101 protein-coding genes, 3 tRNA genes and 3 pseudogenes (1 of these 107 only partly in view) are annotated in these 111060 nt (G+C 67.0%); 41 read left to right on the top strand and 66 right to left on the bottom strand.

Annotated elements, in window-relative coordinates; genetic code table 11:
- Positions 1-123 precede the first annotated feature (123 nt).
- Both ACYQR9_RS16055 and ACYQR9_RS16050 read right to left on the bottom strand, forming a co-directional pair.
- Positions 124-276, bottom strand: a complete 153-nt coding sequence (locus ACYQR9_RS16055; protein WP_200919237.1) for a hypothetical protein — start codon at positions 274-276, stop codon at positions 124-126.
- Between the two features lie 486 nt (positions 277-762).
- Positions 763-2367: a calcium-binding protein gene (locus tag ACYQR9_RS16050; RefSeq protein ID WP_461227288.1), complete on the bottom strand. Its 1605-nt coding sequence runs from the start codon at positions 2365-2367 to the stop codon at positions 763-765.
- A gap of 290 nt (positions 2368-2657) precedes the next feature.
- Here ACYQR9_RS16050 and ACYQR9_RS16045 point away from each other — a divergent pair, with 290 nt between their 5' ends.
- Together ACYQR9_RS16045 and ACYQR9_RS16040 are read left to right on the top strand one after the other, a co-directional pair.
- Positions 2658-3761: a helix-turn-helix transcriptional regulator gene (locus ACYQR9_RS16045; RefSeq protein WP_461227286.1), complete on the top strand. Its 1104-nt coding sequence runs from the start codon at positions 2658-2660 to the stop codon at positions 3759-3761.
- An 87-nt stretch (positions 3762-3848) separates the two neighbouring features.
- The gene (locus tag ACYQR9_RS16040) at positions 3849-5006 is read left to right on the top strand and encodes a helix-turn-helix transcriptional regulator (RefSeq protein WP_461227284.1); all 1158 of its coding nucleotides are present in this window, start codon (positions 3849-3851) and stop codon (positions 5004-5006) included.
- 112 nt (positions 5007-5118) lie between these two features.
- Here the strand turns inward: ACYQR9_RS16040 and pqqA are convergent, their stop codons facing one another.
- The 3 genes from pqqA to ACYQR9_RS16025 form a co-directional block, all read right to left on the bottom strand.
- Entirely contained in the window at positions 5119-5208 is a 90-nt protein-coding gene (gene pqqA / locus ACYQR9_RS16035) for a pyrroloquinoline quinone precursor peptide PqqA (RefSeq protein ID WP_018043773.1), read from the bottom strand.
- A gap of 187 nt (positions 5209-5395) precedes the next feature.
- The gene (locus tag ACYQR9_RS16030) at positions 5396-6211 is read right to left on the bottom strand and encodes a shikimate 5-dehydrogenase (RefSeq protein ID WP_461227282.1); all 816 of its coding nucleotides are present in this window, start codon (positions 6209-6211) and stop codon (positions 5396-5398) included.
- 84 nt (positions 6212-6295) lie between these two features.
- Positions 6296-6427: a DUF2735 domain-containing protein gene (locus ACYQR9_RS16025; protein WP_244477938.1), complete on the bottom strand. Its 132-nt coding sequence runs from the start codon at positions 6425-6427 to the stop codon at positions 6296-6298.
- Positions 6428-7032: 605 nt separating this feature from the next.
- Here ACYQR9_RS16025 and ACYQR9_RS16020 point away from each other — a divergent pair.
- Entirely contained in the window at positions 7033-7536 is a 504-nt protein-coding gene (locus tag ACYQR9_RS16020) for a YciE/YciF ferroxidase family protein (protein WP_419951210.1), read from the top strand.
- A 42-nt stretch (positions 7537-7578) separates the two neighbouring features.
- On the opposite strand, the gene ACYQR9_RS16015 is transcribed toward ACYQR9_RS16020, so the two are convergent.
- The 3 genes from ACYQR9_RS16015 to ACYQR9_RS16005 all read right to left on the bottom strand — a co-directional run bounded on the left by ACYQR9_RS16015 (position 7579) and on the right by ACYQR9_RS16005 (position 11144).
- On the bottom strand, positions 7579-8907 hold the full coding sequence (locus ACYQR9_RS16015) for an LLM class flavin-dependent oxidoreductase (protein WP_461227280.1): 1329 nt from the start codon (positions 8905-8907) through the stop codon (positions 7579-7581).
- A 117-nt stretch (positions 8908-9024) separates the two neighbouring features.
- Positions 9025-10134 carry a GNAT family N-acetyltransferase gene (locus tag ACYQR9_RS16010; RefSeq protein ID WP_461227278.1) on the bottom strand — a complete coding sequence of 370 codons (1110 nt, stop codon included), beginning with the start codon at positions 10132-10134 and terminating at the stop codon, positions 9025-9027.
- 77 nt (positions 10135-10211) lie between these two features.
- Positions 10212-11144 carry a hypothetical protein gene (locus ACYQR9_RS16005; RefSeq protein WP_056434114.1) on the bottom strand — a complete coding sequence of 311 codons (933 nt, stop codon included), beginning with the start codon at positions 11142-11144 and terminating at the stop codon, positions 10212-10214.
- A 295-nt stretch (positions 11145-11439) separates the two neighbouring features.
- Between ACYQR9_RS16005 and ACYQR9_RS16000 the strand changes: the two genes are divergently transcribed.
- Positions 11440-12594: a glycosyltransferase family protein gene (locus ACYQR9_RS16000; protein ID WP_461227276.1), complete on the top strand. Its 1155-nt coding sequence runs from the start codon at positions 11440-11442 to the stop codon at positions 12592-12594.
- A 43-nt stretch (positions 12595-12637) separates the two neighbouring features.
- A complete protein-coding gene (locus ACYQR9_RS15995) occupies positions 12638-12799 on the top strand; it encodes a hypothetical protein (protein WP_207411328.1) in 162 nt (53 codons plus the stop codon).
- 50 nt (positions 12800-12849) lie between these two features.
- On the opposite strand, the gene ACYQR9_RS15990 is transcribed toward ACYQR9_RS15995, so the two are convergent.
- The 3 genes from ACYQR9_RS15990 to ACYQR9_RS15980 are packed head-to-tail and all read right to left on the bottom strand — an operon-like array spanning position 12850 to position 16257.
- On the bottom strand, positions 12850-14187 hold the full coding sequence (locus ACYQR9_RS15990) for an O-antigen ligase family protein (RefSeq protein WP_461227274.1): 1338 nt from the start codon (positions 14185-14187) through the stop codon (positions 12850-12852).
- Positions 14188-14200: 13 nt separating this feature from the next.
- Positions 14201-15166, bottom strand: coding sequence for a glycosyltransferase (locus tag ACYQR9_RS15985; RefSeq protein ID WP_207411330.1), 966 nt, complete (start codon positions 15164-15166; stop codon positions 14201-14203).
- Complete coding sequence (locus ACYQR9_RS15980; RefSeq protein ID WP_461227272.1) at positions 15163-16257, bottom strand: endo-1,4-beta-xylanase; 1095 nt, start codon at positions 16255-16257, stop codon at positions 15163-15165. The genes ACYQR9_RS15985 and ACYQR9_RS15980 overlap by 4 nt, the downstream gene beginning before the upstream one ends.
- Before the next feature lie 368 nt (positions 16258-16625).
- On the opposite strand from ACYQR9_RS15980, the gene ACYQR9_RS15975 reads away from it, so the two are divergent.
- From ACYQR9_RS15975 to ACYQR9_RS15950, 6 genes are all read left to right on the top strand, one after another.
- Positions 16626-17987 carry a lipopolysaccharide biosynthesis protein gene (locus ACYQR9_RS15975; protein ID WP_461227270.1) on the top strand — a complete coding sequence of 454 codons (1362 nt, stop codon included), beginning with the start codon at positions 16626-16628 and terminating at the stop codon, positions 17985-17987.
- A gap of 100 nt (positions 17988-18087) precedes the next feature.
- Positions 18088-19068 carry a DUF6492 family protein gene (locus tag ACYQR9_RS15970; RefSeq protein ID WP_461227268.1) on the top strand — a complete coding sequence of 327 codons (981 nt, stop codon included), beginning with the start codon at positions 18088-18090 and terminating at the stop codon, positions 19066-19068.
- A 257-nt stretch (positions 19069-19325) separates the two neighbouring features.
- Positions 19326-20138 carry a class I SAM-dependent methyltransferase gene (locus tag ACYQR9_RS15965; protein WP_207411333.1) on the top strand — a complete coding sequence of 271 codons (813 nt, stop codon included), beginning with the start codon at positions 19326-19328 and terminating at the stop codon, positions 20136-20138.
- Positions 20135-20971 (top strand): polysaccharide deacetylase family protein, encoded by an 837-nt coding sequence (locus ACYQR9_RS15960; protein ID WP_461227266.1) that lies wholly within the window; start codon positions 20135-20137, stop codon positions 20969-20971. The genes ACYQR9_RS15965 and ACYQR9_RS15960 overlap by 4 nt, the downstream gene beginning before the upstream one ends.
- Positions 20972-21334: 363 nt before the next feature.
- The gene (locus tag ACYQR9_RS15955; protein ID WP_461227264.1) at positions 21335-23392 is read left to right on the top strand and encodes a GumC family protein; all 2058 of its coding nucleotides are present in this window, start codon (positions 21335-21337) and stop codon (positions 23390-23392) included.
- Positions 23389-24300, top strand: coding sequence for a WecB/TagA/CpsF family glycosyltransferase (locus ACYQR9_RS15950; protein ID WP_461227262.1), 912 nt, complete (start codon positions 23389-23391; stop codon positions 24298-24300). The genes ACYQR9_RS15955 and ACYQR9_RS15950 overlap by 4 nt, the downstream gene beginning before the upstream one ends.
- Before the next feature lie 13 nt (positions 24301-24313).
- Here the strand turns inward: ACYQR9_RS15950 and ACYQR9_RS15945 are convergent, their stop codons facing one another.
- The 3 genes from ACYQR9_RS15945 to eno form a co-directional block, all read right to left on the bottom strand.
- Positions 24314-24970 carry a DUF1345 domain-containing protein gene (locus ACYQR9_RS15945; RefSeq protein ID WP_056434093.1) on the bottom strand — a complete coding sequence of 219 codons (657 nt, stop codon included), beginning with the start codon at positions 24968-24970 and terminating at the stop codon, positions 24314-24316.
- 110 nt (positions 24971-25080) lie between these two features.
- Entirely contained in the window at positions 25081-25497 is a 417-nt protein-coding gene (locus ACYQR9_RS15940; RefSeq protein WP_461227260.1) for a thiol-disulfide oxidoreductase DCC family protein, read from the bottom strand.
- A 163-nt stretch (positions 25498-25660) separates the two neighbouring features.
- Positions 25661-26950 carry a phosphopyruvate hydratase gene (eno, locus tag ACYQR9_RS15935; protein ID WP_461227258.1) on the bottom strand — a complete coding sequence of 430 codons (1290 nt, stop codon included), beginning with the start codon at positions 26948-26950 and terminating at the stop codon, positions 25661-25663.
- A 347-nt stretch (positions 26951-27297) separates the two neighbouring features.
- Between eno and queF the strand changes: the two genes are divergently transcribed.
- A complete protein-coding gene (gene queF, locus ACYQR9_RS15930; protein WP_056434087.1) occupies positions 27298-27765 on the top strand; it encodes a preQ(1) synthase in 468 nt (155 codons plus the stop codon).
- A gap of 145 nt (positions 27766-27910) precedes the next feature.
- On the opposite strand, the gene ACYQR9_RS15925 is transcribed toward queF, so the two are convergent.
- From ACYQR9_RS15925 to ACYQR9_RS15850, 16 genes are all read right to left on the bottom strand, one after another.
- On the bottom strand, positions 27911-28264 hold the full coding sequence (locus ACYQR9_RS15925; protein ID WP_056434083.1) for a hypothetical protein: 354 nt from the start codon (positions 28262-28264) through the stop codon (positions 27911-27913).
- A 104-nt stretch (positions 28265-28368) separates the two neighbouring features.
- On the bottom strand, positions 28369-29226 hold the full coding sequence (kdsA, locus tag ACYQR9_RS15920; protein ID WP_461227256.1) for a 3-deoxy-8-phosphooctulonate synthase: 858 nt from the start codon (positions 29224-29226) through the stop codon (positions 28369-28371).
- 10 nt (positions 29227-29236) lie between these two features.
- A complete protein-coding gene (locus tag ACYQR9_RS15915) occupies positions 29237-29782 on the bottom strand; it encodes a hypothetical protein (RefSeq protein WP_461227254.1) in 546 nt (181 codons plus the stop codon).
- Between the two features lie 42 nt (positions 29783-29824).
- Entirely contained in the window at positions 29825-30298 is a 474-nt protein-coding gene (locus tag ACYQR9_RS15910) for a hypothetical protein (RefSeq protein ID WP_056434077.1), read from the bottom strand.
- Between the two features lie 241 nt (positions 30299-30539).
- A complete protein-coding gene (locus ACYQR9_RS15905; RefSeq protein WP_056434075.1) occupies positions 30540-32075 on the bottom strand; it encodes a Do family serine endopeptidase in 1536 nt (511 codons plus the stop codon).
- 93 nt (positions 32076-32168) lie between these two features.
- A complete protein-coding gene (locus ACYQR9_RS15900; RefSeq protein WP_207414220.1) occupies positions 32169-32891 on the bottom strand; it encodes a DUF2459 domain-containing protein in 723 nt (240 codons plus the stop codon).
- The gene (locus ACYQR9_RS15895; RefSeq protein ID WP_461227252.1) at positions 32888-35623 is read right to left on the bottom strand and encodes a valine--tRNA ligase; all 2736 of its coding nucleotides are present in this window, start codon (positions 35621-35623) and stop codon (positions 32888-32890) included. The genes ACYQR9_RS15900 and ACYQR9_RS15895 overlap by 4 nt, the downstream gene beginning before the upstream one ends.
- A 97-nt stretch (positions 35624-35720) precedes the next feature.
- On the bottom strand, positions 35721-36272 hold the full coding sequence (locus ACYQR9_RS15890) for a PopZ family protein (protein ID WP_056434069.1): 552 nt from the start codon (positions 36270-36272) through the stop codon (positions 35721-35723).
- A gap of 184 nt (positions 36273-36456) precedes the next feature.
- Positions 36457-37851 carry a TolC family outer membrane protein gene (locus ACYQR9_RS15885; RefSeq protein ID WP_056434067.1) on the bottom strand — a complete coding sequence of 465 codons (1395 nt, stop codon included), beginning with the start codon at positions 37849-37851 and terminating at the stop codon, positions 36457-36459.
- 186 nt (positions 37852-38037) lie between these two features.
- A complete protein-coding gene (locus tag ACYQR9_RS15880) occupies positions 38038-38703 on the bottom strand; it encodes a protein-L-isoaspartate O-methyltransferase family protein (protein WP_461227250.1) in 666 nt (221 codons plus the stop codon).
- Positions 38704-38892: 189 nt separating this feature from the next.
- Positions 38893-39693, bottom strand: coding sequence for a fructosamine kinase family protein (locus ACYQR9_RS15875; protein WP_461227248.1), 801 nt, complete (start codon positions 39691-39693; stop codon positions 38893-38895).
- Positions 39690-40157, bottom strand: coding sequence for a low molecular weight protein-tyrosine-phosphatase (locus ACYQR9_RS15870; RefSeq protein ID WP_461227246.1), 468 nt, complete (start codon positions 40155-40157; stop codon positions 39690-39692). Before ACYQR9_RS15870 ends, ACYQR9_RS15875 begins: the two co-directional genes overlap by 4 nt.
- A gap of 22 nt (positions 40158-40179) precedes the next feature.
- Positions 40180-41547, bottom strand: coding sequence for an NTP/NDP exchange transporter (locus tag ACYQR9_RS15865; protein WP_461229819.1), 1368 nt, complete (start codon positions 41545-41547; stop codon positions 40180-40182).
- Positions 41548-41561: 14 nt separating this feature from the next.
- Complete coding sequence (locus ACYQR9_RS15860) at positions 41562-42311, bottom strand: NADPH-dependent F420 reductase (RefSeq protein WP_207412507.1); 750 nt, start codon at positions 42309-42311, stop codon at positions 41562-41564.
- On the bottom strand, positions 42295-43224 hold the full coding sequence (locus tag ACYQR9_RS15855; protein WP_461227244.1) for an aldo/keto reductase: 930 nt from the start codon (positions 43222-43224) through the stop codon (positions 42295-42297). Before ACYQR9_RS15855 ends, ACYQR9_RS15860 begins: the two co-directional genes overlap by 17 nt.
- 67 nt (positions 43225-43291) lie before the next feature.
- Positions 43292-43579 (bottom strand): MTH1187 family thiamine-binding protein, encoded by a 288-nt coding sequence (locus tag ACYQR9_RS15850; protein WP_056434053.1) that lies wholly within the window; start codon positions 43577-43579, stop codon positions 43292-43294.
- 154 nt (positions 43580-43733) lie between these two features.
- Between ACYQR9_RS15850 and ACYQR9_RS15845 the strand changes: the two genes are divergently transcribed.
- Positions 43734-44144, top strand: a complete 411-nt coding sequence (locus tag ACYQR9_RS15845; RefSeq protein ID WP_056434050.1) for a hypothetical protein — start codon at positions 43734-43736, stop codon at positions 44142-44144.
- A 145-nt stretch (positions 44145-44289) separates the two neighbouring features.
- Here ACYQR9_RS15845 and ACYQR9_RS15840 read toward each other — a convergent pair whose 3' ends face one another.
- The 3 genes from ACYQR9_RS15840 to ACYQR9_RS15830 form a co-directional block, all read right to left on the bottom strand.
- The gene (locus tag ACYQR9_RS15840; protein ID WP_246747979.1) at positions 44290-44679 is read right to left on the bottom strand and encodes a hypothetical protein; all 390 of its coding nucleotides are present in this window, start codon (positions 44677-44679) and stop codon (positions 44290-44292) included.
- Positions 44680-44858: 179 nt separating this feature from the next.
- Positions 44859-45110 (bottom strand): hypothetical protein, encoded by a 252-nt coding sequence (locus ACYQR9_RS15835; RefSeq protein WP_244477934.1) that lies wholly within the window; start codon positions 45108-45110, stop codon positions 44859-44861.
- A gap of 563 nt (positions 45111-45673) precedes the next feature.
- A complete protein-coding gene (locus tag ACYQR9_RS15830) occupies positions 45674-46126 on the bottom strand; it encodes a tellurite resistance TerB family protein (protein ID WP_056434039.1) in 453 nt (150 codons plus the stop codon).
- A 523-nt stretch (positions 46127-46649) separates the two neighbouring features.
- Here ACYQR9_RS15830 and ACYQR9_RS15825 point away from each other — a divergent pair.
- Both ACYQR9_RS15825 and ACYQR9_RS15820 read left to right on the top strand, forming a co-directional pair.
- Positions 46650-47012, top strand: a complete 363-nt coding sequence (locus ACYQR9_RS15825) for a YybH family protein (protein WP_461227241.1) — start codon at positions 46650-46652, stop codon at positions 47010-47012.
- A gap of 164 nt (positions 47013-47176) precedes the next feature.
- Entirely contained in the window at positions 47177-47389 is a 213-nt protein-coding gene (locus tag ACYQR9_RS15820) for a DUF6494 family protein (protein ID WP_056434031.1), read from the top strand.
- 10 nt (positions 47390-47399) lie between these two features.
- Here ACYQR9_RS15820 and ACYQR9_RS15815 read toward each other — a convergent pair whose 3' ends face one another.
- The 7 genes from ACYQR9_RS15815 to ACYQR9_RS15785 form a co-directional block, all read right to left on the bottom strand.
- Positions 47400-48650 carry a glutamate carboxypeptidase gene (locus tag ACYQR9_RS15815; RefSeq protein ID WP_461227239.1) on the bottom strand — a complete coding sequence of 417 codons (1251 nt, stop codon included), beginning with the start codon at positions 48648-48650 and terminating at the stop codon, positions 47400-47402.
- A 216-nt stretch (positions 48651-48866) separates the two neighbouring features.
- Complete coding sequence (gene pyk, locus ACYQR9_RS15810; RefSeq protein ID WP_461227237.1) at positions 48867-50288, bottom strand: pyruvate kinase; 1422 nt, start codon at positions 50286-50288, stop codon at positions 48867-48869.
- Positions 50289-50406: 118 nt separating this feature from the next.
- Positions 50407-51111, bottom strand: coding sequence for an ABC transporter ATP-binding protein (locus ACYQR9_RS15805; RefSeq protein ID WP_461227235.1), 705 nt, complete (start codon positions 51109-51111; stop codon positions 50407-50409).
- The gene (locus tag ACYQR9_RS15800; protein ID WP_461227233.1) at positions 51098-53020 is read right to left on the bottom strand and encodes a branched-chain amino acid ABC transporter ATP-binding protein/permease; all 1923 of its coding nucleotides are present in this window, start codon (positions 53018-53020) and stop codon (positions 51098-51100) included. The genes ACYQR9_RS15805 and ACYQR9_RS15800 overlap by 14 nt, the downstream gene beginning before the upstream one ends.
- Entirely contained in the window at positions 53020-53895 is an 876-nt protein-coding gene (locus ACYQR9_RS15795; protein ID WP_056434011.1) for a branched-chain amino acid ABC transporter permease, read from the bottom strand. The genes ACYQR9_RS15800 and ACYQR9_RS15795 overlap by 1 nt, the downstream gene beginning before the upstream one ends.
- An 11-nt stretch (positions 53896-53906) precedes the next feature.
- The gene (locus ACYQR9_RS15790; protein ID WP_461225406.1) at positions 53907-55220 is read right to left on the bottom strand and encodes a substrate-binding protein; all 1314 of its coding nucleotides are present in this window, start codon (positions 55218-55220) and stop codon (positions 53907-53909) included.
- Between the two features lie 112 nt (positions 55221-55332).
- Positions 55333-56349, bottom strand: coding sequence for a carbon-nitrogen hydrolase family protein (locus tag ACYQR9_RS15785; RefSeq protein ID WP_461227231.1), 1017 nt, complete (start codon positions 56347-56349; stop codon positions 55333-55335).
- A 148-nt stretch (positions 56350-56497) separates the two neighbouring features.
- Between ACYQR9_RS15785 and ACYQR9_RS15780 the strand changes: the two genes are divergently transcribed.
- A complete protein-coding gene (locus ACYQR9_RS15780; protein WP_461227229.1) occupies positions 56498-57502 on the top strand; it encodes a LysR family transcriptional regulator in 1005 nt (334 codons plus the stop codon).
- Positions 57503-57562: 60 nt separating this feature from the next.
- On the opposite strand, the gene ACYQR9_RS15775 is transcribed toward ACYQR9_RS15780, so the two are convergent.
- Positions 57563-58084 carry a MarR family winged helix-turn-helix transcriptional regulator gene (locus ACYQR9_RS15775; RefSeq protein WP_419951184.1) on the bottom strand — a complete coding sequence of 174 codons (522 nt, stop codon included), beginning with the start codon at positions 58082-58084 and terminating at the stop codon, positions 57563-57565.
- A 151-nt stretch (positions 58085-58235) separates the two neighbouring features.
- Between ACYQR9_RS15775 and ACYQR9_RS15770 the strand changes: the two genes are divergently transcribed.
- The 11 genes from ACYQR9_RS15770 (at position 58236) to ACYQR9_RS15720 (ending at position 70133) form a co-directional block, all read left to right on the top strand.
- Positions 58236-59510 carry an amidohydrolase/deacetylase family metallohydrolase gene (locus tag ACYQR9_RS15770; protein ID WP_461227227.1) on the top strand — a complete coding sequence of 425 codons (1275 nt, stop codon included), beginning with the start codon at positions 58236-58238 and terminating at the stop codon, positions 59508-59510.
- Positions 59511-59535: 25 nt separating this feature from the next.
- On the top strand, positions 59536-60402 hold the full coding sequence (locus ACYQR9_RS15765) for an alpha/beta hydrolase (protein ID WP_461227225.1): 867 nt from the start codon (positions 59536-59538) through the stop codon (positions 60400-60402).
- Positions 60399-62771 (top strand): xanthine dehydrogenase family protein molybdopterin-binding subunit, encoded by a 2373-nt coding sequence (locus ACYQR9_RS15760; protein ID WP_461227223.1) that lies wholly within the window; start codon positions 60399-60401, stop codon positions 62769-62771. Before ACYQR9_RS15765 ends, ACYQR9_RS15760 begins: the two co-directional genes overlap by 4 nt.
- Positions 62768-63643: an FAD binding domain-containing protein gene (locus tag ACYQR9_RS15755; RefSeq protein ID WP_461227221.1), complete on the top strand. Its 876-nt coding sequence runs from the start codon at positions 62768-62770 to the stop codon at positions 63641-63643. The genes ACYQR9_RS15760 and ACYQR9_RS15755 overlap by 4 nt, the downstream gene beginning before the upstream one ends.
- Positions 63640-64863 (top strand): xanthine dehydrogenase family Fe-S subunit, encoded by a 1224-nt coding sequence (locus ACYQR9_RS15750; RefSeq protein WP_461227219.1) that lies wholly within the window; start codon positions 63640-63642, stop codon positions 64861-64863. The genes ACYQR9_RS15755 and ACYQR9_RS15750 overlap by 4 nt, the downstream gene beginning before the upstream one ends.
- A 43-nt stretch (positions 64864-64906) precedes the next feature.
- Positions 64907-66058 (top strand): ABC transporter substrate-binding protein, encoded by a 1152-nt coding sequence (locus tag ACYQR9_RS15745; RefSeq protein WP_461227217.1) that lies wholly within the window; start codon positions 64907-64909, stop codon positions 66056-66058.
- Between the two features lie 337 nt (positions 66059-66395).
- Positions 66396-67268, top strand: coding sequence for a branched-chain amino acid ABC transporter permease (locus ACYQR9_RS15740; protein ID WP_461227215.1), 873 nt, complete (start codon positions 66396-66398; stop codon positions 67266-67268).
- Positions 67265-68302 carry a branched-chain amino acid ABC transporter permease gene (locus ACYQR9_RS15735; RefSeq protein WP_207412492.1) on the top strand — a complete coding sequence of 346 codons (1038 nt, stop codon included), beginning with the start codon at positions 67265-67267 and terminating at the stop codon, positions 68300-68302. The genes ACYQR9_RS15740 and ACYQR9_RS15735 overlap by 4 nt, the downstream gene beginning before the upstream one ends.
- Positions 68299-69114, top strand: a complete 816-nt coding sequence (locus ACYQR9_RS15730; RefSeq protein ID WP_461227212.1) for an ABC transporter ATP-binding protein — start codon at positions 68299-68301, stop codon at positions 69112-69114. The genes ACYQR9_RS15735 and ACYQR9_RS15730 overlap by 4 nt, the downstream gene beginning before the upstream one ends.
- Positions 69107-69811, top strand: coding sequence for an ABC transporter ATP-binding protein (locus ACYQR9_RS15725; RefSeq protein ID WP_461227210.1), 705 nt, complete (start codon positions 69107-69109; stop codon positions 69809-69811). Before ACYQR9_RS15730 ends, ACYQR9_RS15725 begins: the two co-directional genes overlap by 8 nt.
- Positions 69783-70133 (top strand): Rieske (2Fe-2S) protein, encoded by a 351-nt coding sequence (locus ACYQR9_RS15720; RefSeq protein ID WP_461227208.1) that lies wholly within the window; start codon positions 69783-69785, stop codon positions 70131-70133. Before ACYQR9_RS15725 ends, ACYQR9_RS15720 begins: the two co-directional genes overlap by 29 nt.
- A 70-nt stretch (positions 70134-70203) precedes the next feature.
- On the opposite strand, the gene ACYQR9_RS15715 is transcribed toward ACYQR9_RS15720, so the two are convergent.
- The 10 genes and pseudogenes from ACYQR9_RS15715 to ACYQR9_RS15670 form a co-directional block, all read right to left on the bottom strand.
- On the bottom strand, positions 70204-71139 hold the full coding sequence (locus ACYQR9_RS15715; RefSeq protein WP_207412488.1) for a phosphotransferase: 936 nt from the start codon (positions 71137-71139) through the stop codon (positions 70204-70206).
- Between the two features lie 10 nt (positions 71140-71149).
- A complete protein-coding gene (locus ACYQR9_RS15710) occupies positions 71150-72118 on the bottom strand; it encodes a phosphotransferase (RefSeq protein ID WP_461227206.1) in 969 nt (322 codons plus the stop codon).
- Positions 72115-73407, bottom strand: coding sequence for an allantoate amidohydrolase (locus ACYQR9_RS15705; protein ID WP_461227204.1), 1293 nt, complete (start codon positions 73405-73407; stop codon positions 72115-72117). The genes ACYQR9_RS15710 and ACYQR9_RS15705 overlap by 4 nt, the downstream gene beginning before the upstream one ends.
- Positions 73400-74167 (bottom strand): DeoR/GlpR family DNA-binding transcription regulator, encoded by a 768-nt coding sequence (locus tag ACYQR9_RS15700; protein WP_461227202.1) that lies wholly within the window; start codon positions 74165-74167, stop codon positions 73400-73402. Before ACYQR9_RS15700 ends, ACYQR9_RS15705 begins: the two co-directional genes overlap by 8 nt.
- Positions 74168-74253: 86 nt before the next feature.
- Positions 74254-76086 carry an ABC transporter ATP-binding protein gene (locus tag ACYQR9_RS15695; RefSeq protein WP_461227200.1) on the bottom strand — a complete coding sequence of 611 codons (1833 nt, stop codon included), beginning with the start codon at positions 76084-76086 and terminating at the stop codon, positions 74254-74256.
- A complete protein-coding gene (locus ACYQR9_RS15690) occupies positions 76086-77009 on the bottom strand; it encodes an ABC transporter permease (RefSeq protein WP_461227198.1) in 924 nt (307 codons plus the stop codon). The genes ACYQR9_RS15695 and ACYQR9_RS15690 overlap by 1 nt, the downstream gene beginning before the upstream one ends.
- Positions 77009-77989, bottom strand: a complete 981-nt coding sequence (locus tag ACYQR9_RS15685; protein WP_461227196.1) for an ABC transporter permease — start codon at positions 77987-77989, stop codon at positions 77009-77011. Before ACYQR9_RS15685 ends, ACYQR9_RS15690 begins: the two co-directional genes overlap by 1 nt.
- Before the next feature lie 99 nt (positions 77990-78088).
- Positions 78089-79660: an ABC transporter substrate-binding protein gene (locus tag ACYQR9_RS15680; protein WP_461227194.1), complete on the bottom strand. Its 1572-nt coding sequence runs from the start codon at positions 79658-79660 to the stop codon at positions 78089-78091.
- Positions 79661-80097: 437 nt separating this feature from the next.
- Positions 80098-80469 carry a flagellar biosynthesis repressor FlbT gene (locus ACYQR9_RS15675; RefSeq protein WP_461227192.1) on the bottom strand — a complete coding sequence of 124 codons (372 nt, stop codon included), beginning with the start codon at positions 80467-80469 and terminating at the stop codon, positions 80098-80100.
- A gap of 4 nt (positions 80470-80473) precedes the next feature.
- Positions 80474-80904, bottom strand: a pseudogene (locus ACYQR9_RS15670) (transposase); the annotation flags it as partial.
- A 64-nt stretch (positions 80905-80968) separates the two neighbouring features.
- On the opposite strand from ACYQR9_RS15670, the gene ACYQR9_RS15665 reads away from it, so the two are divergent.
- Positions 80969-81994 (top strand): IS110 family RNA-guided transposase, encoded by a 1026-nt coding sequence (locus tag ACYQR9_RS15665; RefSeq protein ID WP_461227190.1) that lies wholly within the window; start codon positions 80969-80971, stop codon positions 81992-81994.
- A gap of 251 nt (positions 81995-82245) precedes the next feature.
- On the opposite strand, the pseudogene ACYQR9_RS15660 reads toward ACYQR9_RS15665, so the two are convergent.
- Positions 82246-82793 (bottom strand): annotated as a pseudogene (locus tag ACYQR9_RS15660) (IS630 family transposase); the annotation flags it as partial.
- A 72-nt stretch (positions 82794-82865) separates the two neighbouring features.
- Between ACYQR9_RS15660 and ACYQR9_RS15655 the strand changes: the two are divergent.
- Positions 82866-83021 (top strand): annotated as a pseudogene (locus tag ACYQR9_RS15655) (monooxygenase); the annotation flags it as partial.
- 113 nt (positions 83022-83134) lie between these two features.
- Here the strand turns inward: ACYQR9_RS15655 and ACYQR9_RS15650 are convergent.
- The 5 genes from ACYQR9_RS15650 to ACYQR9_RS15630 form a co-directional block, all read right to left on the bottom strand.
- Entirely contained in the window at positions 83135-83893 is a 759-nt protein-coding gene (locus ACYQR9_RS15650) for a helix-turn-helix domain-containing protein (protein ID WP_461227188.1), read from the bottom strand.
- 85 nt (positions 83894-83978) lie between these two features.
- On the bottom strand, positions 83979-84554 hold the full coding sequence (locus ACYQR9_RS15645) for a class GN sortase (protein WP_207412479.1): 576 nt from the start codon (positions 84552-84554) through the stop codon (positions 83979-83981).
- Complete coding sequence (locus tag ACYQR9_RS15640) at positions 84542-86704, bottom strand: marine proteobacterial sortase target protein (protein WP_461227186.1); 2163 nt, start codon at positions 86702-86704, stop codon at positions 84542-84544. The genes ACYQR9_RS15645 and ACYQR9_RS15640 overlap by 13 nt, the downstream gene beginning before the upstream one ends.
- A gap of 493 nt (positions 86705-87197) precedes the next feature.
- Positions 87198-87380 carry a DUF6538 domain-containing protein gene (locus ACYQR9_RS15635; RefSeq protein WP_461227184.1) on the bottom strand — a complete coding sequence of 61 codons (183 nt, stop codon included), beginning with the start codon at positions 87378-87380 and terminating at the stop codon, positions 87198-87200.
- Between the two features lie 117 nt (positions 87381-87497).
- A tRNA-Gln gene (locus ACYQR9_RS15630) sits at positions 87498-87571 on the bottom strand.
- A 524-nt stretch (positions 87572-88095) separates the two neighbouring features.
- Between ACYQR9_RS15630 and glpD the strand changes: the two genes are divergently transcribed.
- Together glpD and glpK are read left to right on the top strand one after the other, a co-directional pair.
- Positions 88096-89604, top strand: coding sequence for a glycerol-3-phosphate dehydrogenase (glpD, locus tag ACYQR9_RS15625; protein ID WP_461227182.1), 1509 nt, complete (start codon positions 88096-88098; stop codon positions 89602-89604).
- Positions 89605-89674: 70 nt separating this feature from the next.
- On the top strand, positions 89675-91180 hold the full coding sequence (gene glpK / locus ACYQR9_RS15620; RefSeq protein WP_461227180.1) for a glycerol kinase GlpK: 1506 nt from the start codon (positions 89675-89677) through the stop codon (positions 91178-91180).
- A 57-nt stretch (positions 91181-91237) separates the two neighbouring features.
- Here the strand turns inward: glpK and ACYQR9_RS15615 are convergent.
- A tRNA-Cys gene (locus ACYQR9_RS15615) sits at positions 91238-91311 on the bottom strand.
- 206 nt (positions 91312-91517) lie between these two features.
- On the opposite strand from ACYQR9_RS15615, the gene ACYQR9_RS15610 reads away from it, so the two are divergent.
- From ACYQR9_RS15610 to ACYQR9_RS15580, 7 genes are all read left to right on the top strand, one after another.
- Positions 91518-91593: transfer RNA gene (locus tag ACYQR9_RS15610), tRNA-Asn, on the top strand.
- Between the two features lie 332 nt (positions 91594-91925).
- Positions 91926-93227 (top strand): glycosyltransferase family 4 protein, encoded by a 1302-nt coding sequence (locus ACYQR9_RS15605; protein ID WP_461227178.1) that lies wholly within the window; start codon positions 91926-91928, stop codon positions 93225-93227.
- 378 nt (positions 93228-93605) lie between these two features.
- On the top strand, positions 93606-95810 hold the full coding sequence (locus ACYQR9_RS15600) for a polysaccharide pyruvyl transferase family protein (protein ID WP_461227176.1): 2205 nt from the start codon (positions 93606-93608) through the stop codon (positions 95808-95810).
- A gap of 232 nt (positions 95811-96042) precedes the next feature.
- Positions 96043-97356, top strand: coding sequence for a glycosyltransferase (locus ACYQR9_RS15595; protein WP_461227174.1), 1314 nt, complete (start codon positions 96043-96045; stop codon positions 97354-97356).
- Positions 97357-97426: 70 nt separating this feature from the next.
- Positions 97427-98428, top strand: a complete 1002-nt coding sequence (locus ACYQR9_RS15590; RefSeq protein WP_461227172.1) for an NAD-dependent epimerase/dehydratase family protein — start codon at positions 97427-97429, stop codon at positions 98426-98428.
- Between the two features lie 176 nt (positions 98429-98604).
- Positions 98605-98811 (top strand): hypothetical protein, encoded by a 207-nt coding sequence (locus ACYQR9_RS15585; protein ID WP_056433887.1) that lies wholly within the window; start codon positions 98605-98607, stop codon positions 98809-98811.
- 341 nt (positions 98812-99152) lie between these two features.
- On the top strand, positions 99153-100907 hold the full coding sequence (locus tag ACYQR9_RS15580; RefSeq protein ID WP_461227170.1) for an outer membrane beta-barrel protein: 1755 nt from the start codon (positions 99153-99155) through the stop codon (positions 100905-100907).
- 76 nt (positions 100908-100983) lie between these two features.
- Here the strand turns inward: ACYQR9_RS15580 and ACYQR9_RS15575 are convergent, their stop codons facing one another.
- The 6 genes from ACYQR9_RS15575 to ACYQR9_RS15550 all read right to left on the bottom strand — a co-directional run bounded on the left by ACYQR9_RS15575 (position 100984) and on the right by ACYQR9_RS15550 (position 105881).
- The gene (locus tag ACYQR9_RS15575) at positions 100984-101577 is read right to left on the bottom strand and encodes an AprI/Inh family metalloprotease inhibitor (RefSeq protein ID WP_056433882.1); all 594 of its coding nucleotides are present in this window, start codon (positions 101575-101577) and stop codon (positions 100984-100986) included.
- Between the two features lie 168 nt (positions 101578-101745).
- A complete protein-coding gene (locus ACYQR9_RS15570) occupies positions 101746-102999 on the bottom strand; it encodes a cytochrome P450 (RefSeq protein WP_461227168.1) in 1254 nt (417 codons plus the stop codon).
- A complete protein-coding gene (locus ACYQR9_RS15565) occupies positions 102996-104297 on the bottom strand; it encodes an NAD(P)/FAD-dependent oxidoreductase (protein ID WP_207412470.1) in 1302 nt (433 codons plus the stop codon). The genes ACYQR9_RS15570 and ACYQR9_RS15565 overlap by 4 nt, the downstream gene beginning before the upstream one ends.
- A 5-nt stretch (positions 104298-104302) precedes the next feature.
- Positions 104303-104548 carry a ferredoxin gene (locus ACYQR9_RS15560; protein WP_200919226.1) on the bottom strand — a complete coding sequence of 82 codons (246 nt, stop codon included), beginning with the start codon at positions 104546-104548 and terminating at the stop codon, positions 104303-104305.
- Between the two features lie 80 nt (positions 104549-104628).
- A complete protein-coding gene (locus ACYQR9_RS15555; RefSeq protein WP_461227166.1) occupies positions 104629-105138 on the bottom strand; it encodes a GNAT family N-acetyltransferase in 510 nt (169 codons plus the stop codon).
- Between the two features lie 14 nt (positions 105139-105152).
- Complete coding sequence (locus tag ACYQR9_RS15550; RefSeq protein WP_461229818.1) at positions 105153-105881, bottom strand: DUF3750 domain-containing protein; 729 nt, start codon at positions 105879-105881, stop codon at positions 105153-105155.
- 217 nt (positions 105882-106098) lie between these two features.
- Between ACYQR9_RS15550 and ACYQR9_RS15545 the strand changes: the two genes are divergently transcribed.
- Both ACYQR9_RS15545 and ACYQR9_RS15540 read left to right on the top strand, forming a co-directional pair.
- Complete coding sequence (locus ACYQR9_RS15545) at positions 106099-108276, top strand: TonB-dependent receptor (protein WP_461227164.1); 2178 nt, start codon at positions 106099-106101, stop codon at positions 108274-108276.
- A gap of 153 nt (positions 108277-108429) precedes the next feature.
- Positions 108430-108669 (top strand): hypothetical protein, encoded by a 240-nt coding sequence (locus ACYQR9_RS15540; RefSeq protein ID WP_056433863.1) that lies wholly within the window; start codon positions 108430-108432, stop codon positions 108667-108669.
- A gap of 255 nt (positions 108670-108924) precedes the next feature.
- Here ACYQR9_RS15540 and ACYQR9_RS15535 read toward each other — a convergent pair whose 3' ends face one another.
- Together ACYQR9_RS15535 and ACYQR9_RS15530 are read right to left on the bottom strand one after the other, a co-directional pair.
- Entirely contained in the window at positions 108925-109299 is a 375-nt protein-coding gene (locus ACYQR9_RS15535) for a DUF6481 family protein (protein ID WP_461227162.1), read from the bottom strand.
- Positions 109300-109511: 212 nt separating this feature from the next.
- On the bottom strand, positions 109512-109721 hold the full coding sequence (locus tag ACYQR9_RS15530; RefSeq protein ID WP_018043862.1) for a cold-shock protein: 210 nt from the start codon (positions 109719-109721) through the stop codon (positions 109512-109514).
- A gap of 658 nt (positions 109722-110379) precedes the next feature.
- Between ACYQR9_RS15530 and ACYQR9_RS15525 the strand changes: the two genes are divergently transcribed.
- Positions 110380-111060 carry the 5' portion of an autotransporter assembly complex protein TamA gene (locus tag ACYQR9_RS15525; protein WP_461227160.1) on the top strand. It continues 1233 nt past the right edge of the window, so the window shows 681 of its 1914 coding nt (coding positions 1-681); it begins with the start codon at positions 110380-110382; its stop codon lies off the right edge, out of view.

Here is a 111060-nt window from a genome sequence, read left to right as displayed (position 1 = left end):
TACCGCTCCATCGTGGTTCTGCCGTCCAACGAGGGCGAGCGGCTGAGATGAGGGGATGCCGTTCCGGAATTCCGGGAACAGGACGACGGATTCCGCGAAGCTGCCGCCGATCCGGGATCAGGATCAGATGTAGTGGCGGAAGACGACCTGGCTCTGAGCGTCCTTCGCCTTGCCGCGTTCACATCCGTCGACCGGAGGCCGAGCCTGGATCAGCGATGCCGGCAGGACCAGCGTGACGAGGGCGAGCAGCCAGCGGAAGGGACGTGCAACTGTCATGTCGGATTCCTGGGACTGGGTCGCGGTCGGATCGTCACCTTGAGATCATGCGCCTATGGCGGCTGAATGGTTCATGGCTGGCCGCGATCCGTTTCGCTGTGCCGGCGCGCACATCGGCTTGGCCGTTCTAAGACAGAAACGGCTTCAGCAGCGGTGCGGTCGCCGCGCCCAAGGCGCCGAGCGCGATGAAGAGCCGCCAGACGTGAAGATCCGTGATCATGGAAGCCTCGATCTTGCCGCCGTTCGGCGCGTGAATGCCACATCATGGCGGCGATACGTTGCGGCGTGGTTTCGAGACAGGGTGAACGATGTCTTCTACCGTTCCGAGGCCATGGCGCCTCGGTCCCCGCCTCCCCGGGGAGCCCGGGGCAATCCCCAGACCGGGCAGTTTCATGCCGCCGGGTGTCGGCGCGTGGCTCTTATGAAATCGGGCTCCCGCCCCGTTCCGCGTGACCCCGATCGTCAGCGGGAGGCCCGTCAGGTGTCCTAGACCACGAGGATATCTTGGAATGTCAGGACTGGGCGCGAGGTGAGGAGGGCGAACTGGAGGGCGTCGGCCGGTCCGCTGCCGTCCGCGTCGTAGGAGACGGCGCCCGTCCGCGAATCGTAGAGGATCCGGTCGTCCGCATCGAGGATGGCACCGGCCGCGCCGAGATCCTTGAAGGCACCCGCCGCCAGGGTTCCGGTCTTGATCAGTGCCGTGAAGATTCCGTTCTCGAGTCGGAGCGTGTCGTCGATGGCGGCGAAGTCGACGATGCTGTCGACATTGCCCGAGCCGAGCGCCGTCTTGAAGAAGAAGATGTCGGCACCGGCTCCGCCCTTCAGGATGTCGTCGCCCAGACCGCCATTGAGCATGTTGGCACCGCTATTGCCGGTGAGCGTGTTGGCGAGGGCGTTGCCGTTGATGTCGGCGCTGCCGGTGAGAAGCAGGTTCTCGATCTCGTTGCCGAGGCTGAACGCCACCGAACTCCGCACGAGATCGATGCCGCCCCCCGCCACCTCGAAGATCTTGTCGCCACCATCGGTGATGTAGGTGTCGTTGCCCAATCCACCGGTGAGCCTGTCGGTACCGGTCCCGCCATTGAGGACGTTGGCGGCATCGTTGCCCAAAAGCACGTTGTCGAGGGCGTTGCCCGTCGCCTTGATCGCCCCCGTTCCGGTGAGGGTGAGGTTCTCCAGATTTCCGCCAAGGGTCAGGGTCGCCGAACTCCGGACGAGGTCGGTTCCGGCGCCGAGCGCCTCGACGATCGTGTCGCCGCCATCGGTGACGTATGTGTCGTTGCCGAGGCCACCGATGAGGGTGTCGTTCCTGGCCGATCCGATGATGGTGACACCAGCGGTCAGGCCGGCATTGGAAACCAGCACCGAATCCGTGCCGGTGACGCGGCTGGTGAAGTCGATCGTACCGCCCGCACCCCGTAGGGAGATTTCGAGCCGTGTGGTGGTCGCCGTGCTGTCGATGAGGCTGGCGAAGGACGAAAGCTGGGCTGTCGTGGCGAAGACTGACGTGGTGTCCAGCGTCTCGACCCCTGTGAAGCTGGCATCTCCCAGGTCAAAGGCGTCTGTCACAATGTCCGTTCCGATGCCTCCTTCAACGGTCACGCCGCCGCCATAACCGGTCATGAGCCGGAACGTGTCGTTACCGGCTCCGCCATCGAGTCTGTCCACGCTGCCGTTATCATAAAGTGTGATCGTATCGTCACCCTCACCGCCAAAGACGATATCGTTGCCCTCGCCGCCGTCGAGGATGTCGTTGCCGGCTCCGCCACTGAGGGTGTCGTCGCCCGAACCGCCGGTGAGAGTGTTGGCGCCGGTATTGCCGATGAGGATCTCGTTACCTGCAGTCCCTGAAATCGAGATCGGCGATGCGCCGAGGGCGGTGATCTTCGTGGTCACTCCGTCTGCGAGGAGGGTGATGCCGGTAACGGTGGAGGGGGCGCTGAAACGAAGGTCGTCGACCGTCACGGTAGCCGTCTCATTCCCGCCATATGCAGCGGAGACCGTGATCGTATCTCCGGGATCCGAAGCCGCGATGGCATCGGCGATCGTTGCGTAGGTGCCCGGAACGTTGCGCGTCGCCGTGATGGTCATCTTCCCCTGGAAAGGCGTCGTGACCGTCTCGAATCTCGAACATCACGGCGGTCATTCGTTTGCCCGGCGCGGTTAGAGCACCCGATTGCATGCCGCATATCGCCCAAACGGAGTATGTCGAGTCAACGATTCGCTTGTGGACTGTGCTGGTGGGCTCAAGCCATGATAAGCCATGCCTTAAAATCAAGCATTTCGGCATTCATGCGGAGTCCGCCGCGGCCGGCCCATCGATGCGGACTACATAATGATGTCGATCTTCGTCATAACGTGTGCTGGATCTGGTTTAGACGATGCCAATGACCGTCCGTTCCGAGAGGCTGATCGACCATATCTACGAAGCCGCCGTCATTCCGGAGATGTGGCCCAGTGTACTGGCCGAACTGGTGCGGGTCGGCGAGGGACAAGGCGCGCTTTTGTTCACGACGGTGGGCAGCGAGTTCCGCTACGTCACGTCCCCGGGCTTCGAGGTGGGGATCGCCGAATATGTCGCCGGGGGCTGGCCTGCGCGGACCGACAGGCCGGCGCGGTTGTTCGCCAGGGAACATGCCGGCTTCCTCACCGACCTCGACGTCTACACCGCCGCCGAGATGGAGGTGGAGCCGGTCTTTCGGGACTTTCTGCGGCCGAGGGGCCTGGGTTGGGGCGTCGCCAGCGCCATCGCGGTGCCGAGCGGGGATCGGCTCATCTTTAACGTGGAGCGGGAATTCGCGCGCGGTCCCGTCCCCGGCGAGATCGTCGCCCGCCTCGATGCCCTGCGCCCTCACCTCGCCCGGGCAGCCACCATGTCGGCGAGGCTGCGGCTGCAGACCGTCAGGGTGGCGGCTCAGGTGCTCGATGTCGTCGACATTCCCGCCGCGATCCTCGGCAGGCACTCCCAGATCCTAGCCATCAATGCCGGCTGCGCGGCGTTCCTCGGAAGCACCATCCGGGAGGCGCATCGCCTGACCCTGTCCAACCCGGAGGCGGACCGCCTGCTGGAGCGGGCCCTCGAAGGACTGGCGACGGAGCGGCGGACCTCGACCCGGTCCATCCCGATCCCGGCCACGGACGAGCGCGGCCCGGTGATCCTGCATCTCCTGCCGATCCGGCGGGCGGCGGCGGACCTGTTCAACGCCGCCTCCGCCATCGCGATCTTCACGCCCGTGGCGCAAGGCGCCGCGCCCGACCTCACTGTTTTGTCCGGCCTGTTCGACCTGACCGTGGCCGAAGCGCGGGTGGCGCGCGAGATCGCCCTGTGCAGGACGGTGGAGGACATCGCCCTGCGGACCGGCGTCGCCACCAGCACGGTCCGGACGCAGCTGCGATCCGTCCTGTCCAAGACCGGAACCAACCGCCAAGCCGAACTCGTCGGGCTCCTCGCGGGAACGACCCCGCGGGACTGGCGGACATCGTAAGACGATCGGACGAGCCGATCCGTGTCCTGTTGTCCCGTGGAGTTGCCTGTATGAAAAGCGCCGCCCGCTCGGGTTCGTCGGATCGCCATGACCAATCCTGACCCGCTGCGTCTCGTCGATGCCTGCTACGCGGCCGCCCTCGATGCCTCGCTTTGGCCGGGAGTTCTCGAGCAGGTGAGCGCCTGCCTCGGAGCGCGGGGGACGGTGATCGTCTCCTACGATCCTCGCCGGACGGCGGACACACTCCATTCGGACAGCCTGCGGGAGGTGCACGACGCGTATAGCGGCGGGTGGTGGGAGCATGACAGCCGTATCGCCCGCGCGCGGGGGCTCGGGATGCGGCCCGGCCTCGTGGTGGCGGATGCGATGCTGTTCACGCCGGAGGACAAGCGCAAGGATCCCTTCTTTCGGGATTTCTGCGCCAAGCACGGGCTCGACGAACTCGTGGCCTTCTTCGCCCCCGATCCCGGCGGCGGGCTGATGACGGTGAGCGCCCTGCGCGAGGCCGGCAAAGGCTACTTCGAAGCCGGGGAGATCGCCCTCCTCACGCTGTTGGGGCCGCATGTCGCGCGGGCCTTCGACGTCACGGCGCGGCTCGGCGTCGCCCACCGGCAGGCGGCCGATCTCGGCTCGGCCCTGGCGCGGGCAGAGATCGGCGTCGTCCTGCTCGATCGGGGTGGCGCCGTGCGGTTCGTCAATCCCGGCTCCGAGAGGATCGTCGCCGGTTGCCTGAAGATCGCCCCGGGCCTGCCCGTGAGAACCGTCGTGGCGGCCGATGGCCCGAGACTCGACCGCCTCGTCGCCTCCGCCCTGGCGGAGAACAGGCCCTGCGCGGCCGAACCCATCATCCTGCGTTCGTCGGATGGGTCCCCCTGGCTGCTGGCGGAGGCGATGCCCCTGCGCACCGGTGAGCCCGGTCTCGAATTGATCGGCTCGGCCAAGGGCGGGGTCCTGCTCCTGCTCCATCCCGTCACGCCGCCAGTGTTGGTTTCCGTCGCCCCGCAGCTCGAGCAACTGGGCCTGACGCGGATGCAGGCTCTTGTGGCGATGGAGATCGGCCGGGGAAGCTCGCCCCGGGAGGCGGCGGAATTGCTCGCGGTCCGGGAGGGCACGGTGCGGGTTCACCTGAAAGCGATCTTCGGCAAGCTCGGCGTCAGGCGTCAGAGCGAACTCGCCATTATCGTCGCGCGCCTCGATGCCATCCTGAGCCGACGGCGCGAGCGCGAAGCCGATACCAAACCCTGAACGGTGCAGGCGTCACCCAGTATCATGAACGCAAAAAGCCGCCCGAAGGCGGCTTCTCGCAGAGACCTTGGTCTCGCTCTATCGGTGGGAAGCGTAGACGCTTCCGGCCGACTTAGTTGAAGGTGTCGATCTCAGCCGACTCGTAGCTGGTGACTTCCATGCCGACACACACTTCCTGAACGACGGGGGCAGTCCAAGCCATGATGTTTCTCCTGCGTTGCAAGTCTTCTTTAGAAGACATCTCAGATGCGCGGCACGACCGCGCTTGAGCAATACCTATTGTCCGCCCTGCCCCATAGCAAGCAGAAAGACGGAAATATTCTGCAGGATTCCCTTAGTTTTCTCTCATGGAACAGAGGGGGAAGCCGCATGCGGACGGACCGCTTCCGTCATGTCCGGGCGAAGGCCGCGGCCTCTTTCACCTGATTCTCGTCGGGAGTTCGGCCCGTATAGAGAACGAACTGCTCGAGAGCCTGCAGTACCACCACGTCGTGGCCGGTGATGACGCGCTTTCCCATGCTTTCGGCCGCCCGTAGGAAGGGCGTCGTCGAGGGCAGCGCCACCACGTCGAAGGCGACGGCGCAGGCCGCGATCTGAGGGGGCGGAAAGGCGAGGGTTTCGGCCTCCGGCCCTTCCATGCCGAGGGGCGTGACGTTGACGAGGAGCGGGGCCTGCGCCTCGCCGATCTCGGGGCGCCAGCCATAGCCATGGCTTTCCGCCAGGGCCCGCCCGGCCGGTTCATTACGGGCGACGACCGTACCATCCACGAAGCCCGCATCGCGCAGGGCCGCGACGACGGCCTTGGCCATGCCGCCGGAACCGCGCAGGAGGAACGGTGTCTGCGGATCGACCTCGTGCTTTTCGAGGAGCAGGCGGACCGCGATGTAATCGGTGTTGTAGCCGGTGAGGCAGCCGGCCTCGTTCACCACCGTGTTGACGCTGTCGATGGCCGCGGCCGAAGCTTCGAGGCGATCGAGAAGCGGGATCACGGTCTCCTTGAACGGCATCGAGACGGCGCAGCCACGAATGCCCAGAGCCCGTATGCCGCCGATCGCAGCCGGCAGGTCGGTCGTGGTGAAGGCCTTGTAGACGTAGTCGAGCCCCATGAGCTCGTAGAGCCGGTTGTGGAAACGCGACCCGAAATGACCCGGCCGTCCCGACAGGGACATACAGAGCGTGGTCTCGCGTCCGATCGGGGGCTTCATCGCGGTCTCCGGTCGCTCGGAGACGCGGCATGCCCCGCACTCCGGCACCGGAGCGATATCACGTCCCGCGATACGTCGCGCCCGTCAGGCCTTGCGGTTGCGACCGTCGTCCAGGATCGCCTCGGCGTGGTACCAGCCGTCGCAGAAATCCATCCTCGGCAGTTCCATGGGGCGCGAGATGCGTGAAGCGAGGTCCACCACGGCGTTGCTGCCCATGCGTGTGCCTGTCGAATGGGCACGCGCCGATGCTGCAACCTTCCTGGGCACGAAAGCAAAGATTTCGGCTGAATTCCGAGGTGAGCTCAAAGTCATGATCCAACGTCTCCAAAAGCTGCTGGGCCTTCATGCCCCCGACGTCTCGTTATGATATGAGCGGTATCTGATATTTGCACTGGCTAAACGTGAGAAAGGCACCCCATGCCGGTAATTCGAGCATGCCTGAATTTGTTTCATGCGTGAATTTATGGTGCGCTGCCGCGGCCGGACTCCTCTTTCGCTCCTGCTCATGCCGATGACGGACGGCTTTGTGGCGATTGTGCTTCGTCATCGGCGCTCTGCCCCCGAGCTGCCGAGCGTATCGTCTTGCTCCCATGTGAGGACGGATCAAATCCAGACCTCCCGCGCATCAGGTTGTTCGGAACCATGACGGCGTAAATATCTTGATCAAGCCTAGCAAGCGCACGCCGATATCATCGCTTAACTTGGGTCAAGCTTTGCCGTGTGCGCATGGATGCGGGAGAACGATCCGGTCCATATTGTGTCCGCCGGATCGATCCCGTTTGGCCTGTCACGACGTCAGTCAAACTAAGGAGGAACGAGCCATGGGTCTTTTCAGCAAGGACATCCAGACTCTCGACGATCTGTTCGTCCATACCCTGCAGGACATTTATTACGCCGAGAACCAGATCACCAAGGCGCTGCCGAAGATGATCGCCAAGGCGACCGATCCCGAACTCAAGAGCGGGTTCGAGAAGCACCTTTCGGAGACCGAGGGTCAGATCAAGCGCCTGGAGCAGGTGTTTCAGATGCATGGTCATACGCCGAAGGCGGTGACTTGCCCGGCCATCGACGGGATCATCAAGGAGACCAACGAGGTCTCCGGAGAGATCGGCGACAAGCAGGTCCTCGATGCCGCCCTCATCGCCTCCGCACAGGCGGTGGAGCATTACGAGATCACGCGCTACGGCACCCTCGTCGCCTGGGCCAAGCAGCTCGGCCGGGACGATTGCGCCAGCGTGCTGCAGCAGACCCTGGACGAGGAGCGCGCCACCGACGAACGCCTGACGCGGATGGCCGAGAGCCAGGTCAACCGCCGCGCCGCCTGACCCGATGAAGTCGCCCTCCCCGGTCGGAGGGCGGCCCGTCCGTCAGGTTGGGAAGAATTGGTTGGCTGGGCGCGGCAGGCCGAGATGGTCGCGCAGGGTCGTGCCTTCGTATTCGGTGCGGAACAGGCCCCGACGCTGGAGTTCCGGCACCAGGGTGTCGACCACGTCGTCGAGACCTTCCGGCACGAAGGGGAACATGACGTTGAACCCGTCGCAGGCCCGCGTCACGAGCCATTCCTCCATCTGGTCGGCCACCTCGGCGGGCGTCCCCACCATGGTGAGCCCGCCATAGCCGCCGACACGCTGGGCGAGTTCGCGCACCGTGGCCCCGGTCTTCCGGGCATAGCCGACGATCTGGGCCTGGGCGCTCTTGCTGGCATTGGTCTCCGGGAGATCGGGCAGGGGCGCGTCGAGGTCGAACTCCGAAGCATCGACGCCGAGGCGCACCGAGAGGTTGGCGATGCCGCTGTCGGTGGGCACGAGCGCATCGAGCCGGGCCTTCTTGGCCTCGGCTTCGTCGCGTGTCTCGCCGAGGACGATGAAGGCGCCGGGCAGGATCTTGAGATGGTCGGGATCGCGGCCGCCGGCGGGCATCCTGCCTTTCACGTCGGCGTAGAATTCCTGGGCGGCGGCGAGTTTCGAGCCGGCGCCGAACACCATTTCGGCGGTCTCGGCGGCGATCTGGCGGCCGGCTTCCGATGCCCCCGCCTGCACGATCACCGGCCAGCCCTGGACGGGGCGGGCGATGTTGAGCGGCCCCTTCACTTTCAGGAACTCGCCGGCATGGTCGAGGACATGGAGCTTGTCGGGATCGAAATAGACCCCCTCCTCCACGTCGCGGATAAAGGCGTCGTCGGCCCAGGAATCCCACAGGCCGGTGACCACATCGAAGAACTCGCGGGCGCGGGCATACCGGACCGCGTGGTCGAGATGAGCGTCCCGGCCGAAATTCAGGGCTTCGTCCGGGTTGCCGGAGGTGACGAGGTTCCAGCCGGCGCGGCCGTTCGAGATATGGTCGAGGGAGGCGAACTTCCGGGCCACATGGTACGGCTCGTTATAGGTCGTGGAGGCCGTGGCGATGAGCCCGATCCGTTCGGTGACGGCAGCGAGCGCCGGCAGCAGGGTCATCGGGTCGAAGGACGTCACGGTGGCGCTGCGCTTCAGCGCGGCCATGGGCATGTTCATCACCGCCAGATGGTCGGCCATGAAGAACGCATCGAACTTGGCCGCCTCCAGTCGCTGGGCGAAGCGCTTGAGATGGGGAAAGCTGAAATTCGCGTCCGGATATCCACCGGGATAGCGCCACCAGGCGGTGTGGATGCCGATCGGCCGCATGAAGGCGCCGAGATGGAGGCGACGAGGCTGGGTCATCCGAGGCTATCTCCGTCCGGTGCGTGAAAGCACGACTTCGGAATAGAGCAGCGGAGAGAGAAAAGGCTCCCGGATTTCGAGGGAAATGGCCGGGAAAATCTCAGGGCCGGTTCGCCGTCACGGGCGTCGTTCCCGCCACAGGATGGCGGCCCGGCGGGCGACGTCCCGCATCCGCCGGTCGAGGGCGGGATAGCGGCGGAGGGTCGAGACCAGCCGTGCCCGCGCCGCACTCTTCAGGCCACGCCAGCCGAGGGAAACGGTGAAATCGACCAGCGGCAGGGGCTCGACGTTGAAACGGCGCTTGTAATCGTAATCGCCGATGCTGAAGTCGAACGAGCGGCAACCTTCTTGATGAAGTGCCTCCATGGTCTTGTCGATGACGAGGCGCCCGGGCGAGCAATGGGACCATTCCCCCCCGGCATTGCTGATGCGGATCATGACGTAGGTGTCGGCATTGCGGATGCCGAGCAACGCCGCGACGACCTCATCGCCCGATGTCAGGGCGCTGACGACGGCGAAGCCGTGGCCGAGGCCCCGTCCGACGAGGCGACGGTAGAAGGCGTCGAACTCGGCCTCGTCGAGGCGGTAATCGGCGCCGATGCTGCGCATGCGCGCCTCCTGCTGGCGCGCCATCACCTCGAGAACCCGCTGGGCCTCGCCCTGGTCGGTGACGATGCGGAAGGCCGTCTCGGACTCGCGGGAAAACACCCTCCAGCTTCGCTCCAGCTCCTTGCGCACGGTCTTGGAGAGGCTGCGATGATAGGCCTCCCAATCCTCGCCCGTCCTGACCTCGTTGCCGTTGAGCGGGCACGGGGACACACCCCTGAGGAGGGACAGCGGATTGGGCCCGTCGGCGAAGGTCGCCGGCATTTTGCGTAGGGAGAGAAGGTCGGCGCGCGGCAGAGCGGAGCGGATCGCCTGCCATAGCTCCAGGGCCCCGGCATGGTCTCTCGGAGCCGCTGGGCCGAGGAGCGGCGCGTTGTAATCGGTGAGGCCGAGATCGGCGAAGGCGATGATGCGACGGGTCCCCGTCTCGTCGATCACGAGGGGAAGATGCAGCGCGAGCGCGCCCGTCGCCCTGTCCCGCGCCGTCACCAGGAGGGGCGTCAGCCCCACGCGGTCTTGGAGCGATTCATACCAGGTCTCGATCCAGACCGGATCCTGAAACGGCGTCGGCGCACCCGTCCATCCGGGCACGCACTCCGTCCAGTCGGATGCGATCGCCACATCGTAGCTCCGCGCTCCGGAGGCTCCCTTTCCCGATGGCGCGATGCTCCGGCGATGGGCCGGCAGCGCCGTCCCGCTCACGCCGGAGCGGAGAGTTCGAGGATCTGGCCCGGTCGGGCCGCATCGAGGCGGAAATCGACGGCACGGCGGGCCGCGCGCTCCTTCTTCACCCAATCACTGTTGCGCAGCAGCTTCTGCATCACCGCCTTGGACCAGTAGCCCGGCCCGGTGATGGCGTGGCTCGCCGGCTCGCGGCCGAAGCGATGGCGCAGCATGCCGTTGGCGAGATTGACGATCTGCTTGCGGCGGATCGGCTCGTCCACGAAGGAGACCGTCATCGATACGTTGAGGCAGTCGAGATTCTCGACCCGGTGCGGCGCGTTGAGCGGCCAGCTCAGCATCTGGCCGGGCGACAGCTCCATCACCTGGGCATGAGAATCGTACCAGGGCGCATAGGGCATATCGACCTCCACATCGAAGAGGGCGATGTCCTCGAGATGCTTCGGCGTCACGAAGGGCGGGGTCGAGGGATAGACGTAGACCCGCTTGGCGCCGATGATCTGCCACAGGTGCTGCCCCGGCAGGTCGGCATGATAATAGACCTGGGCGTTGGGCGACGAGATCAGGATGCCGCAGGTGGATTTCGCCGGAGAGAAGCCGGGTACTCGCTGGGCCAACTCCTCGAACATGGCGTCGAGCGTGTCGCGGTAGCGCCGGTCTACGGTCTCGACATTGCGCAGGTTGAGCCACATCCGCCCCTGGGCGATGGACTCGATCACCTGCGCGCCGGGAAGTCCCCCGGTCTCGCCCTCACGCCAGAACTTGCGCTGTCCGGCGGCTCCCATATGGACGAGGCTGTACTGGCCGCTTGGATAGGTGTCGATCAGATCGGCCAAGGCCTCCCGCGAGAACAGGGGAGACTGGTGCAGCCGATGCTCGAGCCGCAGCGGCTGATGCCCCCAAAGGGCGCTGTCGGGCTCGTCCCAGGAGGTGAAGATCGGGTCGTTCATGGCTACGGTCAATCCGTATCGTGTCCCGCTGTTCTTCAGATGAGGTGGGTCGGTCCCCCTGCGGGACAGGGCCGATCCATTTCCGGACATCATATCCGACGTTGATGAAATCTTTGCATTCGCGGTGCCGACGGAAAAAGATTCCTGCATGGGCCGCGTGAATACGGCGTCATGCTCTTCGTAGAAGGGCCGTCGGCGGGTGGATCGAGCGTTCTAAACTGCTCGGCCGAAAGTCTTTCGCAAGCGACGGCCTGCTAGGACGGGCCGGTCACATCCTTCTCCGGAACCTCACCGCATGACGCAACGCCCTGGACCGGGAGAGACGCGGGTACCCTCCCCCTGGCTGCATCTCGTCGGTACGGGGCATCCGCCCTGCGGAGTCGGCGATTTCGCCGGACAGTTGATCGAGGCCCTCAGGCGTCAGGGTCAGCCACAGGAGACCCTCCCCTTGGAGCCGGGCCGCGTGCCGCTCGGCGAAATCTGGCGCGCCGTGGGGAATGCCCGCGCCGTCATCGCCAATCTGCCACTGGTGCCCTGGAAACGGGCGCTGATCGGCCCCCCTTCGGCCTTCGCCATCGCGTTCCTGCGGCGTCGGCGACGGGTCGCGATCCTGCATGAATGGGGCAGCATGCACCGCCTGCGCCGGCTCGTCCTCCGGCCGCTTCTCCTCTTCGCGGACACGATCGTCCTCCTGTCGCCCCAGGTCCGGGAGGAGCTCGCCGCCGATCCCATGATCGGCCGTCTCGCGCGGCGGGCGGTGATGATGCCCCTGCCCCCGAACATCACGCGGCCCGAAACCACCGTGCCGAGCGCCCTGTCCGCACAGATGCGCGCCGCCCGCGAGGGAGGGCGTCTCGTGGTCGGTCATTTCGGCTCGATCTATCCGGGCAAGCAGCCGGAGGCGATCCTCGACATCGCCGCCAGCCTGAAGGCGCGCGGCGCCGACCCGCTCGTCGTCTTCATCGGTTCGTTCATCCGCGCCTCCGACGGGATCGAAGAGATATTCCACGCCAAGGTCGCGGCGCTCGACCTCTCCGAGACGGTGGTGGTCTCCGGCTATGTCGCCTCGTCGGAGGAGCTGTTCGGCCTGTTCGACGAAGTGGACGCCTTCGTCTACGTCCTCCCGGAGGGCCTCACCGCGCGCCGCGCCAGCATCCTGGCCTGCGTCCAGGCCGGCCGGCCGGTCATCATCACCGAGCCGGTGCGCGCGGACGAATTCGATCACCATCCGCGCTTCCAGGCGCTCCTGTCCGGTGGGGCCATCGTCCTCGCGCCGGGCGGAGCCGGACCCGAGGCCTATGCCGACCTCGCCCTTGCAGCGTCGACACAGCCAACGCTGCCCCCCGCCATCGATCGCCAAGTCTGGTTCGCCGATGCCGCCGGCAGCCTGAGGGACGCCCTCGGCCGAGGCGCGACCAAGCTTGGGAGGTGTGATCCTTGGGAGGTGTGAACTTTGCCCTCTCCCTGGGATCGAAGGGCTGAAGAGGCATGCCATGACCCAATCTGATCCAGGCACCGTTCCGTATGAGAACAAGACCGGCTGGTCCGCGCATTGGGCGGTCGGAGGGCTGGTCGTCGGCTGCGTCGCGACCCTGCTCTGGTTCGGCGCGCTGATGACTCTCGGCGGCTGGGCCGTCGGCATCATCGAGTTCTGAGACTGCCGGACAGGGCGTCCCACTTTCGGGATGAGACGCCCCCGGGCGTTTCACGCGTTGCGGAAACGGGCGAGGTAGCGCAGGCCGAAGACGGAGATCAGGAAGGTGACCCAGACCGGGTCTCCTCCATCGAAGAAGAAGCTCTCCATGCAGGAGAGCAGCAGGCCGAAGAGCCAGACCTGCACGAACATCGTCACCAGCGGGTCGGCCCGGCCGTTCGCCTCGATCCTCATCACGTCCCGCAGGGGGGCGGCGACGAAGATCGCGAGAACGAGAACGAGGCCGGGCAGGCCCAGGGTGACGGCGGTGTCGAGGTAGCTGTTGTGGCTGTGCGAGGCGTATCCGGCCCAGCTCGACCCGTCATCGGACGCGGCGCGCACGGTGACGTTGTTCCAGAATGCCGAGAAGCCGTAGCCGGTGAGCGGACGCGCCGTGAGGGCCTCGATGGCGAACTGCCACACATCGGTCCGGCCGGTGAAGGTGGAATCCACGGGCAGAGCCCGCACGATGGCGGCCAGGGGCTCGCTCACCACCGTGCCGACGCTGAATAGGTTGATCGTGAAGAGCGGAACCAGCGTGAGGAGGATTCGGCCCGCGAGCGAACGGATAACGCCGAACAGGCCCGTGATCGCCAGCGAAGCCACCAGGAGCGCCGTCGCGCTCTTGCCTTCCGAGCCGAGGAGGAACAGCCCCGACAGGGCGACGATGACGAGGCCCACCGTCACGAGCCCCGAACGCGCCACGGCGATGCCGATGAAGACCAGCATGGCCATGACCGCCGCCGCACTGTTCTTATGGCCGAACACGCCGCGCCAATTGCCCGCGAGCATGGGCTCGCCCACGTCCTTCGCCTGATGGATGGCAAGGTCCGGCGCGAGCAGCATGCCGAGATAGCATGCGCCCAGCAGCAGCAGGGAGGCGATGGCGAGGAGGTTGCGCAGATCGTTCCGCGACCGCGCCAGCAAGGGCAGGCAGGCGGCCGCCAGCATCACGGAGCCCGCCAGGGTCAGGCGCTTGACCGACGTCATGGGATCCTGTGACAGAACGACATTGACGGCGAGCCAGGCTCCGAGCGCCAGGAACCAGGGCGAGGCGAAGCCGCGCAAGGCTTTGGCGTGAGCCGGGAGAGTCAGGGCGAGGCACAGCAGCGCGAAAAGGCCGAAGCTCGCATAGGTGAGCCCCTCCCGCCCCGTGGCGAGTTCCAGAACGTCCGGATTGCTGAGATCCTGGAACGGTTTGAGAGAGATCCAGCTGAGCAGCAGGACAGCGAGGAAGACGACCTTCCGCGCGATGAGGATGGCGGGCGTGTCGGCGAGTACCGCCTGCAGGCGGCGCCATCCCCCGGGCGCTGCCCCCGATACCGGCACTCCGATTGCCCCCGTCTTCATCGACCCGCCTCCTTCATCTCCCGCGAGTCCGCAGGCGCGGGGTGCTGGCGCGGTAGGGCTGCGGTTCGATGCCCAGGGCCGCGAAGCAGCGCCCGAGGGCCACGAGGATCGGGTGCAGGGCGATGGTGGGTTCCCGTGTCCGGACCAGATTGAGGATGGCGCGTCCGAACGAGACCCCGAGGATGGCGAAGGATTTGCCGGCCAGGGTCACGAGACCAAGACTGCCCTGCGCATGCTTGCGCTCGATCCGGTAATTGACGGCCCCGATCCGCAGGCCGCGTGCGGCGAGCCATCCCGTCCGCGTGCGGGCGAGAGGCACCGTCTCGGTGATGACCGCATCCGCCTCCCAGTAGAAGGTCACACCGGAGCGGCGGGCGCGGGTAAAGAAGTCGGTGTCGCCGCCGCCGAGGAAATTGTAGCTCGTGTCGAAGGGTGGAGCTCCCATCAGCGCGAAGGTGCGCCGCGTAATCAGGCAATTGCCGCTGCCGTAGATCACCGGAACCGGCCCGCTCTTGTCGTAGGCGGGGGCGAAGGCGGGGTGGTTGTCGAGGCCGGGCCGTGTTCCCGGTTCGAAGCGCGGGATCACCGGGCCGCCGACGATGCCGACCCCCGTGCGCTGCGCCGTGGCCACCATGCGCTCCAGCCAGTCGGGCTGTGCCAGCTCGTCGTCGTCGATCATCAGGAAATAACGGGTGTCGGGATAGGCCGCGAGGGCAGTGGTGAAGGCCCGGTTGATCGCCGAGCAATTGCCCTGGCGCTGCTCGACCACGCATTGGCCCTGGAGCGGTCCCTTCGCGAACACCGCCTCGGCGGCCGCCAAGCCGGCCTGCGACGCGCCGTCGTTGTCCACCACCACGACGGCGAAGCGGAGGCCGGTCCGCTGGCGCGCCAGGGAGGCGAGGGTCTGGACGAGGTGCTCCGGCCGTTTGAAGGTCGGGACGCAGACCACCGCGTCGAATGGATTGGCGCGCGCCTTCACGACGCGCTTCCGGTGAAGCGCTCAATCACGGTCATCAGCGGCTTGGGCCTCAGGTCGGAATCCAGGGGGAGCGGCCGGTTCGCCGTGCCGTCGGGTCGGGTGAAGTATATCGGTACCCAGGTATAACGATCCGTAATACCCCAGGTAAGGACCGCGCTCGGCGGCGTCACCTCGTCCACCGCGTGGAGGAAATCGGCCGCCTTGCGCGCGATCATCGCATCTCGGGTGGCGGCGTCGGTCGGCAGTCCCACGTCGATCACATCGAGTTCGGTGACCAGAACGTCGAGCTTCAGCGCCTTGATCTCCCGCAGGAAAGCCTGGAGGCCGTCGCGGTCGATCTCCCGATCCGCGAACAGATGGGCCTGCAATCCGATGGCATGAATCGGGATACCTCGATCGACGAGGGAGCGTGCGATGGCGAGGATGCCGGCTCGGCGCATGGCGAAGCGCGGTCCGACGAATTCGATGTCGTATTCGTTGAGGACGAGCTGGGCGGCCGGATCGGCGGCATGAGCCGCCTTGAAGGCGATGGGGATGTACTCGGCGCCGAGGGTCTTCGTCCAGACGAAGGAGCGCAAGTCCCGTGGCGAGACCGGATTTTCGGGCATCGGCTCGTTCACCACATCCCAGGATCCGATGAAGCCGCGATAGCGGGAGACCACCGCTTCGATATGGCTGGTCAGCACCCATTCGGCCTCGACGGGGCTCGTGATCGCCTCCGCCCAGGCGGGCATGCCGCCGTACCAGGCCAGGGTGTGACCCCGCAGGCCGAGTCCGTTGCTACGGGCGAAGGCGGCGATCGTGTCGGCATCCCCGAAATCGAACGTTTCCCGGTTGGGCCGCAGGACCGGCCATTTCAGGCTGCCCTCCGGGACCAGCAAGCGGCACCTCTCCGCCAGGGCGGCGCGATAGCCCGCATCCGCCGCGAGAGCGTCCCCGCGAACCGCCGCCCCGAACGGGATCTTGCGCGGAGAGGCGACGGCGGCGCGATGGGCGAGCGTGCCTTCCAGCCCGAGCGCGCCTCCCAGCCCGAGGATGCCGCCCAGCGCTCCCTTGAGGATGGTCCGGCGATGGGGAGGGCCCTGTATCATGCCGAGATCCTGGGAAGAGTGAGAAGTCGCCCAAAACGGCACATCCCACCGGGAGATGGTGGGGAGTTCTGCAAGTTCAGGTCCGTACACAGGTTCTGAGCCGAACAGGGAATGGTATCCGTCACGGATGACCCTGCGATGCATCCATCCTTGTGGGATGCCTCCCGCGATCGGACAGCCGAGACCTATGGGTCCATCAGGACGTGGTGTTCACCAGGACTTGTGCCCTCGGCAGGAATACGCCGATCACCAGGGTATGACGGCGCCCCGTTCTCCAGGATAGGACATCTCTCCAGCCCGACCGCTCCGGACGGAGCCTGCCCTTCTCTTTCCCGCGCCATGGCACGGGCCCTGCGGAAGCCTCGGCCATGACCGCCCAACTGTCCCGAAATCCGACGCCCGTCGCGCAGGCGCTCCCTGCCGGGCGACCCGGTGTGGGACGTCGCATCGGAGAGTTGCATCGCACGCCCATGCGTCTCGTCGCCGGCGCGTGGGCGACCCACCGCACCGTGCTGATCGGTTACGGCCAGCTTCTGGGCGGGGCGGGTGGGCGCCTCGTGCTTCAGATGGTCTATTTCCTGGTTCTCGCCAACACGTTGAGCCTCGCCGAAATGGGGGTCTTCGCCTCCGTCTCGGCGGCGGGCGTGATGATCGGCTGTCTGGCGGGGTTCGGCTTCCAATCCTTCGTGATGCGGTCGGCCGCCGGAAGGCGTTCGTCGATGGGGGGATATCTCGCCGTCTACTATGCTTGTTTCGGACTCGCCCTGCCGATCATGTTCGGCCTCTCGCTGGCTCTCTACGCGTTTCTGTTCCGGGACGTGATCGCCCTGCCCGGCTACCTGGCGATCATCGTGGTCGAGGTGGCGCTCTGGCGCCAGATCGAGCTCCTGGTCCAGGTCAATAACGGGCTCGGCCGCTACGCCGCGGCGGCGACGGTGATGTCGCTTCCCATCGGCTTCCGCGCCGCCGCCGCCTTGGCGTTCTGGGCTGCGGGCGGCGGCAACGCCGAAACCTGGGCCGTCTACTATTTCGTCGGTAACGCGGTCTCGGTCGTCGTCCTCGCTATCCGCTTCCATCCGCGCACGCGGATGCGGTTCCGCGCGGCGCTGCTCAAGGGCCGGCTGCGCGACGGACTGCTCTTTGCCGCCTCCTATTTCATGTTCCTCGCTCAGGGCGAGATCGACAAACTCATCGTCCTGACGCTGGCCGGCGAGCGCATGGCGGGTATCTACGCGATCTCGATGCGGCTCATCGATTTCACCGGCGTGCCATTGCGGCCGATGTTCATGATGTATTCGCGTAAGCTCATCCAGGCCGGCCGCGCCACCCGGGCGAGCCTGCGCGAATCTCTGAAGGTGGAAGCGATGGTGGCGGTCGTCTCGACCGGTGCCCTCGTCTTCATGGTCGCGGTCCTGCACATCCGCCCCGACCTTCTCGGCCCTAACGTATCGGCGGCCTACGGCATGCTCGCCGTCATCGTCGCCGTGCCGGCGGTGCGCAATCTTCTGGAATTTCATGGCGAGTTGTTCTTCGCCTTCGGTCGGATGGGGGTGCGCGCGGGCGTCACCGCGACCCTCATCGCCCTCAAGGCTCTGGGCTTCGCCCTGCTTCTCACGGCACTTCCCGATCCGGCGCAGTGGAGCCTGTGGCTGAACGCGATCTATGTCGCGATCTACGCGTTCTCCTTCTTTACCCTCTACGGTCTTTTGTGGCGGAACACGGCACCGTGATCGCGACATCGCATGACAGACGCGGTCCGATGACGGAAGCCTTCATCCTTCCCGGCGCAGGGTCCCCCCGATGAAGGGCGGCGGATCGGAGGAGGTGCGCATGAAGGCCGAGACCGGAGATCGTGCCTCCGCAGCCGCGGAGCAGGGCCGGGCCGAGCAGGACCGAGTCGAGACGGTGGGCCTGATCACCCTCAGCCACCGGGGCGATCTCGAACGATGCGCCCTGCTGTTCGAGAGCATCGATCGGCACGCGGCGTCGCGCGGCTGCCATTACGTCCTCGTCGACGACAGGGACGTGGCGCTGTTTGCGCGCTTTGCCCGTCCCGACCGGCGGATCCTGCCGCAGTCGCAGTTCCTGCCCTGGTGGATCAGGCCGATCCCGTTCCTGCGTCGGCGCCGGCTCCGCTACTGGCTCACGCCGTTCGGCAAGCCGGTCAGCGGCTGGCACATCCAGCAGTTCGTCAAGATCGAGGCCACGCGCAGCCTGCCGGAGGCACGCTACTGCCTGATCGACTCCGACGTCTGCTTCTTCCGGGACTTCGACCTCGCTGCCCTGGCCGAGCCCAATCCGACGCCGTTCCACGTCCATCCCGGCGGTGTCGTAGCCAACCGGCCACGCCACATCCAATGGCTCGGCACCGCGAGCCGGCTCCTCGCCACCAAGCCGCAAAGCGTACCCGCCGACGATTACATCGACCAGATCATCATCTGGGACCAGGCAACGACACGGGCGATGACCGACCGGATCGAGGCGGTGACCGGCCGTGGCTGGGTCGCCGCCCTGTGCCGGGACCGCCACTTTTCAGAATACATGATCTACGGCACCTTCGTCACCAACACGCCCTCGGTGATGGCGCGGCATGCGGTGACGACGCAGAGCTTCTGCCGGACCCATTGGGACGACGACGCCCTGAGCGAGGCCGATATCCTGGCGATGCTGGACGTCGCCACGCCGACCGAGCGGGCCTTCTGCATCCAGTCCTTCGGATCGACGCCGCTCTCCACCATCCGCGCCAGTATCGACGCGTTCCGTGCCGAGGGTGGAGAAGAGCGTTCCAAGCTGCGGACGGAAGCGGCCTGAAGCCTCATTCCACCTGCGCCTCGACTTGCTGAGGCATATCGCACGCCGAGGCAAATCCCTCGCGGGTGATGAATCATGAAAGGGACCGACAGGCGCGCGAACACGTTTCCCCGCTCCCGGTACTTGGAAAAGTAAGATTTGCCGTGTCATGTGCGAGAGCACGGTCGACGCACTTTCCGGAAGGCGGATTCTCTCCCATGCCCTCGCAGAAGTCTTCGCTTCCGTCTCGCCCCATCACGACGGAATAGAGACGGAGCATGAAGGCCACGGCACAGGACGACACCGCCTCCATGGCGGGGCAGGTCGGGCGGGAGGACCTCCACCAGGACACGGAGATGCCGGCGGGCGAGGCCGGGTTCAGCCTCGCGAAGGTCCACGAAATTCTCGAGGAACTGCTTCCGGCGGGCGAGGTCTCGGTCTACGAGGCGGGCGGCGGAGCATCCTCCTATCTTCCGGTCTCGGTGCTGCGCCGCTCCCGCGTGACCGTGGTCGATATCGACCCGACCCAGGTGAGCAACAACGCCTATGCCGATACGGTGATCTGCGGCGACGTCCAGACCCACCGTTTCACGCCCCTGACCTTCGACCTCGTGACGAGCTACAACGTCATCGAGCATCTGCCCGATGTCGGCGCGGCGATGGAGCGCTTCGCCGAATGCCTGAAGCCCGGCGGTCTCCTGCTGATCGGCGCACCGCATCCGCGGTCGCTCTCCGGCCTCGTGACGAAATATTCGCCGCATTGGTTCCACGTCTGGTTCTACCGCCATATCCGCGGTCACGAGCGGGCGGGCGAGCCGGGCGAACCTCCATTTCCAGTCCATTATCACCCGCTCGTCCTGCCGGCCCGGCTGAAGCCGTTCCTCGATCGCCTCGGGCTCGAGCCGATCTACGAACATGTCTACGAGAGCCCGCGCTATGCGGAGATGCGGATATGCCGTCCGCGCCTCGCCGCCTTCACCGACGGCGTGACCGATGTGGTGAACAGGGTGACGGGGCGGCGCTTCAACCTGCAGCGCGGTGATTATCACCTGGTCCTGCGCAAGCGGTCCGGGCATCCGACACCGCAATGACCCCCGACGCCATCCTCGATCGCGACGTGACCGAACTCAAGGCGCAGCTCTCCTTCCGGGCGCGGCTCTCGCATCGTCTGTCGCGGCATATCCCGACCGCTCCCTTACTTCCCCGCCTGCCTGGCCCGATGGTGAGCGTCACGTTCGACGACGTGCCGGACAGCGCCTGCGAGACGGGCGCTGCCCTCCTCGACGCGCATGGCGTGCAAGGCACGTTCTACGTCTCCCGCACCCTCCTCGGCACTGCCACCGAGCATTGGCGGGTCGCAGGGGCCGATGCCTTGGCGGAGATCCATCGCCGCGGGCACGAAATCGGTTGCCATACCCATGATCACCGCCTCGTGCCCACCCTCGACGCACTGCGCTTCGCCGCGGATCTCCAGCGTAACCGGGATGCGTTCGCTTCTCTCGTGCCGGGACTGGTGCTGGAGAACTTCGCCTTTCCCTACGGCTATGCGTCACTGGCCGCAAAGCGCGTGCTGAGCCGGACCTATGGATCCGGCCGCAGCATCATGCCGGGCCTGAATGCCGGACGCATCGACCGCTATTTCCTGCTCGCCAACCCGCTCTTCGACCGCTGCCTCGACGCCGTTCTCCTCGCGCGTCTGATGGACGAGGCGGTGGCCCGTAACGGCTGGGTGATCTTTTTCGGCCATGACGTGACCGAGGGGGCAAGCCCCTATGGCTGCTCCCCCGCCTTGCTCGAGGCCACTCTCCTGGCCGCGAACCGGCGCGGCATCCCGGTGGTCTCGATGGCGGAGGGGATGGCGCGGGCCCTGGGCGTCGCTGGGGAACGGCGCCCCGTGGAAGAGGCATCCCGCCTTTCGGGCTAGACCTCGATGCAGCTCTCGAAGAACGGCCCACGCGACGCGTGAGCCCGCCCGCATCCGAGGCTTCTTGTCCTGTCCGGTGCCATGACGAAGGCGTGTCTTCAGGCGTCCCATCCAATTCCGGCGGGAGGTGTAAAGACGTGATTCATCATCGTTCCGCGTTGTTGCGCATTCGTTGAGGGCCGCCTGAGAATTTAATCTAATTTGGACTCGCAGTTGCTATTCCCTCGTGCATTCGGCCGCGCGCTCTACGGACTGTGCCGGCTCGGGACACGAACGGACCGAAGCGGGATCGTCACACCAGCAATCCCGGGGCGCGCCGGGGCTCGTGTCTTCTCGGAACTCCGTGATGGTGGGAGGCGATTGATGTTGGTCTACGACGATCCCCCTGCATCCGGCAGGCCCGGCCCGGTCGAGCCGGTACGCGACGGCTATCGCCTCTCCGTCGGGGGTGTCTTCTCGGCCTTGCGCCGACGCATCGTCTGGATCTTCGCCTGCGCGCTCGTCCTGGCCGGGATCGGCCTCGTCGGGGGAAAGCTGCTGAGCCCGCGCTACACCGCCGAGGCGCAGATCTATATCGACCCGCGCGACCTGAACCTCGTCTCCCGCGAACTAACCACCGGCGGCCAGGATTCCAACGCCTATCAGAGCGTGGTGGAGAGCCAGACCCGTCTCATCACCTCGAGCAGCGTGCTGCGCCGGGTCGTCGATGCCACCGGCCTCACCAGGGACGACGAATTCACGGCCGCGTCGGGCGGGATGGTCTCGAAGGTCGTCGCTGCCCTGGGGTTCGGAAGTCAGGATGCGCCTTCGGATGACGAGGGCGACGCGAATGCGGCGGTCGGGCTCCTGCAGCAGCGCATCTCCGTGCGCCGAACCGGGCGGACCTACGTGATCGACGTCTCGGTCTGGGCGCGGGATGCGGTGAAGGCTGCGCGCCTCGCCAACGCGGTGGTGGCCGCCTATCTCGCCGAGGATGCCGCCGCCCGGACGGAGGCCGCCAACCGCGCCAATTCCGGACTCACGGCGCGGCTCGGCGAATTGCGCACCGCGCTCAACGCCGCGGAGAATCGGGTTCAGGCCTATCGTGCCGAGACCGGGCTCGTCGGCACCCGCGACGCCCTCGTGAGCGATCAGCAGCTGACGCAGATCAACGCGCAGCTCGCCGCCGCCCGCGCTCGGGTGGTCGAGGCGCAGGCCCGCGTCGAACAGAGCCAGCGCATTACCCGCGCCGGGCTGGATGCCGGGGCGACGGACGATATCCTCTCCTCGCAGACCGTGGCTGCCCTGCGCAGCCAATACGCGGACCTCACCCGGCGTCAGGCCGAGCTCACCAACGAGCTCGGGCCGCGGCATCCTTCCGTCTCCTCCATGGTCAAGCAGGTCGCCCAGGCGCGCCGCTCCATCGATCAGGAGGTCTCCCGTTTCGCACAGGCGGCGCAGACCGACCTCGCCAAGGCGCGGGCTACCGCATCGGCCCTGGAGAAGAACTTCGATCAGGCCAAGGGCCGCACGGTCGGTCTCGCCCAGGCGTCGATCCGCCTGCGGGAACTCGAACGGGAGGCCGAGGCCAGCCGCTCGGTCTACGAAGCCTTCCTCACCCGCTCGCGCGAGACAGGCCAGCAGGCCTATCTCGACATGGGCAATGCCCGGGTCGTCTCTCCGGCGACGAAGCCGATCATGCGCAGCTTCCCGCCCCCGGCGCGGACGCTGATGGCGATGGGACTCCTGGCGGGGCTCGGCCTCGGCATTCTCCTCGCCCTGCTCGACGATTGGGCCCGGTTCGGCCGGTCGGACCCTGTCCGTGGGCCCAGGGTCGCTGAGCCCCCCATGGCGGTGAAGGCCGCCGCTCCGGCACGAGAGCCGGAGCCGGCTCCCAAGATGGCCCAGGCTTTCAAGCGGGCTCCCGTGTCGGAGCCGGTCCAAGCCTTCAATCCGGCGCAGGTTGCGGGCCCCGCCCCCGCCCCCGCTCCCATTCCCGCCCGGCCGCCCGAGCCGCGCCGCGAAACCGAGCCGCGCCGCGAATCCAAGCCGCGCCGCGAATCCAAGCCGGTCGAGATGCCCCGTTCGGCCGAGGCACCGATTCCGGCGGGTATTCCGAAGGATAGACGCATCCCGGTGAGCCCGCCCGCCTTCCGCGCGCCCGATCTGCCAGATCCGCGGCGGTCGGCGATGGCTTTCATCCGTGGCAACGCCAAGGACCCGGAGACCAGGCCGGCCATCGAGCCCCCCGTCCGAGTGGAGCCAAAGGGTCCGTCGGAGCCGGTACAGGTGCCTAGAACCGTCTCCCGTCCCGAGCCCGAGCAGGCCCCGAAGAAGCCTTTCGACAAACCCGATCCGGGACAACGTCCATCGGTCAAGCGTGCCTCTGCCGCATCGTTCAGCGTGTCCGGCGCTGCCGCGCTGATCGGAGGGGCACGATGACGACACCGTCTCCGGTTCTGCCCGAACCGGTTCCCCTGACCTCTCTCGGCGGCGTATCGATCGCGGCTCTGGGAATGCGGGAGACCGTGAATCTGATGACCGAGGCCGTGCGCCGTCATCCGCGCCCCGGAACGCCCCTCTACTTCACCTCGGCCAATGGCGAGGTGATGTCACGGCACGCACGCGACATTGAGTTCGCCCGGCTGATGGACATGGCGGATGTCATCAGCGCCGACGGACAGCCGATGGTGACCATGTCCCGCTTCGTCGGGGACCGGGCCCTGCCCGAACGGGTCGCCACCACCGACCTCTATCACGAGGTCGCCCGCAAGGCTCTGGCGGAAGGCGTGACCTTCTATCTCTATGGCGCCACCGAGAACGAGAACCGCGCGGCGGTGGCGACGACACAGCGCCTGTATCCAGGGCTGCGCATCGTCGGTCACCACCATGGCTACCTCGTGGGCGACGCGTTGGCCGCAAAGGTCGCCGAAATCGACGCCCTGGCGCCGGACATTCTCTGGATCGCCCTGGGGGTGCCGCGCGAGCAGGCCTTCGTGCGCGATCACGGTCCGCTCCTGCGGAACGTCGCCCTCATCAAGACGTCGGGCGGCCTGTTCAACTTTCTCTCCGGAAGCCGCAGCCGGGCACCGGCCTGGGTCCAGCGGATCGGTTTCGAATGGTTCTGGCGGTTGCTGCAGGAGCCCCGGCGCCTGTTCTGGCGCTACTTCCTCACCAATCCGCACTCGCTCTACCTCATGCTCACACGCAGCGGCGACCGCTGGCGGACGCGTCGAGACAAGGCGAGAGACAGCCGGGCGAGTGATGGCCAAGTCGATCACGGCCAGACGATCGTCCAGACTGCGACCGATGACGGCGATCGTGTCGTGACACGGGTGAAGGGGGCCTGACCCCTTTCGAGGTTCACTGCTGGGCGAAGCCCGCGGCCATGTTCACCGCCAGAGCCAGGACGCTGGTGTTGAACAGGTAGGCGTAGATCGTCTGCGCCGTCACGATCCGGCGGAACGCCTTACTGGTGATGTCTGTATCGGAGGTCTGTGAGGTCGCCCCGATGGTGACGGAGAAGTAGAGGAAGTCCCAGAAATCCGGCTCCTCTCCGCCGGGAAAGTCGATTCCGCCACGGTTCCGACCCTCGTCGACCTCGCCGTAATAGAGATGGGCGTAATGCACGGTGAAGATCACCTGCACGAAGACCCAGGCGCAGAGCATCGTCATGATCGCCAGGGCAAGGTGGGCGAGGCGCGGCGCATCCGGCTCCCGTCCTCCGATCACCAGCATCGCCACGGCGCCGCAACTCGCGAGCCCCGCCAGGATGGCGAAGAGCGAGATCACCGGTGCGCTGTCGTCGAGCCGCGACGCTTCCCGGCGCAGGGCGTCCCGCGACAGGGACGAGGTCCGCCAGATGACGAGGGCGGTGTAGACGACGACGCCGACGCACCAGCCGACGAGGAGGCGCGTCCAGAGCGACGCGAAGGGCAGGGCCACCGACAGCACCACTGCGAACACGATCGCCCCGAGAAGCCGCGGGCGCAGCAGGAAGGCCTGGATGGGGTTCTGCATCGATGGGACTCGCGCTCCGGCACCCGGCTATAACGCCGGATCGCGCCAAGCGGTCATCGCATCCCCGTGAAGAGAGTTGCGCTCACCGAGGCCCGGCGGCCGGCCTGGTATCACGCCTTGGGTGGGCGGCAGGCGGTGTCGCAGGAGGTCCCCGAGAACCGGGAGAACAGCTTGGCGAGATGAGGGCGCAGGGGCAGGAACCCGCGATAGGCGGCCTCGGCCAAGATCGGCATGCCGGGCAGACTCGCGAAGGCTGCGAGCCAGCCCCAGCCGGGCAACTCGCGCCAGAGCCGGATGAAGCCCGACGCCCCGGAGGCGAGACGGCCCTGATCGTCCCGGACGTGGAAACGTGCTTGCGCGGCTTCGCGGCTGAGATCGGGGCCGAGCGTGGCGGGGGCGTCGTCGCCGCTGACGTCGACGAAGGTGAGGCGTTCGGCCCCGCGACTACGCCGGTAGGTCCGGATCTCGGCGGAACAGAGCGGACAGGCCCCGTCGTAATAGACGGTCAGTGCGGCGGGTGGGGTCATGGTGGGCGGTTATGTCCCTCTTCATCGGCTCCGGAGAGGGAGGCCGTGTCCGGGGACAACGCCGATACAAGCGAAACGGCCACACTCTCGATGGAAGCGGAGGTGTGGCCGTCTTTCAATGTGATGACGGAGGAGCACCCGTGTTTCGGGACGCCCCCGCGCGTCAGCGGGCGGCGAAGGCCTTGAGGGCGGCCTTGCCGGCGTAGCGGCCCTGAGCGCCGAGGCCTTCCTCAATGCGGATGAGCTGGTTGTACTTGGCCAATCTGTCCGAGCGGGCGAGCGAGCCGGTCTTGATCTGCCCGCAATTGGTGGCGACGGCCAGATCCGCGATGGTGGAATCCTCGGTCTCGCCCGAACGGTGGGACATCACGGCGGTGTAGCCGGCGCGCTGCGCCATATCGACGGCGGCCAGCGTCTCGGTGAGGGTGCCGATCTGGTTGACCTTCACGAGGATCGAGTTGGCGGTGTTCTCGGCGATGCCGCGCGACAGGCGGGTGACGTTGGTGACGAAGAGATCGTCGCCGACGAGCTGGCAGCGGTTGCCGACCTTCTCGGTCAGGAGCTTCCAGCCGGCCCAGTCGTCTTCGGACATCCCGTCCTCGATGGAGAGGATCGGGTAGGAATCCACGAGCTTGGCGAGGTAATCGACCTGGGCCTCGATCGAGCGGGTCTGGCCCTCGCCTTCGTAATGGTAGGCACCGTCCTTGAAGAACTCGGTGGCGGCGCAGTCGAGGGCGAGCACGATGTCGGTGCCGGGCTTGAAGCCGGCCGCCTGGATCGATTCCATCACGAAGTCGAGCCCGGCCTCGGCCGAGGGGAGGTTGGGGGCAAAACCGCCCTCATCGCCGACATTGGTGTTGTGACCGGCCTTCTTCAGGGCGCTCTTGAGGGTATGGAACACTTCGGCGCCCATGCGCACCGCCTCGGCCAGCGAGGACGCACCCACCGGCATGATCATGAATTCCTGGAAGTCGATCGGGTTGTCGGCATGCGCGCCGCCGTTGATGATGTTCATCATCGGCACCGGCAGCACCCGCCCCTGGGTTCCGCCGACATAGCGGTAGAGCGGCAGGCCGGCGGTCTCGGCCGCTGCCTTGGCGACCGCCAGGGATACGCCGAGGATGGCGTTGGCACCCAGTCGCGCCTTGTTGGGGGTACCGTCGAGTTCGATCATCGCCTCGTCGACGGCGATCTGATCCTCGGCATCCATGCCGCCGATGGCGTCGAGGATATCGCCACGGACCGCGGCCACCGCGTTGCGCACGCCCTTGCCGCTGTAGCGACCCTTGTCACCGTCACGCAGCTCCACCGCCTCGTGGGCACCGGTGGAGGCGCCGGACGGCACGGCGGCTCGGCCGAAGGAGCCGTCTTCGAGGAGGACGTCCACTTCGACGGTCGGGTTGCCCCGGCTATCGAGGATCTCGCGGGCGGCGATGTTGGTGATCGCGGTCATGCGTGCCCCTGCTCTCAAGATGTTGCGGCCGGTATCCGGCCATGTCGTCATCGTCCCGCGGGCGTGCGCCGTCGGCGAGCGCGCCCTATGGACCGGTCTGATACAGGGCAGGCTTATCCGTCAACGTGCCGCATCCGGCAAGCGCCCCTCGCCGATGAAGCTCGCCGGTCGGTCAGAAATCTTTGCTTAGGTTACGAGACGTTCCGCTTCGCGGGTTGTGTCCCCCACCCCGCTTCTCTCGCCGAGATCGGGGCGGACCCTGCAGCCAGGAGACTAGGCCGTTGATTTCATGAAGCATTCCGGGGTGGAGGTTTCCCTGGCACGCAGCCTGCGCTATAGCGGCGGACATGACCAACCCACCCTCCTCCGACGAATCTCTTCAACTCGGCCAGCCGACCCCCCTGCCCGCCTCCCCCGAGACGGCGCGCCTGGACCGGGTGCCGAACCCTCATCCGGGAACGGATTATCTGGCGCGGTTCACCGCCCCCGAATTCACCTCGATCTGTCCCGTGACCGGCCAGCCCGATTTCGGCATCCTGATGATCGACTACGTGCCGGATCTTTGGCTCGTGGAATCCAAATCTCTGAAGCTCTATCTCGGCTCTTTCCGCAATCACGGCGCATTCCATGAGGATTGCACGGTCGGGATCGGCATGACGCTCGTCGATCTCCTCAAGCCCCGGTATTTCCGCATCGGTGGCTATTGGAATGCGCGGGGCGGTATCCCCATCGACGTGTTCTGGCAGACCGGCGAGCCGCCGAAAACGCTCTGGCTCCCGGACCAGGGGATCGCGCCCTATCGCGGGCGCGGCTGATTAGCCCGTGCCCGTTTCGACGATCTTCCAGCTCTAGCTTGAGCATCGAGGCAGCTTCTCACGCTGGCGTGGCATCGTAGCGGCCAAGAAAAAAGGCGGCCGGTCAAAACCGGCCGCCCTTCGAGAACGCGTGACTTAGCTCGGTTCAGTAGCCGTAGCCGTAAGCGGGTCGCCCATAGGCCGGACGGCCATAGCCATTGTTGTAGTAGGAATCGCGGGCGGCGCCGGCTGCGATGGCGCCAGCCGCCAAGCCAGCGATGCCAAGGCCGACGGCAGCGCCGGTCCCGATGCCACGGCGATGCCCGCCACCGTAGGCGTAGCCGCGATTGCCGTATCCACGGTTTCCGTAGCCACGATGGCCGTAGCCGCCGTGAGCATAACCGCCATGGCCGCCGCGACCGTAGCCGTGACCATGTCCGGGGCGGGCTTCCGCTGCCGTCCCGGCAGCCATGGCGCCGAGGGAAAGGGTGACGGCTGTGATCAGTGCGAACTTGCGCATGGAGCTCCTCAAATCGTCGCTGTGCTTAAGCCAAAACAACGAAGTGTGGGCGGGTCGGTTCCATTGTCACGTCTGGTCGAAAGATTCCGAGGGGCGTGACTCGGTCAGCCGCTCGACTTTGCCAAGCGATCGAAAGCCTGCAGGGTCTCCAGTAACGCCGGCATCGCCCGGAGAGGGACCATGTTGGGACCGTCCGACGGGGCATGGTCCGGATCGGGATGGGTCTCGATGAACAGGCCGGCGACCCCCACCGCCACGGCGGCACGGGCCAGCACCGCCACGAACTCGCGCTGCCCACCGGAGGTGGCGCCCTGCCCGCCCGGCTGCTGCACCGAATGGGTCGCGTCGAACACCACCGGCGCACCGTGCGTCACCTGGGCCATGATCGGCAGGCTGCGCATGTCGGAAACGAGGGTGTTGTAGCCGAACGAGGCTCCCCGTTCGGTGACCAGCACGTTGGGATTACCGGCCTTCGTGACCTTGGCGGCAACGTGGGCCATGTCCCAGGGGGCGAGGAACTGGCCCTTCTTCACGTTCACCACGCGGCCCGTGGCGGCGGCCGCCAGGAGCAGGTCGGTCTGCCGGCACAGGAACGCCGGGATCTGGAGGACGTCGATGATCTCCGCCGCCGGCGCGCATTGCGATGCTTCGTGGACGTCGGTGAGGACCGGGAGACCGAACCTTTCCTTGATGTCGGCGAAGATCGGCATTGCCCCGGCAAGGCCAAGGCCGCGCGCGGTGGAGCCGGAGGTCCGGTTGGCCTTGTCGAACGAGCCCTTGAAGACGAGGCCGATCCCGAGACGGTCGGTCATGCCCTTGAGCGCGTCGGCAATTTCGATGGCGTGGTCGCGGCTCTCGAGCTGGCATGGGCCGGCAATGAGCGCGAAGGGCAGGTGGTTGGCGAAGGCGGTGGACCCCGCCATCACGACGGGACCGGCGGGTGAGCGAGCGGGTTCGGACATGGCGCCCGGTCTAGCCCGCCTGAGCCCTGTCGAAAAGGCCGGCGCGACGGCGAAGGATCGTCCGACGATGCCGGGTGAGCATGCAGCGCGTGAGATCGGGCGCCGGGCCGCCCAGGCCGAGGGTATCGGCGAGCCCCTGCCCGCTCGTCTCGCATCGCACGGCCGCATTCCCCGCCTGTCCCGCCTGCGGCATCCCCGTGAGGCGAGACTCCCGATGGAGGGTGCGGGCCAGGGTCTCGACCTTGCCGGCCTTCGCACCCACCAGCCCTTCCGCCGCCAGGCCGATCAGGACGAAAAAGGCTCCGGCCGGCGCCTGATCCCGTGACCCGAACGCCATCCGCGCCGGCGCCCGGCAATCGAGGCTCATGCGATCGGCATCCTCGGCGCGGAACACGGCGAGAGACGCCTCGCGCCCGGCCAGAGACGCGCCGGTGGCCCGGATCATCCGTGCGGTGAGTCGATCGCAGGAATCGCCCGCTGTCGCCGGATCCGGTGTCGAGGACAAGGCGATGGTGGTCAGGAGGCAGGCGATGAATGAGAAGGATCGGGCTTTCATGGGCCCGATCCTAAAGCAGGCCGCCGCTCGAGCCCAACGATCTCAGCGTCGCGTTCCGATCGATCCCGTGACATCGGCGGGACAGGGCTCGTGGGCGTGCGAGCGAAGGACCCGGCGCAGTCGCAACGGATAGGCGCCGGTCTCGTCTTCCACCGTGCCCACCAGCGCATCCGTTGCCAGGGTTCCGTGGAAGGCGACATGGCCTCGTTCGCCACCGACCAGGAACGACAAGCCCTTGGTGTCGTCATCGAGGGTGAGGCTCTCGGCCTGCGCCGATTGGAATGGGGTTTCGTAAACCAGCACGTTGCCGGTAGGAGAACGCTTGAGCGTGATCCGCCGCCCTGCCCGCTCGCCACTTTCGGGCGTCGTGCAGAGATCCGCAAAAACGAAGGTGCCCGTGGCCCAGACCGGCTTCGCCGCCACCGACTTGGCATGGGCAGGCCCTGTCGGAGCGATCGTCGAGGAGAGAGCGACGAGGGGCAGGCCAGCCACCAGGATCCGCTTCAGAACAGGCATCGGATTCTCCCCCCTTCCATGTTCGCAACAGCAGACCCGTAGCTTCGCTTCGTCATGTCTCTGGATTGCGACAGGATCCGGCATCGGCGTGCGCGAAGGCACCTTCGTGACCGAGGCAAGATTCGGTCCTGTCGGCTGAGGGGACAGTCACGCGAAGAGCCGGCCCGAAGGAACGGGCCGGCTCTGGTCGAGACCTCGTCTGCGAAGAGGCCGGGGGCTCATCGCGCCCCCGGCTGAGTGTTCAGCCGGCCTTGTTGAGGGCCACGGCGACGAAGCGGGTCACGCCCTTGGTGCTCTTGACCCGCATCAGCACCGCCTTGCGGCCACTAGCCTCGGCCGCCTTGATGCGCTCGGCGATCTCCGAGGGCTTCGAGACGCTGGAGCCGGCCACATCGAGGATAATGTCTCCCTGCTCGATGCCCTTGGCGGCGGCCGGACCATCGGGATCGACATCCATCACCGCGACGCCCTCATCACCGGCACCGACCTGCGAGGCCGGGGCGAGGCTGAGGCCGAGGCGCGGCTGGCCGTCGCTCGACGAGCTGCTGCGGTTGTCGTTGCCTGCCTTCGGGTCGTTCGGCAGGGCGCCGAGCTCCACCGTGGCGGTGTCGGACTTGCCGCCGCGCAGATAGGCGAGCTCCACCTTGGCGCCGGGCTTCAGGCCGGCGATGCGGCGGGACAATTCGCGGGCATCGTTTACCGGCGCGCCATTGACCGATTCGATCACGTCGCCGGATTTGAGGCCGGCCTTGGCCGCCGGGGTGCCGGGTTCGGCATGGTCGACGAGGGCGCCCTTGGCCTTGTCGAGGCCGAGGCCGTCGGCGATGTCCTTCGTCACCGGCTGGACCTGCACGCCGAGATAGCCGCGGGCCACCTTACCGTCCGCCCGGAGCTGGTCGACCACCGCCTGCACGGTCTCCGCCGGGATGGCGAAAGCGAGACCCACGCTGCCGCCCGAGGGGGAGGCGATGGCGGTGTTCACGCCCACCACTTCGCCGCCGACATTGAAGGTCGGGCCGCCGGAATTGCCCTTGTTGATCGGCGCGTCGATCTGCAGGAAGTCGTCATAGGGGCCGGCGCCGATATCGCGGCCACGGGCCGAGACGATGCCGGCGGTGACCGTACCGCCGAGGCCGAACGGGTTGCCGATGGCCACCACCCAATCGCCGACGCGGGGCGCGGTCTTGCCCAGCGAGACGTAGGGGAAGGTGCCGCCTTCGGTGATTTTGAGCAGCGCCAGATCGGTCTTGGGGTCCTTGCCGATGACCTTGGCGTCGAGGGTGCGGTTGTCGTCGAGCGTGACCTGCACGGTCTTGGCCTTGTCGACCACGTGATTGTTGGTGACGACGTAGCCATCGGCCGAGATGATGAAGCCCGAACCCATGGCGCCACGCTGGCCCTGGCGCTTGGGCGACGGGCCGCCGAAGCCCTGGCCCTGCCCCGGGCCGCCCTGGCCGAAGCGCTTGAAGAACTCGCGCAGCTGCGGCGGAACCTGCTGGCCCTGGCCCTGCCCGGGGCCGTCGTCGTCGTCCATGCCGGCGCTGTCGTCGAGCTTCACCTTCACGGCGACCACGCCGGGCTTCACCTTGTCGACCACGCTGGCGAAGGAGCCGGGCGGATGGTCCGGCACGTCGATGGGGTTCTTGGACAGGGCCTGGGCATAGGCCGGGGTGGAGGGCTGAGTCAGGCTGATGCCCGCGGCTCCCGTCGCAGCGATGGCGATGGCGGCGACGGAGGCGAGGGCGTTGCGGCGCAGGCGAGAGGTGGACGACGTCATGGACAGGTCTCTCCGGAAAGGTCGTGTCCCCGCTGAGCGGGGCCATGACCCTCCATGTAGAGACCTCAGCCTGACCCGGCCGTGTCGCCGAGATTACGGTTTGGACAGGTTGGGAGCCGGGAGCGCCCTCACCCCCGCCCGCCATCTCAGATCCAGCAGCAATCCCGCCGGGTGCGTGTCGAGGACGGGCGTGATCGGCAGGCCGGCGGCGTGGAGGAGGCGGGCGGCCCAGTGGTTGCAGACGTTGGTGGCGCTGAAGCGGCCCTGCCCTTCGTAGAACAGGCTCGGCCCGTAGAGGCCGGGACCGCCCTCGATGGGGACGTTGTCGGCGAGGCGGAAGCTGGCGTCGAGGCGGGCGAGCAGACGGGCGAGGCCGGCCTTCGAGACCCGGATGGGGACGATATCCGAATGCGGGAAGCTCGTGCGGGTATCGTCTTCGAGACCCACCACCTGGACGACGCCCTCGCGTCCACCGGGGGTGAACAGGGCTTCGAGGGCGAGGCGCAGGTCGAACTGAGCCAGTGTCGGCGTCGCCCGGTAGAAGCGGGCCTCGCCCCAGCCGAACTCGATCCCCGGATAGGCCCGAAAGCGCGTGGCGATGCTCCGCAAAGCCGTGCCGGCGCCCTCCCCGGTGAGGGCCTCGCGTGGGATCACCAGCCCCGAATGCCAGCCGTGGCTGACGAGTTCGATGTTTTGTGAGTCGTCGTCCGGAGCGGGATAGAGCGCCGGGTCGCCGGACCTCGCCGTGACGATCGCGGCGAGGACGAGGAGGGCCAACAGGCCGGCGAGGCCCTGGCCCAGCCTGCGCAGGATCACGCGTCGGACAACCGCGCCAGGGCTTCCCGGATCTTCTCCAGACGTGCGGCTTCCGCGTCGCGGCGCTCGCGCTGCTCGTCCACCACCTCGTCGGGCGCGCGGGCGAGGAAGTCGGCATTGCCGAGCTTGGCCTCGATCTTTCCGATCTCGGAGGCCGCCTTCACCGCCTCCTTGTTCAGGCGGGCGACCTCGGCCTTGAGGTCGACGATGCCCTCCAGGGGCAGCGCCGCCACCGAGCCGCGCACCAGCAGCTGGACCGCGTTCTTCGGCGCGGTCTCGGCGAAGGAAATCTCCGACAGGCGGGCGAGGCGCAGGAGCGTGTCCTGCCACTGCGCTGCCCGCGCCAGCAGGGCCTCGTCGGCGCCGACGATGACCAGGGGAATCTGGGCACCGGCCGGCACGTTGGTCTCCGAACGGGCGGAGCGGATCTCGGAGACGAGGTCCACCACCCAGCCGATCTCGGCTTCGGCCCGAGCATCCGCCAGCCCCGACAGGTCGGGCCACGGCGCCAGCGCCAGGAGCCCACGCTCGGCGATGCCCTCGCCCTTGATCGCCCAGAGTTCCTCTGTGAGGAACGGCATGAACGGGTGCAGCAGCTTGGCGATCTGGTCGATCAGGAACGCCACCGTGGCCTGCGTCTCGGCCTTGAGGCCGGCATCGACGCTCTCGCCCTGAAGCACCGGCTTGGCGAGTTCGAGATACCAATCACAAAAAATATTCCAGACGAAGCGGTAGGCGGCCGCCGCCGCGTCGTTGAAGCGGTAGGCGTCGAGCGCCGTCGACACCTCGGCCACGGCGCGCGCGGCCTCGCCCAGCGCCCAGCGGTTCAGGGTCTCGGTGGCGGCTTCCGGGCGGTAATCGGCGCGGAGCACGCAGCCGTTCATCTCGGCGAAGCGCGAGGCGTTCCAGAGCTTGGTCGCGAAGTTGCGGTAGCCTTCGACACGGTTCACCGCGAGCTTGATGTCCCTGCCCTGCGCGGCCATGGCGGCCAGGGTGAAGCGGAGGGCATCGGCGCCGTACTGGTCGATGAGGCCGAGCGGATCGACGACATTGCCCTTCGACTTCGACATCTTGGCGCCCGAGGCGTCGCGCACCAGGGTGTGGAGATAGACCGTATCGAACGGCACCCTGTCGGTGACGTGGAGGCCGAGCATCATCATCCGGGCGACCCAGAAGAAGATGATGTCCTTGCCGGTGACCAGGGTGTTGGTCGGATAGTAGCGGTCGAGCTCCGGCGTCGCGTCGGGCCAGCCGAGCGTCGAGAACGGCCACAGGGCGGAGGAGAACCACGTGTCGAGGACATCCTCGTCGCGACGCAGGGCCACGGCGCGGCCGTGCTTGGCCGTCGCCTGCTCCAAGGCTTCCGTCTCGCTGGAGGCCACGAAGATGCCGCCCTCGTCATCGTACCAGACCGGGATTTGGTGGCCCCACCAGAGCTGGCGCGAGATGCACCAGGGCTCGATATTCTCAAGCCACTGGAAGAAGGTCCGCTCGTAATTCTCCGGAACGAAACGGGTTTTCCCATCGCGCACGGCCTGCAGCGCACGCTCGGCCAGAGGCTTCACGTTCACGTACCATTGGTCGGTGAGGTAGGGCTCGATGACCACGTTCGAGCGGTCGCCATGCGGGACCGCATGGGTGTTGGGCTCGGTGAGCCGCAGGCGCTCGCGCGCCTCCATCAACTCCACGACACGCTTCCGCGCCTCGAACCGGTCGAGGCCGTGCAAAGCCAGAGCCTCGGGCTCGGGGTTCGCGTCCTTCAGGAAAGCCGCGTTTCCGTCGAGGGTTATGCGCGCTTCCGGATCCAGGATGTTAATCGGCGTGCAGCCGGCCCGCTTGCCCACCTCGAAATCGTTGAAGTCGTGCGCGGGGGTGATCTTGACGGCGCCAGTGCCCTTCTCCGGGTCCGAATAGGTGTCGGCGACGATGGGGATCAGACGGCCGACCAGCGGCAGGCGCACATGCTTGCCGACGAGATGGGTGTAGCGCTCGTCGTCGGGATGGACCGCGACCGCCGTGTCGCCGAGCATGGTCTCGGGGCGGGTGGTGGCCACGGTGATGACCTCGCCGGTCTCGGCGCCTGCCTCATCGACGATGGGATAATCGAAGTGCCAGAGATGGCCCTTCACCTCGACCTGCAGGACTTCGAGATCCGAGATCGCGGTCTGGAACTTCGGATCCCAGTTCACGAGGCGCTTGTCGCGGTAGATCAGCCCCTGGGCGTGGAGATCGACGAAGGTCTTAGTGACGGCACGGACCATCTGGTCGTCGGGCTGGCCGGACAGGCCCATGGTGAAGCGCTCGCGCGACCAGTCGCAGGAGGCGCCCAGCCGCTTCAGCTGGTTGACGATGGCCCCGCCGGATTCGGCCTTCCAGGCCCAGACCTTCTCGACGAAGGCCTCGCGGCCGAGCTCCCGCCGGCCCGGCTGCTTCGCCTCGGCGAGGCGGCGCTCCACCACCATCTGGGTCGCGATGCCGGCATGGTCCGTGCCCGGCTGCCACAGCACGTCGCGCCCGCGCATGCGTTCGAAGCGGCAGAGGATGTCCTGCAGCGTATTGTTGAGCGCGTGGCCCATATGCAGGCTGCCGGTGACGTTCGGCGGCGGGATCACCATGGTGAAGGGCTTGGCGCCCGCGCGCTCCGGCCGTCCGGCCTTGAATGCGTCACCCGCCTCCCAGGCGGACGCGATGCGCGCCTCGACGGCGGCGGGATCGAAGGTCTTGTCCATCATGGGCTTGCGTCGGGCCAGTTCGTGCGAGGCGGCCGTCAGACCGCGTGTTGGCCCGCTTTCACCCCGTCACGTCCTCCGCGTCAACATCGGAGGGCGGTCAGCGGCCCCGCGCCACGCGCTCGATCTCGGCGCGGACGAGGCGTTCGACCATGCCCGGCAGGTTGTCGTCGAGCCAGGATTGCAGCATCGGCCGCAGCATGTCCTGCACCATGTCCTCGATGGTCCGGGCATTCTGGCTCACCCTCGTACCGGCAAGAAGCTGGAACGCATGGCCGACGCTGGCATCGGTCAGGTCGGAAACGAGGCGCTGCTTCAGGCTCTCGCGCGGGGCCTCCACCGGTTCCTGGCGGGGGGCGGCACGGGGCGGCTCGGGCTGACGTACCACCGGTGGCGGCAGGGGCTCCGGTTCGGGCTCGTCGTCGTCGAAGGAAATCGAGTCGAAGTCGATCTGCCCGCTCTCGGCGAAGTCGATCTCCGGTTCCTCCATGGGGGCGGGCTGGGGCTTGCGGGGCTGCGCGACCTCGGCGAGGTCGAGCACGTCGTCGTTCTCCGGCAGCGGCGGAGTGGAGCGAACCGGCGAGACCACCTCCGCCTTGGCGTTCTGGTCGTCGGCGATGATCCGGCGAATGGACGCCAGGATCTCCTCCATGGAGGGTTCCTGGCCCTTTTCCGGCGTCTTGGGGCTCGCTGCACTCATCCGGACGACGCTCGGGTCACATGGTTAAAGAAGTATTTCGATCACTCTGAGTATTTCACCACGGGCGCCGGAAACAAGGACCGGCAGGGCGCAAGGCACAGGATAACACCGGCGCCCTGCGAGTTCCTCGCGACCCTCAGCGTCCGTCAGGCGTACGCACGCCGTACCAGAGATCCTTGATCTGGTCGAAATGCTCCTTCGGGCTGTAAGCCACCACCGGGATCGACGTGAAGCGCACGGTGAGGCGGCCCACCGCCTGGACCACGCCGTAGGAATTCACCACGCGGTCGCGCTGGGCGAGAATGAGGTTCACGCGTGAGTTCAGCAGTTCCTGCTGAGCGTTCAGCACGTCGAGCGTGGTGCGCTGGCCGACACGGGCCTCCTCGCGCACGCCGTTCAGCGCCACTTCGTTGGCCTGCACCTGGGCCTGCGATGCGATGACCTGGGCCTTCGCTGCTTCGAGACGACCCCAGGCCGTGACGATGGCCGACCGGACCTGGTCGCGGATATCCTCGACGTTGATCCGCGCCTGACCCACCAGTTCCTTGGCCTGGCGGATCTGCGAATAGGTCTGGCCGCCCTCGTAGAGCGGGACCGAGATGCGGCCGACGATGGAGGCGGTCACGCCGTTATCGCCCGGGAACTGCGTATCGTAACGCTGCTGGACGCTGCCCTGCAGGGCGGCGGTCGGATAGAGCGCGCCTTCGAAAATCTTCACCTGCGCTTCGGCCACATCCACCGCATGAAGCGAGGACATGATCTGCGGGTGCTCTTTCAGGCCGATGGAAATGGCGTTGTCGAGGTTCGGCGGCACGAACCGGTCGAGGGGACGTCCCGGCGCCAGCTGCCGCGGCTCGACGCCGATGATGCGCCGGTACGTGCCGATGCTGGCGCGCAGGTTCGCCTCCGCGCCGCTGACGTCGGAGCGCGCGCCGGCGAGACGGGCCTCGGCCTGGGCGACGTCGGTCCGGGTGACCTCGCCGACATTGAAGCGGTCGCGGGTCTGGCGCAGCTGCTCCTCGAGCACCTCGACGTTGTTGCGGCGCAGTTCCAGGGTCGCCGTGTCGCTGAGGACCGACATGTAGATCTGGGCGGCGTTGAACAGGGTCGTCATCTCGGTGGCGCGCAGCGATTCGCGCGTGCCGAGCACGTCCGACTGGGCCCGACGGGTCTGGTTGTCGGTCTGAAAGCCGTTGAACAGGGTCTGGTTGATCGTCAGCCCGGCGCCGCCGGGCTTCGTCACCTGATTGAGAGAGATGCCGCTCACACGGCCCTGACTCTGGGTGAGGCCGATATCGGCGTCGAGACTCACGGTGGGGCGGTAGCCGGACTTGGCCTGCGCGACGTTCTCATCGGTAGCGCGCAATCCCGCACGCGAGGCGTTCAGCGCCGGGTTGGCGCCATAGGCACGGGCCAGCGCGCTATCCAGCGTCTCGGCCACGGCCGGAGAGGCGGCGGCGAGCGTCAGCGCGGCGAAGCCACCCAGCCGTAGCCGGAAGCTTTTCGCAAGTTTGCGTTGTCTCACGTCCATCTGCCCTTGCGGTTTCTCGATGAACCGGTCGGCTGTTCGTCACAGCCATAGCGCCTAGGGTGCCATCCGGATTGCCCGCCTCACAGGTCAGCTTAGCGGAGGTTGTGCTTCAGGGCATCGGCGGAGAGGGATTAGGCGCGAGATTGATGGCGCAGTGCCGCATAAAAGCGACACCTGCTCCCGCGGCTAGAACGAAAAATGCGAATCCGCGCTGAACGCCGAGAGGGCCGGAAGCGAGGCGTCGAAGAGCGGCCGCGCTCCGAAAGCATCCCCGGTCCTGATGAACAGGGTGGCCTTCGCGGCCCTGTCGCGACCCATCACGCAGACGAGGCGTCCGCCATCCTTCAACTGATCGAGGAGGGATTGAGGCCTCGTCTCGACGCGGCCGTTCACGAGGATCGCGTCGAACGGCCCCGACTTCGCCGCCCCCTCCTGCAAAGGACCGTGAACGATCTCAATACCGTCCGTGCCCGACAGGCGGCTCTCGGCCTCGGCGGCGAGGGTCTCGTCGGATTCGAGGGCGACGACCCGCACGCCGAGCTGCCGCATGATGGCGGCGGCGTAACCGTAGCCGGTGGCGACATCGAGGGCGACCTGACCCGGCGTGAGCTGCAGCGCCTGGATCATGCGGGCCAGGATCATCGGGGCCGGGACGGCGCGATCCGATGTCGCCGGATCCTGTCCGGTGATGCGGAGGGATTGGTCGATATAGGCGAAGTCCTCACGGCCCTGCGGCACGAAGCGCTCGCGCGGCACGGCTTCGAAAGCGTCGAGGACGGGGATGTCGTTGACATCGAAAGTCCGCAACTGACAATCCACCATGAGGCGTCGCGCCTGCGCGTAATCGAGCATGGGTTTCGTCTTCCCTCGTCGCATCGACCGTAGGCGCCCCTCCGCCTCATCCGGATATTCGGAAGGGGCCGGACGCCAGCGCCGAAGCTTGCCGGGTTGTCGTGGATCGGCCCTCAAAACGCAAGGTTCGAGGCGTGGTCCGGTCGACGGAAGACGGCTCCGCTTCGCCTGCTGGAATGGGCGGAGGTTTCAGCAGCCGGTGGCGTCGAGCAGCGTCTCGACCATGGAGCGGTAACCCAATCCGAACAGGCGCAGATGCACCAGCGCCGGCCACAACTGATAGATCGCCCGACGCTCGGGCATGCCCGATTCGGCCGCACCATACGCCTCCCGGAAGGCCGGGCCGGGCGCACCGAACAGCGACAGCATCGCGAGGTCCACTTCGGCATGGCCGTGGTAGCAGGCGGGGTCGATGAGCCCGGAGACGCGGTCGCCGTCGATCAGGACGTTGCCGCTCCACAGGTCGCCATGCAGCAGGGACGGACGCGGACGGGCCGGAAGACGCTCGGGGAGCGCCCTCGCCAGGGCCTCGATCCTTCGCCTGAGCGTGGGGTCGAGATGAAGAGCGTGGCAGAGCAGCCGGTGCTCGCTCCAGAAGTCGGGCCAATTCTCGCTCCGGCGATTGTCGATCCGCACCGTCCCGAAGGCGTAATCACGGGTCCAGCCGTAATTGTCGCCGGTCACGGCATGGAGGCGCGCCACCACGTGGCCGAGATCCGCATCCGCGTTGCCGCCGCGGGCCGGCAGGGGCTCGATCACGAGGGTCCGGGCATCGGCCGCGAACACCTCCGGCGCGGGAATTCCGGCGGCGCGGATCGCGCAGAGCATCCCGGCTTCCGCCAGTGGATCGGGTCCATCCTTGACGATCGCCGCGCTGCCGTCGTCGAGCACGATCCGCACGAGGCCGGAGAGGTCGCCGCCGCTCATGGGCTCGACCCGCACGAGACGGCGCCCGAGCAGCGCCGCTCCACGCTCTGCCAGTGGCATCATGCCGTGAGCGCGCGCACGAGGTGACGGGCGCCCAGGGTCACGTCGGCCCAGGTGGCGTCGAACCCCGCCTCCGCGCCGTAATAGGGGTCGGCGACCGCCTCGCCCCTGCGCCCGGGCACATGGTCGAGGAGAAGCGACAATGCGGCGCCCTCTTTCGGTCGAAGCCTGCGCAGCACGGCGAGATTGTCGCCATCGAGGGCGACGATGTGGCTGAAACGGGCAAAATCCGCCGGCTCGACCTGACGCGCACGGTAGCCGGACATATCGACGCCGTTGCGCCGGGCGACGGCCAGGGCACGCGGGTCGGGCGGTTCGCCCGCATGCCAGCCGCCGGTGCCGGCCGAATCGACCTCCGCGTCGAGACCCGCCCGCTCGGCCTCGACGCGGAACGCCGCCTCCGCCAGGGGCGAACGACAGATGTTGCCCAGGCACACGAACAGGACGGCTGGCTTGCCTGCGGACATAACGGCTCCTCGAATGTCGATGTCAGCGGTCGCGCGACGGCCCGGTCGCCCGATCCTTGTCGGAGCCTTCCACTTCTTCCATCGCGACCCGCCTCGCTTCCTGCCGACGGCCGAGCCAGAGGCTGTTCAGGAGCCAGGCTGCCGAGAGTGGCACAGCCGTGACCGCCACGGCCGTCGAACCGAGGCCGAGGGCCGCGATCCCCGCGAAGGACCATGCGCCGATCTGGTCGCCGGTGCGGTAGACCACGGTGTCGATGAAGTTCTTCGCCTTGTAGCGGTCCTCACGCGGGACCACCGTGAACAGCACCTCGCGGATCGGCCGGGCGATGGCGAAGTTGCCGGCCCGCCGGAAAACCTGGAACGCCACGATGGCCGTGATCGTGGGAGAGAGGGCGAGCGCCGCGAATCCCAGGATGCTGGCCGCCGGCAGAAGCGCGAGGGCGGGGCCGACCCCGATGCGCCGCACGATCCGGCCGGTGAGGAAGAATTGCACGCCGAGAGTGAGCAGGTTCACCAGCAGATCGACGCTGGCGAAGAATGCCGTCTGCGAGCCGCGATCGGGGAAGCTGCGCTTGGCGATGCCGGCCTGCTCGAAATACAGGAAGGTCGAGGTCACCGAGAACAGCAGTAGGAACAGCCCAATATTGAGCAGGTAGGGCGACTGGAACGTGCGGGTGATGCCCGCGAAGGCACTGCCGCCGATGGCCTCCGACGGGGCGGCGTCGCCCGTGACGGGAGCCCGGTTCAGGCGGTCGGACAAGCGCGCGAGGCCGCGCATGCTGAACACCGCCACCTCGAGGAGCAGGGCCGCGCCGATGAGGAGCGCCCAGGTCGGCACGTCGCGGGCGAGGATCGCCGTCGTCGCCGATCCGGCGATCGCCCCGAGAGTCGCGCCGGCGGCGATGAAGCCGAACAGGCGCTTGCCCTGCTCGGTGGAGAACACATCGACGATGGTGGCCCAGAACACCGAGACCACGAACAGGTTGAAGATCGAGAGCCAGACGAAGAAGGCCCGGCCGATCCAGATGTCGCCCTCCGGCCCGGCGAAATAGAGCGCCCCGGCGAAGAGCAGGATGTTGGCGGCGAAGAACCGATAGGTCAGCGGCACGAACCGGGCGCGTGGCAATGTCTTTACGAGCCAGGCGAAGGGGACGTTCAGCGCCAGCATGCCCACGAGGGTGCCGGTGAACAACCAGGGCAGGTTCTCGATCCCGCCGGCGACACCCATCTGGTCGCGGATCGGCCGGAGGACGTAATAGGCCGCCAGGATCGAGAAGATGTAGGCCCAGGACCATGCAAGGGCCGGCACCTCCTCCGCCTGTACGTCGATGAGCCGCCGCAGCCAGGGCGGGACGTAGCCACCGCTACCGGCGGTCAGCGGCTTTGCCAGCCCTGGCCCGTCGCTCAACGGGTGACCCCGAAGCGCGCCCGCGATTCCTCCGCATTCAGGTCGAGGCCGAAGCCGGGGGAGCCCATGGCGAAGCTGTCCGCCTTGGCCAGCGGCCCGACCTCCACCGGATCGAAGCCCGCATCCTTTACGAGTTGGGAAGCGATCGCGAGCGCCGCGGGATCGTCGCCGGCGATGGGGATTGCCATGCGTCCGCCTTGGCGATGGGCGTTCTTGGCGAAGACCTTGTAATTGGCCGCGTTGAAGGCCCGGACGACCTTCGCCCCGTTCAGATATTTGGCCGAGACCGCCGCGATGCCGTTGGCCTGGACCTCACCATAGACTTCGCCGTCACGGGCCTGGGTCGCGTTGCCGGCATCGATCACCACCTTGCCCTTGAGCGCGGCGGCATGGTCCTGCGCCAGCTGCGGATAAGCCTTGTAGGGCACCGCGATGAGGATGACGTCGCCGAACGCGATGGCCTCGGCCGGGCTGCCCGCCCTCGCCTTCGGCCCGAGTTCCTCGACGAGGCCCTTCAGCTCCTCCGGGTGGCGCGACGACAGCATCACCTCGTGGCCGGCCTTGGCCCAGAGGCCACCGATCGTGCCGCCGATATTGCCGGCCCCGACGATGCCGATGCGGACCGGCTGCGGTGCAGCCTGGGCCGAGGCGGGACAGGGTGATGCCAGCAGGCTCGAAGCGGCGAGAAAGCCGCCTACAAGAGCGATGACGGCACGGCGGTTGAGGACATCAGAGCGCGTCGACATAGGCCTCCATTCGGGTTCGCTGGGCGGCATCGGGCAACCGGCCGCGGGCCGCGCCGAGATTGTCCTCGACATAAGCCGCCTTGGCCATGCCGGGGATCGGGCAGGTGACGGCCTCGTGGGCGAGGACGTATTTCAGGAAGAATTGCGGCCAGCTCGCGCAGTCGAACTCCGCCGTCCAGGGCGGCAGGTCGCGTCCCTGCACGGCCTTGAACAGGCGGTCGCGCCCGAAGGGCACGTTCACCATCACCGCCATGCCGCGCTCTTTCGCCAGCGGCAGGATGCGCTCGGCGGCGCGGCGGTCGTCGAGGGCGTAATTGACCTGGATGAAATCCATCGTCTCGCGCCGCATCACCGCCTCGAGATCCGCGAACTGGCTGTCTCGCCAGACCGTGACGCCGATGTAGCGGATCTTCTTTTCGGCCTTGAGCTCACGCAACGTGGCGAGGTTCATTGCCGTATCGCTGAGGTTGTGGACCGCCACGAGGTCGATCCTGTCGGTCGCCATGCGGCGGAAGGAGCGTGCGATCTCGACCGCGCCGGCCTCGCGGCCCGGTGTCCCGACCTTGCTGCAGAGGAACACCTTCTCGCGCAGACCGTCCTGGGACAGGATCTGGCCGAGGACGTCCTCGGCCGTGCCGTAGCTCGGCGCCGTGTCGATGACCGAGCCGCCGAGCGCCACGAACCGCTGCACCGCCTCGCGCAGGGGCGCGATCTTTTCGGGAATCGGCTCGACCTCGTAGCGGCGTGACGTACCGATCCCCATGGCGGGGAGCATCTCGCCGGAGGACGGGATGGCGCGGCGGATGAGACCGCCCTCCTCCGCATGGGCCGGGGACGTGGCGCGCTGCAGCAGCGGCACGATCAGGGGAGCCAGGCCGGCACCGGCCAGGAACGCACGTCGGGATGGATGCATGCGGGCTCGGTCCTCATCCGGGGATCGGGCAGGGTCAACGCCGCTGCGCCGCCAAGGTGCCAACGGATCAGGAAACGGCCGTCAGCTTGTCGGCCATGGACTGTTCTTTGTCCCGCCGCGACGAGAAGGCCATGGTGAAGAAGACCCGCTGAACGCCGAGCTGGCTCAGCTTCTCTTCGCAGAGTTCGATGAGCCGGCAGATGTCGGCGAGCTCGCCCTCGATATTCGTGCCGTTGGCATGCATCTCGGCGTTGAGGTGGCTGGTCTCGAGGATGGTCTTGATCTCCTTCACGTAGGAGGAGACCGAGGGTCCGACCCCCATGGGGACGATGCACAGATCCGCGACGACTTTCATGACGGTTCTCCTTGGCAATGCGGGCAAACGGGATAGCCGATCCCGATGGTCCTAGAGGCGTCTCGACGGCCTGCGTCGCCAGCGCCCAGGGGCCGATGGGAACGGCCGGGCGCCCGGTCCGTTGATGGGCATACCTCACAACAGGATGTTTCGAATGCGCAAGCTCGCACTCCTCTCGGCCGCGGCCGTCAGCCTCGGTGCCCTCCTCGCGGCGGCACCTGCGGAAGCCCGTGGCTGGGGCCATGGCGGCGGATACGGTCATGGTGGCTTCGGCGGCCACGGTGGATACGGTCATCGCGGCGGTTATGGCCGTTACAGCGGTGGTTACGGTCGCTACGGCGGCGGCTACGGTCGTGGTTACGGATATGGCCGTCGCGGCATCGGTCCTGGTGCCGCCATCGGCCTCGGCGTCGCTGGCTTGGCTGCCGGAGCCATCGCGGCCGGAGCCTATAACGGTGGTTACGGCTACGACGGTTACGGCTATGGCCGCCCCGTCGGCTATTACGGCGGTTACGCTCCCGCGCCGGCCTATGGCTACGGATACGGTGGTTACTACGGCTACTGAGCCGAAACGGTATGAGGAAACGAAGGGGTCGCCGCGAGGCGGCCCTTTTTGCATTCGCTTATCGCTGTCGCCTGTTCCGAGCCATTCCGGCTCATGAAACAGCGACGGATCGGAAGCACACCGTCTCCGCCCCGATGCGGCGCGATTAGGGTGGTGCGAAGATCGTTATGTTGCTGTTGATCTGGTAGGCCGCCGTCGGCGGCGTATTGACGAAGCGCAGGCGGATGGGGCTTTCGCCCAGGATGGCTCCGAAGGACGGCGTCACCGTCATGGGAAAGCAACGGTTCACGGCATCCCTCGCTGCCTCCTCGAACCGTTTCCTGGCGTCCTGATCGCCCTGGAGGCGGCGCGCCGTGACGAGAGGTGGACCACGCAGCTCACCCGTCTTGCTGATGCCGAACAGGAACGCGATCAGCGATCCCCTGGTATCCGGCGGGACCGACCAGCAGGACGCCAACGTCGCACGAAGGTCCGCCCAGTTGTTTACCGCAACTGCCGGTGACGGAGACTGAGCGAAGACGGTGGTCGACATCATTATGGACAATCCGCCGAGCACCGCCGCGCCGAAACGGCACACGATGACAAACCGGCGGATCGGTTCATGTTTCATGGTGGTCAGTCTAACCGCCACTTCGGCCCGGAGCAAAACGGCGCCCATCTGCCCGCTTTGCGACTACCGGGCTCGCCCGTTCGTTGGCGCGTTCGGCCTCGGCTTCACCGCCTCTTCGAGACGTGGAAGATGGCAAAGCCCGCCAGTGCCGCGAGGCCCAGCGCGAGCGGCCGGTTATCGTGGAAGGCGCCGAGCGCACGTGAGCCCGCATCGCGAAGATCGCCGACCACGGGGTTGCCCTGAAGGATGTTCTGAGCGCGCTCCAGATTCTCAGTCCTCGTGCTGATGGACACTTCGAATTCGTCGCCGTGGCGTTCGATATCCACGCTGTTGCGGGCGAACCCGGCACGTGCCAACCGCTCCCTCGCCGAGCGAGCCGCCCGGAGAGACGGGACGATAACCGAAGCTAAAGCGCTGTCAGACATTCATTTCCTCCAATTTGGATGGACGAACATCTTTGAAGGCTCATCGGTTCCTTGACGAAGACCGCATTCGGTTTGCGCTCCCGGCGTACGACGTCAGTGCACTGCTTGACCCGAGGGCAAGTTCAGGCTGCGTCCGTCGTGCCGGCACAGATTCCGAGGCCGTGGGCGAAGCCGGACACAGGGGCCCGGCTCGCTGTGGACGGCGTCAGGCCATAGTCCAAGTGAGGAGCATGATCCCACTGAGAAAGATTCCGTAGGTGATCGCGATGGCGGCGATCTCGCGGTGTTCGTTGACGATGTTGCGGGAAGCGAGGATCATGGCAATGACCGGCAAGGGTTGGATGCCGGCTCTATAGTCGAAGGATTTCTAACGTGTGGTCGTCATGAATGGTTAATATGATTTTAACCATTCGGTGTCGCCCGCCGGACACACCCTTCGATGTGCCGGTTCGCATCGATGACTTAGATCGGCCATGCAGGACGCATCGCCCCGGTTACGACGGGATCGACGGCTTCACCGGAGCCAGCCGGAGCAGAGCCTCCTTGTCGACCAGAAGGGCGGCGGCGATTTCATCGAGAGCGATGTGCTCGACGTCGCTGATCCCCTCGTGATCGGCGGCATCGGCCGCGATCAGGAACACCCCGTTTCGTTGATCGATGGACCTGTCGGCGATGGCGGCCACGCGGCTCAGATTGTCCGCCCGCCCGACGCGGGTCCGGGCCCGCGCGATCCCGTCGAACAGTTCCGCCTCCAGCATCAGCGTATCGTATCCCTTCTCGATGATGGGATTCGCCCGCATGGCCGCGAGTGCGACCTCGACCTCCGCCTCGTCCACCTCACTGTCGGCCACGATGACGTTCGAGGCTGCGGATACGGCCGCATACATCAGCGTCTTGTCGCCGACATAGGCGGTGACGCGTTCGAGCAGGTTCTGAAAAATGCCCATCAGGGACTCCTTGGGGCGGTCCGGCCGAGGGCCGCGAACGGGCAACGCTCGAACCTGCCATTCGGAATCGTATGCAAAGTTCGCACGCCGAACGCACGAGCTTTCTTAGGCCGGCAGGCAGTGACGTCACCGCATGGCAGAGCCTGTGTCATCGGTGCCGCCACTCATCGTCGGTGTCGTGGCACGGCAATGCGAGCGGTCGAGGGAATTCGCGACGTCGGTCGGTCTCGCCGAACCGGGCCCTCAGCCCCGACAGGCCATGTCGGGCGATCCACGGCGTCGCCCGCAGTTGAGGTTTAGGCGAGGTTCGATCGACGGCTGGGGTTGATGCGGAACCGGAACCAACCTCCATCCGACCTCCGAACCGGCGGAGGCCATCCCCTTCGGTGAACGGCGCTCTACATTCCGCATCGCCGGCTCGGAACGCGCGGGAAGGCAAGGACGGGACTGCGGGCATTTGGCCCTGGGCACCACGGCTTCGATATGTGCTCGCTGAACCGTCGAAGAAACGGATGGAGAAGAGATGAGTTTACAAGGCCAAGCGATCGCTGATCTCTGGGATCAGACCTTCAATAAGGGCGACACCGCCGCATTGGGAAAGCTCTACAGCGACGAGGGAAAGGTGATCCCGGCGGGGGGCTCGCCCGTCCAGGGAGCGGACAAGATTTCCGCTTTCTTCGCCGACCTGCAGGCGAAGGGATTCAAGGACCATAAGATCACGGTCCAGGACACCACGCAGAGGGGCGAGACCGTCATCCTCGCCGGGCTCTGGCAGCTGACCGGACCGGGAGAGGGAGGTCAGTCACAGAGCTATGGGGGCAATTGGGTGAATGTTCTGGAGCCTCATGGCGATGGTTGGCGCGCTCTGCTCCACACTTGGAACTGAGTGACACCTGGAACTGAGCGACATCTGGAACTGAACCATCCTCGGTTCGCCGGGCCAGCATCCCGGCCCGGCCCACATCCCGTTTCGAGGGATGAGCCTATCCGGACCCGCCGGGTCATAACCGGTCCCATCGCCTCTATCGGGGCAAAACGGAGGAACACGTCATGGACGAGGATCGCTTCAACATCGAACTGCGCAAGTTCCTGAAGGAAGTCGGAGTGACGTCGCAGCGTGAGATTGAGCGTGTGGCCCGTGAGGGTCAGGTGCCGGGCGGGTCTTTGAAGCTTCGCATGACTCTCACGGCCGAGAACGCGCCGCTGGAGCACGTGGTCGAGCGCACGATCTCACTGGGCGAAGATCCGGGCACGACACGCTGACCTGTCACGATCAGCGCCCTGCCTCCTTCGACACCTCCATGAACAGGCGGGTCGCGAGGTAGAGCCTCGGCGTGATGCTGGCGAGGACCGCGAACTCGTCCGTGCTGTGATAGCGGCCCCCGACGATGCCGAGGGATTCGAGGATAGCGGGTTTCGCCGGGCTGTCCGGCTGGAAGGCGTAGCCCGCATCCGTCCCCCCGCCGATCTCCGCCAGCATGAGCTCGGCACCCATTTCGGCATAGACGGCGCGCGCGCGTTCCCCGAGGGCCTTCGTCCCCGGATTGCTCGGCAGAGGCGGGCGGCCTTTTGCGAGATCGAAGGTCACCTGCGTATCGGGAACGCGATGCGATTCGGCGATCTTCCGTCCCTCGGACAGGACGCGGTCGTACTCGCTCGGCACGAAGTAGCGCATGTCGCCCTCCGCCTTGGCGTCATCGGGAATGATGTTCGGTTTGGTGCCGCCATGGACCACGGTCCAGTGCAGGCTCGTCCCCTTGGCTGGGTCTCCGAGATCCTGAAGCTGGAGGATCTGGTGGGAGAGTTCGACCACCGCGTTGCGTCCGGCTTCCGGCGCGCCGCCGGCATGGGAGGCACGGCCTTTCACGGTGAGGCTCGCGTAGTTGATGCCCTTCGTCGCCACGGTGACGGCATCGACGCCGGCTTCGGCGAAGGAGGGTTCGAACGACAGGACTACGTCCTGATCGCGGGCGATCCTGGCGATCTCGTCGCGCGACCCACGCGAGCCGCGCTCCTCATCGGGATTGAAGACCACCGTGAGGGTACCGTAACCGTCGAACCGCAAGGTCTCCAGGATGGAAAGGAGGTGCAGGATCATCGCGATGCCGCCCTTCGCATCGGCGACACCCGGTCCATAAGCGCGGCCTTCGCGCTCGGTATAGGGGCGCTTGGCAGCGTCGCCCGTGCCGAACACGGTGTCGTAATGCACCAGCAGCATGATCTTGCGCGTGCCGCTGCCCGATCGCGTGCCGATCACCGTGTTTCCGCCGAAGACGGGGGCGTTGCGGGTGCTGACTACGAGTCCCGAGGCTTCGAGGCGAGCCTTCAGGAGCGCCTCGACCTTGGACAGGCCGGACACGTCGCCGGTGCCGCTATCGAGATCGACCAACCCCTTCAGCGTCTCGCGATACGGGCCGTCCTGCGCCTTCACCGCTGCGAGCACGGTGTCATCCGGAGCGGACCGGGCGGCGAGCGGCGCCAGCGCCATGAGGACGGCGAGGGCCAGAGACGCGGTCGTACGCATGGAAATCTTTCTCGTCGTAGGCCGACGCAGCGAGCCACGATCTATCCGGCTCGTAGGCTGCCCGTCCCGGAGTTTGTCGCATCGATCGTCACAGAACCGTAGAGACCGGTCCGACGCAAGGATCGCGCGGCTTGCGGGCTAACCGGCCGGGTTTGGGCCGGGTCGCCAGGCGTGCCCCTTGTTCGGACCGTCGTCGCGCGCTCCGGCTGATACGGCCTATGCGGACGGCACGTGAGCGATGCGGACGTTGTTCGTCGTACCGGCCACGGCGAAAGGGATGCCGGCGGTGATGACGACGAGATCCGTGGGCTTGGCGAAGCCCTCTTTCACGGCTTGGTCGATGGCGCCCGCCACCATCTCCTCGTAGGTGGTGACCTCCGCGGCCTGGACGCTGTGCGCGCCCCAGAGCAGGCAGAGCCGGCGCGAGGTCTCGAGGTCCGGCGTGAGCGCCAGGATCGGCACCTCCGGGCGCCGGCGTGCGATGCGCGCGGCGGTGGTTCCGCTGAGCGTGTAGGCCACGATGGCGGCGGCGTTCACCGCATCGGCGAGGCTGGCCGTCGCAGAGGCGATGGCATGAGGTGGCGTTTCCTCCTCTTCGGGGTCCGAGGCGGTGATGAGCGAGCGGTAGAGCTTGTGCGTCTCGGTGCGATGGATGATCCGGGCCATCATTTCCACGGTCTCCACGGGAAATTTTCCCGTAGCGGATTCCGCCGAGAGCATCACCGCATCCGCCCCATCATAGATCGCGGTGGCGACGTCCGAGGCTTCGGCCCGGGTCGGTGTCGGGGCCGAGACCATCGAATCGAGCATCTGGGTCGCCACCACCACGGGCTTCACCGCGAGGCGGCAGGCGCGGATCAGCTCCTTCTGGCGCCCCGGAACGTCCTCCTGCGGGATCTCCACGCCGAGGTCGCCGCGCGCCACCATCACGGCGTCCGAGAGGCGGATGATGTCGTCGATGCGCTCCAGGGCCTGGGGCTTCTCCACCTTGGTCATGATGCCGGCCCGGTCGCCGATCAGCCCGCGCGCTTCGATCACGTCGGAGGGCTTCTGCACGAAGGAGAGCGCGACCCAGTCGACGCCGAGCTCCAGCCCGAAGGCGAGGTCGGCCCGGTCCTTGGCGGTGAGCGGCGAGACGTCCAGCAACGTGCCGGGGAGGTTGACGCCCTTGCGGTTCGAGAGGGTGCCGCCGATCACCACCTCGGCGATGATGCTGTCGCGGGTGAGGCCGGTGACACGCACCCGCACGCGACCGTCGTCGATGAGCAGGTCCTGCCCCGGCGCGACGGCGGCGAAGATCTCCGGGTGCGGAAGGGGGACGGCGTCGCGTCCGCCTTCGGCGCCATCGAGGACGAAGCGGAGGCTCTCACCCGGGACCACGTCGAGGCGGCCGCCGGCGAGTGTTCCGAGGCGGATCTTGGGGCCCTGGAGATCCTGCAGAATGCCGATGGGCCGGCCCACCTCGTGCTCGAGCACGCGGATCGCGGCATGGACCACCGCGTGGTCGGCCTGCGTACCGTGGCTGAAATTGAGGCGGAAGGTGTCGACGCCCGCCAGGAACAGCCGGCGCAGCATCTCGGGCGACGCGCTGGCGGGGCCGACGGTGGCGACGATCTTGGCGTGACGGAAGCGGCGCATGAACGATTCGGCCGCGAGCGACCGCCTTCTCGGAACGGGGTTCGGACGCTCAGGATCGCATGGAAACCGCCTGGGTCGAGAGGGGGGGCCGGGCCATTGCCTCGGCGGACGGTGGACCTCATGCGGCCAGCCCCATGAAGGCGCGCATCGGCGAGGGGTCGCGGCGAAGGTCGGCCGCCGATCCTTCATAGACGACGTGGCCGTTGTTGAAGCCGTAGACCCGCTGGGCGAAGCTGAGCACCGCGGCCACGTTCTGCTCCACCACGACGATCGTCCGGCCCTCCTGGGCGAGGCGGCGCGTGAGGGCGATCAGGTCCTGCACGATCAGCGGCGCCAGGCCCTCGAACGGTTCGTCGAGGAGGATGATCCGGGGGTCGCGGATGAGTGCTCGGGCGATCGACAGCATCTGCTGCTCGCCGCCCGACAAGGTCCGGCCCCGCGACGTCCGGCGCTCCTTCAGGCGCGGGAAGACTTCCCAGACCCGGTCGAGGGACCAGCCCTTCGGTGCGGTGAGGCGGGCGACGCGCAGGTTCTCCTCCACCGTGAGGGTGCCGAAGATGGCGCGTTCTTCGGGCACGAGCTGCATGCCGACCCGCGCGATCTTCTCGGGTGGTAATCCCTGGATCTGTTTGCCATTGAGGCGGATCGTGCCGCTACGTGGGGAGAGGGCGCCCATCAGGGTCCGGAGCGTCGTGGTCTTGCCGGCCCCGTTGCGGCCGAGCAGGGCCACGACCTCGTTCTCCTCGACCCGGAGCGAGACGTCGAAGAGGACGTGCGAATCCCCATAGAGGGTGTTGATGCCCTCGACCTCAAGCAGGCTCATGCGTGGCTCCCAGGATCGTGGTTCCCTCGCCGGAGGCTTCGTCCGGGGCAGCACCCAGATAGGCCTTCTGCACCGCCGGGTCGCGGCGCACGGTCTCGGCGGGCCCGTCCGCGAGAAGGCGCCCTTCGCTCAGGACGGTGATTCGCTCGGCGAGATCGAAGACGGCATCGAGGTCGTGTTCGACGAGGAGGATCGTGCAGGAACGACCGATCCGCCTGATGAGTGCGCAGGTCGCGACGCGTTCCGAGGGGCTCATGCCGGCCAGTGGCTCGTCGAGGAGGAGAACGTTGGGGCTGGTGGCCAAGGCCATGCCGATCTCGAGCCGGCGCTTCTCGCCATAGGCCAGGATGCCGACGCGCGTCTCGGCCCGCATCCCGAGATCGAGGATGCTCAGCATGGTCTCGACCTGCGCCTCCACCTCCGCCCGGCCCGTGGCTGGGGCGAGAAGGTCGAGACGGTATCGCCCGCGAGCCCTGGCGAGGGCCGCCACCCGCAGGTTCTCCCGTACGGAGAGGTTGAGAAAGAGCTGGTTGAGCTGGTTGCTCTTGGCGACGCCGCGCTGCGTCGCCTCCGTCACGCCCGCCCCCGTGAGCCGCTCGCCGAATAGCAGGACCGATCCCGCGCTTGGGGTCACCTCGTCGGAGAGCATCTTGAAGAGCGTGCTCTTGCCGGCGCCGTTCGGGCCGATCACCGCATGGATCGAGCCGCGCCGGACCTGGAAACTCACGCCGTCCACGGCCTTGAGGCCCCCGTAATGTCGGGCGAGCCCTCGAGCTTCCAATGCGATCTCCGCATGGGCGGTGCGACCGTTCACTGCCGGTCGTGGCATGGGCAGCGCGACCTCGGCCGGGATTTCCGGCGCGACGATACCTCCCGAAGCGATGGCGTCCTCGATCGCCTCCGTGCGTGCCTTCGCGGCGCGGAGGCGGATCGCCTCGCCGCGCTGTTGCCAGCGATGCAGGATCTCTCCGCAGATGCCGCGCCGCAGGCCCATCACCAAGCCGATGAAGGCTACGCCCAGGATCAGCTTCCAGAGGGAGCCGAAGCCCGGAATGAGCTGGAGGTTGTCGCGCAGCCACAGCCAGAGCACGGCGCCCACGAGGGGCCCCACGAGCGTTCCGACCCCGCCCACGATGGTCTGCACCACCAGCTGGCCCGAGGTCTCCAGCGCGAAGGCGTCCGGCGGCATGTAGCTCTGGAAGGAACCCAGCATCGCGCCGGCGAGGCCCGCATAGAGGGCCGCGATGGTGAAGGCCGCGAGCTTGTAGGCCGGCACGTCGTGGCCGAGCATGGCCACGCGCGGGGTGTTCTCCTTGATCGCTTTCAGGATGAGCCCGACCGGCGAGTGCACGATGCGCCGGGCCAGCACGAAGCCGAGGAAGAAGGTCGCCGCGAGGAGCGCGTACATGGGGAGGCCGGCGGTGATCCGCACGGCCCACGTCCCGAAGCCGATCACCGGCACCGGAACCCCCGCGATGCCGTTCTCACCGCCGGTATAGTCGGAGAGCGGCGAGTTCTGGATGAAATAGGCCATCTGCCCGAAGGCCAGGGTGATCATGGCGAAGTAGATGCCGATGCGTCGCACGGCGAGCCAGCCGACCGCGAGGCCGAACAGGCCGGCCGCCAGCGTGCCGATCAGGAAGGCGAGCCAGACACTCTGGATCAGACCCGAGACCAGCAGATAGGCGGCGACGAACCCGCCTGCCCCGTAGAAGGCCGCCTGGCCGAAGGAGAGCAGGCCGGCGAGCCCGAACAGGATGTCGAGGCCAAGGCCGAACAGCGCCCAGTTGAGCGCCCGCGACAGCAGGTCGTGCGAGAAGCCGAGCGGCGGCAGGAGGATCGGCGCGGTGAGGAGGACGACGAGGAGGGCGAGTTCGGGCCAGGCTCTGCGCAGCGGACGGACGCCCATCAGACCCGGCCCTCCGTGCCGAACAGCCCTTGCGGCCGCGCCACCAGGACGAGGGCCATCAGGCCGTAGAGCATCACCTCCGAATAGGCGGAGTTGAAGGCACTGGTCAGGCTGATGATTTCGCCCGCGATCAGGCCGCCGACGATGGCACCGGGGAAGGAGCCGAGGCCCCCCAGCACGATCACCACGAAGGACTGAACCATGAAGCTCGCGCCCATGTCGGGCGTGACCGCGACGACGGGGGCGTAGAGCATGCCGGCGAGGCCGACGGCGACGATGCCCACCGCGAAGACGAAGAGGAAGGTGCGTCGCACGTCGATGCCGAGAATGCCGACCATGCCGGCATTCTCGATGCCGGCCCGCACGACCAGTCCCACCGAGGTCCGGTACAGGACAAGGTAGAGGCCCACCAGCAGCGCCGCGATGATGCCGATCAGCTGGAGACGGTAGGTCGGGTAGACCAGAAAGCCGAGCTTCGTCGCGCCGGTACCCCAGGAGGGGACGGGCACCCGCTGGCTGTTGCCGCCGAACCAGGTCCGCAAGGCTTCCACCAGCACCATGCCGATCCCGTAGGTGACGAGGATCTGGTCCTCGTCCGGCCGGGCATAGAAATGGCGGATGATGAGCCGCTCCATGGCAAAGCCGATGATGAGCATCACGGCGCAGCCGCCGAGCAGGGCGAGCACGAAGGAGTGCGTCGCCTGCATCATCACGAAGGCGGTGTAGGCGCCCACCGCGAACAATGCGCCATGGGCGAAGTTAAGCACGCCCAGCGTGCCCAGGATGATGGTGAGCCCGCTGGAGACCAGCGCCAGCAGGCTGCCGAGGGCGAGGCCGTTGAAGGCCTGGGAAAGGAGGACGGCGGTGCTCGGCATGGTCGTGTGCCTCAGGTGTAGGGTCCGAGCTTGCACCCGAACAGGTCGGGCGGGTTCATCACCGTCTCGCCGTCGACGAGATCGACGACTTCGTAGAAATCTTCCGGGCCCTTCATGGCCGAAGGCGCCTTGCCGCGCAGGATCGGGATCGGCCGGACCATCTGGTGGTCCTCTGCCCTGTAATAGACGCGGCCGATCGTGGTCTCGTAGGGTTGGGACTTCGAGCCCTCCATCACCTTGATGATGTCGACAGGATTGAACCCCCCTGCCCGCTCCACCGAGAGCGCCCAGAGGTAGGTCTGCATGTAGGCGATGTGGGCGCCCCAGCGCGGACGGTACTTGTTTCGGGCAAAGAACGCCTCGACGAAGGTCTTGGCCAGGGGATAGCGGTCCTCCAGCGTCCACCAGAAATCGCAGGAGCCGTAGACGCCCTGCATCAGCTCGGGCCCCACCTCCTTGTCCTGGAAGGAGGAGAGGTTGGGCACCACGAGCTTCATGCTGGAGAGGACGCCGAACTGTTCGGCTTGCTTCGTGGAGGCCACCGCGTCGGACCCGAAGCAGATATTGACGAAGACATCGGCGCCGCTGTTGGCGATGTTGAGAAGCGCCGAGCTGTAATCGGCCGTGCCCAGGGGCACCGTCTCCTTCAGAACCTGTGTCCAGCCCTGCTCCTTCGAGAATTTTGAGAAGGAATCGTAGACCGTCTGGCCATAGGTATAGTCGGGGACGAGGAAGGCGGCCTTGAGGTTCTTGCCCAATGCTTTGGCGACGACGGGCGCGAGGGCCTTGGCCGCCATGTAGGCGTTCTGCTGCGAGCGGAAGCCGTAGCGTTGGCAGTTCTTGCCGGTGACGTCGTTCGAGCCGGCGATGCCGACCATGTAGAGGACCTTGTCGCGGCTCGCGAGCTCCTCGAGGGCGATGGCTTCGGCGCTGCTGACGGAGCCCTGGAACAGGATTGCCTTGTCGCGCTGGATGAACTGGGTCGCGGCCTGGACCGCGACGTTGGGCTTGCCCTCGGTGTCGGCGATCTTGTGGCGGATCTGGCGCCCGAGCACGCCCTTTCCCTTGAGGCCCCAGGCAGCGGGGATCTCGCCGCCCGCGTTGATCTGCGCGATGGCCAGCTCATAGCCGAGCTTGAGGTCGCTGCCGTCACCGGAGAACACCCCGGTCAACGGCATGTTGAGGCCCACGAACACCGAATCCGTGCCCACCCCCTCCGGAAAGGTGCCGATCTGTGCGGGACTCTGGGCGCGGGCACCGCGCAGGTCCGGCAGCATCAGGCCGGCGGCACCGGCGAGGAGGAGCGTGCGACGATCGAGCATCAGGGGTCTCTCCGGTCTGGCTTCGAGGGGTCTGTTCGGGTGCTCTAAGGTTTCTGTGCTTGGGACTCGGTCGGGATCAGGGATGCACGGGGCGTGTCGGCTTGGCGTCAGCAAGTCACGCGCCGGTCGCCACAGGCGGCAGCGGATCGGGCGCAAGCGCCGGACCGTCCCGGAACTGTGCGGGCACGAGCCGCTGGCGGTTCACGGCGAGGTCGAAGACGTCGAAGCGGTTGTAGTAGCCCACCACGTCGTGGAACTGCTTGGGCTCGACGCAGGCGTTGAGGTCGATCTCCGCGTAGAGAATCCCCTCCTCCTGCAGCGCCTCGCCGATCTGCGTGCCGGTCGGATCGACGAAGAACGAGGCGGCGCGCGGCGTTCCGTCGAGCACCTCGGCGGCGCCCGGATCGCGCGCCGCCAGGAAGTCGTAGGCGTCCCGGTCCAGCACGCCGGCCGTGACCAGTCCGAAGGCCTTGGCCTCGAAGCAATGGGCACTGGCGCGCAGGCGGTTGGCGGCGAGGTTGTCGTAATTGCCGCCGCCCTGTGGCCGGCGCGTCGGCCAGACCGGAGGCCAGGACGAGATGTGGAACTGCTCGCCCTGCGCCATCAGGGCATAGCGCGCGAGCGGGTTGGTGTTTTCGCCGCAGATGAGCTGGCCGATGCGGCCGATCCCCGTCTCCACCACTTTAAGCCCGGCCCCGTCGCCCGAGGCCCAGATGAGCTTCTCGTAATAGGTCGGCATCAGCTTGCGGTGGTGGTTGAGGATCGTGCCATCCTCCCCGATGAAAAGGTTTGCGTTCCAAAGGCAGCCCACGCTGGCGGGCGATCGCTCGCTGATGCCGATCGATACGAAGATGCCTGCCGCCCGCGCCGCCTGCTGGATCCGCGCGATCTCCGGTCCGTCGACGAGGACCGACTGCTCCGCCATGCGGGCGAACAGATCGTGGTTGTCGATGGGAGCCGAGAGGGCGGCCCAGACCGGAAAGGCCGGGATGAAGGTCTCGGGAAAGGCGACCAGCGCGGCGCCGGCCCGCGCCGCCTCTTCGATCAGGGCGACCGCCTTGGCGGTGGTCGCGGCGGCATCGAGGAAGACGGGTGCTGCGTGAATTGCTGCGGCCTTGAACCGTGGAAGCATCGGGGTTTCCCTTTCCACGCCGAAGTTACGTGGTGGAATCGGCTTGCGAAGCGGGCAATTCTGCAAGGCGCCTTGCAGGATGTCTCCGGGATGATGTCCGGGCCGGCGCACAGGGGCGACTGGCGCACATCTTGCGCCCGCTTCGACCATGCAGACCTTCGATCTCCTGGACTGGAACGACATCAAGGTCTTCCTGGGAGCGGCCCGTGGCGGAAGTCTCGCCGCCGCGGCCAAGCGCCTGAAGGTCGACCAATCCACTGTGAGCCGGAGGCTGGCGAACCTGGAGAGCGTCCTCGGCCTCGCACTCTTCGAGCGCGTGCCGTCGGGGCTCCGTCTCAGCGATATGGGGCAGCGCATGCTCCAGCATGCCGAGCAGGTCGAGAGCGCGGTCATCTCCCTCCGGCACGAGGATCATTCTGGCGATGGCCGTATCGGGGGGCGCGTACGGCTCGCCACGATGGAAGGCATTGCCTCCCTGTACCTCGCCGAGCGCCTCTCGAGCTTGAGAGACCGCCACCCCGACTTGATGATCGACCTCGTGACCTCGGCTCAGACCGTCTACGTCAACCGTCGCGAGGCCGACCTCTTCCTCAGCTTCTTCAAGCCACCGGGGAGAGGGTTGGTCTCGGAGCAGATCGGAGCGTTCCGGCTTGGCCTGTATGCGGCGCCGAGCTACCTCGCGCGGCATGGATGCCCCGTCGATCTATGGGCGCTGAAGGAGCACCGCTTCGTCTCTTACGTCGAGGATCTCATACAGGTCGATTGCGTCCGCTGGCTGGACGACGTGCTCGACGAGCCCCGGACGGTGTTCCGCTCCACCAGCATGATCGCGCAGAAGAGCGCGGCACTCGGAGGGCTCGGCCTCGTTCTGCTGCCGAGCTTTGCGGTGACGGCCCGTGACGACCTCGTTCCGGTTCTGCACGGGAGCGCATTCACGACCCGGGAACTCTGGCTCAACGTTCACGCGGATCTTCAATTCGTGCCCCGCATCCGGGCCGTCATGGCCTTCCTGAAGGGCACGATTACAGCGGATGCACAGTTTCGGGTGTCGGCGGACGATGCCGCTCCACCGGCGGCTCGCCATGTCGGGGAACCGCCGCGGAAGCGCGTTCCGAGTGTTCAACCGCGATGCGAGACAGTGCATTCTGCATGATCGTCGGGCGGTCACCCGCCTGCGCGCTGGAGGCCTGCGGGCGCTTCTCTGCGGGGCCGCTCAATTCACGAGCCCGTCCGCGTCCCGACGTTGCTGATGGGCGGCGGTGATCTTCTTCATGAGCCGGATTAGTGTCGCCTGCTCCTCTTCCGAAAGGGGTTCGAGCGTCGCGTCATGGGCCTGACGCGCGGCCGTCTCCATCTGCCCCAGCAGCGCACGGCCTGCCTGGGTCAGGCGACAGCGTTGAGAACGCCGATCGGTTGGCGAAGCAGAGCGTTCGACGTATCCGCGTAGCTCCAGGCGTTTGAGGGCGCCGGTCGTCGTCGTCCTGTCCAAGGCGACCGCATTGGCCAAGGTTGTCTGGTCGGCTTCCTCACGTTCTGCCAGTAGAGAGAGCAGGCTGTACTGCAGGGGAGTGACGCGGAAAGCGCCACAACGCTCTGAAAATAGGCTGACATGGATCTGATGTAGCCGCCGCATCAGAAAACCCGGCCGTTCCGGCAGGAGCCAAGGCGTTCCGAGGGGCTGAAGAGCCTCCGGTGATGGCGCCGCATCCGCTTCAGCCAGCCCGCTTTCGTTCATCTGCGTCCTGTCTCCCGCTCCGGATCCGAAGCCCGGACGGTTCCTGGCACGTAACATGCCTAGGCAGATATACGAAGCATACTTCGCATTTCCCTGGTCACGTCCGTGCGAGGCAAGGCGAAGGCCGACGCGCGACGATGGAGGAGACGGAATGGACGCTGGTCGCTACGACATGCTGCTGCGCGGCGGACGGGTCATCTGCCCGGCCTCTAGCATCGACGGCATCAAGGATGTCGCCATCCGCGACGGACGGATCGCCGCCGTCGAAGACAACATCATACCGTCCTCCGCCACCGAGGTGGTGAACGTCTCCGGCAAGCTCGTCCTGCCGGGGATGATCGACACCCACGGGCACGTCTACCAATACGTCACCGGTCGGTTCGGACTGCCGCCGGACATGGTCGGCGTGCGCTCGGGCGTGACCACGGTGATCGACCAGGGCGGCGCGTCCTGCATGACCCTGCCGGGCTTCCGCCACTTCATCGCGGAGAAGGCCGAGACCCGGATCTACGCGTTCCTTTCCGCCTATCTGGTCGGCGGCCTCGAAGGTCACTTCTACCCGAACCTCTACAGCCCGGACGGGGTCGACATCGACGCCACGGTGAAGTCGGCGGTGGAGAACCGTGACCTCGTGCGCGGCATCAAGGGTCATGCGGAGATCGGGGGCTTCGCCCGTTGGGGCATCAAGGTGATGGAGATGGCGGCCGAGATCAGCCGCCGGGCCGACCTGCCGCTCTACGTGCATTTCGGCCAGCTCTGGGGCCTGCCCGAGAACGGCGCCAATGGCGAGGACGCCAACACCATCATGGAGCGGGTGATCCCGCTGCTGCGTCCCGGGGATTTCCTCGCCCACCCGTTCACCCGGCATCCCGGCGGCTTCATCAATGAGGAGGGCGTCGTCCACCCGATCATCCGGGCGGCGATGGATGCGGGCCTCCGGGTCGATGTCGGGCATGGCAGCCACTTCTCCTACCGGGTGGCCCGCGCCTCCCTGCCGGCGGGCGTCGTGCCCTACACGCTGGGCGCCGACATGCACGGCTACAACACCGAGGTGCCTCGGCCGGCGGGCACGCCCGACGAGCACCACGACGACGAGAACCACCCCTTCCTGGGCCAGGCCCGCTTCAGCCTGACCCAGGCGATGAGTTCGATGATGGCTTTGGGCCTCAGCCTCGAACAGGTCGTCCCCATGGTGACGAAGCATCCGGCGGAGATGCTGGGCCTGTCCGACCGGATCGGTGCCCTGACGCCGGGTTTCGCCGCCGACGTCTCGGTGCTGCACGACCATCGCGGCCGTTTTCTGCTGCGCGACAACGAAGACACCCAGATCATTGCCCAGCGCCTGCTGCAGCCGGCCTTCTGCCTGCGCGCCGGCCGCCGCTTCGACGCCGACTCGCCGATCCTGCCCAGCGCCATCGCGGCCTGACCCTGGCACCCAAGGAGACGACCGCATGAGGGCCGATCCGTCCCCGCTGCCGCCCGACCCCCGGCACGATTGGTCTCGCCTCGACCGGGCAGCGCGCGATGCCGCCTACGACAACAACGCGGCGGTGCCCGATGCCGCCGCCCAGGCCGCGGCGCGCAACGCGGCCTCCGCCGCCTACCGCGCTGCGCATCCGGGCGCCCTCGACATCCCCTATGCGTCGGCGCCCCGCACGGCCCTCGACCTCTATCCGGCGACAAACCCGGCGGCGCCCTGCCTCGTCTTCATCCATGGCGGCTATTGGCAGCGCAATTCTCGTGACCTGTTCGCCTGCTTCGCCGAAGGCCCCGCCGCTGCTGGCTGGTCCGTGGCGATGCCCGGCCACACCCTCGCCCCCGAGGCGAGCCTGACGCAAATCGTCGAGGAGATCGGCCTGGCCCTCGACTGGCTGGCCGAGCACGGGCCGGCGCACGGCCTCGGTGGCCCACTGGTCCTCGCCGGCTGGTCGGCGGGGGCGCATCTCGCGGCGATGCAGCTGCATCACCCAGCCGTGGTGGCGGGGCTCGCGATCTCGGGCGTCTACGAACTCGGGCCCATCCGCGACACCGGGCTGAACGATGCCCTCTCCCTCACCGACGCGGAGGTCGCGGCCTTGTCGCCCCTGCGCCTGCCGGTGGTGGGGAAACCCCTGGCCATCGCCTACGGCACGGCCGAGCGCCCGGCCCTCGTGCACGACGCCCGCGACTTCCACGCCCTGCGCAGCGCCCACCACGCGCCGGGGCCGCTCCTTCCCGTCGCGGGGGCCGAACACTTCTCGATCTTGAGCGAACTGCGTCGTCCCGGCGGCGTGCTGGTGCGCGCCGCGATCGATCTCATCGAGGGGAGACACGCATGAGCGACGCGATCCTGCTCACCGAGGGCGTCGGCGCGCGTCTGCCCCGCAAGGAAGACGACCGCCTGATGCGCGGGCGTGGGCACTATGTCGGCGACCTGCGCCTACCCGGCCTGCAGGACGTCGCCTTCGTCCGCAGCCCCCTGGCGCATGCCCGCATCCGGTCGATCCACGTACCGGAGGCCTTTCGCCACCACGTGTTCACGGCGGCCGACCTCGCGGACGTGCAGCCGATCCGGGCCGTTTCGGGGCTCGCCGGCTTCAAGGTCTCCGAGCAGCCGGTCCTCGCCAAGGACAAGGTCCGGCAGGTCGGCGAATTGCTGGCGATCTGCCTCGCGCCGACTCGAGCGCAAGCCGAGGACATCGCCGCCGCCATCGTCCTCGACCTCGAAGAGCTTCCGGCCGTGCACGACATGCTTGCCGCCCGCGAGCCCGGCTCCGCCCTGGTCCACGAGCATTGGGGCGACAACGTCTTCCTGGAGACCCTGGTCGACGTGAACTTCGCCGCGGCGCTCGATGCCCCGATCAAGGTCTCGCGGACCATCTCCACCGGACGCCAGTGCATGGCGCCCATCGAGGGGCGGGGCACTGTGGTGCATCTCGACCACCGCATGGATCAGCTCGTGGTCCACACGGCGAGCCAGATGCCGCATATCGTGCGCAACGGCCTCTCCGAATGTCTCGGGATCGAGCAGGGGCGCCTGCGCATCGTCTCGCCCGATGTCGGCGGCGGCTTCGGCTACAAGGCGATCCTGCTCGCCGAGGATGTCTGCCTCGCCTGGCTGGCGCTCCGCGTCGGCCACCCCGTGCGCTGGCTGGAAGACCGGCGCGAACACCTCACCGCCAACGCGAATTGCCGCGAGCACCATTACCGCATCACCGCCTATGCGGAGCGGGACGGCACCCTCCGGGGCATCGATTGCGAGGCCACCGTCGATTCCGGGGCCTACTCGGCCTACCCGTTCTCCGCCTGTCTGGAGGCGGCGCAGGTGGCGAGCATCCTGCCCGGCCCCTACGACTTCCCGGCCTATCGCTGCCGGACCTGGTCGGTCGCCACCAACAAGTGCCCGATCCTGCCCTATCGTGGGGTCGCCCGGACCGGCGTGTGTTTCGCCATGGAACTGATCCTCGACGCGGTGGCTGCCGAGGCCGGCCTCGAGCCCTGGACGGTGCGCGAGAAGAACCTCGTGCGGGCCGAGCAGATGCCCTTCGACAACATCACCGCCAAGCATTTCGACAGCGGCGACTATCCGCAGGCGCTGAGACGCGCCCTGAAAGCCATCGATGTCGACGCCGTACGGGCACGGCAGCAGATTCCCGAGCCCGACGGGCGCCGCATCGGCCTTGGGCTCTCGATCTATTGCGAGCAGGCGGCGCACGGCACCTCGGTCTATTCCGGCTGGGGCATCCCCATGGTGCCGGGCCACGAGCAGGCGGGTGCCCGGCTCACTCCCGATGGCGGGCTCGAACTCCGGATCGGCGCGCATTCGCACGGGCAGGGCCTGGAGACGACCCTGGCGCAGGTGGCGCACGAAATCCTCGGCGTGCCGGTGGCGCGGACGCGCCTCGTCCATGGCGACACCGCGATGACGCCGTATTCCACCGGCTCCTGGGGCTCGCGCGTGATGGTGATGTCGGGTGGCGCCGTGGCGGCGGCCTGCCTCGAACTCAGCTTGCGGGCGCTCCGCATCGGGGCGCACCTGCTCCAGGCCGACCCGGCGGACTGCCGTTTCGAGGCGGGCCGCGTCGTCGGTCCCTCGGGCGATGTCGGCCTCGCGCAGATCGCCCACACCTGGTACCGGCGCCCGCAGGATTTGAGCCTGGACGTGAATCCGGGCGGCCTCGAAGTCACTGCCGGTTACAAGCCGCAACGCGATTCCGGCACCTTCTCGTACGCGGCCCATGCGGCCCTCGTCGCCGTGGACCCCGATCTCGGCGCGGTGGAGATCCTCGATTACGTCATCGTCGAGGATGGCGGCACCCTGGTGAACCCGCTGGTGGTGGACGGCCAGATCTATGGCGGCCTCGCGCAGGGGATCGGCACGGCCCTCTACGAGGAGATGCGCTTCGATTCCCGGGGCCAGCCGCTGGCCTCCACCTTCGCCGACTACCTCCTGCCTGGGCCGGCGGAGGTGCCCGAACCCCGCATCGACCACATGGAGACCCCCTCCCCCTACACGCAGTTCGGCGTGAAGGGGATCGGCGAGGGCGGGGCCATCGCGCCCCCGGCCGCGCTCGCCAACGCCATCAACGACGCCCTGCGTCCCCTCGGTGTGGCGATGCTGCATGCGCCGGTGAGCCAGCACCGCATCGTCGAGGCCGTGCTGGAGGCTCGCGACGCGGCCTCTGCCCGCAGCCGGGAGGCCGCATGAAACCCGCCCGCTTCGCCTTTGAGCGCCCCGGCGATCTGCCCGCCCTGCTCGCCCGGCTCGCCACCGCCGAGGGCAGCGTGAAGCTGATGGCCGGGGGGCAATCCCTCGGACCGATGCTGAACCTGCGCCTCGTCGAACCCGACCTCGTCCTCGACATCACGGGCATCCCCGAGCTGCGTCGGGCCTCGGTCGAAGGCGAGACCCTGGTGCTCGGCGCCTGCATCACCCATGCGGATATCGAGGACGGGCGCGTGCCCGACCTCACGGGCGGCGCCATGGCGCGGGTGGCGATGGCCATCGCCTACCGGCCGGTGCGCAATCGCGGCACCATTGGCGGCTCCCTCGTCCATGCCGATCCGGCCGCCGACTGGGTCACGTCGCTGATCGCGCTCGGCGTCGAGGTCGAACTGGCCTCGACATCCGGTCGCCGCCGGCTGTCCTTGGAGGACTTCGTCACCGGCGCCCTCGACGTGGCCCTGGCGCCCGGCGAAATGCTGGTCGCCGTGCGGATTCCCGCCCTCCCTCCCGGTACTGCCTGGGGCTACGTCAAGCATTGCTCCAAGATCGGCGAGTTCGCCCACGCCATCGGGGCCGTGCGGATCGAGCCCCATGCCGGGCGCGGCCGCGTGGTGATCGGCGCCATCGAGCGTGCGCCCCTCGTGATCCCGGACGCATCCGACCTGTTCGGCGGCCGGATCGGACCCGACTTCGCCGAACGCTTCGATGCCCGCGCCGCCGATGCGCGCCTGCGCGAGGCCGGGATGACCGACGCCGTCGACCGCCACGTCCACGTCACCGTGCTGGGCCGCGCCATTGCCCAGGCGGCCGCCGCGCCGCCCTCCCTCACGCCTACTGTCAGCGAGGCCGCATGAGCACCGCCGCGTCAGCCCTTCGCGACGACCGCCTGCCGCTAAACTTCACCGTGAACGGTCGTGCGCGCAGCCTGTGGGCCGAGCCGCGCACGCATCTCGGCGACGTCCTGCGCGACACCCTCGACCTGACCGGGACCCATCTCGGCTGCGAGCACGGAATCTGTGGCGCCTGCACGGTGCTCCTCGACGGCGAGCCGGCGCGGGCCTGCCTGACCTTCTCCGGCGCCTGCGCGGGCGCCGACATCACCACCATCGAAGGGCTCGACGACGACCCGGTCGCCGGTGAATTGCGCGCCGCCTTCAACCGTGAGCACGCCCTCCAGTGCGGCTACTGCACGCCCGGCATGCTCATCGCCGCCCGTGATCTCGTCCTGCGCCTGCCGGACGCCGACGAGCGCCGCATCCGCGCCGGCCTCTCGGGCAACCTGTGCCGCTGCACCGGTTATGTCGGCATCGTCCGCGCGGTGCGCAGCGTCATCGCCGAGCGTCGCGCCCGCGGCATCGCGCCGACGACCGGCGGACAGCGCGGCCTCGGCCCCGTCGGCGCGCGCCTCGGCACGTCGTCCGGCACTGCATCGGATGCGGCCCGCACGCCCCTGCGCCCCGTCGCACAGGCCGAGACCGCGCCGTCGATCGCCGATCTCGACGGCGATTTCGTGCCGGCCCACCGGTTCGACCAGTCCTTCACCGTGGCGCACCCGCCCGACACCGTTTTCGCCTTGTTCGGTGACGTGGAGGCCGTGGCCGCCTGCCTGCCCGGCGCCATGCTGACGGGCCAGCCGAACCCGGACGCGGTCGAGGGCGCGCTTCAGGTGCGGATCGGGCCGATCGCCGCGCGCTTTCGCGGCCGCGCCCGGATCTTTCGCGATGAGGCGGCCCGCACGGGACGCATCCTCGGTGCCGGCAGCGACGCGGGCGGACGCTCCGCCACGCAGGGCGAGATCCGCTACCGCGTCGGGCCGGGCGAGACCCCCGGTACCGCCCGGATCGATCTCGCCGTCGGCTACACCCTCAAGGGACCGTTGGCGCAGTTCGGGCGGCCGGGGCTCGTGCGCGACCTCGCCGGACGCCTCGGGGCCGACTTCGCCGCGAACCTCGAAGCCCGCCTCTCCGGTGCGCCGGCCCCGGCTGCCACGGGCCTCAACCCCCTGCGCCTGCTCCTCACGATGCTGACGACCTCCCTACGCCGGCGTCTCGCCGCATGGGGCCGCCGTCCCTGACCGTCGCCTCCCCCCGCGATCCTGCTCAAGACCGGAGACCACCATGACGCGCAGCCACACGATTCCCGCCTTGACCCTCGCCTTCGTCCTGTCGGCGGGGGTAGCCCACGCGCAGGCGATCCGGATCGGCGTCAACGAGCCCCTCACCGGGCCGTTCGCGGCGTCGGGCACCTACGTGGTCAACGGCGCCCGGATCGCCGCCGACGAAATCAACGCCAAGGGCGGTGTCTTGGGAAAGAATCTCGAACTCGTCGTCGAGGACAACAAGAGTAACCCCACCGAGGCAGCGGCGGTGGCTGAAAAACTCATCACCAGCGACAAGACCCCGGTGCTCATGGGGGCCTGGGGTTCGAGCCTGACGCTCGCGGTGATGCCCAAGCTCGCCGACTACGAGACCGCGATGCTGGTGGAGACCTCGTCGTCGGGCAAGATCACCACTTCGGGCAACCCCTACGTCTTCCGCATCTCGCCGCCCTCGGCCCTGGAAGCCGAGGCCTTCGCGCCGATGGTGGAGAAGCTCGGGCTGAAGAAGGTCGATTTTCTCGCCATCAACAACGACTGGGGCCGGGGGGCGGCGGCCGATTTCGGCAAGATGCTCAAGGGCAAGGGCGTCACGGTCGGCCTCGTGGAGACCATGGACCAGGGCGCGCAGGACATGAGCGCTCAATTGTCCAAGCTGAAGGGCTCGGATGCCGACACGATCATGATCACGGCCGCCGTCGACCAGCTGACGCTTCTGTTCAAGCAGATGGCGGCGCTCGGCCTCAAGAAGCGGATCATCACCACCGGCGGCTCCCAGAACCCCGACCAGATCATCGCCCAGGCGGGCAACGCCGCCGAGGGGACGATGCATCTCACCACCTTCCTGCCCTGGTACCCGGAGAAGACCCCGAACCCGGCGGCCACCGCCTATTTCATCGGCGAATGGAAGAAGCGCGGCTTCGAGTTCGCCGGCGTCACCGAGAGCTTCCGGGGCTACGACGGCATCCGCACCATCGCGGCGGCCATCGAAAAGGGCGGCGCCGCCGATGCGGCCTCGATCAAGAAGGGGTTCTGGTCGGTCGATTTCACCGGCCTCAACGGACAGATCCGCTTCGCCAAGGCCGGCCCCGCCGGGTCCGAGAGCGGCCAGAGCAAGCCCGACGTCTACCTCGTCAAGATCGACGGCGGGAAGGTCGTGGTGCCGACGCTTTAGCCGGGCGCATGCCTCCTGGCTCGCACCCCTCGGGTATCACATGCGGAACAGGCTCTTCTCCTTAGGGCTACTGGATTCCCCCATCTGTTTTTGCAGGCAGAGCGCGTCCCTCTCCCCCTTGTGGGGAGAGGTTAGGAGTGGGGGTGGCTCCGCTAGCCCCCGCAAGCTGAGGGTCGCTCAACCACCCCCACCTCCAACTCCTCCCCACAAGGGGAGGAGGGCCGCCCATCCCGCGCAATTGCCGTCACGCTGACGGACAGGGACCCGCGCCAAGCTCGCTGACTCTGCACTGACGCTCAGCCGACGACCGTATCACCTGCTTACAGGCGAGGCCTCGATGACCGAATTCCTGCAGCACCTCCTCAACACCCTGGTCCTGGGGGGAACCTATGCCCTGCTGGGCATCGGGTTGACCCTGATCTTCGGCATCATGAACGTGGTGAACTTCACCCACGGCGCCCTCTACACGGTGGGCGCCTACGTCATGTACCTCGCCGTCACCGCCCTCGGGCTCGGCTTCTTCGCCGCTCTGCCGACCGCGATCCTCGGCGGCCTCCTGCTCGGCGCAATCCTCGACCTCGTGCTGCTGCGGCCCTTACGCGGCGCCGACATGGACACGACCATGCTGGTGATGATCGGCGCCGGCATCGTCCTGCAATCGGGCACGCTCTGGCTGTTCGGCGGCGTCGCGAAATCGATCCCGACGCCGTTCCCGGATGCGCCCCTCCAACTCGGACCCGTCTCGGTGTCGTGGCTGCGGCTGTTCGTACTGGGCGCGGCTCTCGCGCTGATCGGGCTGACCTACTGGCTCATCAACCGGACCCGCCTCGGCCTCGCCATGCGGGCGACCTTCCAGGACCACGACACCGCCTCGCTGATGGGGGTCAACGTGCGGCTCATCTACACGGCGACCTTCGCCGTCGGCTCCAGCCTCGCGGCAGCGGCCGGCGCGCTCCTCGGGCCGGTCTACGTGGTCTTCCCGCAGATGGGCGGCATGGCCGAGCTGAAGGCCTTCGCCATCGTGATTCTCGGCGGGCTCGGTAACATCACCGGGGCGGCCATCGGCGGCTTCATCCTGGCGCTGGCCGAGGAACTGGGCGCCGGCTACATCTCGTCTGGCTATCGGGACGCCATGGGCTTCCTGATCATCATCGCGGTGCTGATCTTCAAGCCGACCGGCCTCTTCGCCAAGGCGGAGCGTATCGGATGACCCGGCACCTCCCTGCTCTCGCCCTCTTGGCGGCGCTGGCCGCCCTGCCCTTCGCGCTGGGCCACAACCCCTACCTGCTGAACGCGCTGATCACGACGGGCATCGTCACCATCGCGGCCATGAGCCTGAACCTGCTGCTCGGCTTCACCGGGCAGCTCAGCCTAGGGCACATCGCGTTCTTCGGCATCGGCGCCTATGTCAGCGCCCTCACGAGCCTCGGCTTCGATGTGGAACTGTTCTGGGGCCTTCGCATCGTACACGAGCCCTGGCCGCCTGTGGTGGGCTTCGGCCTCGCCGTGCTGGCGACGGCCGCCTGCGGCTACCTCGTCGGCCGCCTCTCCTTCCGGTTGCGGGGTGCCTATTTCGTCATCGTGACGATCTCCTTCGCCGAGGTGGTGCGCCTCGTCGCCCTCAACTGGGTGGAGCTGACCCAGGGGCCCCTGGCGCTGACGGGCATCCCACCCTTCAGCCTCGGCCTGCCCGGCCTCGGCTCCGTCACTCTGCGGACGAAGCTGCAGAACTACTACCTTGTCCTCGTGGTCGGCACGCTCTGCTACGCCCTCATCGCCCGCCTCGTGCGTTCGCGCTTCGGACGGGCCATGCGGGGCCTGAAGGAGAACGAGTCCCTGGCCCTCTCGGTCGGCATCAACGCCACCCGGACCCTGACCCTCGCGGCGGTGATCTCGGCGGCGATGGCGGGGGCGGCCGGCAGCCTCTACGCCCATTACCTGCGCATCATCGATCCCGACGTGTTCCTGTTCTCCACCACGGTGACCATGGTCATCATGGTGGTGGGCGGCGGTAAGGGCACGCTGCTCGGCCCCGTCGTCGGCGGCCTGATCTTCGGCCTGCTTCCCGTCGCCCTGCGGCCGGTCATGGTGCCCGAGGCGCAATGGATGGTGTTCGGTCTCGTGCTGATCGTGATCCAGTTCGTCATGCCCCGCGGCATCGTGCCGGGCCTCACTCGCCTCGCCACGCGCCGTCACGCGCCCGGTGGCGCACCCGCCCGGATGCCCGTGGAGGCCAGGCCATGAGCGAGATCCGCGCTCCCATCCTGTCGGTGGACCATGTCGGCGTGCGCTTCGGCGGCCTCGTCGCCATCGCCGACCTGCATTTCGACGTCCATCCCGGCGAGATCGTCAGCCTGATCGGCCCGAACGGGGCCGGCAAGACGACGGCCTTCAACGTGATGACGGGCTTCCTGAAGCCCAGCCAGGGTCAGGTCCGGTTCCGCGGCACCAGCCTCCAGGGGTTGCAGCCGCACGAGATCGTCCGTCTCGGCCTGAGCCGGACGTTCCAGCGTACGAGCGTGTTCCCCGACGACACCGTGTTCGACAACGTGATGATCGGCCTGCATCGGCGGGGCCGCGCGCGGCTGGTCGACACGCTGCTCGGGCGGGACCGCACCGGCGAGGCGGCTCTGCGAGACCGAGCCCGTGAACTCCTCGACTGGGTCGGGCTCTCAGGCCGGGCTCAGGAGAAAGCCGGGTCCCTGGCCTATGGCGAACAGCGCCTCGTCGGGGTCGCGCTGGCCCTGGCCACCGAGCCTGCCATGCTGCTCCTCGATGAGCCGGTCTCGGGCATGAACGCCTCCGAGACCCAGGTCTTCGTGCGCCTGATCCGCTCGATCCGCGAGCGCGGCGTCACCATCCTCCTCGTCGAGCACGACATGCCGATGGTCATGCAAGTGTCCGACCGGATCGTGGTCCTGAATTACGGCCGCCTCATCGCCGAGGGGCCGCCGGCGGCGATCCGATCCGATCCGGCCGTGATCGAAGCCTATCTCGGCCAGGGCAGTGCCGCCCGCGAAGCCGCACAGGCCGCCAGGGAGACGATCGATGCTTGAGATCCGCGATCTCGTCTGCGGCTATGGCACGGTGACGGCCCTGAAGGGGCTCTCGCTCAAGGTCGGGGAGGGACAGCTCGTGGCGTTGGTCGGCGCCAACGGCGCCGGCAAGTCGACGACGCTCCGGGCCGTCTCGGGACTGATCCCAGCGCGCTCGGGCAGCATTCATTTTGCCGGCCGGAACATCACCGGCACCGACCCGCGCAGGGTGCTGGCCCAGGGCATCGCCCATTGCCCGGAGGGGCGGCGGGTGTTCCCGCAGATGAGCGTCGCGGAGAACCTCGCCATGGGCGCCTACCTGCGGCGCGATCCGCCCGGGGTGTCCGCCGATCTCGCGCGCATCTATGGCGAGTTCCCGCGCCTCGCCGAGCGCAAGCACCAGGCTGCCGGCACCCTTTCGGGCGGCGAGCAGCAGATGCTGGCCATCGGCCGTGCGCTGATGTCCCGCCCCCGGCTCGTCCTGTTCGACGAGCCTTCGCTGGGGCTCGCCCCCAACATCGTCGAGCGCATGTTCGCCGTCATCCGGGCGATCTGCGACGCCGGCACCACGGTCCTGCTCGTGGAGCAGAACGCCTTCGCGGCCCTCGAACTCTGCGACTACGCCTACCTGCTGGAGACCGGCCGCATCGTACTGGCGGGGCCGGGCTCTACGCTGATCGCGGACCCGCATGTGCGCCAAGCCTATCTCGGCGGTTGAAGGCGGGGCCTGGATCCATGCCTGCCGGATCGGGGCCCTGGACGGCCGGGCCATTCTCCCCGTCTTCGTCGCCGGGCGCCATCTCGTGCTCGTGCGGGACGGTGACGGCATCTTCGCGGCGGAACGGGCCTGCCCGCATGAAGGGGCGGATCTCGCCCTCGGCCATTGCTCCAGGGGACGCCTGTTCTGCCCAAGGCACGCGGCATGGTTCGCGCTGACGGACGGTGCCGTCTCGCCGGGATGGTTCTTTCGCGACCTCCGCACCTACCCGACCCGCAGGAACGGGGGCGATATCCAGGTACGGATCGAATCCGACGGATGAGGACGCATGGCATCGCCGGGTTCGCTCGCCGAGACGATCATCTCGGCGCCGCGGCGATGAAGCCCAGTGATCAGAGCGCCTTCAGAAAGATCGGCCAACGCGGATCGTTCATGATCGAGCGGGCCCGCATGTGTTTCCAGATTCCGTATTTGTAGAAGTCGAAATCGAGGGTGGAGATGGTGTTCTGCACCATCGCCCAGGTCGACCATTTCACGTCGGCAAGTGCTTTGTGCACCATCAGGCGGGCGAACGATGCCTCGTCGTAGCGCCCGAAATACGCCTCGATCAGCTCGCGATCGACGCTCTCGGGGAAGAACATCTCTCCGCTCCAGATCGCGAGGTCGTAGAGGCGATCGTTGTTGGAGGCGTATTCGAAGTCGATCAGCAGGATGGAGCCATCCTCGCCAATGAGGAAGTTGCCCGGCATCGGATCGTTGAAACAGGGTACGAGATCGAGACCGGAGGCTTCGAGCGCCGACTGCGCCAAGCGCGTCTGGCGCGTCAGCCACACATGATCGGGCGGCATCGGCGCCTGGAGTTCGGCCACCTGCCGGTCATGTTCGGCGATCATGTCGAACACGGTCTTGGTGAGGGGCAGCAGCGGCGCCGCGTGGAATCGGCGATAGACGCCCATCGCCTCGGCCCGCAGGGCGGGGTCGGCGAAGTCGCGGTGGGTCGAGGGACGTCGGCCATCGACGAACTCGGCGATCTCGATGTCCCGTGCGTCGAGATGATCGAAGGTACGGGGCCCGAGTCCGATCGCTTCGGCCTGCCGGCTGGCGGCGCGGGCGGCGGCGCGATCGATGAACATTTCCGTTCCGCGACCGGGCATCTTCACGAAATAGGCATGCGGTTCGCCATCGATCTCGACGCGCCAATTCATGTTGCTGATGCCGCCCAGGACCGGGCGATAGCGCATGGGGCGTCCCTGCCATGGCGCGACCGAGCGGAGAATGGCCTCGAAGGCGCGTTCGGTATCGGTGGTGCCGCCGCCCAGGGATATCATGCTCGCCTCGTCACAGGGATCTCAGGCTTTCCTCGAAACCCGGTCCACCGACCCGCATCCGGCACCGCAGGAAGCGCCAGGCCGCATATTTGCGGAATTCCAGGGCGCGACGGGGTGACAGGCGGTCCATAGCCAGGGCCCGGAGGCCCCAATGGAGATCGTCGGCGGCGGCATAGGCCCTGCAACGGTGGAAGATGGCGTCGCGGTAAGCCCCTTCCGCCATCTCGATCGCAGGCTTCATCTGGGCGTCGAACTGGCAGGCTTCGCTGAGAAAGGCGCCGAGCTGGTAATGGGGGTCGGTGTCACAGGCCATGTCGAAATCCACGAGCTGGAGCGCGCCGTCCGGGGAGAACAGCAGGTTCGAGGCATGGGGGTCGGCATGGGCCGGACGGATCTCGGTTCCGGCGGCTGTCAGCGCCGCCTCGATGGCGTCGACCCAATCGAACAGGAACCAGGAATCCTGCGGCAGGGTGTCGGCCTCCTCGCCGAGGAATGCGCGAAGCCCGCGGATCGCCTCGAAGACGCTCCAGCGACGTTCGAACGGTTCGCCGGCACCGATGTGCCGGAAGGCTTCGAAGACCGTGACCATGCGCTCGGGCCGGCGCAACGCGTCGAGGGTGGCGGGACGCCATTCGGGGCCGAGAGACTCGAACAGGATCGCGCCCTCCGCCTCGGCCAAGTGGAGGGGGCGAGGCGCAAGACCCAATGAGGCGATCCGTTGCGCTGCCCGGAAGGCAGCGGAGGGATCGAGCAAGGCCGCGGCCGCTCGCTCCCCCACCTTCAGAAAGTAGCGAGGTGCCGCATCCGCGGCCTCGCCGACGAGGTACGAGGTCGATTCGACGCCGTGATAGGACGGCGAGGCGACCCCTGGCACAGCCTCCCGATAGTAGACCGCCCTCCCCGCCAGCATGGGCGCGGCGGCAAGGGCCGCTTCGGCAAGGCGTTCCTGCGTATCCGCCGGCATGCCCAGCGCTTTCACCGGCGCTCCTTCTCCACTTCGAGGACCGACAGGCCCTCGTTGGCCAGGATAAGGAGCATATCCGCCAGGACCTGCGTGCCGAAGGCATGATCCTCCGGCGTGGTGAACTCGGTCGGGTGGTGGATCACGCCGCCGACACTGGGGACGGCCAGCACGATGGAGGGACACACCGCCGCGAGGCTGATCGCATCATGGCCGCCGATCGTGTCGAGGGATCGGGCCGGGGCGCCGTTGGCGTCGCTCGCGCGCTCGGCGAGGCGGACGAGACCGGGCGACATCCGTCCGGCCGCGCGGCGGTCGATGGAGCGGATCTCATGCCCGACTTCGGCCCGTGCGGCCGCCGCCTCGATGCTCGCCAGCAGCCGCGTCTCCGCCTCGGCCAGGATCGCCTGCGATGCGGAACGGAGCTCGATGAACAGCACGGCCTCGCTCGGAACGGTGTTGGGCGAGTTCGGATACACCTCCATCCGGCCGACGGAGGTGTGCAGGTCGAGCCCGAATTCCCCGGCCAGCGCCTTGAGATCGGTGATGACATAGGCCCCGGCCAGGAGAGCGTCGTGGCGCGCCGCCATCGGGGTCGGCCCGGTATGGGCCTGCCGCCCAAGGAAGGCGAGGCGATACTTCACGGCTCCCCAGAACCGCGTGAAGGCACCGAACCGCAGCCCTTCCCGCTCGAGGACCGACTCGCCTTCGATGTGCAACTCGAGATAGGCGTCTGGAATCGGAACGGTATCGGTCCCGGCATAGCCGATGCTCTCCAAAGCTTCGCCGACCGAGATCCCCGCCCCGTCCCGCCGGTCGAGGGCCCAGGCAAGGTCCGCCGCTCCCGTGAAGACGCTGCTGCCGAGGAGACTCGGCTGGAAGCGAGCCCCTTCCTCGTTGGTCCAGTTGGCGACCACGAAGTTGCAGGCGGACCGGCCGCCGCTCTTTTCCAGGCTCTCGCGGACCGCCAGGATGGCCTCGCAGGCGGAGATCACACCGAGTGCGCCGTCGAAACGGCCGCCATTGGGCTGGCTGTCGATATGGGAGCCGACCATCACCACGGGGGCGTTGGCGCCGGCCAGATCGAGGCGACCGAACTGATTGCCGATAGGATCGACCTTCCTCGTGAAGCCGTTCTTGCGGAACCACGTGGCGAGCCAGTCGCGCGCCTGTCCGTCTTTGGGCGAGAGTGTCAGGCGGGTCATGGAGCCGTCCGCTCCGCCGCCGAAAACGGAGACAGCCTCCATCATGGCCTGGAGGCGCGCGGGGTCGATCCGTACGGAAGAGGGTGAGGTCGTCTCAGGCATGGATCACATCCACTCGTGTGCGCTGAAAGGCCCGCGCGATATCGCGCGTGAGAGGGGCGTTGGTGACGAGGGTGTCGACGGCGTCGAGGCCGAAGGTGCGGATCGTGCCGAGCCGGCCGAACTTGGAGGAATCGGCCAGGATGACGGAGTGGCGCGTGCGCTCCACGGCGAAACGGCGCAGGACCGCCTCGTCCTCGCCCAGATCCATGAACCCGTGCGCGTGATGCACGGTGACGATGCCCATGATGGCTACGTCGTAGATGTGCTCGCGCAGGACGGCGAGCGTGCGATGGCCGAACAGGGCCCTGTAGTCCGGCTTCATGTCTCCGCCCAGCACGGTGACCTGCGCCTGGGGATCGCCCGCCAGAAGCGCTGCGATGTCGATGGAGTTGGTGTGAACCCGGATGCGCCGGCCCAGCAACTTGCGGGCGAAGGCCAGTGTCGTGGTGCCCGCATCGATGAAGACGGTCATGCCGTCCTCGACGAGTGGCAGGGCGGCCTCTGCGATCCGCGCCTTCTCCCGGGCGCCGACCCGGACACGTTCGTCGAAGGGCCTGTCGCTCTCTCTCCGGTCGAGGACGGCCCCGCCATAGACCCGCCGCGCATGGCCACACAGTTCGAGGTCGCGCAGGTCGCGCCGCACGGTCTCGGTGCTGATGGCGAGCCGGGTCGCGAGGTCTTTCACGGTCACCCGCCCGTCGCGTTCGAGCGTATCGAGGACGAGATCGAGGCGACGCCCGGTAATCCCCATCGCAGGCATTCCCTCCTTTGCCGCCGATCCGGGGCCATGTGCCCCGGTCCCGACGCCGACCGGGAGATGGGCCCGCCGAAGGAACAAGCCGTGCATCAGACGAGTCCGGCGACACGGTTCGGGGCGGGATCCGTCTCGAGATGGCAGGCGGCGAGATCGCGCGATCCGCGCACGCCGAGGTGCGGGCTCAGGGTCACGCAGGTCTCGAATGCCTGCGGGCAGCGTGACCGGAACGAGCAGCCGGTCGGCAGGTCGATCGGGCTCGGGGGCTCGCCCTCGAGGAGACAATCCTCCGGCCGGTAGCGTCGCTCCTCCAGGGTCGGCATCGCCGACAGCAGGGTCCGCGTATAGGGATGGCCGGGATCGAAGAAGAGGCGCTCGTTATCGGCGAGTTCCACGACCTCGCCGAGATACATCACGGCGATACGGTTGCAGGCTTTGCGCACCATGGCGAGATCGTGGCTGATGTAGATGTAGGTGAGGCCGTGCGCGCGCTGGAGCGTGTCGAACAAGGCCAGCAATTTGAACTGTTCCGTCTGGTCGAGGGCCGAGAGGGTCTCGTCCATGAGCAGGATCTCCGGGTCGAGCACCATGGCGCGGGCGACGTTGATGCGCTGGCGCTGCCCGGCGGAAAGCCCGAGGGGAAGCTGGTCGTAGAGCGAGACGGGCAACCCCACATCGTTCATGACGTCCCGTACCTTGTCGCGGATACGCCGGGCGTCGCGCCAGCCATGAGTGCGCAGGGGCGCTTCGAGCATCGCACCGATGCCCGTGCGCGGAGGCAGCGAGTCGAACGGATCCTGGAGCACGAGCTGAAGCTTGCGCCGGAAGGCGAGAAGCTCGGACCCGGAAAGCCCTGCAATGTCCCTCCCCTCACACAGGACCTCGCCGCTGCTGGGCCGTTCCAGGCGGCTGAGCAGGCGCATCAGGGTGGACTTGCCGCAGCCGGATTCGCCGACCACCGCGAAGCTGTCGCCCTTGTGGATGTCGAAGGTGACATGGCGAACCGCGCGCAGCGCGCTCGTCCCGGCAAAGCTGCCGCGCTTCTTCACCCGGTAGGTCTGCGACACGTCCCGAAGGCTGACGATGGCGGAGCCCGGCATTGCGGCCTTCCGCGGGACGGCCGGCATCGTCGGCCGCGCGCTCCAGATCGCGGGGATCTGCGCCACGAGTTCGCGGGTATAGGGATGGCGGGGCGCGGCGATCAGCGCTTCGGTCGGCTGCTCCTCCACCAGCCTGCCCTCATCGATGACGAGGATGCGGCTCGCCGCCTCGCGGGCGACGGGAAGCGAGGACGAGACGAACAGGATCGCGGTGTCGAACCCCTCGGTCAGCTCGCGCATCAGGCGGATCACCTGGGCGGCGACGGTGACGTCGAGGGGCTGGGTTACGTTGTCGGCGATCAGAAGCGCCGGGTTCGAGATCATGGCGTCGACGATCAGGGCCCGCTGCATCATCCCGCCGGAGAATTGCGACGGGTAATCGTGAAAGCGCGCGCTCGCCGAGGGAATGCGCACCGCGTCGAGCATCGCGATCACGCGGTCCTGTGCTTCGGCCGCATTCACCTCCGGCGCCACCGCCCGGATCTTCTCCACGATCTGGCGCCCGACCGGGAGGGTCGGATCGAGGGCACCCATGGGATTGGCGCCGACATAGGCGATGTCGCGGCGTAGCCGCCGCATCTCGCGCGGGGGCAGCGTGAGAAGGTTGCGGTCGCGGAACCGAACCTCGCCGCCGATGACCAGGGGCGGGGCGATCCAGTTGACCACCGCCCGGGACAGCACCGTCTTGCCGGCGCCGGAAGCGCCGACCACGCCGACGATCTCACGCGGCGCGACGTCGAACGAGATGCCGTCGAGGATACGGCGCTCGCGACCCGAAAGGCTCAGGTCGATCCGCAGATCGCGGACGGAGAGGACGGGTCCCATCAGGCGCCTCCGTGAATCGTGTTGCGCGCGCGCTCGAAGGCGGCGCCGATCAGGTTGATGCTGGTCAGCGTCAGGCACAGGAAGACTCCCGGCATGGTGGCGATCCACCAGGCATTGAGGAGGTACTTGCGGCCATCGGCGATGATGTTGCCGAAGGTCGGTGTCGGCGGTTGCACGCCGAGACCGAGGAATCCGAGCGTCGACTCGAAGATCATCATCCGGGCGACGTCGAGCACCGAGGTGAAGAGCAGCGGCGGCACCAGTAGGGGCACCAGCAGGGTGAGGATGATGCGCGGGTGCGTCGCCCCGGAGACCTGCGCGGCCCGCACGTATTCGCGGCCCCGCTCGGCCATGACCATCGAGCGCATCACCCGGGCATAGACCGGCCAGTTCGACAGGCCGAGTACCAGGATGATTGCCGGGATCGTCGGACGCGAGACACCGAGCACCGCGATGGCCAGGATGATCATCGGGATCGAGAGTTGCGCGTCGGTGATGCGCATCACCACCGTATCCGTGCGACCGCCGAAATAACCCGCGATCGTGCCGAGGGTACAACCGATCAGCAGAGTGACGGCGACCGAGGCAACGCCGATCAGGAAGGAGTAGCGCAGGCCGACGAGGCTGCGCACCAGCATGTCGCGGCCGATCTGGTCGGTGCCGAGCGGGTGGGCCCAGCTCCAGGTCTCACCGACGAACAGCGGCGGCAGCAGGCGCGCGCGCACGTTCATCTTCAAGGGATCGATGCCGCTGAGCTCGGGGTAGAAGGCAGCGGCGAGGGCGAGGAGGGTGAACAGCGCGAAGCCGATGCGGAACTCGGTGGAGCGGCCGGCATGCGAGAGGATGCGCCGGCCGATCGAGCGGGAGGCGGCGACGTCGACCCGCAATGGCTGGGCGACCAGGGTGGCGTCGAGGGCGCTCATCAGTATTCGAGCCTCGGATCGATGGAGGTGGCGGCGAGATCGACGAGGATGTTGATGAGGACGAAGATCGCGCTGGTGACGATCGCGATGCCCTGGATCAGCGGGAAGTCGCGCTGCAGCACCGCATTGATGGTGAGCAGCCCCAGACCGGGATAATCGAAGATGTATTCGACGATGATCACGCCGCCGAGCAGGCTGGAGAACTGCACCCCGAGCAGGTTGAGCAGCGGGACGGAGGCGTTGCGCAGGGCATGGGCGGCGACGATCCGGCTCGGCGACAATCCGCGGACATGGCCGACGGCGACGTAGGATTCGCTCATCTGCGCGGCGACGGCCCCCGACAAAGTCCGGATCAGCACCGGCGACAGTTCCACCGCGAGCACCAGGGCCGGCAGCACGGTGTAGGAGAAGCCGCCATAGCCGATCGCCGGCAGCCAGCCGAGCTTCACCGACAACAACAGCGCCAGGACGATACCGAGCCAGAAATTCGGCAGTGAGACGAAGACCGACGAGACGGTGAAAGCCAGCTTATCGGCGGTGCCGCCCGGGCGCAGGCCCGCCGCGATCCCGAGCAGGCTGGAGAAAACGAGAGCGAAGAGCAGGGCCAATGCCGCCAGTTGCAGGGTCATCGGCAGGGCATCGAGAATGAGGTCCAGGACCTTCGCACGCTCGCCGCGGGTGGTGTCGTTGAAGGTCGCGCCGCCGGTCGACGCGCCGTTGGCCGGCCGCACAAAGCTCTGGCCGAGATCGCCCTGGACGACGCGCACCATGTAGCGTCCGAACTGGACCGGGATGGGATCGCGCAGACCCATCTGGGTGGCGATCTGCTCAATCAGGGCTTCGGGCGCCATGCCGCCGGCCATGAGCCGCACGGGATCGCCCGGCACGACCCGAAGCAGCGTGAAGATCAGCAGCGAGACCAGGAAGATGATGACCGCACCCTGCGCGAGGCGCCGGGCGAGGAAACTGAGAACGAACATCGGGTGCGGGTCCGGTGACGGGTTCGGCAGGGCGCGACACGGCTCCCGCCGGAGCGGACCGTGTCGCGCGCCCGACGCGCATGGGATCGGGCTGGTTGCTCAGACCGTCTTGGAGGCGTCGATGGAGCCGTCGGGATAGATATAGAGACCCTGCAGCTCCTTCTGCATCGCGTGGATCATCACGGAGGTGAACAGCGACAAAGCCGGCACTTTCGCCGCGAGGAGCGGCATGGTCTCGTCCTGAAGGATCGCCTTGCGTGCTTCCAGCGTGGGCGCGGCCCGCTCCTTGTCGAGGCTCGCGTCGATCGCGGCGTCCTCGATGCCGGTGATCCGGTGCGAGGACGAGTGGAAATGGGTGCGCAGCACCAGATCCGGCTCCGGCGAGCCCGTGGACCAGCCGCAATCGACCATGTGGCCCGGGCCGCCGCCGGGGCGATGGTAGAGTCGCTCGTTCCATGCCGCCGGTTCCAGGACGGTGAGGCTCACCGGGAACCCCTGCTCGTTGAGCATCGCGGTGATGACCTCGCCGTATTCCTTGGTCTTCGGGTAGAAACCCACCGACGTGATGTATTCGAGCGGCGGCAGCCCCTTCCCCTTCGAGAAGCCGGCCTCGGCCAGCAGCGCCTGCGCCTTGGCGGGGTCGTAGGCCGGATAGTTCTCGAGATCGACGTAGCCGAATTTCACGGGCGAGACGTAGTTCGCGGATGCGTGGCCGGCCGCACCCAGAAGCTCGACGATCATCGCCCGGTCGATGGAGTGGCAGGCCGCCATCCGGACGCGCACGTCGTTGAAGGGCGGTTTGGAGCAGCGGAACCAGAGATACTTGTTCTCGACGGAGACGACCTGATTGATCGCGATCTTCGGGTTGGCCTTCACGGTCTCGACCTGCTCGGGCTCGAGCCGTTCGACGATCGAGGCCTGCCCGTTCATCAGCGAGAGCATCCGGGTGGTCGAGTCGCCGGTGAAGGTGAAGTCGATGCCCGGGATCGCCGGCTTGCCCTTGAAGTAGCCGTCGAAGGCGGCAAGGACGGTGCTGTTGCCGCGCTGTTCGACGAAGCGGAACGGACCCGTGCCGTTGAGCCGGCGGGTCAGGGCGCCGCCCGGCCCTTCCGCGATGTCCTTGGCCGACATGATCGGCAGGAACGAGGCCAGGAAGATGAAGAGATGGGCGGGATAGCCGCCCTTCGACGTGTCGACGATGACGGTCTCGTCGTCGGGCGTCGTGATGGTCAGCGTGTCGGTCGGGCCGGGATACCATTGCGCCGGCCGGTCCTTGCCCGAGCCGTATTCCAAGGTAGCCTTGACGTCCTCGGCCTTGAACGGCTTGCCGTCATGGAAGTGGATGCCCTTGCGCAGCTTGATCTGCAGGCGGGTGGGCTCGATCAGCTGGATATCGGTGGCGAGCTCGTAGACCACCTTACTCGGGTCATCGAGCGTCATCGGCGTGCGGGTGAGGAAGCCCATCACGAATCCCTCGATGTTCTTCTGCGAGAGCGTGGTGTGAGCGGTCGGATCCCAGTTGCCGGTGATGTTCTCGGCGGACAGGAACACCAGCGGCTTTCCCCCTTGCGCGAAAGCGGAGGAGATCAGGAAGTCCGGATTGATCTGGCTGACACCGGCCAGTGCCGCACTGCCTTGCAGAAAACGCCTGCGATCCACCCCGTCGGCCATCCCGAAACTCCCAAAGCCACGCATCCGTCAAAGTGGTCAAAAACCACAAAGCACGGCGCGTGCCAGAGCGCTCGAATCGGTCAAAACGGGCATGGGGCGGATGGTGGCGGGGCGGGAGATGGCTCCCAATCGGCGATCCGGCTCTCTCGTCCCATCGATGGGTGGGGATCAGCGAAGGGGCGATATCAGCAGGGCTCTGGCCCGGTGCGGGCCTACGCCGCGCCGGCGCTTCGGTGGAGGACAGCGCCAACCTCGCTCATAGGCCAATTTAACGAGGCTCCATGAAGTAGCCTCGCCGGGTATCGCCACACGTCGCGGAGCCCGGTCGGGTCGATGCTCCGTTCCGGGAATTCCTGCATCGGGCTGCCGCGCTATAAGCGCGAGGTTGCGCCGTGACGGCCGGCGGGAGGGAGCCTGCCACGCGGCACCCTTATCGATCACGCGGCCTCGGAAAGGCTCCGCTCGGCGACCACGAGGGCGCGGCCCAGCTTGATCGCTCCGTGGTGGCGGCGGTCCGCGATCGCATCGTGGATCGCGAGCAGGTGGGGGGCGAGCGACGGGCTCGTCCGCATGATCTCGGTGGCCTGTCGGGCGAAGAGATCCTCGGCCTCGGTCGGATCGTCGGCGAGGTAGAGGATCTGCAAGGTGACGCAGAGCATCTTCGCGGGCGTGTCGGCCTCGCTCTCCTTGATGACCTCGGATTCGCGCAGGAACTTGCAGTGGGTCTCGATGAGGAAGTCGGAGCGCCGCGATCCGTTGCGGATGAGCGCGCCGTTGATGAGGAAACCCTCGTAGGGCTTTTGGATCATAGGGATCGTATCCAGTGGCGGTGAGATAGTTGCGGCATTCGTCTTGTCGGAAGGCAGAGAAAGCCTCTCGAATGGCAATGGTCAGGTCGTCGGCGGTTCGCGCTGCGGCGGTCCGGAGGAGGGCTTTCACTTTAGCGAAGGCCTGCTCGATGGGGTTGAAGTCGCTTCGCGGTCCTTCGGTTCTGGACTGTAGGGCGGGAGGTAGAGAACCCGTGCGCCGACCGCCTCGACGGCCTCCCGCACCCCGGCGACCTTATGGGCGTTCAGGTTGTCGAGGATGACGGTATCGCCGGGTTCGAGCACTGGAGCCAGGGTGTCGGTGACGTGGGCCTGGAACCGCATACCATTCGTGGCTCCATCGAAGACGGTTCTGACGATCAGTCCCGTGGCCCGCAGGGCAGCGGTGATGGTGGTGGTCTTGTAGTGATGGGGTGGACGCCCCCCGACGGCATCGACGTGCCAGATTGGTGGTGTTGTGAACCACCCGAGGGAGGCGTCCGTGACAGAGGTTAGCATCATCGGCCTGGATCTGGCCAAGAACGTCTTCCAGGCGCACGGCGCGAACGCTGCCGGTGCGCCGATCTTCCGCAAGAAGCTGCGGCGGGAGCAGGTGCTGGCCTTCTTTGCTGCTCAACCGCCCTGCCTCGTGGCGATGGAGGCCTGCCCCGGTGCGCATCACTGGGGCCGCGAGATCGGCAAGCTCGGTCACACGGTCAAGCTGATCGCGCCTGCCTACGTGAAGCCCTTCGTCAAGCGGCAGAAGAACGACGCGGCCGATGCCGAGGCGATCTGCGAGGCCGCGCAGCGTCCGACCATGCGCTTCGTTGCCGTGAAGAGCGAAGCCAAGCAGGCCTCCGCGGTGATCTTCCGGACCCGCGACGTGCTGGTCGGCCAGCGCACCCAGCTCATCAACGCGATCCGCGGCCATCTTGCCGAGTACGGCCTGATCGCGGCGCAGGGGCCCGCCCATATCGAGCGGTTGATCGCGCAGATCGAGGATCCCGCTTCGGACATTCCTCCAGCCGCCCGCGCCAGCCTCGCCGTTCTCGTCTGTGCGCTCCGCCATCTGCAGGAGCAGACCGCAACCCTGGATGCTGAGATCGCCACGCGCGCGAAGGCCGACGATACGGCACGGCGGCTGATGAGCGTGCCGGGCATCGGCCCGCTGATCGCCACTGCCATCGAGGCCCTGGCCCCGCCCGTTGAGACGTTTCGTTCGGGCCGCGACTTCGCCGCCTGGGTCGGGCTGACACCGGTGCAGCGCTCGACCGGCGGCAAAGAGCGCCTGGGTCGCACCTCGCGCATGGGCGAGCGGACGCTGAGACGCCTGCTCATCATCGCGGCCAGCGCGGTGGTACGCTGGGCCAAGCGCAAGGGCGTGCCGGCCGACTCATGGCTCGGCCAAATGCTCGCTCGCAAGCCGCCGATGCTGGTCATCGTAGCTGTGGCGAACAAGAACGCGCGCATCGCGTGGGCCCTTCTGACGAAGGGTGGGATCTACCGAGCTCCGGCCGTCACCGCGTAGGCGGGGCGGACGCGAGGCTGTCGGAGGGCGTGAGGAGGTCGACGGACAGGTATGGCGCAACGTCGGTGAGACGGAGTTGGGAGAACCAGGCGCACGGGGAGCGCTTCGAGCGCGCTGTAGTGATGTGGTCCCGACTCTCGCACTCCCATACGGGCCCGCGGCATGTAACCCGCCGCATCAGAGGCCGGACACATGGCAGCACCCGATCACGCACCGCACCCGTCCAGAGATTTTGCTTGCACCCGAAGGGGCGTCCACACATGACCGTGAGGCACGGCGATCCGGCAGCGCTGGCCGCGTGGCGCGCGACTGTAGCGGCGGGCCATCTTGGTCGTGGCGGCCGTCTCGTCGAGGAAGACCAGGCGATCCGGATCGAGATCGGGTTGACGCTCGAACCAGTCCTCGCGTGCGGCCTTCACATCCAGCCGCTCCTGCTCGGCCGCGTGGACAGCCCCTTTTTACGGGTGATGCCATGCGGGGCGAAGAAGCGTGACAGGCTGCTCGTGCTTGCCCGGACGCCTCGTTCCGAGAGCCTGTCGCGCAGTTCCCGCAGGAACGAGAGCGGGTGCTCTTCGTAGATCCGAAGGATCAGGGTCGCCTGCGCTTCCAGGCGCTGCGAGTTGCGGTCGCCGCCCATGGGCCTGGGCGCGATCCGCCCGTCCTGCCGAAAGCGCTCGTGCCAACGGATCGCGCTGGCTGCCCCGACCCCGAAGCGTTTGGCAGCCTGACGCCGCGATGTACCCGCTTCAATCGCGGCGACCACACGCTCGCGCAGATCGACCGACAGGGCTGAAGGCATGGCAATCTCCCCTCATAAGCCCGTCCAGTGACTCACACGCCAGCCAGATAGCCTACCCCAAACGATTCAAACCGCCAGGGCACGGCTCTAGACCGGCATTGGCGCAATGCCCGCACGGTCTCGTCGCACAACCCCCGGCTCTTCAAGGACCGCATCGTCAGAGATTACGCCGTCAATGGTACCGAACCGCCATTCCGGTGGAAGATCGGTCGGGTGCTGTCGAAATGATGTCCCCTTTCGAGGACAAGTAGAACCAGCGATAGCGATGGCGTTGGTCGGGGATCACCATTTCCATTTGCTTCTGGTGTAGCTGGACTTGACATCGTCCGATTTGAGTCGGCTCAGCCAAACAATACCCCGTAGCCCTCCTCGAACACCCGTCCGAGTTGGCGGCGGTAATCGGCATAGGCCGGCATGCCGGACGTCACGCGTCCGTAGCTGAGTTCCGGGCCGGCCGAAGCTTCGGGGATGAGGGCGAGCGGGGCCGCGGCTGGGGTCAACTGGGTGCCGCGTCCCGCATGCAGCGTCGTGAGCAGCCCGAACATCTCGCCATGAATGGTCGGCCGGCAGAGCACGGCAAGGCGACATTGCCCCTGCCAATTGGTCACGAGATAGATCATGCCCGACTGGTTCGGCACCGCGACGCTGCCGGTCTGGGCAAAAGGTGCATCGCTTCGCTCAGCCTCGCGGAAGGCAAGGCGTGCGCTCGCCGCGTCCCACGCGATCTCGGTGCGATAGGCGAAGACCGCATCCGCCATGCCGAAGGATGGCCGCAGCGTCAGATAGCGCCCTTCGAGCCAAGCGGCGGATTCCCGGGAATAGGAGCCGAGTTCGGAAGGAGCGTGCCGCGTCTCCAGTGCTGCGCTGACGGGCTCGGTGCCGTTGCGCAGGCGCTGGCCGAGCGCTTCCTCCAGGCGGATGGTGGTGGCGAGCGTGAAGGGCCGGCGGCCGGCCAGAGCCTTCTCCAGGGTCGAGATGCTGATCCTAGCCAGATCGGCGAGCGTTTGACGGGAGATCCGGCGACGGGCGAGCGCCTCGCGCACGGCCTGGGCAATGGCGCGGCTCTGGCCCTCGGGCAGCTCGGTCTCGGGTTCTTGCACGGTCTCTCGGCTCGTCGCTCGTCTCCGCAGAGATCCGCACGAAACCGCACAGGCTGGCAAGACACAGCTTGGTAAGAGGAGCGGTTCAATCCGCGCCGTCCACCGCCTCTGCCTCCACGACCAGGCGCAGCGGCCCCTGCACCAGGCCATCCAGAGGCCAGCAGGTCACGAGGGCGATGTTCCGTCCCGGGGCGGCCGGATCGATGCCCGATGCGTCCCAGGACACGACCCGGCTGCCGCTGATCCGGAAACGGATGGTGCGCCCGTCCCGTCGGGTCACCGAGACGACATCGCCCGGCTTCACCGCTGCGAGCACCGCAAATTGCGTATCGCGATGGGCCGCGAAGATGGCGGTGCCCGGCTCGCCCGCCTCCGGTGTCCCGTCGAGATGGCCGGGGCCGAAGGCCAGGGCCTGTCCGCTGCCGCCGCGCAGGGCTACGAAGCTCTGTCCCGCCACCGTGAGTCGTGCCACCGGCTCGGTATCGGCCGATGGCCAGGGCCGCACCGGGCGGCCCTCGGCGAGGCTTCGGGCGAAGGCACGCTCCAGGAGCACCTGCGCGAGCGCGGCCTTGGCGGGAATCCAGGCGGCTCCGACCAGGACGCCGAGGCCGGCGAGGATGAGGAGGGTGGCGAGCACCCTCCCCCCGGTCATGCGGCGCATCGGACGCTCCGCACCCGGCGAAGGGTGAGCAATCCGCCGAGCAGCAGGACGAGACCCAAGAGGATCTGCGCCCGGGTGCCCGCCGCGGTCTGGGGCAGCGGGACCGCCTGGGCCGGAACCATGGCCTGGGCCGGGATGAGAGCGGCGCGGCGCTCCTGCGGCGGCTGCGCGGCGCGCTCGCCGAAGACTTTCGCGAAGTCCCAGCCCGCCGGCAGGTTCAGGGGCAGATCGGTCGCCACGAGGGGAGCACCGGCCGGCCGGCGCGGGGTCGCGTCGACGGCGACGAGGCTCGTCAGGCGGGTCATCAGCTTATGCGCCAGGGCGAGCTGCAGGATCGTGGCATCGGCCTGGTTCGGCATTACGCGCCCGGTGACGCGGGCGGTTTCGGCCTCGGCGATCTTGGAGCGTGCCCAGACCTTCGAGATGCCCGTCCCCTCGGCCGCGTCGGCCAGGGACACGCTGGTCTGCCACGGCGCTTCGCCGATACGGCCCGTCAGTGTCAGGGTGCCCGTCGGCTCCGCGATGTCGGCGGCGAGCACCACCGGCTCGCCACGGTAGAGGTCGGGCAGCGGATTCGGGGTGATGTCACCGCCGTTCGAGAGCGTCGCGGCAAGGTCGGTGACGGCGGGGGTCTCCAGCTTGGCATAGAGGCTGCGGGTGCGCTCGGCCACTTGGTCGACGGTGTGGATCGCGGTGTAGCTGCCCCGACCGATCTCGGCGGCGTGACGCATCAGGTGCCCGTTCGGAGCCGAGCCGATCCCGACCATGAACAGCCGGCTCCGGCCGAGGCCGTCGTGGATCGCGGCGAAGATCCGGTTCTCGTCGCCGATGGCGCCATCCGTGAGAAAGACGATCTGGCGGACGCGGCTCCGATCCTCCGGATGGCTGTCGGCGAGGGCCGCACGGAGGGGCGCAAGCATCTCGGTGCCGCCGCTCGCTTCCAATCCGGCGACGAAGCTCTCGGCCGCCCGCAGGTTCTCGGAATTCGCCGGGACCGGCTCCTGAAAGAGCTGGCTCATGGTGTGGTCGAAGCGGATGACGGTGAACCGATCGCTTGGCGTGAGCCGGGCAAGGCCGGCGAGCAGCCCGGCCTTCGCCTGCCGCATCGATGCGCCGGACATCGAGCCCGAATTGTCGATGACGAAGACCACGTCACGGGGCTGGCGCCGCGCCGCGTTCGCGTCCGGCGGGGTTACGGTAGCGAGGAGGTAGGTGCGGCCGGCCACCGTCTCGCGGAACAATCCGAGGCGCGGCTCCATGCTCGGCACGGGTTCCCAGGTGAGTTCGAAGTCGCGGTCGGCGGGGGCGACGCCGTCGGCCAGGGTCACGCGCCGGGATTCCGGGCCGGTCTCGTCGACATGGAGAGGATGGGTGGCGCTCCTCACCATGCCGAGCGGAAAGCCGGCCTGGAGCCGCACCGTGATACCGACGGGATTGACCGGGGCGGCCAGGGAGGGGTCGAGGACGGGCGCGGTGATCCGATCGCGATCGGGCACCGGGTCGGAGGCCGTCTCATCACGCGCCGAGACGAGATCCAGTGCGGGCGGGGCCGGGTTGTAGCGAGGAGCCACCACCAGGGGCAGCCTCAGGGAGCGGGTGCCCCCGGACATGGCCACCGTCTGCTGGTACTCAATCTGCACCAGCACGGTCTCGCCCGGTCCGATATTGGCGACGGTGTTGGTGAAGACATTCGGCCGCTCCTGCTCGGTCAGGGCCGCGCTCTGTCCGGCCGCCTTGGCCGCCTCGTAGATGCGCTTGGCCGCCGCGCGCTCGCGGATCTCGGCGACGATCACCTTGTCGCCGATCACGAGCTTCATCGTATCGACCGCCGAATCTTCCGGCAGCGGGTAAAGGTAGGTGCCTTCCACCCAGGACCCGGTGGTGTTGCGGAAGGCCTGCGTCACCACCGTGCGGGCGGTCGGGCCGCTGATGGTGACGCTGAAATCGGTGCTGAGACGCGGCGCCTCGACCGGCGAGGCGGCATCCGGCACACGCAGAACCAGGCTGCCGCTCGACGGTGCCGGCAGGGCACTGGCCGAGCAGATCGAAATGAGTAGCGCGAGAAGCGCCAGGAACAACGGCGAAACGGGCTGGACGATTCCGGTGCCATCCGGCGGGCGGACGCGCTTGGTAAGAATTGAGGGCAGCATGGGTCTGATCTCCGAGCTCCCGGCTCGATGGCCGGCTCGTTTCGGAGATTCACCCGCGCATCGAAGCTTCGCCATGGGACGCTTCGGCCAGTCTCGGGCCGCACCCGGACGACTGAGCCCGGCGCAGGCGGATCTGTGCGGTGTCCGTCCGGTACCGTGCGGACAACGCGGTTCCGCTCCGCCTTCAAGAAGAGCCGAACCTCGCTGCATGGCCGCGTCCCAGGCGGCCGTGTTGCGGAAGGGTGGTCATCGGCGATTGCCGGGCAGGCTCGGGTTGCGCAGGCTCGAGTTGCGACAGCCAACTCCAAGCCCGTGAGATCCCCGACGACCGACGAGATGACGAGCTTGCGCTGGCCGTTTGAGAAGAGCATCGGCGTGGATTGGCTACATCTCGCCCGAACAGCCCTCGTGGCCGCGCTCGGGCTGTTCGCCGTACAATGCGAGGCATGCTCGCTTCGCATTGAGAAGCTTGTCGCGGGGCTCGAATTCGCCTTTAGCGGGCCTTGAACGCCTTGATCAGTTCGATGCCTGCCCGCAGCTTGGCAGTCCGCGCGTCCGATGTCCTGAGGCTGCGCACCATCTCGGTGAGGCACAAGGTCGCTCGCAGGCCTATCGGTATACGTCGGCGGAAATGAAAGGTGCGTCCACGCAGGACGACATTCGCGATCGGCGCCACTCCGCTCCTGCGGCACCTGGCTGGGTGCCTTGTGTAGCAGCGGTGTGTAGCAACAGGCTCACACCGCAGGGCGACTGCGCGAGGAGCTCAATAATCTGAAGGGCTTAGATGTGACAATGGCTGGGGGACGAGGATTCGAACCTCGACTAGAGGAGTCAGAGTCCACTGTTCTACCGTTAAACTATCCCCCAACGAACCCTTTGAAGACAAGGCGTTTTTTACCGCCGCTCTTCGAACTGGGCCGGAAGCTTCGTGAGCGCCTCCGAACGAGGTTGTTCGCATAAGCCACTGCTCCCGTCCGGTCAACCACCCCGATGACGCCAAAATCACCGAGGATGGATTTCCACGGTCGGCGTCTCGCGGGCGGCGTAGTCGACTTCCCCCGCCCAGCCGAGATCGGCCTTGCCGAGGGAGATGCAACCCGCCGACATCCATGTCACGCATTCCCGACGCGACGCACGCGCGCCCCCGCTCCTGATTGGCCGGATGTGCTGCAGCCGTATGGCCATTCGGCCAATGGAAAAGTCGTGCCGAAATGTCAGCTCACCGAAACATCCATACTCGTCCGGGGTTGGCGAAGAGAGCGTGAGGCCCGATTCATTCCGGCGACGTTTCGGGCGGGGACCGTCAGTGTTCGAGGAACGTCACAGGGTCCGCGTGGAATGAGCCCCGCCGGACAAGAGCGCTCCCGCCGCAGGGCGAGGGAGGTCACGGGTTGAGCGCGCGCGAATACGATCTCCTCGTCATCGGCGGCGGAATCAACGGCGCGGGTATCGCTCGCGACGCGGCCGGGCGCGGCCTCGGGGTGCTGCTCTGCGAGAAGGGCGATCTGTCCGAGTTCACTTCGTCCGCCTCGACGAAGCTCATTCATGGCGGTCTTCGCTACCTCGAACATTACGAGTTCCGACTGGTGCGGGAGGCGCTGGCCGAGCGCGAGCGCCTATTGCGGCTCGCTCCCCACATCATCTGGCCGCTGCGCTTCGTCCTGCCACACGACGAGGGCTTACGCCCTGCCTGGATGCTGAGGCTCGGCCTGTTTCTCTACGACCACCTCGCCCGCCTGCAGACCCTGCCCGGCTCGGCCTCCCTGCGCCTGCAAGGCACGGATCTGGGCGCGCCGTTGCAGCCGCGCCTGACGCGCGGGTTCGCTTATTCGGATTGCTGGGTCGAGGATAGCCGCCTCGTGGTGCTCAACGCCATGGATGCGCGCGAGCGCGGCGCCGAAATCCGGACGCGCACCGCCGTCGAATCCGCCCATCGCGATGAGACATCCTGGGTCGCCACAATCCGCGACGTCGTATCCGGCCGCCGCGAGACCGTACGTGCGGGCATGGTCGTCAACGCCGCTGGTCCCTGGGTCAGTGAGACCCTGGGGCGCACGCTCGGCCTCGCAAGCCGTGCGGCGGTCAGGCTCGTCAAGGGTAGCCATATCGTCGTGAAGAGGCTCTATGATGGCGCGCAGGCCTATATCCTGCAACAGCCGGACGGGCGGATCGTCTTCGCGATCCCCTACGAGCGCGACTTCACCCTCATCGGTACCACGGATGTGCCCCACGGGGGGGAGCCGGGCCCGGTCCGAATCTCCGAGGACGAGGCCCGCTATCTCTGCGACTGCATCAACCGGTCGTTCCGGGCTCGGGTCGGCCCCAACGACGTGGTGTGGAGCTTCTCGGGCGTGCGCCCGCTCTTCGACGATGCCGCCACGAATGTCTCTTCGGTCACTCGCGACTACGTCCTCGATGTCTTGGACCGCGATGGCCGCCTGCCCGTGCTCTCGGTCTATGGCGGCAAGATCACCACCTACCGGCGCCTCGCCGAACACGCGATCGGTAAGCTCGCCCCCTATCGACCGGGGTTGAAGCCCGCCTGGACCGCTACTGGGATTCTTCCCGGCGGCGACATGCCGGATGCCGATATCACGAGGTTCGTCGGCGATCTCATGGCGCGACGGCCCTTCCTACCGCCGATGATGGCGCGGCGCCTGGCCCGTGCCTATGGCACCTGCACGGACGAGCTACTGGGCCCGGCACGGAGCCTCGCCGATCTCGGCACCGATTTCGGAGAGGGACTCACGGCGGCGGAGGTGGATTACCTGATCGATCGCGAATGGGCACGCAGCGCGCAGGACATCCTCTGGCGCCGCTCGAAACTCGGCCTGCATCTGTCGCTCGAGGGACAGGCCCGGCTCGAAGACTATATGACCGGCAAGGCCAGCGCAGCCTGAGAGCCGATGGACTCGCGGCCAGCCTCGCGAGCCGTACAGGAACGACACGCTCCAAGGATGGGAGACGGCCATGACCCGTTATGTCGGTGCCCTCGATCAGGGCACGAGCAGCACGCGCTTCATCGTCTTCGATCGCGGCGGCGCAATCGTCGCGTCGGCCCAGCGTGAGCACGAGCAGATCTATCCCTGCCCCGGCCATGTGGAGCACGACGCGAACGAGATCTGGCGCAACACCCGCATCGTCATGCGCGAGGCCCTGGCGATGGCGGGGCTGGTCGCTTCCGACCTCGTCTCCATCGGCATCACCAACCAGCGCGAGACGACGTTGATCTGGGATCGCGCCACCGGGCGCCCGCTTCACAACGCCCTGGTCTGGCAGGATACACGGGTGGACGGGCTCGTGAACGAGTTCGCGCGCGATGGCGGCAAGGACCGCTTCCGGACGGTCACGGGGCTACCCTTGGCGAGCTACTTCTCCGGCCTCAAACTCGCCTGGCTCCTTGACCGGGTGCCCGGCGCCCGCGTAGCGGCGGAGGCCGGGGATGTCCTGTTCGGCACCATCGATAGCTGGCTCGTCTGGAACCTCACGGGCGGACCCGCGGACGGGCTGCACGTCACCGACGCGACCAATGCCAGCCGAACCCAGCTCATGGCTCTCGATACCCTCGATTGGGATCCCGGCATGATCTCGGCCTTCGGTATCCCCCCGGTGATGCTGCCGAAGATCGTCTCCTCGAGCATGGTCTATGGCGAGACGCGCGGCGCCCTCCCCGGGGTTCCTATCGCCGGCATCCTCGGCGACCAGCAGGCGGCCCTGTTCGGCCAGGCCTGCTTCTCTCCGGGCGAGGCCAAGAACACCTACGGCACCGGCTGTTTCGTGCTGATGAATACCGGCACGGCGCCGGTACCCTCCACCTGCGGCCTCGTCACCACCCTCGCCTACCGGCTCGGTGATCAGGCGCCGGTCTATGCGCTGGAAGGATCCATCGCCATTACGGGGGCCCTGGTGCAATGGTTGCGCGACAATCTCGGCCTCATTCGGGACAGTGCCGAGATCGAGCCCCTCGCCCGCACCGTGGAGGACAATGGCGACGTGTATTTCGTGCCGGCCTTTTCCGGGCTCTACGCGCCGCATTGGCGCGAGAGTGCGCGCGGCATCATCGCGGGCCTCACCCGCTACGCCAACAAGGGCCACATCGCCCGCGCCGCTTTGGAGGCCACCGCCTACCAGACCCGGGAGGTCATCGAGGCGATGGAGACGGATTCGGGGATCGCCATCAAGGAATTACGGGCCGATGGCGGCATGGTCCGCAACGACCTCCTCATGCAGTTCCAGGCGAACCTCCTCGCGGTGCCGGTGCTGCGCCCGAAGGTGACCGAGACCACAGCACTGGGCGCCGCATACGCGGCAGGCCTCGCCACGGGCTACTGGGCCGGCACGGGCGACCTCGTCGCCAATTGGGGCGTCGACCATCGCTGGCACCCACGAATGGACGAGGACCGGCGCAACCGGCTCTACGCCGCCTGGGGCAAGGCGGTGACGCGTTCGTTCGGGTGGACGGAAGCGACGGGATGAGGAAGGTCGGCCATTGCCGGCCTTCTTCGCCTCACCGTGACCCATCGAGAAAGAAATTGGAGGCCTCGCCCGGAATCGAACCGGGGTGCAAGGATTTGCAGTCCTCTGCGTAACCACTCCGCCACGAGGCCTCTCGCACATCCCATCGATGAGGGAATGGCGCCTCCGGATCGGACGGTCGATCCGGGGTGACCGGTCTCTTACAGAGCCCGGGCCCCGTCCGCAACGGGGATTCCGCGACAGGAGGCCAAACGGAGGCGAGGCCGTAAACAAAGCCGACAAATATGCGAAGAGGCCTTGCGTCCCGCCAAAGCCGTGTGTAGAGACCCCGCCGTGGTCCCCGATAGCTCAGTTGGTAGAGCAAGCGACTGTTAATCGCTTTGTCGTAGGTTCGAGTCCTACTCGGGGAGCCAATTTCCTCTTCGGTCGATTGTGACGCCGAACGAGGTATGGGTGTGAGACCGAGCGGTCTCCTCATTTCAAACCTATTCCTGTTCAACCTCGGCCATCCATGAGCGCTTCGTTCCGCCGGACCGGCTATGCGTGGGTAGTGCAATGCGGTAGCGTCACTCGGTGCAGGGGACGTCATATTTTCGGCGTGTAGTGCTCGCAATGAGCTTCTATGTTCTCGAGCGGACGGGGCCTTCCTGACGATGGCAAAGATCGCTGACTCCGGGGGCAGTCAGAGACGGGGGCATGTCATGCTGCGGTCTATCTCCATCGTCGGAACCGCATTGCACGTTCGATGAAGTCTGCAAACATCCTGATGGACTACACGGATCTGGTGTCCTTCTTCAAAAGAGGGTTGCCGATCACCGGGATCCAGCGCGTCGTCTATGAGATCACCAGCGCTATACAGGCGGACGATCTCGACTGCGTCATCACTCCCATCGGCATCACCCCCTTCAAACGGCGGCTCGCGCCCATCAGTGCCCCGATGTTAGAGCTCATCGAGGCCTATGGCCGGACCAATACCGTCAAGGGGCGCTCCCTCGTCGCCAAGGCGGTGGAGGAGCTGAGTTATGTCCGCATCTTCAAGAACCAGCCGGCGGCGGCTGCCGACAGTTCCATGCCCCGGTCCGCCCCGTGGCTCGTCATGCTCGGGGCGAGCTGGTCGCGCTCGAATTATGCCGGCATCGTCAGCGCGCTGAAATCCGCCAACATCTCCTGCCGCAAGGCGATCCTGGTCCACGACATGCTGCCGATCGAGCAGCCGAAGCTCACCTTCCGTTCAGCCCATGAGACGTTCAAGCGCTGGATCGATCTCGTGCTCGAGACGGCGGATGTGATCTTCACGCCATCCCGCGCCACCGCGGAAGCCTTGATCGCCTATCAGGGGTTCGATTGCGGGCGGATCGTGACCCTCGATTTCGGTGTGTCGCAGATCGGTGACAACACTCCGCCGAGGCCGTTGAAGGTGAAGGGGCCCTACATCCTCTACGTTTCGTCGGTGCATCCGCGGAAGAATCACCGGGTCGCCATCAAGGCTTGGTCATTGGCCTTCAAGGGCAATGAGGAGGCGGCCCCGAGCCTGGTCTGCGTCGGGCATAGCAAGCGCAGGAAGCGCATGATGCTGCGTGCAATCATCAGGCGGACGCCATTGCTGGCGCGGAAGCTCCACTTCCTCGCAAAGGTCGATGATCTGGCCCTGCGGACCCTCTACAAGAATTGCCAGATGTTCGTGTTTCCCTCTCGCTACGAGGGTTGGGGGCTACCGGTGGCCGAGGCCCTGAGCTTCGGTAAGTTCGGCATCGTCTCGAAGACCACGTCCCTGCCCGAGGTTGGTCGGCACTTCGTCGACTATGCCCCTCCCCATATGACGAGGGAATGGGCCGACAAGATCAAGGCCTATGCCACCGATCCCGAGTTGCTCCGAGAGAAGGAGCGCGAGATTCAAAGAAATTATCGGCCGGCCACTTGGACCGATACAGGTCGGCAGATCATGGCGGCGCTAAAACGTGTGGACGAAGAGGCTAAGACCGTCCGGGTCGGCAAGCACCCTGCCCCGCCCGGCCGGGCCGCCCCCCGGCAGGCGTCGCACAGTTAGGCGTCTCTCAGACCACGCCGTAACGTCGTTCGCCCCCTCCCCGTCTTTCGAAGTCGTGAAATCCCGCCCTGGACACCCTGCGGAATCCGCCTTAATCAGGCGCACCAATGACTTGAGAGGATCGATGGATTCAGGAACCAGGCAATCGAATGCGGAATGACCTCAATGTCCATTGGAGGATAGGGTCAGTTGTTGCGTTGAATTGCCGAATTTATAGTCAATCAAGTGACAATTTTATTTTTATGCAACGTTTTTCTTGGCTGCGATGAGACGAGAACAAGAGTGTCGGTCGTATCGATGCTCGCGGATCTGAGTTATGTCATGGCGATGCAATCGTCGTTTTTGTTTTAGATAATCTAAGAGCTGAGGACGTGATCTATGGCGACATCCATCACCCGGTACGTGCGTGAAAAAGGCGAGATTCCGCTGGCCTGGGCCGGTTCGACCCTGGACATGAACTATCTCAACTTCGGCGACGCCTTGAGCCCGGTGATGATCGCGCTGCTCTCGGGCAAGCCGATCCGCAGAACGCCGATGAAGTCCTTCGCGCCTCGCCTGTCCTGCGTCGGTACGATCGGACACGGCTTCGCCAATGGTCAGGTCTGGTTCTGGGGAACGGGCTGCTCGAACTGGGCCAACCCCTCGGCGCCGGCGAACGAAAAGAAGCCGTTCGTTCCTTCGGCGGATTCGCACTTTACCGTGACCGCCACACGTGGGCCGGTCTCGGAATCGCTCCTCTCGGCCAAGACCCTCTCGCATGCCGTTCCCTACGGTGACCCAGTCTGGCTGCTGCCGCTTTTCTACAAGCCGACCGTCAAGAAGCGCTACAAGCTCGGTGTCATCCTACACCTGTCGGAGCTCGCCAATCGCGAGATGGAGGCGGTGCCGCGCAAGGAGATCGCGCGCTTCAGAATTCCGGCCGAACTCGCCGACGACGTCCATCTCATCACGACCGTCACCGAACTGCATGTCGGCGCGCTTCAGTCGAAGATCGACGAGATCCTGTCCTGCGAGCGTATCGTTTCCACCAGCCTCCACGGGATGGTGATCGCGGAATCCTATGGCATTCCCTGCCTGTATTTCGCGCCGAGCCTGAGCAAAGACGGGCTGCAATCGGTGGAACTCACCCCCGAGGGGGATGTCGACCTGCGCATCGTCGATCTCTACACCGGCCTCGGCCTGCCGAAGATCGATGTCTACAACCAGCCGCGGCCCAAGCCGAGCGACTGGCCCGCCATCATGAAGGCCATCGACATGAGCTGGTCGCCGAAGAGCTTTGATGGCGATGCCCTGATCAACGCCTTCCCTGTCGATCTGAGCCCGATCTCCGCCGCGCCCGGCGAGACGATCTGGGAGCACAAAGCGCTGACTGACCTGAAACTACGTCACGATGTCAGCGAGCTGAACCGCCTGGACCGCAAGGAATTTCCGGGAGGTGCCAAAGTGGCAGCCGCCCGATTTCCTGACGAATCTCCCAAAGGCGCTCCCAAAGCCGCTGCGAGAGCTGTGGCCGAAAAGACTGTCTCCGAGCCAGCTGGCGAAGATGCTGCGGCGAAGCTAGAAAAAAAAAAGAGCTCCGTCGCTCTCCTGAAGCGCATTAAATCGACCCTGCCGCCCGGTTCGGTCCCCCTGGCCTGGGCGGCCAGTTCGCAGAAATTTCCCTACGCCAATTTCGGTGACGCGCTGAGCGCCGTCATGGTCGCCGCCATTTCCGGGCGCGTCGTGCGGCATGCGGCCTTCGACAGCAATTCCGAGCGTCTCGTCGCGGTCGGAACCATCGGCCATGCCATCACCAACGGGACGGTCCACATGTGGGGCACCGGTCTCGATGCCCAGCGCAGGCCGGGCAGTCCGAACCCGGCGCCCTATCAGCGCCCGGCGGGGACCGAGTTCCACGTCCATGCCGTGCGCGGCCCCAAGACCGGCGCCGTACTGAGGGCGCAGGGCATCACGGTGCCGGAGATCTACGGCGATCCGGTCTACCTGCTGCCCAAGTTCTGGCCCATGGACCATGTGGCGAAGACCCATGAGATCGGCGTCATCGTCCACCTGACCGAGCTCGCCTCCCAGGATCCCGCCGCCACCGTCCTCGACGTGATGATGCGCTACGGTATCCCCCGCGAGCGCAAGGGCGATATCCGGATCATCAATACGATCACCGAACGTGACGCCCCGTCGCTGCGCGCCAAGGTCGAGGAAATCGTGTCCTGCCGGCACATCCTCTCCACCTCGCTCCACGGCCTCGTGATCGCGGAATGCTACGGTATTCCGAGCGCCTGGTTCGCCACCTATGGCCAGGGCGAGGGCCGTGAACTCAAGCTCGACGACGATGAGGAGAAGGTCGATCACCGGGTGCGGGATTTCTATCTCGGCGCCGGTGTGACCCGCCTCAACGCCTTCTGCCTGGAGCGGCGCGCCAAGCCCGAATGGGACAAGGCCCTCGACTGGATCAAGGCCACATGGCGTCCCTTGGCCTACTCGCCCCAGGCCCTGTTCGAGGCCTTCCCCCTGCCGAAGGCGGTCGAGTTCGATGCGACGCCCTGGCCGGTGGAGCCGAAGGTGCTCAAAGCGCTCAAGTTCTAGGCTTCCGGCTCCGCGGAACGCGTCATATCGTCGAGTCCACGCGCCGATCTGGGAGAACTGAACTCCGTCCCTTTCGGAGACGTCACCGCCCGGGGAGCAGGAACGGAATGCTTCCGTCATGGACCCGGGCCGCCGACGCGAAGACGGCACTTGATCCAAATCTTTCATTTGGTCCGAGTCTTCTATCCTAGTCGCCAACGACCCATCGCAGAACCATCCAAGGAAGTCTGGAATGCCTAAAAGTGTGATGCTGGATGGGTACAATCTCGGCCTGGAGAAAGGGACCGGTGTCGCCACCTACGCCCGCAACCTGAGCTACGAGTTGCACGAGCTCGGCTACCGGACCGACGTCCTCTACGGGACCCGCGCATCGCCGGGCATCGATCCACTCCTGCGCGAGATCTCCTTCTTCGATCCGGCGGTGGGCGTCCCGCCGCAATGGCTGGTGATCCTGCGCTATCTTCGCGACCAGCTCACCTCGCCCCTGGGGCGGCGTGCGGTGAAAGTGCCGATCACCGGCACCGTCATCAGCAAGACATTCGAAGCGCGGATGCCGTATTTCGACCAGATCTGGAACAGCGTGAACCTGTTTGACGTCGCGCTCGCCTATTTCAAGACCTACAACCGCACCCTGCGCGTCAGCGGCCTGCGTACGCCCGACATCATGCACTGGACCTATCCTCTGCCGATCCGGATTCCGGGCGCCAAAAACATCTACACCCTGCACGACCTCGTGCCCCTGCGTCTGCCCTTCACCACCGGCGACATCAAGCGGCGCTACCTACGCCTGATGCGGCGTATCGTGAAGGATGCCGATCACATCGTCACCGTGTCCGAGACCTCGCGCCGCGACATCATCAACCTGCTCGGCTGCCCCGAGCACCGGATCACCAACACCTACCAGTCGGTGGAAATCCCGAAGAAGTTCGCCGAGAAGCCCGAAGACGTGGTCCGCCGCGAGATCGAGGGCGCGTTCGGCTTGCCCTATAAGGGCTATTTCCTGTTCTTTGGCGCCATCGAGCCCAAGAAGAATGTCGGCCGCCTCGTCGAAGCCTATCTCGCCAGCCAGGTCTCGGCACCTCTCGTCATCGTCGGCGGCGCGGCCTGGAAATCGGATGTCGAGTTCAAGTTCATCAATCCGACGACGAACTCGTATCTCGAACAGATCGACAACATGACCTACCAGCGCGACCGCATCCGGCGGTTCGACTACGCGCCGTTCTCCCTTCTCGTCAGTCTCATCCGCGGCGCCAAAGGCGTGGTGTTCCCCTCCCTCTACGAAGGCTTCGGCCTGCCGGTGTTGGAGAGCATGCTGCTCGGCACTCCGGTCATCACCTCCAAGGAGGGCTCGACGCCGGAGGTCGCCGGCGATGCCGCGCTGCTGATCAACCCCTACGATGCACGCGACATCGCCGACGCGATCCGCGCCGTGGATTCGGATGCGGATCTGCGCGGGCGCCTCTCCGAGATGGGCAAGGTTCAGGCGGCGAAGTATAGCCCCGAGATCTATCGCGGCCGCCTCAAGGAACTCTACGAGCGAATCTGAACGACCCTTTCCGGACCGCCGCCGGCCTCGTCGGCAGGCGGTTCGGACCACGATGAGGCCTCGACCCGAAATGGCGATTCTCGTGACCGGAGCGGCGGGCTTCATCGGTTACCATGTGGCCGATCACTTGCTCGCGCGTGGCGAGACGGTCATCGGAATCGACAATCTCAATGATTATTATTCCGTCGCACTCAAGCGTGACCGGATCGCCGATATCGCGACGCGCCGGGGCGACGCGTTCCGCTTCCTGCCCATCGACTTCTCCGATCACGAGGCCCTGGACAGGGGGCTGGACGGGCATGGGGTCGACAGGATCGTCCATCTGGGCGCGCAGGCCGGGGTGCGCTACTCCATCGAGAACCCGCGCGCCTACATTCAGGCCAACGTGGTCGGTCACCTCAACATTCTGGAATTCGCGCGTCACCGGGGCGTGGCGCATCTCGCCTATGCCTCGTCCTCCTCGGTCTATGGCGGCAATACCTCCCTGCCCTTCCGGGTCGAGGACCGTGTCGATCATCCGGTCTCGCTCTATGCCGCCACCAAGAAAGCGGACGAGTTGATGAGCGAGACCTACGCCCATCTCTATCGCCTGCCCCAGACGGGCCTGCGTTTCTTCACCGTCTACGGGCCGTGGGGACGGCCCGACATGGCCTTGTGGCTGTTCGCCAAAGCCATCTTCGCGGGCGAGCCGATCCGTGTGTTCAACGACGGTGCGATGCGGCGGGATTTCACCTATATCGATGACATCGTCGCCGGCATCCTCGCCTGCCTCGACAATCCGCCGCCCGATGACGGCGCGGAGAAGGCGGGCGGCAGTCATGCGCCGCACCGGCTCTACAACATCGGCAACAACACGTCGGTGCCGCTTCTGCGCATGATCGACGTGCTGGAGGAAGCTTGCGGGCGTCCGGCGATCCGTCGGTCCGAGCCGATGCAGCCCGGCGACGTGAGGGAGACCTATGCCGATCTCAGCGCCATCTCCCGTGACCTCGGCTATGCCCCGACGACGCCGATCGAGGTCGGCATCCCGGCCTTCGTGCGCTGGTTCAAGGCCTATCACCGGCTCGGTTGATACGAACCAGACACCCCCGCGGCGACGGCATTGCAGATGGACAGCGTCCTATCGGGGACCCGGCTGCTAGCGGGAGGTCCCTCATCCCCCAAATGGGGGATGGCAGCAATTGGCGGGATGCTAGTGTTCCCAGGATCGACGGGCTCGACCTTACCCGGGATTCCTATGGAACAGAGATGTTCATCGATTGCCGTATCACCTACGACCTCCGATCAGATGATCGGAGCCTCGACCTTTGGACAGTGTTCGACACCAAGACCGGCCGCCCGGCATTGGTGAATGGTGTCCGGCAGGTCGGGCTTGCCTTCGCTGCGGCCGACGCGCTGGTCGACGTCCTGAACGCCATGGAGCGCGCCGCGCCTGGCTCGTCCGTAACCTGGTGAAGTAGGGCGCAGCGCCCTGGATCGTCGGTCTTTTCGCCCTCATGGCCGGGAGCGTTCGCGCCGTGAGCCGATCACGGGCGTGAACGACTTTAGCCCCTTTGGCGCCCCGTCCTTAAGACAACGCTAACCCTGTTCTTTTACCACGTTGGGGTCGGCGAGGAGCCGTCCCGATGTAAGGGCCGTGCGTCTTGGACGTGAGCGATCCTCTGGGACGATCTTTGGCCGCCGCGTCCATCGCGCCGGTCCGGGATGCGCGAAGGGACGTCCGAGAAACATCCCGGGCAGTGGTCTTGTCGCGCGAGACGTTCGACGCCAGGGCCGCGGAGAGACAGTCGTCCGGGATGCGTGCAGGGCCGACCGCAGGATGGCACAGGACGGGGCTTCGTAGCCTGATCCTGACGGCCGCCGTCGCCTTGCCGGGGGTGCAGGCGCAGGCCCAGTCGCGCCCGGCGACACAGCTTGCTACCCCGACCTTCGGCAGCACGAATCCCTCCTCCGCCACGGGTACCGGTACCACGGGTGGTCCGACCCTGCGTGGGAGCGGCGCGTCCGGCGATGCATCGACGGGTGCCGCCTCCCCAAGCGACGGCGCTTTTTCGCAGACGGACGATGGTTCGGCCGGCACCGCTGCCCGGCGGCGCTCCCCTTCGCCCGTTCCGCCTGTGGCTTCGAGCGCCGGCAACAACCGCAATCCCACCGATCTCTTGCGCCTGCGCGCGATCCCACCTCGTCGTTTCGGCGTGGCGACGACGCGGCCGGTCCGTTCCATCGTGCGGACGCCATCGCCGGACCTGCGCCTGACCCCGGTGATCCGCAACGCCGTCGTCGGCGCGCCGCTGCCGACCCCGTCACCCGCCCCGCCCCTGGCGCCGTCCCTGACACTGCTACCGCTCGCCGGGATCAGCACGCCGGGTGCTTTCCTCGGCTCGGCCCTGCGCAGGCCGCTGGTGGTGGACGAGGCCTATGCCCCCCTCGGCATCAAGGTCGGGACCTTCACCTTCCTGCCGGTGTTCCAGCAGAGCGTCGGCTACGACACTAATCCGGACCAGATCACGCCCAACCGCGCCAAGGGGTCGCTCGCCCTGCGCACCGAGGGCGAGCTCGCCTTCCGCAGCGACTGGTCCTCGCACGAACTCGCGGGCGAACTCCGCGGCGGCTATCTCGACTTCCCTGACAACCAGGCCGCCAGCCGGCCCAACGGCGCGGGTACCGTTCGCCTGCGCCTCGACGCCAACCGCAGCACCACCGTCGATGTGGAGACCCGCTTCCTCGTCGACACGCAGCGGCCGGGCTCGCCCGACATCAATGCCACGCTCTCGAACCGCCCGATCGTGGCGAGTTACGGCACGACGATCGGTGTCACCGAGACGTTCAACCGTCTCCAGGTCTCCCTGCGGGGCCTCATCGACCGGTCGGAGTTCGAGAGCGCGACGCTCTCCAACGGGGCGATCCTGAACCAGAGCGACCGCAACCTGAACCAGTACGGGCTGAGGCTGCGCGCCTCATACGAGATCTCGCCCGTCATCTCGCCCTTCGTCGATGTCCTGGCCGATACCCGCGTCTATGACCTGCGAACGGATTCCAACGGGATCCGCCGGAATTCCGATGGCATCACGGTCACGGGCGGCGCGCGCGTGGCGCTCACCCGTTTCGTCAACGGCGAGGTCTCGGCGGGTCTCCAGCATCGGACCTATGTCGATCCGGGCCTGAAGGACCTCACCGCGCCGATCATCAACGCGGCCCTGATCTGGACGGCGAGCCCGCTCACCACGGTGCGGCTCAACGCGGCCACCGGCATCATCGAAACCGCCGTCCCGGGATCGAGCGGCGTGCTGACCAAGGCGGTGACGTTGGAGGTGCAGCACGACCTCCTGCGCAACCTGTCGATCACGCTGGGCGGCGGTTACCTCGCCAGCGACTACGACCGGGTCAACATCACCGAGCGTGGTTTCTCAGCCACCGCACGGCTCGACTACCGCTTCAACCGCTGGCTCTCCCTGCGCGGCAGCTACATCTACCAGCAGATCGACAGCAGTTCCGCTGGGTCGAGCTTCAGTGCCAATACCTGGCTGCTGGGGCTACGGGTCACGCCTTGAGGGGGCTCGGGCCGCCTCCTGAAACCTGAGCGTCCGCAGGGCTTCAGGCGGCCTCTGTCAGGTGCCGGATAAGGCCCTACCGCGCCAATGCCAGCGACGCGCCGGACTTGGAGAGCGCTCCGTCCAGCGCCCCGCCGCCCTGGCGCAGGCGGGCCGTCACGGTGCCGCCTGGCTGGTAGAGATAGACTTCGCCGTCGCGGTAATCCCAGGCCGTGACCTTCGCCAGATCCTTGTTGGCGCAACCGGACGCATTCGCCTTGTAGAGGTCGAGGGCGGGGGCGCTCGACAGGGAGACCTTGCAAGTCGAGCCCGTGGCGTCCCTGGCGTTCCAGCTTCCCACCACCGAGGAGCGACCGCTCGACACGACCGGCGGAGCCGGCGGCGGCACATAGACCGGCTCGGCAACGACCGGGGCGGGCGCGACGGCCACGTCCGTACCTACCGGAGGCGGGGCGTCGACAGGGGCGGCGCTGGCGCCTGGTGGAGGAGCAAGGGGGGAAGAGGTCACCGGACCGGCGGGCATGGCCGGTGCGGCCGGCTCGAGAGCGGCCTGGGCACCGAGACCGGCACGGCTGCCGCGGCTCGGCCCATCGAGGCGCGACGAGCTGCAGGCGCCGAGGCCTGCGGCAAGGGCGACGAGGGCAACGGTCGACAGGAACTGACGCGGCATCGATCTCTCTTCCCGGCGGGGACATCGGCAATAGACCGCTGCGTCACCGCCAATTGCGCTGACGGCAAGGCAATGCGGGACGACCGAGAGGGGAAAGGCGCATCGCTCTGGCTTTTCGGACACGGTGTGGCGGCAAGGCCTCAATTGCCCCCGCGCATGCTCGCGGCCTCAGCGCCGAGGTGCCACTCCATCGATGGCAAGCCGAAGATGCATGGGGCCGCGCAAGGCAGCGCCCGAGCGATAGGGAGGCGGATCGTCGATCAGACGCGGATGGACGAGGCGTTGTGCCAGCGCCACCAGGGCCGCCTCGGCCTCGAACCGGGCGAGCGGCGCGCCCGCGCAATAATGGAGTCCGCCGCCGAAGCCGAAATGACGGATATCGGGGCGATCCGGATCGAACCGGTCCGGATCGCAGAACACCGCCGGGTCGCGATTTCCGGAGGCGAGGAGGAGGACAATGTCGGCACCCTCCGGGATGGTGATGCCGGCGATGTCGATGGCGCTCAATGCCCGCCTTGTCCGGAAATGCACCGGTGGGTCGTAGCGCAGCATCTCTTCGATCAGACGCGGCGCGAGGTCCGGCTCGCCGGCGAGCCGCGCGAGGATATCGGGGTGGCGCACCAGAGCCAGCGTGCTGTTGGCGATGAGGTTCACGGTGGTTTCGTGCCCGGCCACCAGCAGCAGGATGGCGCTGGCGATGAGGTCGACTTCGCCCATCCCCGGTTCGCCGCCTGGCCCGGAACCGGCACTCAGGCCCGACAGCATGTCGTCTTGCGGATGTCGGCGCTTTTCCTTGATGAGGCCACGCATGTAGGTGGAGATCTCGTCGAAGGTGGTGATGTTCTTCGCTCGTGCCTCTTCGTTGCCGAGGTTGTCCGGTTCGAGGGCCGAGGCGAGCTGCGTCGCCCAGCCGTGGAATTGCGGCTCGTCCTGCGGCGGCACGCCGAGCATCTCGCAGATCACCGTGACGGGAAGCGGATAGGCGAGGTCGCAGACGAGGTCGAAGCTCGTCGCATCGCTCTGCTTGTCCAGGAGGTCGGCCACGAGGTCATGCGAGCGCCCGCGCATGGCATGAACGCGCTGATGGGTGAATTGCCCCATCACGGCCATCCGCAGCCTGTCGTGATCCGGTGGATCGCGGAAGATGAAGGGGCGATGGGTGTTGGTGAGGTGGTCCTTGACCGGGTTGACGATCCAGTCCGAGAACGGATTACCGGTCCGGGGGCGCTCGCTCGGCGGCAGGGTCTCCGAACTGATCCGCGGATCGTGCAGGAGACTCGTGATCGCCGTATGGGTCGAGACCACATAGATGCCGTCGTCCTGGCGCGAGACGGGCGTCTCGCGCAGTCGGGCATAGAGCGGATAGGGATCGGCCCGGTTCGCCTCGTCCTTGACCGCCTCGAACAGCTGTCCGGTCTTCATGGCGATGTCCGTTTCTCGGGAAAGCCCGGCGACAGCACCGTCAGATTGTGTTCGTCGGTTCCACCGCAGATGGGAGGGAATGGTGCGCGGGCGGCGATCTGCTCGGCATAGGCGGGAAGCCACCGGGCGGAATCGAACGACACGGCTGCGATGCAGCGGCCTTTCGCGCCGTAGACGACGACGAAGCGGCCCTCCTTCGGGCTCCCCTGCGCGAAGACCATGGAATCCGCCCCTTCGGTGAGGCCGACCGACTTGATCGTGATCCCGCCCTGGGACGACCAGAAGGCGGGCATCTCGGCATAGTCCGTCTCATTGGCTTCGCCCGCGAGAAGGCGCCCGGCGTGCTCGCCCTGCGCCACGGCGTGTCCCCAATGTTCGAGGGCGACGGGACGTCCGTCAAAGAGCGGATGGGGGAACCGCGCCACGTCGCCGGCCGCGGCGATGGCCCTGTCAGGACGCCCCTCGGTGTCGAGGGCGTAGCCGGTCTCGTTGCAGACGACGCCGCCCGGCCCGGCATCGAGTCCCGATCCGCTCAGCCATTCGGTGTTGCGCACGGCGCCCAACGCCACCACCACGAGGTCGGTTTCGACTACATTGCCGTCCTCGAGAATGGCCCGGACCACCCGGCCTGCCTCATTGCCTTCGAGCCGTGCGACCTTGGTCCGGCTGCGCAGGTCGACGCCGAGAGCTCGGTGCAGGGCAGCGACGATCTCGCCCACCGGCTGCCCGAGAATCCGGGCGAGGGGCGCCGGCCCCGGATCGATCAGCGTGACGGCGCGGTCGAGGGCCCGGCAGGAGGCCGCGACCTCGCAGCCGATGAAACCCGCGCCGATGATGAGGACGCGCTTGGGGCCGGCGGCGAGCGCCTGACGCAGGGCGGCGGCGTCGTCGCGCCCGCGCAGGGTATGGACGCCGGCAAGGCCTGCCTCGGTCGGGTTCGGCCATGATCGTGCGCGCGAACCCGTGGCGATGAGAAGCCGGTCATACGACAAGGTCGTACCGTCGGCGAGGCGGACCTCGCGCGCCTGCCTGTCGAGACCGGTGGCGGCGACGCCGAGCCGCCAATCGGCATTGAGGGCGTGGAGGTTCGGCAGGACCGTCGCTTCGGGCGCCACCTCGCCCGTAAGAGCGGATTTGGAGAGCGGCGGCCGGTCGTAGGGGCGATGCGGCTCATCGCCGACAAGGGTGAGGCGGCCGGCAAAGCCCGCGCGGCGCAGGGCCTCGGCCCCGCGCAGGCCCGCCAGGGACGCGCCGACCACCACCGTATGTCCCCCGGTGTTCTTCCTTTCGGCGTCCATGCCCCTCATCGGCCCTGTCGCTCCGGATCCTCGACGCGGATCGCTTGGACCGGGCAGGACACCCGAGCACGCTCGATGGCGAGACGGGCGGAGGAAGAGGGAGCGGGGTCGTAGAACAAAGCCTCTCGCCCATGCAGCACGAAATGCCCCGGCGCCGCGTAGCAGCATTGAGCATAGGCTTGGCAACGGTTGAGATCGACGGTGACGCGCAAGGGTGGCGTCGCGTCGGGTGGCAAGGAAGAATCTGGCATGAGGCTCGCTGCAGGAATCACCCGACAAGGTTTCCGGCGAGCCGAGGTTCCGTCGCGAGCGCAAAGGTCGCGCGAGCGCTTCACGATTCGACGTCGGTCCCGAGCTTCCGGTGCATCACCAGGGCATCGACCAATCCGAGGGTCGGATGCCGGAACGCGTCGGGCAGGCGCGCAAGTTCCGAGAAGCCGAGGCTCTTCCACAGGGCTACCCCGCGGGTATTGCTGGCGACGACGAAGTTGAACTGCATTGCCAGGAAGCCCTGCCGGGCGGCATCGTCGATGGCGTGTCGTCCCATGGCGCGGGCGATGCCGCGGCCGACCGCGTCGGGATGCGTCATGAAACCGGCATTGGCCACATGGGCCCCGCCACCCTGCTGGTTCGCCTTGAGCATGAAGGTACCGAGCACCCTGCCCTCGTCCACGGCGACGAAGACCTGGTTTGCCGGGGCGAACCAATAGTCCAGCATGGCCTTGCGGGATCCGTCACGCGGAAGCGCATAGGTCTCGCCCGCCCGGATCACCGGCTCGAGGATGGACCAGATCGCATCGGAATCGTCGGGTTCGGCGGCACGAATAAGAAGGGACGTCATCGTTCGATCCGGGCTCATGCCACTCCGATTCTTCCCCAACCGGGAAGTTTGATCGCCGGGCGGCGCAGGTCGAGTCCTGCGACGAGGCCGAGCAGGTTGATCTCGACCCCCTCGACCCAGCCGACAGTGATACCGGCATAGCCGCCGACGGTCAGCCTGATTCCAGTGCCGCTCGGCGTGCGCTCGACGATGCGTCCGGGGGGCGCCCAATCCTTCCCCAGCGCCGTCGGCGGAAGAGTGACTTGCGGCTCCGGCAGGCGGGCCAGCACATGCGCCGCGAAGCTGTTCGAGTTCGGGCCTGGCCAGGCCCGGTAGGTTCCGAGCGCCCGGTAGGGGTAGTCGGCCACGGCCGCGCGGATCGCCGGGATGGCGCGGGCGGCATCGTCCCCGTCGAGGGCGAGAATGGTTTGCGGATCGTTGCCGAACCAGCGGCCGTCTGCGGCCCAGCCATCCGTGCGGACCGGCATCCCCCAGCCGACCACGTCGTAGCGAGTGTAGCGGGCGGCACCGGCCGGTTTCACCACGATCCAGCTGTGATGGGCAAAGATCCCGCGCCAGCGCCCGACACGCGCCGCATAGACCCTGACGAGGGCCGGATCGGTCGCTTTGGGCGGGCGCAACAGCCCGGCGCTCGACCAGTCGGCCACTGCCCAATCCGCTGCGCCGCCGCCCCGCGCCGTCCACCACAGCGCATGGGTGCCGAGCGGCAGAAGGAACAGAGCGAGCAGAAGGAGGCCGAGCATTCGGAAGGTGGTGCCAAGGAGGGAGAGGGAGATCACAAGCAAGGATGTTTGCCTGCGCCGAGCCTCCCGCAAGCGCCGCCTTCGTCGCAGCGGCGCCTGCCGTTGATGCAGTTCGGCAACAGGAAGGGCTCCAACCGTCCATCAGCGCCCTCCCCCCCCTTGCGGAAATAGACGCTCTCGCGGATGAAACATTATAACATAATTCTTGAGGGGCGTGATGCGGACGAGACGATCAAGGATCTGGCTGGCCGGGACGATGCTATCCGGCGCGGGCCTGACATCCGGCGCGATGGTCGCTCCCGTGGCGGCCCAGCAGGCCGAGGCGACGCTCTCCGAACTCAGCGTGACCTCCGCGAGCCCGATCCTTCCCGCCCCCGGCCCTTCCGCCGTGGGTGGGTTCCCCACCGGCGTGCTGCCGGTCGTCGGCGACAGCTTTTCCCCCGTCACAGTGGTGACCCGCTCCGAGATTCAACGCAACCAGCCCCGCACCCTCGGCGACGCCCTATCCGACCGCCCCGGTATCTCGTCCTCGACCTATGCGCCCGGAGCGGCTTCGCGGCCGATCATTCGCGGCCTCGACAATGCGCGGGTGCGAATTCAGGAGAACGGAATCGTCAATGGCGGCGTATCCGATCTCGGCGAGGACCATGCGGTGCCGGTCAACCCGCTCACCGCCGATCGGATCGAGGTGATCCGGGGCCCGGCGACCCTGCGCTACGGCTCGGGCGCTATCGGCGGCGTGGTCTCGTCCGAGAATAACCAAGTGCCGACCTTCATTCCGGCCCGGGGTGTCTCCGGCCAGGTCACCACCGGCTATTCCAGTGTCGATAACGGTCGGCTCGGCGCGGCGAGCGTCGATGCCGGGGCCAACGGCATCGCGGTCCATGCCGACGGCTTCAAGACGGCCACCGATTCCTACGCGATTCCCGGCGGCATCCAGCGCAACTCGGCCACCGAGACGCAGGGCGGCTCCATCGGAATCTCGGCGATCGGCGATCGCGGATTTCTCGGCGTTTCGTTCAGCCATTACGAGGCGATGTACCAGATCCCCGGTGGCGAGTCGGAAGAGACCCGCTCAAGTCTGAACCCGAAGCAGGACCGGGTGCTCGCACGTGGCGAGTACCGACCGCTCCAAGGGCCGTTCGAGGTTCTGCGGTTCTGGGCCGGCGGCTCGGTCTACCGCCACGAAGAGATCGGTCTGGCGCATCACGACCATGAGCATGAGCACGACCATGAGGAGGTGGCCGGCCCCGAGGGCGTGCAGGCCATCTTCAAGAACCGCGAGGTCGAGGCCAGGTTCGAGGCGCAGCACGTACCGGTCGTCACCGCGCTCGGCACCCTGACCGGCGCGGTCGGCGTGCAGACCAGCCGGCGCGTCCTCAATTCGCAGCTCGAGAGCTTCCTGCCGCCCACGGAATCGCGCTCCCTGGCCGCCTATCTGTTCGAGGAACTCGCAGTGGGGGGCGGCCTGCGCTTCCAGGCAGCCGGCCGGATCGGGAACGACCGGCTCAACAGCATCGCCACGCTGTTCCCGACCGACTATCTGCCCGGCGGCATCGATCCGTCGAGCTACGCACTGACCCGCCGCTTCGCCCCCAAGAGTCTGAGCTTCGGCGCTCTGCAGGACCTCCCCTACGGGTTCGTGGCGAGCATCAACGGCTCCTATGTCGAGCGCGCGCCCACCAGCTACGAGCTGTTCTCGCAGGGACCGCACCACGCCTCCGCGACCTTCGAGATCGGTGATCCGACCCTGAAGCTGGAACGCGCCCGCACGATGGAGCTCAGTCTGCGCCGGGCCGAAGGCCCCCTGCGTCTCGACGCGACCGGATATGTCACGCGCTATACCGGCTTCATCTACCGCCGGGATACGGGCAACCGCTGCGATGACGATTTCGCCTCTTGCGGCAGCGGCGACGAATTGCGCCAGATCGTCTACTCCCAGGCCAACACGACCTTCTACGGCGCCGAGATCGGCGCGCAGCTCGACATCCTTCCCGTTGGCGACGGCTGGGCCGGGATCGAGGCGCAATACGATTTCGTACGGGCGCAGTTCGACGACGGTTCCTACGTTCCGCGCATTCCTCCCCATCGTCTGGGTGGTGGCGCCTTCCTGCGAGCGAATGGCTGGTTCGGCCGTGTGAACCTCCTTCACGCCTTCGACCATACGGAGATCGCGCCGTTCGAGACGCTGACCCGGGGCTGGAACGACCTGCGCGCCGAACTGGCCTACACGCAGTCCCTCGACCCGGCGATCTACGGTGCCACCGAGGTCACGGTGGGGCTCCAGGGGCGCAACCTCCTCGACGACGATATCCGCAACTCCGCCTCGTTCAAGAAGGACGAGATCCTGCTGCCAGGTCGCAACGTTCGGCTGTTCCTGACGGCCCGGTTCTGAAGCCGGACCCCTCCTCGAAACGGGCCGCACCGGCCCGTTTCGGGACCGATGAGACCGAAGTCGGACAGTTAGCTGCCCGCGGCGTGGCAAACCGTGCTATAAGGTGAGCAACCCCGCACGAACCCGTGCCCTGGGCAACTCCATGAGGCCCAAGTGGCGAATGCGTTTAAAAGTGGTGCGTCCCAGTCGCGCACCACCAACGATTTCAACGAACGGGCCAAGCAGCTCTCCGAGCGTCTCGGCGCTATCGAGAAGCCGGCGCAGATGAAGCGCGGCAACGCCCCGCGCCGCTCGTTCAAGGCCGGCCCCCGCCCCGAGGCCGATACCGAGCCGAAGGGCGAGGTCGAGACGACCTCCGAGAAAGACGAAGGCGAAGCTGAGGGCGAGGCTTAAACTTCGGCCTCCTGTCGCTAGTCCTGATGCGGCATTGAACCGGCGCGCCGAATCTCGCGTTCCGAGCATCTGTTCAATGCCTGTCATCGTGCTCCATTCTCGGCGTGTGTGCCGCGTAGAAACGCGAAGGGCCCGGAGCACCGCAGCGGATGCGAAATCCGGTACGACGTTCCGAGCCCTTGACTCATCCAGCGTCCGGCGTCCCCCGGAGCGGCGAGGCTAACCCTTCCTCGGGAAGGGCTTCCTCTGTGGGTGTCAGCGGCGAGCCTTGGCCTTGCGAGCCGCGTAGCGCGCATCGCGCTGGGCCTTCTTCTCGGCGAGTTCGATCGCCTTGCGTTCGGCGGCGAGACGCGTCTCTTCCTCGTCGCGGGCGATCTGTGCGGCGAGCTCCGCCTCCTCGCGGGCACGCTTCTCTTCAGCGGCCTTCTTTTCGGCCGCGATGCGGGCGGCTTCGCGTTCGCGAGCCCTCTCGTCCCGGGCGCGGGCAACCGCTGCGCGGGCCTGGGCCTTGGCAACCATTTCCGGGTCATCCGCCGGAGGACGGGCCTTGAATTTTTCCAGCAGCATCTGCTTGGCGCTGGCGGAGTTCTTACGGCGGTCGTCGAAATTCCTGTAGTCGAAGGCGCTCATCTGACCTTTCTCGGGTGGTGCGTCTCGGCCCGTTCCGCGAGCGGAAGCGCGCGGCGCTGAGCCTTGCTGTGAATCATCGAAAGACGGGATCGAATCGAAAAGCCCAATGCCTCACGATTCGGCCGGAATCAACAGAAGCCGCCCATGACAGGGCGGCTTCCTACGCACGTGTTGAACGAAGGCCTCACTGAACGACCCTCGCCCTTAGCGGTTCAGGCCGCCTGAAGGTTGCCGGCGGACTGCTTGCCGGTGCGACGGTCGTTCTCGATCTCGTAGGACAGCTTTTGTCCCTCGATGAGATTGCGCATACCCGCGCGTTCCACGGCCGAGATATGGACGAACACGTCCTTGCCGCCGTCATCAGGCTGAATGAAGCCGTAGCCCTTGGTTTCGTTGAACCATTTCACGGTGCCCGTGCTCATGGTGATGTCCTTCTCGTCGTCGGGAGGAACGCGATTGCAGTCTTCGCGCCCTCGTCTCGAATTGTGTGGGGAGGGGCCTCTCGGGCCGCAGCAAAGGACGTGCGGCCGACAGGGCGCAGGGTTTCGGAGATGCGATGAGATCGAAGCGACAGACCGCGGCAGTTCTGCAATGACTGCTGGGCGTGCGACCCGGATTGAACCGGCGGGGGATCGTGGAAGACAAGGTCCGATAGGTGAAAGTTAGGGTGCCTGCGATGTTCAGACAAGGCTCCCGGCCGTTCCGGGTTCCCGTCGAGCTGCGCGATTTCCATCCTTCCCCGGAGCCGACTGAACGAAGGGCTGCGGCACCGGCCGAGATTGCCCTCGTGGGTGGTGCGGTCTAGGCTTGCCACTCTGCGACATGAGGCGAGGAACGACCTTAACGACCCGGTGAGGGGTCGTCACGGAAGGTTGACCGGCATCGAAGCGGGGGCGGGATGACGGAATCGACGGCTGACGGACGAACCTTTGCGGGCATGCCGTTGCAAGGGGCGAGAGCGGACCGGTCCGAATCACGGGCGGGCCGTGTTTCGTGACGTCGAACACGCGTGACCTAAAGGGCAGAGGCCTGAAACACGGCTGCGCGGGCGTGGCCATGGCCGTCCTCGGCGGCGTGTCGATGAGCACCTTAGCCGCCTCCCCCGCCATCGCCTTCGACCTGTTCGGCATGTTCGGCTCCGAGGAAGAGCCGCCGGCACCGAGCGGCGAGACGCTGCCCTATTCGGTGAAGTTTCAGGGGCTCGAGGATGACGACGTGCTGCAGGCTCTGCAGGACACCTCCACGCTCTATCGCCTTCGCCAGGATGCTCCGCCCGACGGCGAGGGCATCGTGCGGCGGGCGGAGGCGGACCTTCGCCGCCTGTCAGACGTGCTCTCCGGCTACGGCTATTACCAGGGCAAGGTCGCCATCCGCATCGATGGCGTAGAACTGACGGGCGAGACCTCAGTGGCGGCTGCGGCGCGTGCCGCCGAGGGCGGCCGGAACCGGGCCTTGGTGCCCGTGAAGATCGTCGTCGATGCCGGACCGCTCTATAAGCTCCGCACGGTGACGGCTTCCGATCCGCGCGGCAACGATTTCCCGTCCGAAGTGCTGCCCGAGCGTTTCACCCGAGTGGGTGACGACGTCCCCGCTCGTTCTGCCACCGTTCTCGCCCGCGAGGCGAAGATCGTCGACCGCTTCCGGGCGCTGGGCCATCCCTTCGCCAAGGCGGTCTCGCGCGATCCTGTGGTGGATGACGAGGCCCACGTCATGGATGTGCGCTTCACCATCGATCCCGGGCCGATTGCGGGGCTGGGCGAG

The organism is Methylobacterium sp. CM6241, from assembly GCF_054817845.1.
The sequence above is the reverse complement of the archived record's forward strand: the minus strand, read 5'-3'. Positions and strand labels throughout refer to the sequence as shown.

What these genes read in the sequence shown, in the direction of transcription:
- ACYQR9_RS15595 (WP_461227174.1), top strand. Translation starts at nt 96,043, where the DNA reads ATGCCTAAAAGTGTGATGCTGGATGGGTACAATCTCGGCCTGGAGAAA.
- ACYQR9_RS15545 (WP_461227164.1), top strand. Translation starts at nt 106,099, where the DNA reads ATGCGGACGAGACGATCAAGGATCTGGCTGGCCGGGACGATGCTATCC.
- ACYQR9_RS15885 (WP_056434067.1), bottom strand. Translation starts at nt 37,851, where the DNA reads ATGGACGTGAGACAACGCAAACTTGCGAAAAGCTTCCGGCTACGGCTG.
- ACYQR9_RS15880 (WP_461227250.1), bottom strand. Translation starts at nt 38,703, where the DNA reads ATGCTCGATTACGCGCAGGCGCGACGCCTCATGGTGGATTGTCAGTTG.
- ACYQR9_RS15570 (WP_461227168.1), bottom strand. Translation starts at nt 102,999, where the DNA reads ATGAAGACCGGACAGCTGTTCGAGGCGGTCAAGGACGAGGCGAACCGG.
- ACYQR9_RS15600 (WP_461227176.1), top strand. Translation starts at nt 93,606, where the DNA reads ATGGCGACATCCATCACCCGGTACGTGCGTGAAAAAGGCGAGATTCCG.
- ACYQR9_RS15995 (WP_207411328.1), top strand. Translation starts at nt 12,638, where the DNA reads ATGACCCAATCTGATCCAGGCACCGTTCCGTATGAGAACAAGACCGGC.
- ACYQR9_RS15780 (WP_461227229.1), top strand. Translation starts at nt 56,498, where the DNA reads ATGCAGACCTTCGATCTCCTGGACTGGAACGACATCAAGGTCTTCCTG.
- ACYQR9_RS16050 (WP_461227288.1), bottom strand. Translation starts at nt 2,367, where the DNA reads ATGACCATCACGGCGACGCGCAACGTTCCGGGCACCTACGCAACGATC.
- eno (WP_461227258.1), bottom strand. Translation starts at nt 26,950, where the DNA reads ATGACCGCGATCACCAACATCGCCGCCCGCGAGATCCTCGATAGCCGG.
- ACYQR9_RS15535 (WP_461227162.1), bottom strand. Translation starts at nt 109,299, where the DNA reads ATGAGCGCCTTCGACTACAGGAATTTCGACGACCGCCGTAAGAACTCC.
- ACYQR9_RS15685 (WP_461227196.1), bottom strand. Translation starts at nt 77,989, where the DNA reads ATGTTCGTTCTCAGTTTCCTCGCCCGGCGCCTCGCGCAGGGTGCGGTC.
- ACYQR9_RS15765 (WP_461227225.1), top strand. Translation starts at nt 59,536, where the DNA reads ATGAGGGCCGATCCGTCCCCGCTGCCGCCCGACCCCCGGCACGATTGG.
- ACYQR9_RS15730 (WP_461227212.1), top strand. Translation starts at nt 68,299, where the DNA reads ATGAGCGAGATCCGCGCTCCCATCCTGTCGGTGGACCATGTCGGCGTG.
- ACYQR9_RS15965 (WP_207411333.1), top strand. Translation starts at nt 19,326, where the DNA reads ATGAAGGCCACGGCACAGGACGACACCGCCTCCATGGCGGGGCAGGTC.
- queF (WP_056434087.1), top strand. Translation starts at nt 27,298, where the DNA reads ATGACCAACCCACCCTCCTCCGACGAATCTCTTCAACTCGGCCAGCCG.
- ACYQR9_RS15925 (WP_056434083.1), bottom strand. Translation starts at nt 28,264, where the DNA reads ATGCGCAAGTTCGCACTGATCACAGCCGTCACCCTTTCCCTCGGCGCC.
- ACYQR9_RS15845 (WP_056434050.1), top strand. Translation starts at nt 43,734, where the DNA reads ATGCGCAAGCTCGCACTCCTCTCGGCCGCGGCCGTCAGCCTCGGTGCC.
- pqqA (WP_018043773.1), bottom strand. Translation starts at nt 5,208, where the DNA reads ATGGCTTGGACTGCCCCCGTCGTTCAGGAAGTGTGTGTCGGCATGGAA.
- ACYQR9_RS15745 (WP_461227217.1), top strand. Translation starts at nt 64,907, where the DNA reads ATGACGCGCAGCCACACGATTCCCGCCTTGACCCTCGCCTTCGTCCTG.
- ACYQR9_RS15910 (WP_056434077.1), bottom strand. Translation starts at nt 30,298, where the DNA reads ATGCCTGTTCTGAAGCGGATCCTGGTGGCTGGCCTGCCCCTCGTCGCT.
- ACYQR9_RS15980 (WP_461227272.1), bottom strand. Translation starts at nt 16,257, where the DNA reads ATGATACAGGGCCCTCCCCATCGCCGGACCATCCTCAAGGGAGCGCTG.
- ACYQR9_RS15840 (WP_246747979.1), bottom strand. Translation starts at nt 44,679, where the DNA reads ATGATGTCGACCACCGTCTTCGCTCAGTCTCCGTCACCGGCAGTTGCG.
- ACYQR9_RS15585 (WP_056433887.1), top strand. Translation starts at nt 98,605, where the DNA reads ATGTTCATCGATTGCCGTATCACCTACGACCTCCGATCAGATGATCGG.
- ACYQR9_RS15580 (WP_461227170.1), top strand. Translation starts at nt 99,153, where the DNA reads ATGCGTGCAGGGCCGACCGCAGGATGGCACAGGACGGGGCTTCGTAGC.
- ACYQR9_RS15830 (WP_056434039.1), bottom strand. Translation starts at nt 46,126, where the DNA reads ATGGGCATTTTTCAGAACCTGCTCGAACGCGTCACCGCCTATGTCGGC.
- ACYQR9_RS15775 (WP_419951184.1), bottom strand. Translation starts at nt 58,084, where the DNA reads ATGAACGAAAGCGGGCTGGCTGAAGCGGATGCGGCGCCATCACCGGAG.
- ACYQR9_RS15815 (WP_461227239.1), bottom strand. Translation starts at nt 48,650, where the DNA reads ATGCGTACGACCGCGTCTCTGGCCCTCGCCGTCCTCATGGCGCTGGCG.
- ACYQR9_RS15825 (WP_461227241.1), top strand. Translation starts at nt 46,650, where the DNA reads ATGAGTTTACAAGGCCAAGCGATCGCTGATCTCTGGGATCAGACCTTC.
- ACYQR9_RS15735 (WP_207412492.1), top strand. Translation starts at nt 67,265, where the DNA reads ATGACCCGGCACCTCCCTGCTCTCGCCCTCTTGGCGGCGCTGGCCGCC.
- ACYQR9_RS15530 (WP_018043862.1), bottom strand. Translation starts at nt 109,721, where the DNA reads ATGAGCACGGGCACCGTGAAATGGTTCAACGAAACCAAGGGCTACGGC.
- ACYQR9_RS16040 (WP_461227284.1), top strand. Translation starts at nt 3,849, where the DNA reads ATGACCAATCCTGACCCGCTGCGTCTCGTCGATGCCTGCTACGCGGCC.
- ACYQR9_RS15905 (WP_056434075.1), bottom strand. Translation starts at nt 32,075, where the DNA reads ATGACGTCGTCCACCTCTCGCCTGCGCCGCAACGCCCTCGCCTCCGTC.
- ACYQR9_RS15555 (WP_461227166.1), bottom strand. Translation starts at nt 105,138, where the DNA reads ATGACGTCCCTTCTTATTCGTGCCGCCGAACCCGACGATTCCGATGCG.
- ACYQR9_RS15590 (WP_461227172.1), top strand. Translation starts at nt 97,427, where the DNA reads ATGGCGATTCTCGTGACCGGAGCGGCGGGCTTCATCGGTTACCATGTG.
- ACYQR9_RS15805 (WP_461227235.1), bottom strand. Translation starts at nt 51,111, where the DNA reads ATGAGCCTGCTTGAGGTCGAGGGCATCAACACCCTCTATGGGGATTCG.
- ACYQR9_RS15565 (WP_207412470.1), bottom strand. Translation starts at nt 104,297, where the DNA reads ATGGACGCCGAAAGGAAGAACACCGGGGGACATACGGTGGTGGTCGGC.
- ACYQR9_RS16030 (WP_461227282.1), bottom strand. Translation starts at nt 6,211, where the DNA reads ATGAAGCCCCCGATCGGACGCGAGACCACGCTCTGTATGTCCCTGTCG.
- ACYQR9_RS16020 (WP_419951210.1), top strand. Translation starts at nt 7,033, where the DNA reads ATGGGTCTTTTCAGCAAGGACATCCAGACTCTCGACGATCTGTTCGTC.
- ACYQR9_RS16025 (WP_244477938.1), bottom strand. Translation starts at nt 6,427, where the DNA reads ATGGGCAGCAACGCCGTGGTGGACCTCGCTTCACGCATCTCGCGCCCC.
- ACYQR9_RS16015 (WP_461227280.1), bottom strand. Translation starts at nt 8,907, where the DNA reads ATGACCCAGCCTCGTCGCCTCCATCTCGGCGCCTTCATGCGGCCGATC.
- pyk (WP_461227237.1), bottom strand. Translation starts at nt 50,288, where the DNA reads ATGCGCCGCTTCCGTCACGCCAAGATCGTCGCCACCGTCGGCCCCGCC.
- ACYQR9_RS15950 (WP_461227262.1), top strand. Translation starts at nt 23,389, where the DNA reads ATGACGACACCGTCTCCGGTTCTGCCCGAACCGGTTCCCCTGACCTCT.
- ACYQR9_RS15725 (WP_461227210.1), top strand. Translation starts at nt 69,107, where the DNA reads ATGCTTGAGATCCGCGATCTCGTCTGCGGCTATGGCACGGTGACGGCC.
- ACYQR9_RS15760 (WP_461227223.1), top strand. Translation starts at nt 60,399, where the DNA reads ATGAGCGACGCGATCCTGCTCACCGAGGGCGTCGGCGCGCGTCTGCCC.
- ACYQR9_RS15860 (WP_207412507.1), bottom strand. Translation starts at nt 42,311, where the DNA reads ATGTCGACGCGCTCTGATGTCCTCAACCGCCGTGCCGTCATCGCTCTT.
- ACYQR9_RS15940 (WP_461227260.1), bottom strand. Translation starts at nt 25,497, where the DNA reads ATGACCCCACCCGCCGCACTGACCGTCTATTACGACGGGGCCTGTCCG.
- ACYQR9_RS15850 (WP_056434053.1), bottom strand. Translation starts at nt 43,579, where the DNA reads ATGAAAGTCGTCGCGGATCTGTGCATCGTCCCCATGGGGGTCGGACCC.
- ACYQR9_RS15785 (WP_461227231.1), bottom strand. Translation starts at nt 56,349, where the DNA reads ATGCTTCCACGGTTCAAGGCCGCAGCAATTCACGCAGCACCCGTCTTC.
- kdsA (WP_461227256.1), bottom strand. Translation starts at nt 29,226, where the DNA reads ATGTCCGAACCCGCTCGCTCACCCGCCGGTCCCGTCGTGATGGCGGGG.
- ACYQR9_RS15550 (WP_461229818.1), bottom strand. Translation starts at nt 105,881, where the DNA reads ATGCTCGGCCTCCTTCTGCTCGCTCTGTTCCTTCTGCCGCTCGGCACC.
- ACYQR9_RS15960 (WP_461227266.1), top strand. Translation starts at nt 20,135, where the DNA reads ATGACCCCCGACGCCATCCTCGATCGCGACGTGACCGAACTCAAGGCG.
- ACYQR9_RS15750 (WP_461227219.1), top strand. Translation starts at nt 63,640, where the DNA reads ATGAGCACCGCCGCGTCAGCCCTTCGCGACGACCGCCTGCCGCTAAAC.
- ACYQR9_RS15695 (WP_461227200.1), bottom strand. Translation starts at nt 76,086, where the DNA reads ATGGGACCCGTCCTCTCCGTCCGCGATCTGCGGATCGACCTGAGCCTT.
- ACYQR9_RS15975 (WP_461227270.1), top strand. Translation starts at nt 16,626, where the DNA reads ATGACCGCCCAACTGTCCCGAAATCCGACGCCCGTCGCGCAGGCGCTC.
- ACYQR9_RS15770 (WP_461227227.1), top strand. Translation starts at nt 58,236, where the DNA reads ATGGACGCTGGTCGCTACGACATGCTGCTGCGCGGCGGACGGGTCATC.
- ACYQR9_RS15560 (WP_200919226.1), bottom strand. Translation starts at nt 104,548, where the DNA reads ATGCCAGATTCTTCCTTGCCACCCGACGCGACGCCACCCTTGCGCGTC.
- ACYQR9_RS15720 (WP_461227208.1), top strand. Translation starts at nt 69,783, where the DNA reads ATGTGCGCCAAGCCTATCTCGGCGGTTGAAGGCGGGGCCTGGATCCAT.
- ACYQR9_RS15640 (WP_461227186.1), bottom strand. Translation starts at nt 86,704, where the DNA reads ATGCTGCCCTCAATTCTTACCAAGCGCGTCCGCCCGCCGGATGGCACC.
- ACYQR9_RS15890 (WP_056434069.1), bottom strand. Translation starts at nt 36,272, where the DNA reads ATGGAGGAGATCCTGGCGTCCATTCGCCGGATCATCGCCGACGACCAG.
- ACYQR9_RS15945 (WP_056434093.1), bottom strand. Translation starts at nt 24,970, where the DNA reads ATGCAGAACCCCATCCAGGCCTTCCTGCTGCGCCCGCGGCTTCTCGGG.
- ACYQR9_RS15755 (WP_461227221.1), top strand. Translation starts at nt 62,768, where the DNA reads ATGAAACCCGCCCGCTTCGCCTTTGAGCGCCCCGGCGATCTGCCCGCC.
- ACYQR9_RS15955 (WP_461227264.1), top strand. Translation starts at nt 21,335, where the DNA reads ATGTTGGTCTACGACGATCCCCCTGCATCCGGCAGGCCCGGCCCGGTC.
- ACYQR9_RS15605 (WP_461227178.1), top strand. Translation starts at nt 91,926, where the DNA reads ATGAAGTCTGCAAACATCCTGATGGACTACACGGATCTGGTGTCCTTC.
- ACYQR9_RS15875 (WP_461227248.1), bottom strand. Translation starts at nt 39,693, where the DNA reads ATGATGCCACTGGCAGAGCGTGGAGCGGCGCTGCTCGGGCGCCGTCTC.
- ACYQR9_RS16000 (WP_461227276.1), top strand. Translation starts at nt 11,440, where the DNA reads ATGACGCAACGCCCTGGACCGGGAGAGACGCGGGTACCCTCCCCCTGG.
- ACYQR9_RS16045 (WP_461227286.1), top strand. Translation starts at nt 2,658, where the DNA reads ATGCCAATGACCGTCCGTTCCGAGAGGCTGATCGACCATATCTACGAA.
- ACYQR9_RS15795 (WP_056434011.1), bottom strand. Translation starts at nt 53,895, where the DNA reads ATGCCGAGCACCGCCGTCCTCCTTTCCCAGGCCTTCAACGGCCTCGCC.
- ACYQR9_RS15675 (WP_461227192.1), bottom strand. Translation starts at nt 80,469, where the DNA reads ATGATCCAAAAGCCCTACGAGGGTTTCCTCATCAACGGCGCGCTCATC.
- ACYQR9_RS15970 (WP_461227268.1), top strand. Translation starts at nt 18,088, where the DNA reads ATGAAGGCCGAGACCGGAGATCGTGCCTCCGCAGCCGCGGAGCAGGGC.
- ACYQR9_RS15705 (WP_461227204.1), bottom strand. Translation starts at nt 73,407, where the DNA reads ATGCCTGAGACGACCTCACCCTCTTCCGTACGGATCGACCCCGCGCGC.
- ACYQR9_RS15740 (WP_461227215.1), top strand. Translation starts at nt 66,396, where the DNA reads ATGACCGAATTCCTGCAGCACCTCCTCAACACCCTGGTCCTGGGGGGA.
- ACYQR9_RS15715 (WP_207412488.1), bottom strand. Translation starts at nt 71,139, where the DNA reads ATGATATCCCTGGGCGGCGGCACCACCGATACCGAACGCGCCTTCGAG.
- ACYQR9_RS15870 (WP_461227246.1), bottom strand. Translation starts at nt 40,157, where the DNA reads ATGTCCGCAGGCAAGCCAGCCGTCCTGTTCGTGTGCCTGGGCAACATC.
- glpK (WP_461227180.1), top strand. Translation starts at nt 89,675, where the DNA reads ATGACCCGTTATGTCGGTGCCCTCGATCAGGGCACGAGCAGCACGCGC.
- ACYQR9_RS15645 (WP_207412479.1), bottom strand. Translation starts at nt 84,554, where the DNA reads ATGCGCCGCATGACCGGGGGGAGGGTGCTCGCCACCCTCCTCATCCTC.
- ACYQR9_RS15700 (WP_461227202.1), bottom strand. Translation starts at nt 74,167, where the DNA reads ATGCCTGCGATGGGGATTACCGGGCGTCGCCTCGATCTCGTCCTCGAT.
- ACYQR9_RS15800 (WP_461227233.1), bottom strand. Translation starts at nt 53,020, where the DNA reads ATGGGCGTCCGTCCGCTGCGCAGAGCCTGGCCCGAACTCGCCCTCCTC.
- ACYQR9_RS15575 (WP_056433882.1), bottom strand. Translation starts at nt 101,577, where the DNA reads ATGCCGCGTCAGTTCCTGTCGACCGTTGCCCTCGTCGCCCTTGCCGCA.
- ACYQR9_RS15915 (WP_461227254.1), bottom strand. Translation starts at nt 29,782, where the DNA reads ATGAAAGCCCGATCCTTCTCATTCATCGCCTGCCTCCTGACCACCATC.
- ACYQR9_RS16005 (WP_056434114.1), bottom strand. Translation starts at nt 11,144, where the DNA reads ATGAACGACCCGATCTTCACCTCCTGGGACGAGCCCGACAGCGCCCTT.
- ACYQR9_RS15990 (WP_461227274.1), bottom strand. Translation starts at nt 14,187, where the DNA reads ATGAAGACGGGGGCAATCGGAGTGCCGGTATCGGGGGCAGCGCCCGGG.
- ACYQR9_RS15680 (WP_461227194.1), bottom strand. Translation starts at nt 79,660, where the DNA reads ATGGCCGACGGGGTGGATCGCAGGCGTTTTCTGCAAGGCAGTGCGGCA.
- ACYQR9_RS15855 (WP_461227244.1), bottom strand. Translation starts at nt 43,224, where the DNA reads ATGCATCCATCCCGACGTGCGTTCCTGGCCGGTGCCGGCCTGGCTCCC.
- ACYQR9_RS16055 (WP_200919237.1), bottom strand. Translation starts at nt 276, where the DNA reads ATGACAGTTGCACGTCCCTTCCGCTGGCTGCTCGCCCTCGTCACGCTG.
- ACYQR9_RS15820 (WP_056434031.1), top strand. Translation starts at nt 47,177, where the DNA reads ATGGACGAGGATCGCTTCAACATCGAACTGCGCAAGTTCCTGAAGGAA.
- ACYQR9_RS15690 (WP_461227198.1), bottom strand. Translation starts at nt 77,009, where the DNA reads ATGAGCGCCCTCGACGCCACCCTGGTCGCCCAGCCATTGCGGGTCGAC.
- ACYQR9_RS15895 (WP_461227252.1), bottom strand. Translation starts at nt 35,623, where the DNA reads ATGATGGACAAGACCTTCGATCCCGCCGCCGTCGAGGCGCGCATCGCG.